The organism is Pseudomonas sp. LJDD11 (assembly GCF_024584215.1).
GTDB lineage: Bacteria > Pseudomonadota > Gammaproteobacteria > Pseudomonadales > Pseudomonadaceae > Aquipseudomonas.
In genome coordinates this window covers 1-115,095 of the sequence record NZ_JANJFL010000021.1, presented here as the reverse complement: position 1 = coordinate 115,095, position 115,095 = coordinate 1, and the positions used below count along the sequence as shown (strand labels likewise).

The window sequence follows — 115,095 nt, the reverse complement described above, 5'->3', positions numbered from 1 at the left end:
TACTGGCTGGGCGCCTGTGGCGCTACGCGCGCCAGCGCTGCGTTAAAAACACGCTCGGAATGCTCATGTACTCCAGTACACTCCGCTTCCTCGCTTGTTTTTGCCTTGCGCTGACTGCCTCGCCTACGTTTTAAAGGCACCTGATTGACGAACAGGGTGGGATCGCGCACCTTCTGTCGGTCCCGTTCAATGCCCGAAATTATGCCGCATATCCTGATTGTCGAAGACGAAGTCGCGATTGCCGACACCCTGATCTATGCCCTGCAAGGCGAGGGCTTCACCAGCACCTGGCTGAGCCTCGGCCAGGCCGCAGTGGAGCATCAGCGCCAGACCCCGGCCGACCTGATCATTCTTGATGTCGGCCTGCCGGATATCAGCGGTTTTGAAACCTGCAAACAATTGCGCCGCTTCAGCGATGTGCCGGTGATGTTCCTCACTGCGCGCAATGCCGAGATCGACCGGGTGGTGGGCCTGGAGATTGGCGCTGACGATTATGTGGTCAAGCCGTTCAGCCCCCGTGAGGTGGCGGCGCGGGTCAAGGCGATTCTCAAGCGCATGCTGCCCCGTGAACTGCCGGTGGCCGTGCCGGCGAGCGGCAACGGTCTGTTTCAGGTCGATCTGGAACGCTTCCAGATCAGCTATCGCCAGCAGCCGCTGAGCCTGACCCGTCATGAGTTTCGCCTGTTGCAATGCCTGCTGGAACAGCCCGAGCGGGTATTCAGCCGCGAGCAGTTGCTCGATGCCCTGGGGGTGGTCGCCGATGCCGGCTACGAGCGCAACATCGACAGCCACATCAAGAGCCTGCGCGCCAAGCTGCGGGCGGTCGCCGCCGATGCCGAGCCGATCCAGACCCATCGCGGTATCGGTTACAGCTTCAGCCCGGGCAACAGCTAAATGTCGCTGAGCATCCGGATATTTCTGGTCTACGCGGTATTCATCGCCCTGACCGGCTATTTCGTGCTCAGCACGGTGATGAAGGAAGTTCGCCCCGGCGTGCGTCAGTCAACCGAGGAAACCCTGGTAGACACCGCCAACCTGCTGGCGGAAATCTTCCGCGCTGACGTGCGTGATGGCACGCTCGGGCAGAGCCGCTTCAACGAAGTGCTGCAGGATTACGGCGTGCGTCAGCCGCAGGCAACCATCTGGGAACTGCCGAAGAATCAGGTCAGCAACCGTATCTACGTGACCGATGCCAAGGGCGTCGTGTTGCTGGACTCCAGTGGCGAGGCGGTCGGCCAGGACTATTCGCGCTGGAACGACGTGTATCTGACCCTGCGCGGCCAATACGGTGCACGCTCGACTCGCAGCGACCCTGAAGACCCCAACTCGTCGGTGATGCATGTCGGTGCGCCGATTCGTGACCAAGGACAGATTATTGGTGTGGTGACTGTGGCCAAGCCCAATAGCTCGTTGCAGCCCTACATTGAGCGGGCCGAGCGACGTTTGCTGTGGTATGGCGGCGGGTTGATGGTGCTGGGCCTGCTGCTGGGGGCGTTGTTTTCCTGGTGGCTCAGCTCTGCGCTGCGGCGCCTGACCCGTTATGCCCAGGCGGTCAGCGAAGGGCGGCGCGCTGAGCTGCCGCATTACCGGGGCGGCGAGATGGAGCAGTTATCCACAGCGGTGGAGCGCATGCGCATCCAGCTCGAAGGTAAGGCCTATGTCGAGCGTTACGTGCACACCCTGACCCACGAACTGAAAAGCCCGCTGGCGGCGATCCGCGGCGCCGCTGAACTATTGCACGACGATATGCCGACGGCCCAGCGCCAGCGCTTTGCCGGCAATATCGAAGATGAAAGCCAGCGCATGCAGCAGTTGATCGAACGCCTGCTGAACCTGGCGATGGTCGAGCAGCGCCAGGAGCTTGAAGAGCGAGTGGCCTTGCCGCTGGCCGAACTGCTCGATGAACTGCTGCTGGCCCGCAGCCTGGCCGTCGAGCGCCTGGATCTGAAGGTCGAGCGGCAGATCAACACCTCGCTGTGCCTGCACGGTGAACGCTTTCTGCTCAGCCAGGCGCTGGCCAACCTGCTGGACAACGCGCTGGACTTCACCCCGACCGGCGGGTTACTGCGCCTGGCGGCCGAACCCCGGGACGGGCGTATTTACCTCTCGCTGTTCAACACCGCCGAACCGATTCCCGACTATGCCTTGCCGCGTTTGTGCGAGCGCTTCTACTCCCTGCCGCGTCCGCATACCGGGCGTAAAAGCACCGGACTGGGGCTGAACTTCGTCGCCGAGGTGGTGCAGCTGCATGGCGGCGAACTGCGGATCGAGAATGTGGAGGGTGGTGTGTTGGTGAGCCTGTGGCTGGCGTAGGAGCGGATTTATCCGCGAATGATGCTGTTCGCTGCTGAAGCAGCTCCTACGCAGACGATGCCGGTCCGACATGCCATACGTATTCCCACACAATCTCCACACAGCCCCCATCATCACCCCACATAGCCCGCGCAGACTGTCTCCCATAGCAAACAGGGAGAGTCCCCATGAATACAAGCATGAATCGAAGTCTGGCCATGAAGTTGGGCATGATCGCTTTGCTGATCATGCTGTTGTTGATTCCATTGATGATGATCGGCGGGCTGATCAGCGAGCGGCAGGCGCAGCGCGATACGGTGCTTGATGACATTGCGCGCAGTTCCAGTTACAGCCAGCAGATCACCGGCCCGGTGGTCGTGATTCCTTACCGGCGCAGCGTGCAGGTCTGGAAGGTCAAGGCGCAAAGCGATGAGCGCTACCAGGAAACCGAGATTGAACGCGGTTACCTGCACTTTCTGCCCGAGCGTTTCGAGGTGGACGGCAAGGTGCGCACCGAACTGCGTTCACGCGGCATCTACGAGGCGCGCCTGTACCATGCGCAAAGCCAGATCAGCGGGCATTTCGCGTTGCCGGAAAAGCTTGGCCTGGATGACAGCTTCGAGGAGTACAGCTTCGAGCGGCCTTATCTGGCGGTGGGCCTGAGTGATATCCGTGGCATTGAAAATGCCCTGACCCTGCAGATGAATGGCCAGACGCTGGAGTTCGAACCGGGCACGCGGCTGAGTCGTCTCGGTGAGGGGGTCAGTGCCACTCTGCCGGCCATTGACGGCAAGCAGCCGACCCGCCTGAGCTTTGCCTTTGACCTGAACCTGCAAGGCACCGGGCAGCTGAACGTCACCCCGGTGGGCAAGTCCAGCACGGTAAAACTGGTCGCTGACTGGCCGCATCCAAGCTTTATCGGCAACTACCTGCCGACCCAGCGGGAAGTCAGCGCAGCAGGGTTCAGCGCGCAATGGCAGACCTCGTTCTTCTCCACCAACCTTGAAGAGGCCTTCGACAAATGCCTGCGCAGCGATCAGTGCGCAGATTTGCACGGCCGCAGTTTCGGTGTGAGCTTCATCGATCCGGTGGATCAATACCTGAAGAGTGACCGAGCGATCAAATATGCCTTGCTGTTCATCGCCCTGACCTTTGCCGGCTTCTTTCTCTTTGAGGTACTCAAGAGCATGGCCGTGCACCCGGTGCAGTACGCTCTGGTGGGCGCGGCGCTGGCGCTGTTCTACCTGATGTTGCTGTCGCTGTCCGAGCATCTGGGCTTTGCCACGGCTTACCTGTTGTCAGCGGCTGGTTGCGTGCTGTTGATCGGCTTCTATGTCAGCCATGTGCTGCGTGGTGTGCGCCAGGGCGTGGGATTTGCGCTGGGGCTGGCGGCGCTGTATGGCCTGCTGTACGGCTTGCTCAGTGCTGAGGACTACGCATTGTTGATGGGCTCGTTGTTGCTGTTCGGCCTGTTGGGCGTGTTCATGGTCCTGACCCGCAAGCTCGACTGGTACGGCATTGCGCCGGGCATCAGCCACAAACCGGCTGCGGAGCCAGCGCCATGAACGAAGAGTCGCTGTTGCGTCAGGAGCGCCGCCAGGCCAGGCGGCTGCTGGACGGGCTGATCGGTTTGCTGCCCGCAGCGCCGCGGGCAGCCGGGCAGGTGCTCAGGCCGAAGGCTGGGTGGCCTGCATCGAAGGCCGCTGGCTGACGTCAAAATACCAGTTGGCCAGGCGCGGGTAGCTGTTACGCCAGTTCAGATCGGGCTGGCGGAAATCCAGGTAACCCAGTGCCGCCGCGACACTGATCGAGGCAATGTCGAAAGTGGCGCCCAGTTCGGTCAGCGCCTCCTGTTCGAAGTAGGTCAGGGTGCGTTCGATCTTGCTCTGCTGGTTGTCCAGCCATACCGGCCAGTGCAGCTCCTTGGGGCGCAGCGCGGTTTCGTAGCGGATCAGCAGGGCCGCATCAAGCAGCGCATCGGCCAGCGAGGCCAGGGACAGGCGCCGCCAGCGCGCCGGGCCGTCACGGGCAATCAATGGCGTGCCGGTGTGCTGGTGGTCCAGGTAGTCGAGGATCACCCGGCTGTCGTGGATCACATTGCCGTCGGCCAGACGCAGCGCCGGAATCTTGCCCGCCGGGTTGTCATGGTTAAGCTCGGCAGAGGGGCTTACCGGAGTCAGGACCGTAGACTGCAATTGAACCTTGTCGAGCTGACCGGTTTCATGAAGCAGGATGACCACCTTGCGGGCAAACGGCGATGCCGGGTTGGTGTACAGGGTCATGGTAGGTGCTGACATGAATGATCCTCGATGGCGACAGAGTCATAGACTAGTCAGCGCCTCGTGGCTCTGCAATTGTTGGCTAGGGGTTGTTGCCGTTTCAGCGGTTGTGATGAAACGGCAACAGCCCCTAAAAGGAATGCGCCTGCGTGCGCCTGCGCCACTGGCTCAGGCTTTGCTCCAGGCGGGCCGGGCTGTCGATGCCCTGGCGGCGGGCGTGGCTGAACAGGATCAGCGCCAGTTCTGCGGTGACCAAGGCATCGGCGCTGGCATGGTGACGCTCTTCGGCATGCAGGCCGAAGTGGCGGGTCCAGTCGTCCAGGCCGGCCTTGCGCAGGTTGGCCTGTTCGCAGAGCATCGGGGCAATCTCGGCAACGTCGAAAAAGGTATGCTGCAGGCGGTAGTCGAGGCTTTCCTTCAGGGCCCGGGCCAGCATGTGCTGGTCGAATGGCGCGTGGAACGCCAACACCGGGCTGTCGCCAACAAACTCCATGAAATCCAGCAGCGCTGCGACCGGTTCGCTGCCAGCGGCAATCGCGCTGGGCGCCAGGCCGTGGATCAGCACGGCGGGGCTGAGCTTGTGATCCACGCGTTGAATCGTGCATTCGAATAGCTGGCCCAGATCGATGGCGCCGTCCTCGATGACCACCGCCCCGATTGACAGCACCTGATCGCGGTTCATGTTCAGCCCGCTGGTTTCCAGGTCCAGCACCACCCAGCGCTGCTGGCGCAGCGGCCGCTCATCGAGCACTGCACCGCCCGGCAGTGCGGCCAGGCGCTGTTTCTGGTGTTCATCCAGAGGCGTTTTCTTGACGACGGGGCGTAGCCATTGGAACAGGTTCATAGTTGATAGCGCAGGCTCAGGCTCGATTGCAGGCGTTGAGCCTGACGGAAGGACTCACGCAGGATGCGCCGGTCCAGATGGTTGAGGGTGTCGGGATCGATGCGGTTGGAGTACGGCAGATTCTGCCGGCTCTGCAACTGATGCTGTTGCATGCGGGTCTGCTGGATGAAGTGGTAGGCCTCTTCGTAGGCAGCGCCATCGAGCGGGTCGATGACCTCACGCTCGACCAGTTGACGCAGGCGCTCCAGGGTATTGATGGCTTCAATATTGTTGACCAGCGCCAGCAAGCGGGCGCCGTCGACGAACGGTGTCAGGCCTTCGGTCTTGAGGTCCAGGGTGTCTTTGTCGCTGCCCTTGCGGGCCAGCACGAAGTCCTTGAAGCGCCCGACCGGCGGACGATGGCGCAGGGCGTTTTCGGCCAGCATGCGCTGGAACAGTCGGTTATCGGCGACCTGATCGAGAATGCTGCGGCGCAGGTACTCGCCGCCGCTTTCTTCGCCCCACACCACCCGCAGGTCGAAGTAGATACTCGACGCCAGCAGGTTTTCCGGGGTGGCTTCGCGGATGAACGCCGAGAAGCGCCGCGCCCATTCGCTGCGTGACAGGCACAGGTCGGGGTTGCCGGCCATGATGTTGCCTTTACAGAGGCTGAAACCGCACAGGGCCAGGCTCTGGTTGATACGTTCAGCGATCGGCAGCAGCAGGGCACGGATTTCAGCCGCCTGTTTGGCATCGCTGGCTTCAAACAGAATGCCGTTGTCCTGATCGGTGTGCAGGGTCTGCTCGCGACGGCCCTCACTGCCGAAGCACAACCAACTGAACGGTATGCCGGGGTCGCCTTTTTCTTCCAGGGTCAGTTCGATGACCCGACACACGGTGTGATCGTTGAGCAGGGTAATGATCTGGGTAATCTGCGTGGATGAAGCCCCGTGGGCCAGCATCCGCTCGACCAGTTGCACGATATCGCCACGCAGATGCACCAGCGCTTCGATACGCGGCGCGTTACGGATGGTGCGCGCCAGATGGACCAGGTCGACCCGTTGCAGCGAGAACAGGTCGCGCTCTGAAACCACCCCGCACAGTCGCCCGTCGCGCACCAGACAGACATGGGCAATATGCCGGCCGGTCATGGCAATGGCCGCATCGAAGGCGCTGGCATCCGGGCTCAGGTAAAACGGCGAGGGGCTCATGAACTGGCTGATGCCTTCGCTGAAGTCGGCATTTACGTCAGCCACCGCTTCACGTAGATCACGCAGGGTGAAGATGCCCAGCGGTGCCTGCCGTTCATCGACGATCACGATGCTGCCGACCTGTTGGTCATGCATCAGCTTCACCGCTTCGCGCATGGGCATGTCCGGGGCACACATGACCGGGTGACGCATGGCCAGTTCGCCCAGCCGGGTATTGAGCGAGTATTGAGTGCCGAGGGTTTCTGCGGCGCGTTGCTGGACTTGCTGATTGACCTGATCGAGCAGACTGCTGACGCCGCGCAAGGCGAAGTCGCGAAAGCAGGTCGACAATGAGAACAGCTTGATGAACGCCTGCTTGTTCAGTTGCAGACAAAAGGTGTCTTCGGCGGCCAGGTGTTCGGTACGGGTGGCGCGTTCGCCCAACAGCGCGGCGAGCGGGAAGCACTCGCCGCTGGTGATCTCGAAGGTGGTCTCGGTTCCACGCCGGGCCGAATGTGGGCGCTCACCGACCACCTGGCCTTGCTTGACGATATAAAAGTGCTCAACCGGGCCGTCGGCAGGCTTGATGATGCTTTCTCCAGCGCCATAAAAACGCAACTGGCACTGTTCGACCAGATACGCCAGGTGCGCGCTTTCCATCTGGTTGAACGGCGGGAACCGCTGCAGGAACTGCATGGTGCCGTGAATGTTCTGCAACACGGCGGTTTTTCCTGCTTCGGTGAAGGCATCTGCTTTACTCATGACGTGCACCGCTTTTTTTGTTATTCATGACCATGGTCGGTCGCTTGGCGTCCAGTGCCCATTGGACGTAAGTCTTAAGGACCAGACCCCGGCGCCTGCAAGGCGTCACAGGATCGTTACGAACGGCTGGCAGGATAAGCCCAGGCAATGATGAGATTTCCATGTCCGATCACGATATTCTCAGCGACGAAGAGCGCGACGCACTCAACGAAGTGATGTCTGCGCCTCAGTGTGATGTGCCGCAGCGTGTCCTGATCGTCGATGACGACACCGATGCGCGCGAAGTTCTGGCTGAGATTCTCAACCTCAATGACATCAGTTGCCTGACGGCGGCGGGCAGCAGCAGCGCTTTGCAACTATTGCAGAGCCGCGAATCGATCGGCCTGTTGATCACCGACCTGCGCATGGCGCCTTGCGACGGCCTGGAGCTGATCCGCAAAGTGCGCGACTCGGCACGTGCCGAACTGCCGATCATCATCGTCTCGGGCGATGCCAGCGTGCGCGACGCCATCGACGCCATGCACCTGAGCGTGGTCGATTTCCTGTTGAAACCGCTCAATACCAAGCAGTTGGTGAAGGTGGTGAAGCGGGAGTTGGGGATCGCTTGACCAGCAGGAGCGACCTTGGCCGCTCCCTCTTTGGTTGTGACTTGAAATACCGTGGGAACGAGCTTGCTCGTGAAGAGGCCAGTAACGCCGCAGCATCTGCTGTGGCTATCCCGGCCTCTTTGTCGCAATGCCGTCCAGACCAAGGTCGCTCCTACAGAGACCAGCGGTTACTTCTGGCTGGCCTTGAACTCCCGGCGCCGACGATGCAGCACCGGCTCGGTGTAGCCGTTAGGCTGTTTGGTGCCTTCAAGAACCAGCTCCAGCGCCGCCTGGAACGCAATGTTGCTGGCGAAGTCTGGCGCCAGCGGGCGGTACAGCGGGTCATTGGCGTTCTGCCGGTCCACGACAACGGCCATGCGCTCAAGGCTTTCCAGCACCTGCTCGCGGCTGACCACACCGTGGTGCAGCCAGTTGGCAATGTGCTGACTGGAAATACGCAGGGTGGCGCGGTCTTCCATCAGGCCCACGTCGTTGATATCCGGCACCTTGGAGCAGCCCACGCCCTGATCGATCCAGCGCACCACGTAACCGAGAATGCCCTGGGCGTTGTTGTCCAGTTCATTGCGCAGCTCATCGGCCGACCAGCCGGTGTCTTTGGCCAGGGGAATACTCAGGATGTCATCGACCGACGCTTGTTCGCGCTTGGCCAGCTCGCCCTGGCGGGCGAACACATCGACCTTGTGGTAGTGCAGGGCATGCAGTACCGCAGCGGTCGGTGAAGGTACCCAGGCAGTGTTGGCGCCGGCCAGCGGGTGGGCAATCTTTTGTTCGAGCATCGCCGCCATCAGATCAGGCATGGCCCACATGCCCTTGCCGATCTGGGCCCGGCCTGGCAGGCCGCAGCGCAGGCCGATATCGACGTTGGCGTTCTCATAGGCACCGATCCATTTCTCGGCCTTCATCTGCGCCTTGCGCACCATCGGGCCGGCTTCCATGGAGGTGTGGATTTCGTCGCCGGTGCGGTCGAGGAAGCCGGTGTTGATGAACACCACCCGCTCGCTGGCCGCCTGGATGCAGGCCTTGAGGTTCAGCGTGGTGCGTCGTTCTTCATCCATGATCCCGACTTTCAGGGTGTTGCGTGCCAGGCCCAGTACCTGCTCGATGCGGCCGAACAGCTCATTGGTGAACGCCGCCTCTTCGGGGCCGTGCATTTTCGGTTTGACGATGTACACCGAGCCGCTGCGGCTGTTGGCCCGTGTGGTGTCGCCTTTGAGGTTGTGGATGGCGATCAGGCTGGTGATCAGGCCGTCGAGAATGCCTTCCGGCACTTCGTTGCCGTGCTTGTCGAGGATCGCATCGATGGTCATCAGGTGACCGACGTTACGGATGAACAGCAACGAACGACCATGCAGGGTGATTTCGCCGCCGTCTGGCGTGCTGTAGACGCGGTCGGGGTTCATGGTGCGGGTGAAGCTTTCGCCGCCCTTGGTGACCGTTTCGGCCAGGTCGCCTTTCATCAGGCCCAGCCAGTTGCGATAGACCAGGGTCTTGTCGTCGGCGTCCACGGCGGCGATGGAGTCTTCGCAGTCCATGATGGTGGTCAGCGCCGCTTCCATCAGGATGTCTTTGACCCCGGCGGCGTCGGTCTGGCCGATCGGGCTGCTGGCGTCGATCTGCAGTTCCAGGTGCAGGCCGTTGTGCTTGAGCAGGATGGCAATCGGCGCGCTGGCCTCGCCCTGAAAACCGATCAGTTGGGTGGGCTCGCTGAGCAAGGTCTGGCTGCCGTCTTGCAGCGTCACCACCAGCTTGCCGTCGATCAGGCTGTAGGCGGTGGAATCGATATGGGAGCCATTGGCCAGTGGTGTGGCCTGATCCAGCAGCGCGCGGGCAAAGGCGATGACCTTTTCGCCGCGTACCTTGTTGTAGCCCTTGCCGCGTTCGGCGCCGCCGTCTTCGCTGATGGCGTCGGTGCCGTACAGCGCGTCATACAACGAACCCCAGCGGGCGTTGGCGGCGTTGAGCGCAAAGCGGGCGTTCATCACCGGCACCACCAGTTGCGGGCCGGCCATGCTGGCGATTTCCTCGTCGACGTTGCTGGTGCTGATTTGCACCGTTGCCGGCTCCGGCAGCAGGTAACCGATATCGCTCAGAAAGGCCTTGTAGGCGGCCGCGTCGTGCGCCTGGCCGGCCTGCTGCCGGTGCCAGGCGTCGATCCGGGCCTGCAGCTCGTCGCGCTTGACCAGCAGTGCGCGGTTTTTCGGTGCCAGCTCGTGAATCAGTGCATCCGCCCCACTCCAGAACGCCGCAGTATCGACGCCGGTTCCGGGGACTGCTTCGTTCTGCACGAAGTCGAACAGTACCTTGGCGACCTGCAGGTCGCCGACTTGAACGTATTCAGTCATTGCACTTGCCTCACTTTGCTCAGCGGTATTGCGCCCCTTTGACGAGCACATTGATGATGGGGGACGGTTTATGTAGTGCGCGCTGGCGAATACTACATGATCAATCGCCGGGTGAACATGCGACTAAATACGTCACCAAGCGACTGGATTTTTCTTTCTGGTCACGAATGCTCGCCCCCAAGGTCGAACTGCAAGGCTTGCCTATACTGGCTTGACCATCGCTTGAATGAGGACTCGCCTGTGGATCATCTGGTTATTACCGTGGTTGCCCCTGACCAACCGGGGCAGGTTGAACGCATCGCCCACTGCATCGCCGAGCACGGTGGCAACTGGCTGGAGAGCCGCATGTCACGGCTGGCCGGGCAGTTTGCCGGCATCCTGCGAGTCGGTGTGCCGCCTGAGCAGCACGACGAACTGATCACCGCCCTGCATCAACTGGCCGCCTACGACATCCGTGTGCTGCTGGCAGAAAGCATTGTGGAACCGGCTGGTAGCTGCAAACCGATCCAGATGTCGCTGGTCGGCAACGACCGGCCGGGAATCGTGCGCGACATTACCCGCCTGCTTGCCGGGCAAGGCGTCAACGTCGAAAAACTGGTGACTGACGTGCATACCGCACCGATGAGCGGCGAATGGCTATTTCGCGCCGACGCGGTATTGGGCGTGCCGCTGAGCCTGAGCCTGGATGAACTGCAGGCGAAGCTGGAGACCCTGGCGGATGATCTGATGGTGGAGCTGGTGTTGCGCGAGGAGGAGTGAGGCGGTTATTCAGCTTTTTCTTGCATGTGCCTGTGGATAACCTGGGGGTTCCCGGCGCCGGGCCTTGTGTGGCAAGGCTTGCCGAGCTTTGGTTAAAAAACCGGCAATTTCAAAGGCTTGTGCACAATTACATTGAGCGAGGCTGTGGATAAGGTTGGGGTAACCCTTTGCAGGCCTTGTGATTCAAGGTCTGCAAAGATTTGTTCGTTTTTTGATCAGCGGCGTTTGCGCAAGCTGAGCCAGGCATCGACGCTGTAGATCGCCAGCCCGGCCCAGATAAATGCGAAGGTTACCAATGTGCTGGTGGCCAGATGCTCGCCATACACCAGCACCGCCAGCAGCATGACCAGGGTCGGGCCGATGTATTGCAGAAAGCCTAGGGTGGCAAACGGCAGGTGGCGCGCGGCGGCGTTGAAGCACACCAGCGGCACCAGTGTCACGGGACCTGCGGCGGCCAGCCACCAGATCATCGAACTGTCGATGATCGGCGGTTGCAGGCTGCTGGCGTCGGGGTGCAGCAACAGCCAGCCCAGGGCCAGCGGTACCAGCATCCAGGTTTCCACCACCAGGCCGGGCAACGCCGCGACCGGGGCTTTCTTGCGGATCAGGCCGTAAAAGCCGAAGGTCAGTGCCAGGCTCAGGGAGATCCACGGCAAGCTGCCGACCTGCCAGACCTGTTGCGCGACACCGGTCGCGGCCAGGCCGACGGCCAGCCATTGCAGGCGACGCAGGCGCTCACCGAGCAGCAACAGCCCCAGCAGCACGTTGACCAGCGGGTTGATGTAGTAGCCCAGGCTGGCTTCAAGCATACGACCGTTGTTCACCGCCCAGACGTAGATCAGCCAGTTGCTGGCGATCAACGTGCCGCTGAAGGCCAGCACTGCCAGGCGTTGCGGGTTGTCGCGCAGCTCGCGGAACCAGCCGGGGTGTTTCCAGACCATCAACAGCAGCGAGCCGAACAGCGCCGACCACAGTGCCCGGTGAATGATGATTTCCAGGGCCGGAACCGACTGGACGATCTTGAAGTACAGCGGGAACAGACCCCAGATGGTATAGGCCGTCAGACCCAGAATGTAGCCGCGACGCAGGTTGGCAGTTTGCATGATGGTCCTTGGTGCTGCCCTGTTGTGAGGGAGAGCCTGGCGATAAAACAGTGACGTCAAAACAGCTTCAGCGGCTCTTCACGCAACGCCGAGAGCTGTTCGCGCAGGGCCAGAATGTGATCGCCCCAGTACCGTTCGCTGCCGAACCAGGGGAAGCTGCGTGGAAACGCCGGGTCGTCCCAGCGCCGCGCCAGCCAGGCGCTGTAATGCATCAGGCGCAGGGCGCGCAGTGGCTCGATCAGGGCCAACTGGCGCGGGTCGAAGTCATGAAACTCGCCGTAACCGTCGATCAGCTCCGAGAGTTGCCCCAGGCAGTCCTGGCGGTCGCCGGCCAGCATCATCCAGATGTCCTGCACCGCCGGGCCCATGCGGCAGTCATCCAGGTCGACGATATGAAAGATCTCGTCGCGGCACATCATGTTGCCGGGGTGGCAGTCGCCGTGCATGCGGATGTTGCTGTGGGGCGTTGCGGCGTAGGCGTCTTCGATGCGCTTGAGCAGGTCACGGGCGACGGACTCGTAAGCGGGCAGCAGGTCGCGGGGGATGCAATTGTTATGGAGCAGATAGTCCAGCGAGTCGCGGCCGAAGTTCTGCACAGCGAGGGTTTCGCGGTGTTCGAAATCACGCGCGGTGCCTACCGCATGCAAGCGGCCGAGCAACTGCCCCAGCCGGTACAGGTGATCAAGGTTGCCCGGCTCCGGGGCGCGGCCGCCACGGCGTGGAAACAGGGTAAAGCGAAAGTCGCCGTGCTTGAACAGGGTCTTGCCGTCATGCGTCAACGGTGCGACCACCGGAACCTCGACGGCTTCGAGTTCTGCAGTGAAGCGGTGTTCTTCGAGAATTGCCTCGTCGCTCCAGCGCCCTGGGCGGTAGAACTTGGCAATCAGCGGCTGCTGGTCTTCGATACCGACCTGATAGACGCGGTTCTCGTAACTGTTGAGGGCCAGTACCCGGGCGTCGCTGAGAAAACCGATGCTCTCGACTGCGTCGAGAACCAGATCAGGGGTGAGTGCTGCGAAAGGATGGGACATGCGGGCTCCTATGCGCAACGAACAGCTGCGTAGACCGCTGATGGTAACGCAGACAACGGCCCGGTAGGAGCGGCTTTAGCCGCGAAAGCTGCCGCCCGGGCAATACATCTTTCGCCTGGCGTGGGGCTATTCGCGGCTAAAGCCGCTCCTACACGTTGGGCGATGGCTCAGGCGCCGATTACACCGCCATCATCACGGGTGATGACCATCACCGAGGAGCGCGGTTTGCCGCCCGGCAGGTGCTCGGGGAAGGTCGAGCCACCATTTTCGCCAGGGTGCTGGATGCCCACGAACATGGTTTTGTAGTCCGGCGTGAAGCTGATGCCGGTCACTTCACAGCCGATCGGCCCGACCATGAAGCGGCGGATCTCGCCGCTGGCCGGGTCGGCGCAGAGCATCTGGTTATTGCCCATGCCGGCAAAATCACCTTTGTTGCTGCTGTCGCCGTCGGTCTGAATCCACAACCGGCCCGCCGCGTCGAAGCTCAGCCCGTCAGGGCTGTTGAACATGTTCTGCGGCGTGACATTGCTCGATCCGCCTTGCGGCGTGCCGGCATGGACCGTGGGGTTGCCAGCCACCACAAACAGGTCCCAGTCGAACGCCATCGCCGAGGCGTTATCGCCGTTTTCGCGCCAGCGCAGGATCTGCCCGTACTGGTTCTTGGCCCGCGGGTTTGGCCCGCCGACCGGCTGGCCGTCCTCGCCGCGCTTGGCGTTGTTGGTCAGGGTGCAATACACCTGGCCGTCCTTGGGGCTGACCACGATCCACTCCGGGCGGTCCATGCGGGTGGCTTTGACCACGCTGGCGGCCAGCCGCGCATGGATCAGGACCTCGGCCTGGCTGTTGAAACCGGCGGCGGCGTCCAGGCCGTTCTTGCCATGCGTCAGTTCGACCCAACGGCCTTTGCCTTTGGGATGGTCGGGGTTGTTGTCGCCGTCATCGAACTGCGCGACATACAAGGTGCCGTGGTCGAGCAGGGTGCGGTTGGCCTGCGGATCGTCGTGGTTGATCTTGTCGCGGCTGATGAATTTGTAGATGAACTCACCACGCTCGTCGTCGCCCATGTAGACCACGGCGCGGCCGCCTTTGGTCTGCGCCAGGGCGGCGTTCTCGTGCTTGAAGCGGCCCAGGGCTGTGCGTTTGACCGGTGTGGACTTGGGATCGAACGGGTCGATTTCCACCACCCAGCCGTGGCGATTGACCTCGTTGGGGTTCTTGGCCACGTCGAAACGCGGATCATGCTGATGCCAGTTGATGTCCTTGCTGGCGGCCACTACACCATAGCGTTTGAGGCCGGCATCGAACTTCTGCTGGGCATCGCTGCTGCCGAAGCAGTCGGTGAAGTTCTCTTCGCAGGTCAGGTAGGTGCCCCATGGAGTCTTGCCGTTGGCGCAGTTCTGGAAGGTGCCCAGCACGTGGCGACCGCTGGCGTCGGCGCTGGTTTTCAGCCAGTCGTGGCCGGCCGCCGGGCCACTGAGGGTGATCGGGCTGTTGCCGTGAATGCGTCGGTTATACGACGAGCCCTGAACGAACTGCCACTGGCCATTGCTACGTTTGATCTCGATGACCGAAACGCCCTCGCTGGCCAGCGCCTTGCGTACTTCTTCGGCGGACTCGGGGTTCTTGCCGTGCTCAAAGAGGTAGCGGTAGTTGGTGTATTCGTTGTTGATCGCCAACAGCGCGCGGTCAGGCTGGCCAGGCATCGGGAACAGGCTCATGCCGTCGTTGTTGTCGCCGAACTGCAGCTCCTGTGCTTCGGCTGTGCCCTTGCCACTGGGGTCGAAGGCCGGTCCGTCCTTGTGCAGCGGCTGGCCCCAACTGATCAGCACCGACGAGCGGTAGCCAGGCGGCAGGCTGATGCTGTCATCGACACTGGCCTTGATGCTGTCGAACCCCAGCAGTTTGCTGTTGGCTTCGCTGACCCCGATGGCCAAGGCGCTGCGGCTGAGCAGGTCGCCGCCGAGAAACAGCGCGGCACCGGCCAGGGTGCCTGCACCGATAAAACTGCGGCGGGTGAGGCCGACCATTTTTTCGAGGTCGGTAGACTGGTTTTCTTCTAATAATTTCATCATCACGGCTCCCACGAATGTGGCCGTAACATTAAGTATTCAGTATTACTAAATTATGTCGGCGGTATGACGCCCGGATGCTTCACACCACGGTGCCCAACAGCACTTGTGAGGGCAAAAACCGGGCCTGCACTGCGCTGCCTTGGGTCAACCCCAGTGCCGCAAGCCGCTGCGGCGCAGCCAGGGCACAGAGCGTCTGACCATTGGCCAGGGCGATCCGCACTTCGCTGGGACCGTCGGGCGCATCGAGAATGCTTTGCAACTGGCCCTGCAAACTGTTGTAGCCCGTTTCAGGCGTCTGCTCAGGGGCCAGCAGTTCGAGCCAGCCGGCCTTGATCAGGGCCATCACTTCGCTGCCGTTTTCCAGCGCCAGGCGCTGGGTGCTGTCATGGGTAATTTGCGCGTCGATGCATTCACCACCGGCCAGGGTCAGGCGCACAACATCATTGATGCCTTGCCGGGTAATGCTCTGGATGCTACCGAGCAACTGGTTGCGGGCGCTGGTGTGCAGGGTCAGACGGCTGAGCAATTGCAGGTCGCTGTCCTGTTCGGCGGCCTCCAGCACCTGAGCCTGCAGGGCTTGCAGGCGCTGATAAAGACGCAGGATACGTGCGCCTTCGACCGACAACCTGGCACCACCACCGCCGCGGCCGCCGACGCTGCGCTCGACCAGCGGTTTTTGCGCAAGATTGTTCAGCTCATCGATCGCATCCCAGGTGGCTTTGTAGCTCAGCCCGGCACTCTTGGCTGCGCGGGTGATCGAGCCTTGCTCGGCAATGTGCTGCAACAGCGCGAGGCGCTGCGGGCGACGCACCATGTATTGGCTCAGGGAAGACGATAGCGGCATGACCAGACGACCAGCAAAGCAGAGATTGCCAGAGTCTATGCCAAAACCTAGGGGCTGTTGCCGTTTCAGTACAGATTGCGTTGCAGCTCCAAATCGTGTCAGGCGAGGCGGAGGACGCAGGAAATGGTCACTCCCTTTTCAAGTCCTCCGACGAAGCATGACGCGATTTGGGGCGCAACCCGTAGGGCCGTGGCTGTTTTGTCGCCCCGTCTCCAACTGAATGAAGATTGTGCAAGCCGACAAAACAGACCTCGGCGCGGCTGTGATGAAACGGCAACAGCCCCTAGTGTTCAGTCCTCGGGCGCGGGTGTTCTGGCCAGGCAATACACATCCACCCGCCGCGCCCCGGCGCCGGTCAGCAGTTGCGCGAGGTTCTGGGCTGTGGTGCCGGTGGTCAGCACGTCATCGACCAGCGCCAGGTGCTTACCCTGTACCCAGTGACTGTCGGTCAGGCTGAAGGCACCTTGCAGATTCTGTTTGCGCGCTTTTGCACTCAGACCTTGTTGTGAGGGCGTATCGCGGGTGCGCAGCAATTGCCGCGCTTGCACGGGCAGTTGCAACTGTTCACCCAGCCAGTTGGCCAGCATCGCCGACTGATTGAAACCGCGCTGGCGCAAGCGCTGCCTGGCCAGGGGCACCGGCAGTAACGCATCGGGTCTTGGCAGGCCTTCGTCGAAGCGATGTTGCAGGTATTGGCCTTGTAACTCTGCCAACAGCTTGCCCAATGGCCACTGCTGGCGATGCTTGAAGCGGGTGATCAGCCGGTCGACGACAAACTCGTAGGTCCAGGCCGTGATGACCTGGCTGAACGCCGGTGGCCGTTGATCGCACTGCGCGCACCATTCGCCAGCCCCGTAGCCTGATCCTGTCAGCGGCAGCGCGCAACACAGGCAATGATCGCCCAGCCAGGGCAGCTCGGCTTCGCAAGCCACACAGATGGCCAGCGATGTATCGCTGGGCTCATCGCATAACAAACAGAATTGAGTGAAATTTAACCAGTTGTAAACCTGTGTTTCTTTGTGTGGTTGACACGGCATGGCCGTTCCCTAATCATTCCGGAAAATCTCGCCGGACAACCGTGTCGTGTCTGTGGTCTTTCGCCCGGGCGCAGAGTCCGTTCAATAAAAGGAGCCGCCGATGAGCGCCAGCACTACAGCTACCCTGCGTCACGACTGGACTTTAGCCGAGGTCAGGGCGCTGTTCGTACAGCCATTCAATGACTTGCTGTTTCAGGCGCAGACCGTGCACCGTGCGCACTTCGATGCCAATCGGGTTCAGGTCTCGACCCTGCTGTCGATCAAGACCGGCGCGTGCCCTGAAGACTGCAAGTACTGCCCGCAGTCCGGCCACTACAACACCGGCCTCGACAAGCAGAAGCTGCTTGAAGTGCAGAAGGTGCTTGAGGAAGCGGCACGGGCCAAGGCGATTGGCTCGACCCGTTTCTGTATGGGCGCGGCCTGGAAACATCCGTCAGCCAAAGACATGCCCTACGTGCTGGAAATGGTCAAAGGCGTAAAGGCCATGGGCCTGGAAACCTGCATGACGCTGGGCAAGCTCGACCGTGAACAGACTGAAGCCCTGGCCGATGCGGGCCTTGACTACTACAACCACAACCTCGACACCTCGCCGGAGTTCTACGGCAGCATCATCACCACCCGCACCTACAGCGAGCGCCTGCAGACCCTGGCCTATGTGCGCGACGCGGGCATGAAAATCTGTTCTGGTGGCATTCTGGGCATGGGCGAGTCGCTGGACGACCGGGCCGGGCTGCTGATCCAGTTGGCCAACCTGCCCGAGCATCCGGAGTCGGTGCCGATCAACATGCTGGTCAAGGTTGCCGGCACACCGCTGGAAAACGCTGAAGACGTCGATCCGTTCGACTTCATCCGCATGCTGGCCGTGGCGCGCATCCTGATGCCCAAATCTCACGTGCGCCTGTCGGCGGGCCGCGAAGCGATGAACGAGCAGATGCAGGCACTGGCGTTCTTTGCCGGCGCCAACTCGATCTTCTACGGCGAGAAACTGCTGACCACCGGCAACCCGCAGGCTGACCGCGACATGCAGTTGTTCGCCCGCCTGGGCATCAAGCCCGAAGAGCGTGAGGAGCATGCCGACGAAGTGCATCAGGCCGCCATCGAGCAGGCACTGGTGGAGCAAAAGAGCAGTTCGATGTTCTACAACGCCGTCTCGGCCTGACCGATATGGGCTTTGACCTAAGTGTCCGCCTGGCGGAGCGGCGCGCCGCGCAGTTGTATCGTCAGCGCCCGCTGCTGCAAAGCCCGCAAGGGCCGCTGGCGGTGGTTGACGGCCAGGCGCTGCTGACCTTTTGCAACAATGACTACCTCGGGTTGGCCAGCCATCCAGAGGTGGTCGCTGCCTGGCAGGCCGGTGCCGAGCGCTGGGGCGTCGGCGGCGGGGCTTCGCATCTGGTGATCGGTCACAGCAGCCCGCATCACGAGCTGGAAGAGGCTCTGGCCGAGTTCACCGGGCGCCCGCGCGCCTTGCTGTTCTCCAATGGCTACATGGCCAATCTGGGGACGGTCACCGCCTTGGTGGGGCAGGGCGACAGTGTGCTGGAAGACCGCCTTAATCATGCGTCCTTGCTCGATGCCGGGCTGCTCAGCGGTGCGCGGTTCAGCCGTTACTTGCACAACGACGCACAAAGTCTCGCGGCGCGTCTGGACAAGGCCGTGGGTGACCGCCTGGTGGTCAGCGACGGGGTGTTCAGCATGGACGGCGACATTGCCGACCTGCCGGCCCTGGCGCGTACCGCTAAAGCTCGCGGCGCCTGGCTGATGGTTGACGATGCCCATGGCTTTGGCCCGCTGGGGGCCAATGGCGGAGGCTGTGTCGAGCACTTTGGTCTGGGGATCGACGATGTACCGGTGCTGATCGGTACGCTGGGCAAGGCGTTTGGCACCAGTGGGGCGTTTGTTGCGGGCAGTGAAGAGCTGATCGAGACGCTGATTCAGTTTGCCCGGCCATACATCTACACCACCAGTCAGCCGCCGGCGCTGGCCTGTGCCACGCTCAAGAGCCTGCAACTGCTGCGCAGTGAACACTGGCGGCGCGAGCACCTCAATGCCCTGATCGCGCAGTTCCGTCAGGGTGCCGAGCAAATCGGCCTGACCCTGATGGACAGTTTTACACCGATCCAGCCGATTGTGATTGGCGATGCCGGACGGGCCTTGCGCCTGTCGCAGATGTTGCGCGAGCGGGGCCTGCTGGTGACTGCGATCCGCCCGCCCACCGTGCCGGCCGGCAGTGCCCGTTTGCGGGTCACTCTGAGCGCAGCCCACACATCCGAGCAGGTGCAGCTATTGTTGCAAGCACTGGCGCAGTGCTGGCCACTGCTGGGTGTGGATGAAACGATGGAGCAGGCTCATGCGTGATCGTCTGGTGTTGTTGCCCGGTTGGGGCTTGGGTGTCTCGCCGCTGGAGCCGCTGGCTGCCGCCTTGCGCGGCCTGGATGAGCACCTGAAAGTCGAGGTCGAGCCGTTGCCGCAAACGGGCAACGCGGATTTATCGGCGTGGCTCGATGAACTGGACGATGGCCTGCCTGACGATGTGTGGCTGGGCGGCTGGTCGCTGGGCGGCATGCTCGCCGCCGAGCTGGCGGCGCGGCGTGGCGAGCGTTGTTGCGGTTTGCTGACCCTGGCCAGCAACGCCTGCTTTGTGCCGCACGGCGCCTGGCCGCATGCGATGACGCCGGCTGACTTTGCGGCGTTTCTCCGCGGTTGTGAACACGACCCCGACGTGACCCTGCGCCGCTTCAGCCTGTTGTGCAGCCAGGGCAGCGCCGACCCGCGCGGCCTGTCGCGGCAGCTCAAGGCCGCGGCGCCCAATGCCTCGAAGCAAGCGTTGCTCGATGGCCTCAGGCTGCTGGAGCGGCTCGATACCCGTGAAGCGTTGCAGAGCTATCGTGGCCCGCAATTGCACCTGTTTGCCGGTAACGATGCGTTTGTGCCCGCTGAAGCGGCAAGCGATCTATTGGCCTTGTTGCCAGATGTGGAGGTTGGCGTGATTGAACAGGCCAGCCATGCATTTATTCTGGAAAACCCCCATGGAGTGGCGGCGGCAATCCGGGCCTTTTTACATGAGTCCGATGATGACTGATCTTTGTGCCGTGCGTGGGCTCGGCCTGCCAGACAAACAACAGGTCGCCGCATCATTCTCCAAAGCGGCGGGCAGTTACGACAGTGTGGCCGACTTGCAACGAGCGGTCGGGCAACACCTGTTGAGGGGGATCCCTCAGGCACTGACGCCTGCGCAGTGGCTGGACCTGGGCTGCGGCACCGGGTACTTCAGCCGCGCATTGGCGCAGTGCTTCCCGGCTGCGCAGGGCATGGCGCTGGATATTGCCCAAGGCATGCTGCGCCACGCACAGCCCCAGGGCGGCGCTGCACATTTTGTCGCCGGCGATGCGGAAAATCTGCCGTTGCACGGTGGCCGTTTCGATTTGCTGTTCTCCAGCCTGGCCGTACAGTGGTGCGGCAACTTCGCTGCGGTATTGAGCGAGGCGCGGCGGGTATTGCGGCCCGGTGGGGTGTTTGCATTCTCCAGCCTGTGCGTCGGCACTCTGCATGAGCTGCGCAGCAGTTGGCAGCAAGTGGACGGTCAGGTGCACGTCAATCGCTTTCGTGAGCAGCACGACTACCAGCGCTTGTGTGACGCCAGCGGCTTGCGTATTCGCAGCCTGGAAGTGCTGCCCCATGTGCTGCACTACCCGGATGTACGCAGCCTGACCCATGAGTTGAAAGCGCTGGGTGCCCACAACCTCAATCCGGGCCGGCCGACCGGGCTGACCGGGCGGCAACGGATGCAAGGTTTGCTGCAGGCCTACGAAGCGTTTCGCCAGCCACAGGGGCTACCGGCCACCTATCAGGTGCTTTACGCGGTTCTGGAAAACCAGCCATGAGTTCAGCTTTTTTCATTGCTGGCACCGACACCGATGTCGGCAAGACCACCGTGGCGGCCGGCTTGCTGCGTGCGGCGCGGCACGTCGGGTTGAGTACCGTGGCCGGCAAGCCGGTGGCGTCCGGTTGCACGCGCACCGCCGATGGCCTGCGCAACAGCGATGCCTTGGCGTTGCTTGGCGAATGCTCGCTGCCGCTGGACTACGCCGAGGTCAACCCATTGGCCCTGGAACCGGCCATCGCCCCGCATCTGGCCGCGAGGGAAGCAGGGGTGCAGCTTGAGCTGGCCAGTCTATTGCCTGCCATGCAACGCTTGCTCGCGCGCCAAGCCGACTTCACCTTGATCGAAGGCGCTGGCGGCTGGCGGGTGCCGCTCAATGACCGCGAATATTTGTCCGATCTGGCGATGGCCTTGAAGCTGCCGGTGATTCTGGTGGTGGGCGTGCGCCTGGGCTGCATCAACCATGCGGTGCTAAGCGCCGAAGCGATCCTGCGCGACGGCCTGCCATTGGCCGGTTGGGTGGCAAACATTGTCGATCCGGGCACCTCGCGTCTGCATGAAAATCTGCAGACCTTGAGCGAACAATTACCGGCGCCCTGTCTCGGCCAGGTGCCGCGTCTGGAGCAGGCGAACAGCGAAAATGTTGCCAGATATTTACACCTGGATCGCCTTGGGTAAAGCATCTGCCTGATCTAGAAGGACTTTTGCTTTTGCTCAAGATTGAGCCTATTGCCAGGCGTTGTGCCATTAGTCTTTTTATCGGGCCTTTTGCCTTTATTGCTGGTTCAATAGGCTTGTTTGTAACTCTGAGCTGAGGATTGGCTTATGCAAATCTCCTTGAGCAACACGTTTTATCCAGGCTTGACCGCTATTCAGGTCGGGCAGGATCGTGTCGATCAGGCGGCCACCCAGATCGCCAGTAGCGGTATCGAAGTCTCCGGCCGCAGCCAGTCTTCGGATTTCCAGCTGGAAAACCTGCGCTCCGTCGACCGTAGCCAGCGTTCCGATCTGCCCGCCAACATTGTCGAACTCGCGGCCGGCAAAGCGCAGGCTGAAGCGGGCGCTGCTGCGCAGCGCGCAAGCAATGAAGCGCTGGGCACCCTGATCGACACCTACGCCTGACCCTGGGGCCTGATTTTCAGGCCAGCCCCATCGAGAGGGTGAATATGAAACGCCGTGCCTTTGTGCACGGCGTTTTCGTTATGTGCGCCACAATGCCCATAACGCTTGGATACAACTTGTCAGATGATGTCTTGTTTCCGGGCTGGGAGTGTCGTAGGCGCGGGTAATGGTTTCTCCTATACTCGATCCATGCAAACGATAACCCTGCACCTCGACGGTACCTCTCCTGAGCAGCTTTCAATGACCCGGCTGGCTGAGTACCTGCGCGAGCTCTCTACGCTGCTGGGGTATCGGGAGAGCGTTCATTTTGAGGGTGTCAGCCAAGGCTCAGCGTGCCTGAATGCCCTCGTTGAGGACGACAAGTATCAGGCTGTAGTGCACCAGGCGTGCCTTGCCGCCGCAGGCGAAGGCGCCAGGCGTGCCCAAAAGGCCTATCAGCAACTTGCCTCGCTCATGGAAGAAGATCGTGTGGACGGCACGCTTCTCAATGGCACTGCCCAAGTGTTGGAATTCCCAAAGGCCAAAACTGCCGCTCCTCCAGTGGTGATTCGCAAAAAAGGCAGCGTTCAAGGCAGGCTCTATTTCGTTGGCGGCAAAGATGAAACCATTCTGGTGCGTCTTGAAGGCGCTACTGGCGAGTCACTGCTGTGCGAGGTAGGCACCGCGTTGGCTGAGCAGTTGGGCAGCCTGCTGTTCAAGCCTGTCCGGCTGCATGGTGAAGGTGTGTGGGAAAGCCGGCCAAACGGGGGCTGGCGCCTCAAGAAGCTGCAAGCTCACTCTTTCGACCGTTTAGAGAACGGCACACTCAAATCAGGTATCAAGAAATTGAGGGCGTTGAGCGCTGGCGGTGTGAGCGAGATGGATGATGCTCATGCGTTGATTCTGGAATTGAGGGGGTAAGGTGAGGGTCGTTTTAGACACGAATGTTCTCCTGCAGGTGATAGGAAACGTCAAACCCGGTTCGATTCTTTACGATCCTCGCAATAGCATGCCCATCGAGCGGGCAATTGACCGTGCCGAAGCACTTGTCGAAAAAATCGACGCAGCCCGCGGCAGTGTGCTCATTCCTGCTCCGGTGCTGGCTGAGGTATTGATCGGTTTTTCACCTGGGCAGAGCGCAAAACTGGTCGAAAGCATCCGGCAGTTATCCTGCTTTGAAATGGTCAGTTTCGATGAGATTGCAGCCATTGAATGCGCCGGGATGATTACGACACAAGAGCTTAAGGTGGCACTCGCTGATCCTTCGGTAACCAAAGCCAAATTCCGGTTTGATCGGCAGATTCTGGCCATTGCATTGGCCAACAATGCCAATGAAATCTGGACACACGACAAACAATTGTTCGAAAAAGCGGAGAGTCTCGGCATGGCCGTGCGCAGCCTTGGGGACATCGAGCCTGACCCTGAGCAGTTGGAGGTCGATTTCCAGCTCTGAGCATTTCTTCGGCCGTAAAGCCGCTTTCTGGCTGCTCCGGCCTTTGTCCGGTTCGCCCTGTGTATCGTCCCCGCAACCTCTACTCGCTCAACTAGACTTGAATGCATGTTGCCAGCATCGCTGCGGGCCTTGTCGTGCGTGGTCGATCGTGACGTTAGACCGATGGTGAGTGGCACGCTATTGACAAGGTGCGGGTGTAAACGTAAGTTTCAAACAACTGTTTGATCGGTGGGCGGCCGCGATCATCAGCTGGACAACAATGTTTCCAGCATGACCGGCCAGTCATTCATTCCGGGATTCACCAGCAGAGGTTTTCGCTATGCCAGATTACAAAGCCCCCTTGCGTGATATTCGTTTCGTACGTGATGAACTGCTGGGTTATGCGGCGCACTATCAGAGCCTGCCTGGCTGCGAGGACGCCACGCCCGATACGGTCGACGCCATCCTTGAAGAAGGCGCCAAGTTCTGTGAGCAGGTGCTGGCACCGCTGAATCGGGTCGGTGACACCGAAGGCTGTACCTGGAGCGAGTCTGGCGTGAAAACGCCAACCGGTTTCAAACAGGCTTATCAGCAATTCGTCGAAGGCGGCTGGCCGAGCCTGGCCCATGATGTCGAGCATGGCGGCCAGGGCCTGCCGGAGTCTCTGGGTCTGGCGGTCAGCGAGCTGGTGGGGGAAGCCAACTGGTCGTGGGGCATGTACCCCGGTTTGTCGCATGGCGCGATGAATACCCTGTCGGCCCACGGTACGGCTGAACAGCAGCACACCTACCTGACCAAGCTGGTCTCCGGTGAATGGACCGGCACCATGTGCCTGACCGAACCGCACTGCGGCACCGACCTGGGCATGCTGCGCACCAAGGCCGAGCCCCAGGCCGACGGCAGCTACAAGGTCAGCGGCACCAAGATTTTCATTTCGGCCGGTGAACACGACATGGCCGACAACATCGTGCACATCGTGCTGGCCCGCCTGCCGGATGCACCGGCTGGCACCAAAGGCATTTCGCTGTTCATCGTGCCCAAATTCCTGCCTGACGCCCAAGGTGCCATCGGCGCGCGCAATGCCGTCACCTGTGGCTCGCTGGAGCACAAGATGGGCATTCACGGCAACGCCACCTGCGTGATGAACTTCGACGGTGCGACAGGTTTCCTGATCGGCCCGGCGAACAAGGGCCTGAACTGCATGTTCACCTTCATGAACACCGCGCGCCTGGGCACTGCACTGCAGGGCCTGGCGCACGCCGAGGTGGCGTTCCAGGGTGGCCTGAAATACGCCCGCGAGCGTCTGCAGATGCGTTCGCTGACCGGTCCCAAGGCACCAGATAAAGCCGCCGACCCGATTATCGTGCACCCTGATGTACGGCGCATGCTGCTGACCATCAAGGCGTTCGCCGAAGGCAACCGGGCGATGGTGTACTTCACCGCCAAGCTGGTGGACATCGTCAAGTACAGCCAGGACGAGGAGCAACGCAAGTCGGCCGACGCGCTGTTGGCGTTCATGACCCCGATTGCCAAGGCATTCATGACCGAGGTGGGCTTCGAGGCTGCCAACCATGGCGTGCAGATCTATGGCGGTCACGGCTTCATCGCCGAGTGGGGCATGGAGCAGAACGTGCGCGACAGCCGCATTTCGATGCTCTATGAAGGCACCACCGGCATCCAGGCCCTCGACCTGCTCGGTCGCAAGGTACTGATGACCCAGGGCGAGGCGCTCAAGGGCTTCACCAAGATCGTCCACAAGTTCTGCCAGGCCAACGAAGGCAACGAAGCCCTGTCGGCGTACATCGCCCCGCTGGCGGCGTTGAACAAGGAGTGGGGCGAGTTGACCATGAAGGTCGGCATGGCCGCCATGAAAGACCGCGAAGAAGTCGGCGCCGCTTCGGTGGATTACCTGATGTTCTCCGGTTACGTCTGCCTGGCTTACTTCTGGGCCGACATGGCCCGCCTGGCCGCGGAGAAGATTGCCGAGGGTACGGGCGACGAGGCGTTCTACAAAGCCAAACTGCAGACTGCGCGCTTCTATTACCAGCGTATCCTGCCCCGCACCCGCAGCCATGCCGCAGCGATCCTGTCTGGCGCTGCCAACCTGATGGAAATCAGTGAAGAGGACTTCGGTCTGGCTTACTGAGTCCGGATTCGGCTCCGCCCAGCAATACCGGAAACGCCCCCGTTCACACGAGCGGGGGCGTTTTATTTTTTCTGGGCAGATGTCCGGGTAACAACCGCTGTTAGATAACCTTCATATATCCCTGATAAACCTTTTGAGTTTCCTGCCGTTACAGCACTTAGTTAACTAATTGGTTCGGTTGTATGCATTGCTTGCCGAATGTGGGCACAATGACATCATGCTGAGCGATTGCTCGATGCCGAGTAGGAGACATCCCCCTTGTTGCATCCATCTGCTGCACGACTGAGTCACTTCCTGCCCGCCGGCAGCCTGTTCCTGGCTGGGCTGGCAGCGGCCTATGTCAAAGACCTGAGTGTGTTCTTCACCTCACTGTTCAACGTCCTGCCGACCCTGGTGCTGCTGCTGGGCGGTGCCTATTGCGCGGTCTACCGGCGTCAGCGCGAGTTGTCGTTGATGGTGACGGTGTACATTGCCTATTTTCTGCTCGACACCCAGACGGACTTCTACCGTGACAACGGCAGGGTCCGCGAAGATGCGGCGGTGATTTTCCACCTGACCTGCCTGCTACTGCCGGTGATGTATGCGCTGTACGCGGCCTGGGAGGAGCGCACTCACCTGTTTCAGGACATCGTGGCCCGTCTGGCGGTGCTGCTGGTGGTCGGCAGCGTTGCCCTGGGCATGGAGCAGAGCTATCCGAATGAAGTGCAGAACTGGCTGGCGGACATTCGCTGGCCGGCCTTGCACGGCTCGTGGATGAGCCTGATCCAGCTGTCGTACCTGATGTTTATCATCGGCTTCGGCGTGTTGATCTGGCAGTATCTGAGCAAACCCAGGCCGCTGCATGCCGCGCAACTGGTCGGTTTGCTGGCGCTGTTCTGGGCACTGCCCAAGACCTTCATCCTGCCGTTCACGCTCAATATCATGTGCAGCCAGGTGATGCTGATGATTGCGGCAGGCGTGGCCCATGAGGCGTATCAGATGGCGTTCCGCGACGAGCTGACCGGCTTGCCGGGGCGACGCGCGCTCAATGAGCGGATGCAGCGCCTGGGACGCAACTATGTGCTGGCCATGAGCGACGTGGACCACTTCAAGAAATTCAACGACACCCACGGCCATGATGTGGGCGATCAGGTGCTGCGTCTGGTGGCCAGCAAACTGTCGAAAATCACCAATGGCGGCGGCAAGGCTTACCGCTATGGTGGTGAAGAATTTGCCATTGTGTTTGCCGGCAAGGCGCTGGAAGAGTGCCTGCCGCACCTTGAGGTGATTCGCGAGACCATTGCCCACTACGAGATCCAGTTGCGCAACAAGGAGAACCGGCCGCAGGACGATCAACAGGGGCGGCAGCGGCGCGGTGCTGCGTCGGCCAGCAGCGTGTCGGTCACCGTCAGTATCGGGGTGGCCGAGCGCCAGCCTGAACACCGCACACCTGAAGAAGTACTCAAGGCCGCCGACCAGGCGCTGTATGCCGCCAAGGGCGCCGGACGCAACTGTGTGATTGCGCATGGGCAGACTGCCAAACGCGGAGCGGTGCGCAGCCCTGACCCCGTTGGCTGAACAGCAGCAAAGACAAGTGGACACGGGCCGTGATGGGCGGCGCCGTGTTTTTTTTCGGCCTGCCATTTTACGTGACTGATAAATACCTTGTGGTCACAAACGGACCCTATGTGTCGTAATGGTTGTTCGGCTAAACTCGGGCTTCGAACGCCTTGACCGGTCTGTGGCAGGTCCGGTTTCCAGGCTCAGATCTTTTGCTTCCCGTTTGCGAGGTGTGCCATGGCTGACTACAAAGCGCCGCTGCGTGATATGCGCTTCGTCCTCAATGAGGTCTTTGAGGTTTCCCGACTCTGGGCCAGTTTGCCGGCATTGGCCGACACTGTGGACACCGAAACCGTCGAGGCGATTCTTGAAGAAGCCGGCAAGGTTACCAGCCGCAGCATTGCGCCCCTGAGCCGTAACGGCGACGAAGAGGGCTGCCGCTGGAACGACACCGTGGTCAGTACGCCAACCGGCTTTGTCGATGCCTACCGCACCTATGCCGAGGGCGGCTGGGTGGGCGTGGGTGGCAACCCCGAGTTTGGTGGCATGGGCATGCCCAAGGTGGTGTCGGCGCAGGTCGAAGAAATGCTCAACTCCGCGAGCCTGGCGTTCGGTCTGTACCCGATGCTGACCTCAGGCGCGTGTGTCTCGCTCAATACCCATGCCAGTGAGGCGCTCAAGGCGCAGTACCTGCCCAACATGTACGCCGGTGTCTGGTGTGGCTCGATGTGCCTGACCGAAGCCCACGCCGGGACTGACCTGGGAATCATCCGCACCCGCGCCGAGCCGCAGCCCGACGCCAGCTATCTGATCAGCGGCAGCAAGATTTTCATTACCGGCGGTGAGCACGACCTGACCGAGAACATCATCCATCTGGTCCTGGCCAGGCTGCCCGATGCGCCAGCCGGCCCCAAGGGCATTTCACTGTTTCTGGTGCCCAAGTTTCTGGTCAATGACGACGGCAGCCTGGGGGCGCGCAACCCGGTCAGTTGCGGTTCCATCGAACACAAGATGGGTATCCAGGCTTCTGCCACCTGTGTGATGAATTTCGACCAGGCCCGTGGCTGGCTGGTGGGTGAGCCGCACAAGGGCCTGGCGGCGATGTTCACCATGATGAACTACGAGCGTCTGGGGGTCGGCATCCAGGGCTTGGCATCCGGCGAGCGCTCCTACCAGAACGCCATCGAATATGCCCGTGACCGTCTGCAAAGCCGTGCGCCGACGGGCGCGCAGAACCGCGACAAGGTCGCCGACCCGATCATCGTGCACCCCGACGTGCGGCGCATGCTGCTGACCATGAAAGCCCTCAACGAGGGTGGGCGGGCATTTTCCACTTATGTGGCCGTACAACTGGACATCGCCAAATACAGTGAAGAGCCGCAGCAGCGTGAGCGCGCCGAACAACTGGTGGCGTTGCTGACCCCGGTGGCCAAGGCCTTTCTCACCGATGTCGGTCTGGAAACCACTGTTCACGGCCAGCAAGTGTTCGGCGGCCACGGTTACATTCGCGAGTGGGGCCAGGAGCAACTGGTGCGTGATGTGCGCATCACCCAGATCTACGAAGGCACCAACGGCATCCAGGCGCTGGACCTGGTGGGGCGCAAGATCGTCGGTTCTGACGGTGCCTGGTACCGGGTGTTTTCCGAGGAGGTTCGGCAGTTCATCGACAGCGGCGAAGCGCCTGCGGAATTCGTCAAGCCGCTGGCAAATGCCTTGCAGACCCTCGACGACCTGACTCAATGGATACTTGACCGCGCGCGCAGCAACCCGAATGAAATCGGCGCTGCGTCAGTGGAGTATCTGCATCTGTTCGGCTACACCGCCTATGCCTGGCTGTGGGCGCGCATGGCTCTGGTCGCACAAGCCAAAGAAGCTGAAGATTCGTTCTATGCCGGCAAGCTGGCGACTGCGCGTTTCTATTTTGCTCGCTTGTTGCCGCGTATTCATTCACTCGCCGCTGCGGTACGCGCAGGCAGTGAATCGCTGTACCTGCTGGACGCCGAGCAATTCTGATAATGATTCTCATTGGTGTAAGCCATGGCTTACACAACGTGGCGGCAAATCGCCTCTTTCGATAAAAAGGATCCAAAGTTAAATTAGCCACATGGACGTTGCGCAGGATGCGCACTAGATAACAGGGACACGTAAGGGATACCTGCCAGGATGGCGGGAAGAAAGGGAAGTCAGGGAAACAGTCTGGAAAACCCCGCTGCGGCGGGGTTTTCTTTGTGCACGTGTTTTTGTTCCGGGTCGGGTGATGGCGGTCTGCCAGAAGCTACGGAACCACTGACAGCGGCCAAGGGTCGATTGAATACAGGCCATCAAGGCCCTTCAATCAGGAGCTTACCCATGGACATCATCCGCATTATCATCGCCATTCTGCTGCCTCCACTGGGCGTGTTCCTGCAAGTCGGTTTCGGCGGCGCGTTCTGGCTCAACATCCTGTTGACCCTGCTGGGTTACTTCCCTGGCATCATCCACGCGGTGTACATCATCGCCAGCCGCAAGTAACCTGCCGCGCCGCTTTCAGGCCTGGTCCTGGCCAGGCCCGAAGGCGCTTCAGTGCAGGTCGATCCAGTGCTTCTGGCTGGCTCTCCTGATGAAGTCATCAACGTCGGTACCCGTTTCCGGAAGGTTAGGGAAACGGGTATGCAGAATCTCGATGATCTGCTCGACCGTGTGCCGACCATCAATCAATTCGCCAACCCGTGCCGCGTCATCGTCCAGGCGGATCATGCCGCCGGGACGAAACAGCAGTACATGGCCATGTCGATCAGGAGCCCGCTCCAGGCTGCAGCCTGTGTGCCAGTGCGGGGTGAGTGTGCGATCGGCTTTCATGGAGTGATCCTCTGCTGACAGACACTTTGCTCGTGACCGGCCGGGAGGCCGATCATCAATCCTCACTTGCAGTGTAGTCGCGCAATGCAATGACGGCGGCTCAGTTTTTCAACAGTCGCTCATACAGATCAGGGCGGCGATCAGCGGCGTAATTGTTTAAATCCTTGGCGTTATCGATGCCTGAGCGTTGCAGGTCAGCGATCAGCAACGCTTCGTCCTCGCCTGCCAGCAACGGGCGGCAGCCCTGCGGCCCGTTAAGGCTGCTCAGGCCGCAATAGTGGATTTCGCCCTCACTACCGCAGTAGTTGGCATACGCCAGGTAGCACTGGTTCTCGAAGGCGCGGGCGCGCACCGTCACCTCACACACGAAGTCATAGGGCGCCATATTGGCGGTGGGCACCACGATCAGGTCGGCACCGGCCAGCGCGAGATGACGCGCCGTCTCCGCAAACTCTACGTCGTAGCAGATCAGTAGCCCCAGCCGCCAACCGTGCAGTTCGACCACCGCACAGTGCGCGGCCCCGGCGCTGAACATGGTTTTATCCAGCTCGCCGAACAGGTGGGTCTTGCGATAGTTGACCAGCCGGTTGCCGGCCGCGTCGATCAGTTGCGCTGCGTTATACAGCAGGCCGTCCGTGGCCCGCTCCGGGTAGCCATAGACAATCGCCATACCGCTGTGCCGGGCAATCGTCGCGACCTGTTCGGCTGCCGGGCCGTCTGCGGCTTCGGCCAGTCGTTCGACCGCCTGACGACCGATGTTGTAACCGCTGAGGAACATCTCCGGGCAGACCAGCAACTGTGCACCAGCACGGCTGGCGGCCTGTGCCTGGGCGGCCAGCCGCGCCAGGTTGGCATCAATGTCCAGGGGCAGGGGCGGGCATTGGTAAATCGCGATCCGCATGCTAAACCTCGGTGTCAGTCGCCCAGCGCAATGGGGCCGATTTCATCGAACACATCGCCTGGGCCGGGGTTGTCGGCGGGGGACTTGCCGCCAAAGTGGTTCATGATGCCCCACACCGCATTGAGCGAGGTCTGCACCGCACCCTCGACCCAGGCCGGGGTCCAGGATATGTCATCACCGGCGAGGAACATGCCGCGGTGTTCGGCGGGCATGTCGTGCTGCATGAAGTGCGCGTACATCCGCTGGTTATAGCGGTAATGGCCGGGCAGTGCGCCTTTGAAGGCACCCAGGAAATGCGGATCGGCCTCCCACGAAACGGTAATCGGGTCGCCGATGATGTGCGCGGCGATATCCACCTTCGGGTAAATCTTCTTCAGCGCATCCAGGGCCAGACGCACGCGCTTGTCGATCGGCTGTGGCAGCATTTTCAGTGCATCGCTCATCCACGAGTAGGACAGGCAGATCACTCCTGGTTTGTCGTCGCCGTTGTCAAACAGGTAGGTGCCACGGGTCAGACGGTCGGTGAGGGTCATGCTCATCAGGTCGCGGCCGGTTTGCGGGTCTTTGTCTTTCCAGAAGGGCCGGTCGACCATCACAAAGGTTTTCGACGACTGCATGTAGCGGGTACGGTCCAGGGCCATCCACATTTTCTGCGAGAACAGTGACTCTTCGCATTCGATCTGGGTGGTCAGCAGCCAGCTCTGGCAAGTGGTCAGTACTGCCGGGTACAGACGCGTGTCGCCCCAGTTGTCGGTGATCGCCAACTGGCCGTCGGAGGCGCGGGCGATGCGTTTGACGCCAGGGCGCGGCGCGCCATGGTGCAGTGACGACAGGCTGGTGCCGGCCGGCCAATGGGCGCAGTGCTGCGGCACATGGCGCCAGATGCCCAGCGGCACCTGTTGCACGCCACCGACAATCAAGTGCTGGTCTTCATCGCAGTTGGTCATTACCACGCGGAAAATTTCCAGCATCGAGTTGGGGAAGTCCGAGTCCCAGCCACCGGTGCCGAAACCGACCTGGCCGAACACTTCGCGATGGTAGAACGACAATTTGGCAAAGGCTTTCGAGGTGGCCACGAAGTCGTAAAAGGTGCGGTCGTCCCACAGCGGTACCAGTTCGTTCCACAACGCCTTGAGGCGTGGCACATTGCGTTCGCGGATTGCCTGCTGGATTTCGGAAAACCGCGCGCCGCTCTCCAGGGCGTCGGCCCAGGCATCGGCCACTTCCTGAAACAGGGCGGGCAGGTCGCTGAGGCTTTGCGCATAGTAGGTATTGCCTTCCAGATCCACCACCGTGCTGCCGGAGGCCGGGGTCAGCGGGTTGGGAAATGGCTGGGTCTGCAGGCCGAGTTTGTCGACATAGTGATAGAACGCCGTGGACGAGGCCGGAAAGCGCATGCCTCCCAGTTCGGCAATGATGCCTTCAGCGCCTTCGAATGGCTGGGAGCGCAGCCGCCCGCCCATCTGCGAAGCCTCGTAGACCACCGGCTTGAGGCCCAGCTTCATCAGTTCATAGGCGGCGACCATGCCGGCGATGCCGGAGCCGATGATCGCCACTTCACGGCCATGATGATGCGCCGGGATGCTGCCCAGCCCGGCGGGGTGGGTGATCCACTCGTCGAAGGCAAAAGGGAAATCCGGACCGAACATAGTGATCGGTTGTTGACCGTCTGCACGATGACGAGGGTGATTCATGGCTGTCCCTTAATGGTGGCGATGGCACGGGTAAGGACAGTCTAGGCAGGCATGAGCACGTTAATAAGACGAAAACTGTCGTCGCTCTGTGCGTCGGTGATGCAATCTGACGACCTGCTTGCGCACTATGACGAAAACGCCATTCAAACTGGCTGGCCGCGGTCGATCTTGCTGCTGAGAATGATCGAGGTGGTGGTCTTTTCCACCCCCTCGACACTGCCGATCAGGTCGAGCAACTGGTCCAGTTGCTCCGGGGATTCAGTGCGTAGCCAGGCAACATAGTCGAACTCGCCACTCACCGCGCACAGTTGCTGGACTTCGCTGAGGGTCGCGAGGCGGCGCAGCACGTCCTTGCCGGCTCGCGGCCTGACGGTGATGCCGACGTAGGCCTGCAGGCCGCCATCGACCACTCGCTGGCCCAGCCGTACACCGTAGCCGGTGATGACCTTGCTCTTTTCCAGGCGTGCCAGCCGCGACGTCACGGTGGTGCGCGCGATGCCCAGTTGGCGGGCCAGCACGGCCACGCTTTCGCGGGCGTTGAGCTGCAAAGCGGCGATCAACCGGTGGTCAAGATCATCAAGAACGGGCGGGCGGCTGGCGGACAAGGGCGTCTCCTTACAATGCGCCGCATGGTACGGGGTGTTGCCTGCCGGTCACAACTTCCAGCGCCGGGAGGTCTTGGCCAGACGTGCCTGCAATTGATCGAGCGTGTGGCTCAGGCGCTGGCTCATCAGCAAATAACCGGTCAGTTCGGCGGGAACGTCACCGGGCAGCTGCAAGGCTTCAAAGCTGCGGTTGAGGTGTTCGGTCGCGCCGGTCTGCAACGCCCTGGCCATGCCCAGCAGGCGGCGGCGGTTCTGCCGGTAGTCGGCATCCAGTAGCGCCCGGGTGAGCGGGTCAGGGTTGGCCGGGCGGGTATTGGCGAGGATTTCCAGCAGGCTCAGGCACATCCGGAACTGGCTCTGGATGGTGTCCAGCTCGACCATGGAAATCTTCACCTCCTTGGACACCGACGGCAGCAGCGAGCGCAGTTGCAGCATGGTCGCGTTGAGGCTGGCGGTGAGCTTGAGGTGTTCATCGGCGTTGACCGCCTGGCCATGGCTGATCCGCCCATACACCTTGGCGCAGTCACGCAGGCCGCTGGCCAGGTTATAGCGCCAGGAGAACACCGCATACAGCGGCAGAGCGAACGAGAACGCCAGCGCCAGACCGATACCGATCAGAATATCCACCGTGCGCCACAGCCCGTCGCTGATCGGGTTGACCCCGTGGCCTGCGACGATGAACAGCGTGATCGCTGACAGGAGCGCGGTATAGCCGCCCTTGCCGATGGCGTGGTAGGCGAAGAATCCGCACATCACTGACATCAGGGTGTAGGTCAGCAGCGGCATTTCCAGATAACCCTGCTGGACCACCACGCACAGCCCAAGGCCTGCGCCGATCAGGGTGCCATAGGCACGTTCCACGGATTTCTTGCGGATATTGCCATGATGCTGCAGGCCGCCGATCACGATCAGCATGGTCACCGAGGCCCATTCGCCATGTGGCAGGTTCAACCCGCTGGTGAGCAGGATCGACACCAGCAGGCCGACCGAGATTCGGGCGGCATGGATCAGCCGGGCGTGTCGGTAGCGGCGATAAGGGTCAAGCAACGGGCGTAGTACAGGGCGAAGCCAGGCGGGAATGGAAGCAGTGCGAGGAAAGGGCATGCGGGGGCGTACCATCAACTGAGGTCAGTGGAGTAGGCCATAACCGGTGCAGCGCTGCCAGAGGCTGGCAGCGCTTGTATTGGCGCGATTGTGAAACCGGTCAGACCTTGAAACGGGAAATCATGGTGTTAAGGCCGACCGCCAGGCTCGATAGTTCCTGGCTCGCGGCGCTGGTCTGGTTGGCACCGGCCGAGGTCTGCATCGACAGATCGCGGATATTCACCAGGTTGCGGTCCACTTCGCGGGCCACCTGGGCCTGTTGCTCCGAGGCGCTGGCGATCACCAGGTTACGCTGGTTGATCGAATTGATCGCTTCGGCAATACCCTCCAGCGCCTGGTTGGCGGCCTGGGCCACGTCCAGCGTTGCGGTGGCGCGCTGGCGGCTGCTTTGCATCGCATCCACGGCGCGTTCCGAACCGGACTGGATGCCGCCGATCATTTTCTCGATCTCCTGGGTCGACTCCTGGGTGCGGTGCGCCAGGCCGCGCACCTCATCGGCCACCACGGCAAAGCCGCGTCCGGCCTCACCGGCCCGGGCGGCTTCGATGGCGGCATTGAGGGCCAGCAGGTTGGTCTGCTCGGCCACCGAGCGGATCACGTCCAGCACCTTGCTGATGTCGTTGACCTGGCTGGCCAGTTGTTCGATTTCCTGGGAGGTGGTCGACACATCGCCGACCAGATGCTCGATCGACTCCAGCGCCTGATTGACCTTCTCGCGGCCCTGGGCGGTGCTCTTGTCTGCGCCTTTGGAGGCTTCGGCGGTGATCACCGCGTTGCTGGCCACTTCCTCAACCGCCGCGGTCATCTCATTCACCGCAGTGGCGGCCTGCTCGATCTCGGCATTCTGCTTGTGCAGGCCGCGGCTGGCGTCTTCGGTTACCGAGTTGAGCTCTTCGGAGGCCGAGGCCAACTGGTTCGACGAGGCGGCGATCTGGGTAATGGTGTCACGCAGGTTGTGCTGCATGATGTTCAGGGCGTTCAGCAACTGTGCCGGTTCGTCGTGGCCCGAGACCTTGATGTCGCGGGTCAGGTCGCCGCTGGCCACCCGGTTGGCGGCGGTCACTGCGTCGGCCAGCGGGCTGACGATGCTGCGGGTCAGTACCCAGGCAATCACCGCCATGGCCAGCAAGATGGCCAGCAAGGCGACGATGATGACGGCAAAGGCTTCATCGAAAACATCACTGCTGAGCTTGGCTGCACTGACGGCACCATCGGCGTTGTAGCGCACCAGTTTCTTCAGTGAGGCCATCATGTTGTCGGCGTACTCGACCAGCGGGCCGTTGATCAGATCCACCGCCTCTTGCTTGCGTCCGTCCTGCAGCGTGGCAAGCACCTTGGCCTGCAACTGGTGATAGCGGTCACTGGTGGCTTTGAAGTCATTGAACAAGGCACGGTCTTCTGGCACCTGAATGGTGTCTTCATAGCTTTTGACGACCTTGGGAATGGCGTCGTTGATACCGCGGATCATGCTGAGGGTCCGCTCGCGCTCGGCGCTGTCGTCTTGCAGGATGGCGCGCAGGGTGAGTGCCCGAACGCGCCCCAGATCAGTGCCCAGGTCTCCCAGGGCAATGACCGCAGGCAACCAGACCTCCCTGACTTCGTCGGTCGCAGTATCCATACGTTTGGCCTGGAACAGAGCGGTCACGCCCATGCCCAGCACCAGCGCCCCGAGCAGTAGAAAAATGGCTGCGGCCCGCGTGCCGACTTTCAAGTCCCTCAAGTTCATGTTTAGTCCTTCATGGCAGTTTTAAAGTGTGGCTTGCAAATGATCCTGGGGATCTCAGGCGGCGGCCTGGATACAGCCCTGAACTATTCCGGCATGATCTGTAAGGCAAATAACGGCATGACTGGCCAGATATTTCCTAACGTACGTCACGCGGTTTGGTTGAATCGACTGGCTGGATTTCACCCGGCGCAGCCGCCACGCTCAGCGGCTCGCGCATGCGCAGGCAATGAACGCCCACAGACCCGCCAGGGCCTGTCATTGCTCAGGTGTGAAATCATTCGAGACGCCGTGGCTCAGGGCCAGGCTGCTTGATGTTGTTCGTGTTCGAACAAGCAGGTGTGCCGGACGAGCTTTCTTGTACGATTGTTCAATGATGGCCAATTGCTTCTTTCAGTACAAGTAAAAAGATGTTTCTTCGTTGTACTGCAGGCATGCGACTTATGTCGGCTATACATCGGCTTTATTTAGGATTTTCTACAATAACTAGTTAACGCCTCTATATCGGTGTTTTCCGACGTTACTAGGACGTTAGTGCCAATATTTGTAAGTTATTCCCGGTCTTGCTGGAAAATCGCTGGCAGCGACAGGCGCTGCGATCAGTACGCCGGGTGGTCAACAAATACCAGCTGCGACTCTTGGGTGTATTGATGGGGGCTTTCCATGTCGACTGATGTGTATTTCACGTTGGTCACTACCAGGCCGATCCTGCCGCCGGGACCGCCCACCGAGAAGACATTGAGGAATACCCGATTGCCCCAACACTCGCGTTGCACTTCTGGGCCGCAATTGCCTGTGTTGTCTTGTTCACCAGCGCTGTACAACGTTCGCGGCTCCCAGCCCTCAAAGGCCACCAGAGAATAGCTGCCGGCTGAACTGCCCTGGCCGGAACCGGCGCCGCCAATGATGAGCACCGACTGACTGCTGCCGTAGTCGTCGAGCAGGCGGATCTTGTTGTATTGCCCGCCGAAGTCTTCAAGCGCTCGCGCCTGCTTGAGGGTCGGGCGCACCAGCAGATAACCGGCCTGAAAATTCCTGCCTGCGTTTTCATAAGATACCGACGCCAGATAAGCCTGCTCGTTGTTCGGCAACGCCACGGGAACCACATTTTCGACTTGCACGCCCATCTGCTGCACTTCAGCAGGCGCCCAGGCGGTGATCTGTTTGGCAGAGGGTGGAGTGGCGCCCAGAATGGGCAATGAAAGGCTCAGGGCAAAGGTGGCAACGATCAGTGTACGCATGGCGACTCCCTTGAATGCAGAAATGGTTCCCTGTGTCGCCATGGGCTGGCGCAACAGGGAACATACAAGGGATGAGGAGGTAGGGCCAGTGTCTGCCACTTTGTAGCCGAGATCTCTAGTTTTCGTAGGCAGATACCTGTTCTTGTAGCCGAAGGCTTGTTTCCGAATTCATGCAGTAAACTTGCAGACTACGCGGGCTGACCTGTGAAGCGGAGGGTTTCCTAATCATGGATCTGGTGACTCTATGGAAAAGACCATGAGCCTTGTGGTGTTTGAGCGAAAGCATCTTGTGTTCAATCAGGCCACCGAGGTTTTTGAAAGCGCTAACGACGCTATGGCCTGGATGTTCAGGCCGACCCGTGCCTTGGCAGGCAAGTCACCTGAAATGCTGTGTGAAACAGACGTCGGCGTCTGTCAGGTCCTACGCCTGCTCAATGCCATTGAGTGGGGCGGCGCCTGTTAAGTCGTTTGCGTACCGCTACAGATCAGCCTCCCCGCACTTACAATCAAGGTGCTTGCTTACCAGTCACTCCCCTGCCCGAGCAACTCCAGCGCATGATGACGCAGCTCCAGTAACCTTGGATCATCCCGCCGACGCGGGTACGGCCGGTCGACCTTGAGTTCGGCCAGCACCCTGGCCGGGCGGGCCGAGAACACCAGCACGCGGTCACACAACAGCAATGCCTCTTCGACGTCATGGGTGACCAGCAACGAGCTGTAGCGTTGCTGCTGCCACAGGCGAATCAGCTCGCCCTGCATGGCGATGCGGGTCAGTGAATCAAGCTTGCCCAGCGGCTCGTCGAGCAGCAGCAGGCGCGGTTCGTTGATCAGGGCGCGGGCCAGGGCGGCGCGCTGTGCCATGCCGCCGGAGAGCTGGCGTGGGTAGGCGTCGCGAAATTCCAGCAGTCCGACCTTGCCAAGAGTCTCATCAACCCGGTGCTTGTGGGTCTTGAGCTGGCCTCGGGCTTGCAGGCCGAGCGCAACGTTGTCCCACACGCTGCGCCACGGGTAGAGGGTCGGGTCCTGAAACACCAGCACCCGCGAGTGATGCGGGCCGGGAATCGCCGCGCCGTCGGCCTGCAACTGGCCGCTTTGCAGCGTCTCCAGGCCGGCGACCAGACGCAGCAGGGTCGACTTGCCACAGCCTGACGGCCCCAGCAGGCCAACGCTTTCGCCCGGCGCCAGTTGCAGGTCGACCTTGTCGAGCACCGGCAAGCGGCTGTCGCCAAGGTCGAAGGCATGGCTCAGGCCGCGAATATCCAGGGCCATGCCGATGTCCTGGGTCTGAATTGCCGCTGCACTCGCTACCATTGCACCGCTCCTTTCTGCCACGACAACACCCGGTCACGCACCTTGAACAACAGGGTGATCAACCCCGAGCACAGCAGCGCCATGACGATCAGCGCGGCGTACATGTTGGCGTAAGCGGCCCAGCCTTGCGCCCATTGCAAGTACCAGCCCAGGCCTGCTTTGACGCCCATCATCTCCGCCACTACCAGCACCGAGAACGACGCACCCAGGCCCATGAACAGGCCAACGAATACGTTGGGCAGTGCGGCGGGAATCGCCACGCGCAGGATCAGAAACCGAGAGTTGGCGCCCAGCGTACGGGCCACTTCGTAGTACGCCTTATCGACCCCGGCCACGCCCGACCAGGTCAGCACCGTGACCGGAAACCAGGTTGCCAGGGCAATCAGAAATACGCTGGCGCTCCAACTGGTGGGGAAGAAGAAAAAGCAGATTGGCAGCAGCGCGGTGGACGGCACCGGGCCGAGGATGCGCAGTACCGGGTGCACCCAATAGCCGATGCGTTGCGACCAGCCGATCGATACTCCGGCGATGAAGCCAGTCACGCCACCCAATACCACACCGTTGAACAGCAACCAGAACGAATGCAGCAGGCTTTCACCCAAGCGTGGCCAGTCATCGACAAACACCTCGATCAGCGCTTGCGGCGGGGCGAAGAACGGCACTGGCAGCAGAACGATCTTGGCGGTCACCAGCACCCACACGCCCAGCAGCAACGGCAATACCACCAGCCAGGGACCTGCCGGTTTCAGCACGCTGACCAGCCGGGCGAACACGCCGGGTAACACGGCTGTCAGGGCCAGCAGCAGGGCGACGGCGCCGGCACCGAGGGCCAGTTCGCGAGTGAAGGGCCAGGGTCGTCCGCCGTCCGGGTACAAGCCGGTGAACAGCGCGAAGGCCAGCCAGGCAGCGGCGGCCAGCAGCCCGCTGCGCCACAGCGTGACGCTTGTGGGCTGGGCGGTTTGGGTCTGCTCAAGCGAATACGTCGGCATGGATACTCTCCGCGAATTGCGCAGGATCGGTACGCGGCTTCAGAACTTCGACCTGCTTGAGGTCGCGGGCGTACACGGCGATTTCCTGCTCGAAGGTCTTGCCCACCGAGTAGTAACCGTGGGTGTGCTCGGTGAGGATGGCGCGCACTTCCTCCTTGCTGGTGTTGAGCGCGAACTTGAGGAATTCATCGGCCACCGCATCGGGGTTTTTAAAGGCCCAGGCATGGGCCTGCAAAATCGAGTGAGTGATCGCTGCGGCAACCGGCTGCTCGTTGCGCGCCAGCTTGCCGCTGACCCCGACCACGCAGCAGCTCATGTTGGCGTATTCCTCAATCATATTGGTCGCCAGCTCACGGAACGCCGGTTGCTGCTTGACCCGGTACATGATCGGGTCGGAACCGCTGGCGGCCTGAATCTCGCCTTTCTCCAGCGCCACGCTGAGCAGGTCGATGGGGTAGACCCGCCAGGTCACGTCACGGATCGGGTCCACCCCATGGCGCTTGAGCATCAGCGAGAAGAAGTTCTTGTCGGCGGCGGCCATGTCGGTCACGCCGATGGTCGTGCCTTTGAGCGAGGCCAGATCCTGCGGGCCATCCTTGAGGGTCAACAGGCGCAGGCAGCCGCCGTGGGTGCCGGCAGTCAGCTTGACGTCAAAGCCCTGTTCCAGTGCCTTGAGCCAGCGCAGCGCCATGCCGGTGGCGGCGTCGGCCTTACCGGTGGCCATCGATTCGAGCAGCACTTCGGTGGAATTGCCGAAGTTGACGAACTCAACATCCAGGTTATGCCGTTTGAAGATGCCCTGGCTGTCAGCGACCGCCACCGGGGCCAGGCAGACAGCATTGAGGTTGGTGGCGATCTTGACCTTGCGCGGCTCGGGCAGCACCCAGCGAGTGCTGTCCAGATCCAGCCCGCTGCCCACCGGTGCAGTGCCGTGCCCGGCATGACCTGCATGGCTGCTGTCAGCAAACCCCAGCCGACTGACCAGCGCTGCCGCCGTGGCGGTGCCGGCCATGGCCAGAAGACGACGGCGATTGATGGACGTGATGCTCATGGAGCCTCCGGTGGCGAATGAAAGGGGCCAGGAGGCGATGCGCATGCCTTATGAAGAAAATCGCCATTCCCTGAATGAATTACACGTTATCGGTAATAATCATCATCAGGGAAATTCAATTTAGGAATAACCTAATATGCAAGTTGTTTTGCCGTGAAGGGCTCCGGGGCGACGCAAAACTGTAGGAGCCGCTTCAGCGGCGAAAGCTGCGGCGCTGAAGCGGGTCGCCGGCCTGCCGTGCTTACCGGGCAATCGCCAGTGCCACGCCTTGCCCGCCGCCAATACACAGTGTCGCCAGGCCCTTCTTCGCATCGCGGCGGATCATTTCGTGCAGCAAGGTCACCAGCACCCGGCAGCCTGAGGCGCCAATCGGGTGGCCCAAAGCGATGGCGCCGCCATTGACGTTGACCTTGCTCGCGTCCCAGCCCAGTTCCTGACCCACCGACAGCGCCTGCGCTGCGAAGGCTTCGTTGGCTTCGATCAGGTCCAGCTCGTTCAGTTGCCAGCCGGCCTTGTCCAGGCAGCGACGGGTTGCCGCCACCGGGCCGATGCCCATGATCGCCGGATCGACCCCGGCGTTGGCGTAGGCTTTGATGCTGGCCAGCACCGGCAGGCCGAGTTCCGCCGCCTTGGCTGCGCTCATCAGCAGCACCGCAGCGGCGCCGTCGTTGAGGCTGGAGGCGTTGCCTGCGGTGACGCTGCCGTCCTTGCGAAACGCCGGGCGCAGCTTGGCCAGCGACTCGGCACTGGTCTCGGCGCGGGGTTGTTCGTCGGTGTCGAACAGCCGGGGTTCGCCCTTTTTCTGCGGGATCGAAACCGGGGTGATTTCATCCTTGAAGCGTCCGGCCTCAATAGCCGCGATTGCCTTGTGCTGCGAGGCGGCGGCAAAGGCGTCCTGGGCTTCGCGGCTGATGCCGTACTTTGCCACCAGATTTTCGGCAGTGATGCCCATGTGGTAATCGTTGAAGGCGTCCCACAGACCGTCGGTGATCATGCTGTCGACCATCTGGGCGTGGCCCATGCGCAGCCCGGTGCGCGCCGCTGGCAGCACGTAGGGCGCCAGGCTCATGTTCTCCATACCGCCCGCGATGATTACCTCGGCATCGCCGCAACGGATCGCCTGGGCGCCCAGATGAATGGCCTTGAGCCCCGAGCCACAGACCTTGTTCAGGGTCAGCGCCGGTACGCTGTGCGGCAGGCCGGCCAGGATCGATGCCTGACGTGCGGGGTTCTGGCCGCTGCCGGCGGTCAGCACCTGACCGAGGATCACTTCATCGACCTGCGCGGCGTCCAGCCCGGTCTGCTCCAGCAGCCGGCGGATGACCAGCGCGCCCAGCTCCGGCGCGGGAATGCCGGCCAGGGCACCCTGAAAGCTGCCGATGGCGGTGCGGGTCGCCGCAACGATGACCACGTCTTGCATGATGCTTCTCCTGTGCAGAGGCTGCTTTTTGTAGGTATGAGTACCCCAGTGTCGAGCCTGGAAAATGATTTGTTAAATTTGTTTTTCTTCTGAATTGTTTTGCAAAGCTGATTAATGCCCCTAAAGCTGAGTAGCAGAAATCAGAAACTGCTGAAACGCCCGCGCCGGCTCGCTGAAGGTCAGGTCGCGGCCCCAGATCAGGCCCAGCTCCATGGGCGGAATATTGCCGGCCACCGGGCGCACCTCGATCTTTTTACCCTCCAGCGACCAGGGACGATAGACCATGTCCGACAGGATGCTGACCCCGAAGCCATGGGCCACCAGGCCGCGCAAGGCTTCGATCGACGAGGTGCGGAACACCACTTTCGGTTGCAGGCCGGCCGCCTGCCAGTAGCGCAGCGCCGAGCTTTCGCCTTCATCCACGGTGGCCATGATGTAGGCATGCCCGGCGATGTCAGCCAGGCTCACCGACTCCACTTGCAGCAGCGGGTGGCCGCTCGGCAGCCACATCTGTCGCCGTGAGCGCATCAGCACATGGCGCTCGAACGGCAGGGCGCTGTCGACGTTGGATACAATGGTCAGGCCCAGCTCCAGCGATCCGTCGGCAATGCCCTGCTCGATGCCCGGTGTGTCCATGTCGATCAGATCGATTTCGACTTGCGGATAACTGCGTTTGAAGCGTGCCAGCAGGTTCGGCAGGAAGTAGCCCAGTACCGTGTAAGACGCGCCCACGCGCACTGTGCCTTGCAGGTTATGGCTGAGCAGTAGCGGATGGCTGACCGCATCTTGCAGGGTGTCGAGAATGTGCCGGGCATGCTGATAAAACTTGTGCCCTTCGGCGGTCAGACTCACCCCGTGGGCCAGGCGTTCGAACAGTCGCACACCCAGCATGTCTTCCAGCTGGCTGACCGCCGTGGTGATGGCCGACTGCGAAACGTGCACGGTCAGGGCGGCCTGGGAAAACTGCCCGAGTTCGGCGGCGGCGACGAAATAGCGCAATTGGCGCATGGAGATATCGTTTCGGACTGACATGTGTTTTTCAGATACCTCGATGCATTTTTTATAAATTTACGATAGCGGATCGGCGCTTCTAGACTCCAGAAAAACAAGCTCCACCAAACCACTCCAGAACAAACCGGCGGGCCGAACCCTACAGCCCCCCGGATAACAAGAATCGGAGGATTGGCCGTGACCGCATCGCTGACCGTGCTCGACGACAAGTACACCCAGACCCAGGGCAAAGCCCTGATGACCGGCATCCAGGCGCTGGTGCGGCTGCCACTGATGCAGCGCCAGCGCGACCTGGCCGCGGGGCTGAACACCGCAGGGTTTATCTCCGGTTACCGTGGCTCGCCGTTGGGCGGCTTCGACCAGGCATTGTGGAAAGCCCGTGAGCATCTGCAGGCACAGCACATCAAATTTCAGCCTGGCCTCAACGAAGACCTCGCCGCCACCTCATTGTGGGGTACTCAACAGGTCAACATGTTCGACGGCGCGCGCTACGACGGTGTATTCGGCATCTGGTACGGCAAGGGGCCGGGTGTTGACCGCTGCGGCGATGTGTTGCGGCATGCCAACGCAGCAGGTTCTTCGGCCTTCGGTGGCGTGCTGGCGATTGCCGGTGATGACCACGGCGCCCGCTCATCGTCGCTGCCGCATCAGACCGAGCACATTTTCAAGGCGGTGATGATGCCGGTGCTGGCGCCTTCCGGCGTGCAGGAGTACCTCGATTTTGGCCTGCACGGGTTTGCCATGTCGCGCTACAGCGGTTGCTGGGTGGCGATGAAGGCGGTGGCCGACACCGTTGAAAGCGGCGCCGTCGTAGACCTGAGCCTGGACCGTGTGCAGCCGGTGCTACCCGACTTCGAACTGCCCGAGGGTGGCCTGAATATCCGCTGGCCTGACCCGCCGCTGGCCCAGGAAAAACGCCTGCTCGAACACAAACTGTACGCCGCCGCCGCTTATGCGCGGGCCAACGGCCTGGACCGGATTGTCATGGATGCGCCCAAGGCGCGGATCGGCATCGTCACCTCGGGCAAATCGTACCTGGACGTTTGCCAGGCGCTGAAGATCCTCGGCATCAATGAGGCGCGCGCCGCGCAGATCGGCCTGCGCATCTACAAGGTCGGCATGGTCTGGCCGATGGATGCCGAAGGCGTACGGCACTTTGCCGATGGCCTGGAAGAGATCGTCGTGGTCGAAGAAAAACGCCAGATGATCGAATACCAGCTCAAGGAAGAACTCTACAACTGGCGTGAAGACGTGCGCCCGCGCATCGTCGGCAAGTTCGACGACAAAGGCGAGTGGACCCGGCCGCATACCGACTGGCTGCTGCCAGCGATTGGCGACCTGACCCCGTCGCAGATCGCACGAGCGCTGGCGCGGCGTATTTTGCGCCACCACCAGAGCGGCGAGTTGCAGGTGTGCCTGGCGGTGCTTGAAGCGCAACTGTCGACCGGCCAGCGCTTTGCAACCCTGATGGACCGGGCGCCGCATTACTGCTCCGGCTGCCCGCACAACAGTTCGACCAAGGTGCCGGAAGGCAGCCGCGCACTGGCGGGCATTGGTTGTCACTACATGGCCGCGTGGATTTATCCACAGACCCGCACCTTCAGCCAGATGGGCGGCGAGGGCGCCGCGTGGATCGGCCAGGCGCCATTCACCGACACGCCGCACGTGTTCGCCAACCTTGGCGATGGCACCTACTTCCACTCCGGGCTGCTGGCGATTCGGGCGGCGGTCGCGGCCAGGATCAACATCACCTACAAGATTCTCTACAACGACGCCGTGGCGATGACCGGCGGCCAGCCGGTGGACGGCAGCCTCAGTGTGGCGCAGATCTCCCGGCAACTGGCTGCCGAAGGGGTCGGGCGCATCGTGGTGGTGACCGACGACACCGAGCGCTATCGCGATGTCCAGGATCTGGCACCGGGTGTGCCGGTGTGGCGCCGCGACCGCATGGATGAACTGCAAAAAGAACTGCGCGAATTCAGCGGGGTGTCGTCGATCATCTATGACCAGACCTGCGCCGCGGAAAAACGCCGGCGGCGCAAACGCGGCAAATTCCCCGACCCGGCGCGTCGGGTGGTGATCAACCAGGCGGTGTGCGAAGGCTGCGGCGATTGCAGCAGCCAGTCGAACTGCATGTCGGTGACCAGTGTCGAGACCGAGTTCGGCAACAAACGGGAGATCGACCAGTCGTCGTGCAACAAGGACTTCACCTGCCTGAGCGGCTTCTGCCCAAGCTTCGTCACCGTCGAGGGCGGCGCCTTGCGCAAGCCCAAAGCGCTGGGCCAGGGCGAGGCCGAGCAATGGCCGCTGCCGGTGCCGGTAACAGCTCCTCTACAGCAGCCCTACAGCATCCTGATCACCGGGGTCGGTGGCACCGGAGTGGTGACCATCGGCGCGCTGCTGGGCATGGCTGCGTTCATCGAGGGCAAGGGCACCCTGAGCCTGGACATGGCCGGCATGGCGCAGAAGGGCGGCGCAGTGTGGTCGCACCTGCGCATCGCCGCCCGTCAGCAAGACCTGCATGCACCGCGCATCGCCGAAGGCGAGGCCAGCCTGTTGCTGGGCTGTGATCTGGTGGTCAGTGCCAACCACGAAACCCTGTCGAAAGTCCGCCAGGGTGTGACCCATGCGCTGGTCAATTGTGAAGAAAGCCTGACCGGCGCCTTTGTGCGTAACTTCGCCGCCCAGGCAGAAACCGGCGATTTGCAGCGCTACCCCGACGCGCAGTTCCGTACCCCGGAAATGACCGCGCAGATCCGCGAAGCGGTGGGCGATGAGCAGGCACTGTTCGTCCAGGCCAGCCAGCTGGCGACCGCGCTGATGGGCGATTCCATTGCCACCAACACCTTCATGCTCGGCTTTGCCTGCCAGCAAGGCTGGCTGCCGGTGGGCATCGAAGCCCTGCAGCAGGCCATTGAACTGAACGGCACCGCCGTGCCGTTCAACCTGGCGGCATTCACCTGGGGCCGCCGTGCAGCGGTGGACCTGCCACGGGTACAAGCACTGATCGCCGATCAGCGCGCGCCCAAGCTGGCCAGGACGCTGGACGAGCAAGTGGCGCGTCGTGTGGCGTTTCTTACTGATTACCAAGACGCTGCCCTGGCCGCTCGTTATAAAGATCGGGTGGATGCTTTTGCTGCCGCCGAGACCCGGCTGGCCGGCCAGCCCGGCGCGTTGAGCGAGGCGGTGGCGCGTTATTACTTCAAGGTGCTGGCGATCAAGGATGAGTACGAGGTGGCCCGGCTGTTCACCCAAGGCGACTTTCTCAAGCAGATCGAATCCACCTTTGAAGGCGACTATAAGTTGCACTTTCACCTGGCTGCGCCTTTGCTGAATAAAAGCGCGCCGGGTGTGCAAGGCAAGAAAACCAGTTATGGCCCCTGGATGCTCAAGGCCTTCGGCTGGCTGGCACGGTTGCGGCGGGTGCGTAACACCTGGCTCGACCCCTTCGCCCACACCCATGAGCGCAAGACCGAGCTGGCCTGGCTGCGCAGTTATGAAGCCATACTCGATGAACTGCTCGGCGGCCTGCGCAGCGACAATCTGGCGCTGGCCAGCCAACTGGCGGCGCTGCCCGATGCGGTGCGCGGTTATGGCGCGGTGAAAGAGCGGTATCTGGGCCATGCTCAACTCAAGCGTGAGCGCCTGCTGGACCAATGGCGCAACGGCCCGCAGTTTCATGCTGCAACGCAGGGCCAGGGCGAACGGATTGATACCGTACAGCTGTAAACGGCACCCAACCCATAATCATAAGAACGGAGACACACCATGATCCCAGGACTGAATTTTTTCCTCGGCGAGGAAATCGACATGCTCCGCGACTCGGTCGCGGCCTTTGCCGCCAAGGAGATCGCCCCGCGTGCCGCAGAGGCTGATCGCAGCGACCAGTTCCCGATGGATCTGTGGCGCAAATTCGGTGACATGGGGCTGCTGGGCCTGACCGTCAGCGAAGAGTACGGCGGCACCGGCATGGGCTATCTGGCGCACATGATCGCCATGGAAGAAATCTCCCGCGCCGCAGGCGGCATCGGGCTGTCTTATGGCGCGCACTCGAACCTGTGCGTCAACCAGATCAACCGCAATGGCAGCGATGCGCAGAAGCGCCGCTTCCTGCCCAAATTGATCAGCGGCGAACACATCGGCGCGCTGGCCATGAGCGAACCCAACGCTGGCTCTGACGTAGTGTCGATGAAACTGCGTGCCGACAAAAAGGGCGACCGCTACGTGCTCAACGGCACCAAGATGTGGATCACCAACGGCCCGGATTGCGATGTACTGGTGGTCTACGCCAAGACCGACCTGAGTGCCGGTGCCAAAGGCATGACCGCGTTCATTCTGGAAAAGGGCGCACCGGGGTTCTCGGTGGCGCAGAAGCTCGACAAGCTCGGCATGCGCGGCTCGCACACCGGCGAGTTGGTGTTCCAGGATGTCGAGGTGCCGCAAGAAAACATCCTCGGCGCTGTGGGCGAAGGCACCAAGGTGCTGATGAGCGGCCTGGACTACGAGCGCGCGGTGCTGTCCGGCGGCCCGTTGGGGCTGATGCAGGCGGCCATGGATGTGGTGGTGCCGTACATTCACGACCGCAAGCAGTTCGGCCAGAGCATCGGCGAGTTCCAGCTGATCCAGGGCAAGATCGCTGACATGTACACCACCCAGCAGGCCTGCCGCGCCTACCTGTATGCGGTGGGCAAGCACCTCGACGCGCTGGGCAGCAGCCACGTGCGCCAGGTGCGCAAGGACTGCGCCGGGGTGATTCTCTACACCGCTGAAAAAGCCACCTGGCTGGCCGGCGAGGCGATCCAGATTCTCGGCGGCAACGGCTACATCAACGAGTTTGCGGTGGGCCGGCTGTGGCGCGACGCCAAGCTGTATGAGATCGGTGCTGGCACCAGCGAAATCCGCCGCATGCTGATCGGCCGCGAGCTGTTCAACGAGACGATGTGAGTGAGGCCGTCATGACTATCCTGCAGACGCAAATCAACACCCGCTCACCTGAATACCTCGCCAACCAAGCGGCCATGCAGGGCCAGGTTGAGGCGCTGCATAGCCTGCTGGCCAGCATTCGCGAAGGCGGTGGCGCCAAGGCTCAGCAGCGCCACACATCACGCGGCAAGCTGTTGCCCCGTGAACGCATCGACCGCCTGCTCGACCCCGGTTCGCCGTTTCTGGAAATCGGTCAGTTGGCCGCTTATGAGGTGTATGGCGAAGACGTGCCGGCAGCCGGATTGATCGCCGGTATTGGCCGGGTCGAAGGCGTCGAGTGCATGATCATCGCCAATGATGCCACCGTCAAAGGCGGCAGTTATTACCCGCTGACCGTGAAAAAACACCTGCGCGCCCAGGCCATCGCCCGCGAAAACCGCCTGCCGTGTCTGTACCTGGTTGACTCCGGTGGCGCCAACCTGCCGCGCCAGGACGAAGTGTTCCCGGACCGTGAGCACTTCGGGCGGATCTTCTTCAACCAGGCCAACCTCAGTGCCCAGGGCATCGCGCAGATCGCCGTGGTGATGGGCTCGTGCACCGCAGGTGGTGCCTATGTGCCGGCGATGAGCGACGAGACCATCATGGTCCGCAACCAGGCGACCATCTTTCTGGCCGGCCCGCCGCTGGTCAAAGCCGCCACCGGTGAGGTGGTGAGCGCCGAAGATCTTGGCGGTGCCGATGTGCACTGCAAGACCTCCGGGGTCGCCGACCATTACGCCGAAGACGACGCCCATGCCCTGGCCCTGGCGCGGCGCTGCGTGGCCAACCTCAATTGGCGCAAGCTTGGGGCGTTGCAGGCGCTGGCACCGGTCGCTCCGCGCTATGGCGCCGAGGAGCTGTACGGAATTGTTCCGGCAGACCCGAAACAACCGTTCGACGTGCGCGAAGTGATCGCGCGGATTGTCGATGACTCGCAGCTCGACGAATTCAAGGCACTGTTCGGCGCCACCTTGGTGTGCGGCTTTGCGCGGATCGGCGGCTACCCGGTGGCGGTGCTGGCCAATAACGGCATTTTGTTTGCCGAAGCCGCGCAGAAAGGCGCGCACTTTATCGAACTGGCCTGCCAGCGCGGCATCCCCCTGGTGTTCTTGCAGAACATCACCGGCTTTATGGTCGGCCAGAAATATGAAGCCGCTGGCATCGCCAAGCATGGCGCCAAGCTGGTCACCGCAGTGGCCTGCGCCAGCGTGCCGAAGTTCACGGTGATTATCGGCGGCAGCTTCGGTGCCGGTAACTACGGCATGTGCGGCCGTGCCTTTGACCCGCGCTTTTTGTGGATGTGGCCCAATGCACGAATTGGCGTGATGGGCGCCCAGCAGGCGGCGGGCGTGCTGGTGCAGGTCAAACGCGAGCAGGCCGAGCGTGCCGGCCAGACGTTTTCCGACGCCGACGAGCAACAGTTGCGCCAGCCGATCGTCGAGCAGTACGAGCGCCAGGCCGCCGCCACTTACTCCAGCGCACGGCTGTGGGACGACGGCGTCATCGACCCGGCGCAGACCCGCGAAGTGCTGGCCCTGGCGATTTCCGCCAGCCTCAATGCACCGATCGAAGCGACCCGCTTCGGCGTGTTCCGCATGTGACGGGAGGAGCGCTGATGAACGCATTCAACACCATCGAGCTGGTTCACGAGCCACGCGGCATCGCGACCCTGTGGCTGAACCGCCCGGACAAGCACAACGCCTTCAACGCCGCGATGATCGACGAACTGATTCAGGCGCTGCGCCAGGTCGGTGATGACGATGACGTGCGGTTTCTGATCCTGCGCGGGCGCGGCAAACACTTCTCGGCCGGTGCCGACCTGGCCTGGATGCAGGCCAGCGCTCGGCTCGACTACGCCGCCAACCTCAAGGATGCCCATCAGCTCGGCGAGTTGATGAACCTGCTGTATCGCCTGCCGTGCCCGACCCTGGCCGTGGTGCAGGGCGCAGCGTTTGGCGGTGCGGTGGGGCTGGTCGCCTGTTGCGACATCGCCATTGGCAGCACGGACGCGCTGTTCAGCCTCTCGGAAGTGCGCATCGGCCTGGCGCCTGCGGTGATCAGCCCGTACGTGGTGCAGGCGCTCGGTGAGCGCGCCAGCCGTCGCTATGCGCTGAGTGCCGAACGCTTCAACGGCGAGCGTGCCCGTGAACTGGGCCTGCTTGCCGAGTGCTACCCCGACGGGCAACTGGACAGTGCGCTGGCGCAGTGGACCGCCAACCTGTTGCTCAACAGCCCGTACGCGATGCGGGTGTGCAAAGCGCTGCTGCACGACGTGGGCAGTGGTGAACTCAGCGATGGCCTGCGTCAGCGTACCGAGAGCGTGATTGCCGGCATTCGTGTCAGCGAAGAAGGCCAGGAAGGGCTGGGCGCCTTTCTCGACAAGCGCAAACCCGCGTGGCAGTGAGCCGCCCGTCAACCGACTGAGCACACCGATATGAACACAACAACAATCAATACCCTGCTGGTCGCCAACCGTGGCGAAATCGCCTGCCGGGTGATGCGCACCGCCAAGGCGCTGGGCATCACCAGCGTGGCCGTGCACAGTGCCATCGACCGCAACGCCCGCCACGTGCGCGAGGCGGATGTGGCCATCGACCTGGGCGGCGCCCGGCCTGGCGAAAGTTACCTGCTGGCCGACAACATCATTGCAGCGGCCCGTGCCAGCGGCGCCGATGCCGTGCACCCCGGCTATGGTTTTCTGTCTGAAAACGCCGCCTTTGCCAAGCGTCTGGAGGACGCCGGGCTGGTGTTTCTCGGCCCACCGGCCAGCGCCATCGAAGCCATGGGCAGCAAGTCCGCTGCCAAAGCCTTGATGGAAGCCGCCGGGGTGCCGCTGGTGCCGGGCTATCACGGTGAAGACCAGGACCTGGAAACCTTTCGCAGCGCCGCCCAGCGCATCGGTTACCCGGTGCTGCTCAAGGCTACGGCGGGCGGTGGCGGCAAGGGCATGAAAGTGGTCGAGCGCGAAACCGAACTGGCCGAAGCGCTGGCCTCGGCGCGGCGTGAGGCGCAGTCGTCGTTTGGTGACGCACGCATGCTGGTGGAAAAGTACCTGCTGCAACCCCGCCATGTGGAGATCCAGGTGTTTGCCGACCGTCACGGCCACTGCCTGTACCTCAACGAGCGTGACTGTTCGATCCAGCGCCGCCACCAGAAGGTGGTCGAAGAAGCACCGGCACCGGGCCTGACCCCGGGATTGCGCAAGGCGATGGGCGAAGCGGCAGTGCGCGCCGCCCAGGCCATCGGTTATGTCGGCGCCGGGACAGTCGAGTTTCTGCTCGATGCCCGCGGCGAATTCTTCTTCATGGAAATGAACACCCGCCTGCAGGTCGAACACCCGGTGACCGAAGCGATCACCGGCCTGGACCTGGTGGCTTGGCAGATTCGTGTGGCCCGCGGTGAGCCGCTGCCGATCACTCAGGAGCAAGTGCCGCTCAACGGCCATGCGATTGAAGTACGCCTGTATGCCGAAGACCCGGAAGGCGGTTTTCTGCCGGCCAGCGGTCATCTGGCGCTGTATCGCGAAGCCGCACCAGGAGCGGGGCGCCGGGTTGATAGCGGGGTGCAGGAGGGTGATGACATTTCGCCGTTCTACGACCCGATGCTGGCCAAGCTGATTGCCTGGGGCGAGAACCGCGAAGAAGCCCGGCAGCGGCTGCTGGCGATGCTGGCTGAAACCGTGGTGGCCGGGTTCAAGACCAACCTTGTGTTCCTGCAACGTATCCTCGCCCACCCGGCGTTTGCCGCTGCCGAACAGGACACCGGGTTCATCGAGCGGCACCAGGCGCAACTGCTGCCGGCGCCCGCACCGTTGCCCGATGCTTTCTGGCAACAGGCTGGCGCCGCTGTGCTGGCCAGTGAACCGGCCCGGCTGCGAGCCGATGATCCGCATTCACCCTGGGCGGCGCGCAATGCCTGGCGCAGTGGCTTGCCGGCTGTAACCGGTCTGGTCCTGAGCTCTGGCGAAGCGCTGCGGGAGGTGAAAGTCAGCCCGGACACAGCCCCGCCGCGCAGCGTGTTGCGTGAAGGTGACACGCTGTACCTGCGGTGGGGGCTTGAATGGCTGGCGGTCAAACGCTTCGATCCGATTGCCAATGCTGCCGCTGGCCATGAGCAACAGGCAGGGCTGGTCGCGCCGATGAATGGCAGCATCGTCAACGTGCTGGTCGAGGTCGGCCAGCGTGTCGAAGCCGGCACGCAACTGGTGGTGCTCGAAGCAATGAAAATGGAACACAGCATTCGGGCAGCCGAGGCCGGAGTGGTCAAGGCGCTGTATTGCCAGGAAGGTGAATTGATTGCTGAAGGCACTGTGTTGGTGGAGCTGGAAACTCATGATTAGAGAGTCCTGTGTAGGCGCTCACCCGCAGCCTTGTCACCGCTGCGCAGCACCGGGCGGGCGGCGATCCGTTTTAGCCGGGAAGCCTTCGCGGCTAAAGCCGCTCCTACGGGATGCGCCAGGGAGATCATCATGAACCTGCCGCAACACGTTCGGCTGGTCGAAGTCGGCCCCCGCGACGGGCTGCAGAACGAAGCCCGGCCCATTGCCGTGGCTGACAAGGTCCGGCTGGTCGATGATCTGGCGGCGGCCGGGCTGAGGCATATCGAGGTGGGCAGTTTTGTCTCGCCCAAATGGGTGCCGCAGATGGCCGGCAGCGCCGAGGTATTTGCCGGTATCCACCCGCGAGCTGGCGTAACGTACAGCGCCCTGACCCCGAACCTGCGCGGCCTTGAAGCCGCCATTGAAGCCGGAGTGCGCGAAGTGGCGGTGTTTGCCGCGGCGTCCGAGTCGTTCTCGCAGCGCAATATCAACTGCTCGATCAGCGACAGCCTGGAGCGCTTCGTACCGGTCATGGAGCTGGCCGCGCAGCAGGGTATCCGCGTGCGCGGTTACGTGTCCTGTGTGCTGGGTTGCCCTTACGAGGGTGATATCGCGCCGACCGCCGTGGCGAATGTCAGCAAGGCGCTGCTGGATATGGGCTGCTATGAAATCTCGCTGGGCGACACCATCGGCGTTGGTACGGCCACGGCCACCCGCCGGTTGCTCGACGTGGTGGGGCGGGTGGTGCCACGTGAGCAACTGGCCGGGCATTTTCATGACACCTATGGCCAGGCGCTGACCAATATCTACGCCAGCCTGCTCGAAGGCGTCGCGGTGTTCGACAGCTCCGTGGCCGGCCTGGGCGGTTGCCCCTATGCCAAGGGCGCGACCGGCAATGTCGCCAGCGAAGACGTGGTTTATCTGCTTAATGGGCTTGGCATTGAAACCGGCATTGAACTTCGAGCGCTGGCCGAGGCGGGGCAGCGAATCTGTACCTTGCTGGGGCGGGTCAATGGCTCGCGGGTGGCGACGGCGTTGCTGGCGAATAGTTGTTAACGCCAAACCGCGATGCTGTGAGTCAACGTCCAGAGTGCGCACCGGTTCTCGAAGCAAGCGGGCTGGCCTACATGTTTTGCAAAGCGTGACTAGACTGTGAGCAAACGTGCACGTAGCGATGCGGCCGTTTACCACGGCCCTTTGGCTGGGGCGGTCCGTTGCAGACATGGAGGTAGATGTGCCGTTAGCGCAGGATGAGTCGCTGGAAATTCTGGTGGTCGACGACCAGCAAGATATCCGTGAAGAAATGGTCGAGCTGCTGGAAGACCTGGATCGGCCCGTACGCTGCGCCGGTTCCGGGGACGAGGCGCTGGAATGTGTGAGCCGGGGCAACATCGGCCTGGTCCTGATGGATGTCGAGATGCCGCGCATGGGCGGTTTCGAAGCCGCCCGGCGCATGCGTGCCGAGCCGCAAAGCCGTTACACGCCGATCATCTTCATTTCCGGGTTGCGCCAGACCGATGCCGTGCTCAATGAGGGCTATACCTCCGGCGCGGTGGATTTCCTGACCAAGCCGGTACAACCGGCGGTCCTGTTGCACAAGGCCAGGATATTGCTGGAGCACGAACAATACCGGCGCAGCCTGCTGCGGCTGACCCAGCAACTGGAGCAGGAGCGCGCCTTCAACGCCTCGATCCTCGACAACACCGCCGAGGGTATTCTGGTGGTCGGTGATGACGGCCGGGTGCGTTACGCCAACCCGGCCATCACCCGCATGCTCGGCTGTTCCAGTGAAGAACTGCAAGGCAGCGACCTGCTGTCGTGGGTCGAGTCGCCGCACGAAAACAACTGGCAGACCTCGGTGTTCCATGACTCGCGGCAACGCGGCGATAACCTGCGCCTGCACGACGCCAACCTGCGCGGCCGGGACGGTAGCAACATCCCGGTGGCGATGTCCTGCTCGCCGTTACCGGGCGAGCAACAGAGCATGACCGTGCTGGCAGTGGACATGTCAGTGGTCCGTGACCTGCACCGGCAACTGGAGCTGCAGGCAATCACCGATGCCCTGACCGGCCTGCTCAACCGTCGTGGCTTCATGCAGGCACTGCACGGCGCCGTGTCCCGCACCCAGCGCACCGGCTCGTTAAGTGCCTTGCTGTATCTGGACCTCGATGGCTTCAAACTGATCAACGACACCCTGAGCCATGAAAAGGGCGACGAAGTGCTGCGCTGGGTCAGCGTCCAGATGCAAGCCTGCCTGCGCCCCTATGACCGCCTGGCGCGCATTGGCGGCGATGAGTTCGCGGTGATCGTCGACAGCATGCACACCCCGGCCGACGCGGCGGCCATTGCGCAGAAACTGATCGAGCAGGTCACGGTGGATGAGGGACCGTTTTGCCTGGGTGCGAGCATCGGGATTGCGTTTATCCCGTCCAGCGGCAACCACGTTGAAGACATCCTGCGTGCGGCCGATGCGGCGATGTACGCCGCCAAGCGCGGGGGCAAGGGCCAGTACCGGTTTCATGAGACGGTGGATAACGTGATTACTTGAGGTGGGGCCTGGTCGTTGCGCAAATCGGCGCATAGGGCCAAAGAGGCATTTTCCAGATTACAGATATGACAAAGGCGCCTTACGGCGCCTCATTCGCAGACAGGTCGGCTTGTCATCGCCATATACCTGCCTGGCTCTACGATTGCTGGTTACCCAGGATCCTTAGAGTCTCGCAAGCCCCTTTCGGGAACGGGATCAACTATACCTGCTACTCGCTGTGATTAAGTAGCCTGTAGTCACAGTGCGACACTGACTTAGCTACCCATCCTGCTCAGATAAGCACCGCAGACCGGTGGGGTTGGCTTGCCGACGAAGGCGGCGGTAAGTGCACAGCAGATACCGCAGTTTTACCGACCCTTTCACTGGCAACCCGAGCGTGCGCATCTCCCGGGGTGACCAATTCAAGCATGTGTTCGATGAATTTCAGCTCACCGCAATCTGATAACGAGTACTACGCCCACCACCCGGCAGTCGCACAAGACAGCCCTTTTCCATCAGGTCACTCAAGTGCCGTGTGGCGGTAGCCTTGGAAACCTTGGCAACGGCCTGGTATTGCGCGGCACTGATGCCCTCTTCAAAGCCCCGCTCACCACCATCGAGCAGGCGGTTAAGCACTTTGATTTGCTCTGCCGACAGGGCCTGATCACGATGCGCCTGCCAGAAGCGGGCCTTGGCCAGTACCCGATCGATCCGGGCCAAGGCTTGTTCCAGGCTGTTCAGCAGCGTGCTCAGGAACCATTGCAGCCACGCGGTGATATCCAGGCTGCCTTTCTGGCTGGCCTCAAGAATGCGGTAGTAACCGGCGCGATCTTCCAGAATGCTCGCCGACATTGCATAGAAGCGGATGGCCTGCTGCTCGCTTTGGGCCAGGGCCAGATCGGTGATGGTGCGCGTCAGGCGGCCATTGCCGTCATCGAACGGGTGAAGGGTGACAAACCAGAAATGGGCGATACCGGCGCGTAGCAACGGATCAAGCTGGCTATCGCTGCGGCTGTTCTCGAACCACGCAAGAAACGTATCCAGTTGCTGCTCCAGTCCCTCACGGGGTGGTGCCTCAAAGTGCACGGTAGGCCGATCAAGCCGACCGGAGACAACCTGCATCGGCTCATGGCCGCGCAACGTGCCGATACCGAGCGGGCGAGCTAACAATCCCTCATCAACCGGGAACAGCCAGCGGTGCCAGGCAAACAGCCGCTGCAGATCAAGCGGTTGTGAAGACGTGCCGGTGGCATCCACCAGCAACTCGGCCAACCCTTCAGAGCGAGGCGACACCGGACCTTGCTCGTTAATGCCCAAGCGCCGGGCCAGAGAGGAACGCACCGAGCCAGCATTCAACTGCTCGCCCTCAATGGCTGACGAGGTAATGATATTGCGCAACATGGCATCCAGACGGCTCTGCGCCTCGGCATCCGCACTGACGGCACCGACCATACCGAGCAAACGACCCTGAGCCATCGTGCAGGCACGCAGCAGCGGCGCCAGTATGTCGGCTTGCCAATTAAAATGCGGCCATTGGGGCTGCTGCCAGATCCAGAAGGGGTTCTGCATAGCATTCTCGCTCATGAGCCGATTAGAGAGCCTATTCGGCTCATCGAATGAGCTGATAGTGCTGGATATTCGGCTCACTGTCTAACGTACATCCATAACAGCCAACTGCTCACGTATCTCACTAGCCGTTAAACCTCGGGTTTCCACCATCATGCCCGGCGCCCGAATCCTGGCAATCTCCGCATCGGTCAGCCCGAGACTGCGCAAACTGTCCGCCCAACGCTGCAAGCGAGCCGGTGCCGTATGTCGCGCATTCGGCCCCTTGGCGCGCAGGCAGGCTTTGCATGTGTCGTCAGGAGAAGGCCGGTTGGCCCAAGTGCCGGGGCGTCGGTACTCGAACAGACCGCAGTCGCATCGGCATAGCCAGACCGTGCCTTTGCCGGAACGGCTGGAGCGATACCAGGCGATTGCCGTCAGGGTGCCGCGGCGCTTGCCGGTGTGATCGGCGGCGTTGTCGGGGCGGGGGGAGAGGTTAGGTAAGTTATCGCGGGTGATACTTGTGGTTGGATGTTTCATGAACTCCTCCTTGGAAGCCTGATCGATCAGGCTTCTGGGTTTTTTCGGGCAAGCCGGGTCCTTAAGCGCTGAAGCGCCGTTTTGATTTTTGATGGATGCGTCTATTCGATGCGTAGGAAATGTAGTGCTTGGGCACAGCCATACAGGCCCGGCTAAGGGCAGCAGTCTGATAACCTTTGTACGCATATAGGTTTTGGTTCCTATATGAGAACCAGATATTGGTGCCTATATAGGATCTTGTCAAGGGGGATGAATGGATTTGGCAGCGAAGCTGAAGGCTATTCGTGCTAAAGAAGGTCTGACTCAGGCTGAGTTTTGCGAGCTGATGGGCTTCAGCATCAGCACCTACAAAAAGCAGGAAGCATCCATGTTCGAGATGGGCTACTCGACGCTTTCGAAGCTGGTTAACCACCCACAATTCAAGAAATACACACTATGGCTGATGACGGGGGATACCGCGCCTGCTTGTGGCCAGGTCAGCCCGGTATAGCATCCCGAGAACGTGTCGCTGTTTTTGAGTTTTAGCGACACGTTCTGGCCTCATGTCGTTGGTGGCGACATATCTGCGCGACGTATTCTTGAGTCGGACGAGTTCTGGAGCGCTCCTCATGAAATACATATGCCTCTACAGCATTGTGCGCTTCGCGCCTTTTGCCGAGACCGAAGAGTTTGCCAATGTTGGCATCGTACTCTCGGCACCTGCGGTCGGGCGCATGGAGTACAGGCTTGCCCGTAAAGATCTCAAACGGGTCAATCAGTTCTTTGAGTGCAACAGCCTGTTCGCCATGGCCATGGAAATAGCTCAAAACGAGCTGGATGTTGTGCAAGCGATGACCAAAGAGGCTCAGGAATCGCAGATCGTTAACCACTTCCGCTTTCTGACCGAGCCGAAGGAATCGTTGGTCCGCTTCAGTCCCATGCGTTCGATTCTGGTGGAGAGCTTCGATTCGACGCTTGAAGAGCTATTCGACCGTTACGTTGACCGACGAGGCTTGGTGGGGGAGCGTGGATAGGCTGCGCACGTTGTCCACAAAGGCGGCTATTCGCAGTTTTCACACTGACATAAAAGGGATTCATTTGCATCTTGTGCACCGCAACGACGTTGTGGCGGTAATCAAACCCTTTTCAGGCTGAGCCGAGCGCAACTCTCGACTATTGCGGACAGTGGCTAGCGAAATTTTTGCGGGTTGAGGCAATTTGGAGTTCATACAAGCCGAGCAGCGTACCGTTAAAGAGCTTTGTCAGAGGGGGCTCGACTTGATTTTTTATACATGTATATTTGTACAGTGTTTGGGGCTTGTTCCCGAAAGGTTGCTGACCTCCCTGCTTCCACACGATCAAGCAGACTCGCCGTGGCGGTAATTTGATCACTTCAGAACTCCTTCGAGAGATGCGCGGGCGATTGTCAATTATCACTTAATTACGCAATATGACGCGGCGCCGATCAGTGGATGATCAGATTCCTGTAGAATCACGGCCCGCAAAAAAGGGGGACATATGGCTTGCATGGCACAGGCAACAGAGGCGCAGAAGGTAACCCAAGATACAGGGGATGGAGCCTTAGCCTCCGCTAGAGCCATGGCCCGGGCTTTGGCCAGCACTTTTCCAGTTGAGCGCCAATTGACGTTGGCACGTGCGTTTGGTGTTCGCCTGGTCGAGGCGTGGTGGTCTGCCCTCACCACCAATGACATTGTCCCTCAGGAACTGCGTGGGCCGCTTCAGGCGTTCCCCACCGAAACGCTCCCCGATGCTGCGATTGCCTTCGCAGACACTATCGGCCGTTCAGCTGCGGCCTTTGATGCTGAAACTGCCGCTTACCAAATCGGCCTTACTTACACCAGCATGCTGCCGGCCGATCATCGCGGTGAGTACGGTATTTTCTACACCCCTCCTGCGTTGACCGCCAGGCTGATTGATCAAGTAACAGTGGCGAATGTCGACTGGGCGAAATGTCGTGTGCTAGATCCAGCTTGCGGCGGCGGCGCGTTCTTGGCTCCCATTGCCCAGCGAATCATTGACGAGCAAAAAAATTGTAGCCCTAAACTTTTGATACAGAGTATCGGCAATCGTTTACGTGGTTACGAGATCGACCCATTCGGTGCTTGGCTCAGCCAAGTTACTCTGGACGCAGTGGTTTTGCCCGTAAGTAGGTTAGCCGGGCGCACGCTGCCCGTGATGGTAACGGTCTGTGACTCGCTGCGTCATAGTCCGCCGAAAGATCGTTTTGACTTGGTAATTGGCAATCCGCCATATGGGCGAGTCAAGCTAGATGCTGAAACCCGCGAACGCTACAAGCGCTCGCTTTATGGGCATGCAAACCTCTACGGGCTGTTTACAGATCTGGCACTCCGGCACACAAAACTTGGCGGTGTCATTGCGTACGTCACCCCAACCTCATTCCTGGCAGGCGTGTACTTCAAGAATTTACGTGCCTTGTTGGGACGCTCAGCGCCTCCGCTTACCATTGACTTTGTCACTGCCCGCAAGGGAGTTTTTGACGACGTGCTGCAGGAAACCGCCCTTGCGACCTATCGACGAGGCGGGACTAGTTCATTAATTACGGTTGCCGAGATAGCCCCCTCTCCATGTGGTTTGAGAGCGGAGCAAATAGGCGAGATTGCCCTTCCGGCCGATCCATCGTTGCCTTGGTTATTACCGCGTTCAACCGAGCAAAGCGCTCTGGTGGCGCGTTTGACGCATATGCCCCACCGTCTAGTCGACTGGGGCTATGGGGTTAGCACCGGCCCACTGGTTTGGAACCGCTTCAAAAGTCAGCTTGCGCATCGTCCGAGCAGCAAGCGCCTTCCGCTGATCTGGGCTGAAGCAATCACAACTGATGGACGTTTCGTGTTTCGCGCGGATAAGAAAAATCATGCCCCGTATTTTGAGCTGAAACCCGGAGACGAGTGGCTTGTAACCAGTAAGCCTTGCGTTCTACTCCAACGAACCACCGCGAAAGAGCAAAGTCGTCGACTAATTGCTACCGCTCTTCCTGCTGACTTTCTAGCGACGCATGGTGGAGTAGTGATCGAAAACCATATCAATATGATTCGTCCTGTTACCGAAGCGCCTCAAGTCAGTGCTGAAGTATTGGGCGCATTCATAAGCAGTGCTGCCGCAGATCGCGTATTTCGCTGCATCAGCGGGTCGGTGGCGGTATCGGCCTATGAGTTGGAATCACTGCCGTTGCCTGCACCTGAAGATCTTGAAGAAGTATCTCAGTTAGTCGTTGCGGGTGCCGGTCGTGAAGCTATCGAGGCGGCATGTAGCCGTTTATTTGAAGGGATTTTTTAGTGCTGCCACCTTATGTATCAAGGGAACTGGTCGCTGAAAGGCTGCTGATGATTTTCCCTGAAGGAACCCCAAACCGGGTCTACTGCACGCGTGAGCTGGCTGCCAGCACGATATTCGCAATGTTGTACATCGGCGCTGTCGAAAAAAATAGCACCCGGTTGGGACCTGTGCATGTATACCGTATGACCGACCTGCAAGCTCAGGATGAAAGTGATGAGGGGCGTCTCAGCTACAGGTCAAATTTACGCAAGAAGTCCTTCGAGGTTCTTGGTAAGCGATGGTATGCCGACAACACGCGTGAGCCTATCCGCGATGAGACTCTGCGCGAAGGTTTGGTAGCTGTGGGTGCAGTCATGGAAGACAGAGATGTCCCTACCACCTCCGGCAAACCGCGTTACGCGCTCAAGTCTGATCTCGCAGCATTGTTTGATCCTGCCCTGCAAGGAAACGTCTTGGAATCTGCTGTTTTGAGCTGGCAAGAGGAACATCTGAGTAAAGGGGCGCTGGCTAGGGTTTCATTGATGCGCCTAGGTGCTGTCGACAAAGAAGGAGTGATGGTTCATTTCCCAAACGGTGAGACGCGCACTCTCTCCCATGGACCTAGCTCGATTATTTCGCGAGCAGTCGTAGAAGTATTCTCTACGTGTTTCTTAGAGCGGCCAGCGGTACTGTGGCTCAGCGAGTCTAGTAATAAAGTTGCCATGCAAGATCTGCGTATGGCGTCCACCATCGGGTTAGACATCGAAGCGCAAAAGAATTTACCGGATCTTATTCTGGTGGACTTGGGGCCGAGCGATCCCCTAATTGTCTTTGTTGAAGTGGTAGCCACTGACGGTGCGATCACCGCGCGTCGGCAAGATGCCCTTTTCGAGCTGACTGATAAAGGTGGCTTTAAGCGTTCACAAGTGGCCTTTGTCACTGCGTATGCAGATCGGGAGTCTGCTGGCTTCAAAAAGACTGTCACCGGCTTGGCTTGGGGCTCCTTCGCATGGTTCATGAGTGAACCTGAAAAAATCTTCATGCTGCGAGACGGTGTCGGCCAGCTAGCTGGTTTGAGTCAATATCTTGCTGATTAGGCGAGAAAACTTGGCTCGGCGATAATATATTTTCATCGAAAGCATTGGGGGCAATGTGGCAGACAGCACTTGGAAGGAATTGGCATATCAGGCTGTGCGGCAGGTAGCTGAGAGGCAGCAAGAGTTTACTCCAGATGACATCTGGGCGACCGGTCTTCAGAAACCTGTTGAAGCACGTGCTTTGGGGGGGATTATGCGTAAAGCTCGTCAGGATGGATTAGTTGAAAAAACTGGGCGTGTCCAGCCAACGACTCAGCCTGAGAGTCATGGCACTGATGTAACTGTATGGCGTTCTCTGATTTATGTTGCTCCGGGTGCATAACAGAGCTGTATGTGACGCTTTATCCCCAGACACACAAAAGCCGCGCAATGCGCGGCTTTCGATTTTCTGGTGGGCCCACACGGACTCGAACCGTGGACCAAAGGATTATGAGTCCTCTGCTCTAACCAACTGAGCTATAGGCCCTTTTGCAGGTCGCGGATTATAACGGTGCTTGGCGGGCGGCACCATCGGCATTTTCCAAAAACCTCGTTACAACACATTTTTCCTGAAAATCCTCCGCCGCCAGCGGGGCGCCGATGAGTGGCCCCTGGAGCTGCTGGCAGCCTTCCGCTTCCAGCACCCGCCGTTGTTCCGGGGTTTCGATGCCTTCGGCGATGACGGTCAGTTGCAGGCTGTGGCCCAGGGCGATGATGGCGCGGACGATGGCGGTGTCGTGGCGGTCTTCGGGCAGGCTGCGGATGAAGCTGCGGTCGATTTTCAGGGCGTCCAGCGGCAGGCGTTTGAGGTAGCCCAGCGAGGAATGGCCGGTGCCGAAGTCGTCGATCGCCAGGCGGATGCCCAGGCGTTTGAGGCTGTGCAGCACGCTGAGGGTGTGTTCGGGCTGGTTCATGATGCTTTGTTCGGTGATTTCCAGTTGCAGGCTGGCAGGTTTCAGGCGAAAGGCGCTGAGCAGTTGCAGAATCCGCTCGGGCAGTTGCGGCTGGCGCAGTTGGGCGCTGGTCAGGCTGATGGCCAGCGGGCCGAAGCCGTGTTGTTGTTTTTGCCAGTGCTGCAGTTGTCGGCACGCGGTTTCCATCAGCCATTCGCCGATCTGGCGGCTGCTGCCGCTGGCTTCGGCCAGTGGCATGAAGTGTTCGGGCGTCAGCAGGCCGAGTTGTGGGTGGTTCCAGCGCAGTTGCACGGCGGCGCCGCTCAGGCGCTGGTCGGGCAGGCTGATGCGCGGCTGGAAGCTCAGGCTTAGCTGGTGGTTGTCGATGGCCTGTTGCAGTTGCTGTTCCAGGGCGATGCGCTCGCGGCGGCGTACGCTGAGGTCGTGGCTGTAGCGTTCCACGCAGTTACGGCCTTTGGCTTTGGCGCGGTACATGGCGGCATCGGCGTTTTTGAGCAGGGTGGCGCTGTCCAGGCCGTCATCGGGGAACAGGCTGATGCCGATGCTGGCACCGATCACCAGTTGGTGTTCGCCAGCGGGCAGGGGCGTCTGCAGGCTGGTCAGCAGTTTGCTGGCGATGCTCTGGGCGTCGCTGGCTTGCAGCAGGCCGGGCAACAGGACCACGAATTCGTCGCCGCCCAAGCGGGCCACGGTATCGATGTCGCGCAGGTTGTCTTTGAGGCGCTGGGCCAGACTTTTTAGCAGCAGGTCACCGACGGCGTGGCCGAGGGTGTCGTTGACGGGTTTGAAGCGGTCCAGGTCGATGAACAGCACCGCGCCGAGGCTGGCGGAGTCCTGGCTGTGTTGCAGGGCGCTGCTCAGGCGGTTTTCGAACAGGGTGCGGTTGGGCAGGCCGGTCAGCGGGTCGTGGTGGGCCTGGTGGTCGAGGCGGGCGGCGGAGCGTTTGAGGTCGGAGATGTCGGCAAACACAGCGATGAAGTGGCTGATAGTGCCGTCGGCGTCGCGTTGGGTGTTGATGCTCAGCCAACTGGGGTAGGTGTCGCCGTTCTGGCGGCGGTTGCAGATTTCGCCTTGCCATTGGCCTTCGGCGTTGAGCTTGTGCCACATGGCGGCGAAGAACGCGCTGTCGTGCTGGCCGGAGGCAAGCAGGCGGGGTGTCTGGTTGAGGGCTTGTTGTTCGCTGTAGCCGGTGATGATGCTGAACGCCGCGTTGACCGCCAGTATGCGCTGGTGGGTGTCGGTGATCATTACCGCAGCGGTACTGTGTTCAAAGGCCGTGGCGGCGAGCTGGAGGCGGTTGTCCGGCTCGTGGGCCAGTGCGGCAGGTAAGGGTGCCGGGGAACTGTCGATTGACGGGCAAGCGTCGAGGTCGAGTATAAGTCCATGCATGAATGCACATCCTTGTTGAAGCGGGCGAGTGAGGCCGGCTACAACAGGGGGCCGGTGCGCACAGGTTTTTTGCCCGTGGCGTACATAGGTGTAGGACATATTTGCCGGGCTTGCCGGGTAAATGATGATTGGTGGGATTGGGGAGGTATGTAAGAGCTGCTTTGCTGCGAAGCTTCGCGGATAAAACGGATCGCCGCCCGGCCGGTCCTACAGGGTTATGGGTAGGGCTCAGAAACGCAAAACCCCCGGCAAGCCGGGGGTTCTGGTGAACGCTGAAGCGCTTACTCGTCCAGGAACGAGCGCAGGTGCTCGCTACGGGTCGGGTGGCGCAGCTTGCGCAGCGCCTTGGCTTCGATCTGACGGATACGCTCACGGGTCACGTCGAATTGCTTGCCGACTTCTTCCAGCGTGTGGTCGGTGTTCATGTCGATACCGAAACGCATACGCAGGACTTTGGCTTCGCGGGCGGTGAGGCCCGACAGCACTTCGCGGGTGGCTTCCTTGAGGCTCTCTACGGTCGCCACGTCAATTGGCGACTGCATGGTGGAGTCCTCGATGAAGTCGCCCAGATGCGAATCTTCGTCGTCACCGATCGGGGTTTCCATGGAGATCGGCTCTTTGGCGATCTTCAGTACCTTGCGGATCTTGTCCTCAGGCATTTCCATGCGCTCGCCCAGCTCTTCCGGGGTCGGTTCACGACCCATTTCCTGCAGCATCTGCCGGGAAATACGGTTGAGCTTGTTGATCGTCTCGATCATGTGCACCGGAATACGGATGGTGCGCGCCTGGTCGGCAATCGACCGGGTGATGGCCTGACGGATCCACCAGGTGGCGTAGGTCGAGAACTTGTAGCCGCGACGGTATTCGAACTTGTCCACCGCCTTCATCAGACCAATGTTGCCTTCCTGGATCAGGTCGAGGAATTGCAGGCCACGGTTGGTGTACTTCTTGGCGATGGAGATCACCAGACGCAGGTTCGCCTCGACCATTTCTTTCTTGGCGCGGCGGGCCTTGGCCTCACCGATCGACATGCGACGGTTGATGTCCTTGATTTCAGCAACGGTCAGGCCGGTTTCTTCTTCAAGGTCGCGCAGCTTCTGCTGGCAACGCTTGATGTCAGGCTGGAAGCGCACAATGGCTTCGCCATGCTTGCTCTTGCTGTTGGCCAGCGAGTCGCTCCAGGCCAGGTCAACTTCGTTGCCAGGGAACTGGCGCAGGAAGTCGGCACGTGGCATGCGGGCATCACGCACACACAGTTGCATGATGGCGCGCTCTTGGGCACGCAGGCGCTCCAGAGCACCACGGACGCGTTCGACCAGCACTTCGAATTGCTTCGGCACCAGCTTGATCGGCATGAACAGATCAGCCAGGGCCAGCATTTCAGCGATGGCCTGCTTGTCGTCACGGCCTTTTTTCAGGGCCTTGAGGGCGATTGCCAACTGGTCGGCAACAGCACCGAAACGCTGCTGGGCAACGACCGGGTCCGGACCGCTCTCGGCCTCTTCCTCGTCGTCGCCGCTTTCGGACTCTTCGTCTTCGTCGTCGTCACCTTCGGCAGCCTTGGCGGTCTTTTCGTCCATTGGCGGCGGCACTTCGGCTGGCGGCGCAATGCCGTCATCCGGGTCGATATAGCCGCTCAGGACGTCGGACAGCCGACCGCCTTCGCTGGTGACGCGAGTGTATTCGGAGAGGATGTATTCGACGGTGCCAGGGAAATGGGAGATAGCGCCCATGACTTCCCGGATACCTTCCTCGATGCGTTTGGCGATTTCGATCTCGCCTTCGCGGGTCAGAAGCTCGACCGTACCCATTTCGCGCATGTACATGCGCACCGGGTCGGTGGTGCGGCCGATGTCGCTTTCTACCGCCGCCAACGCTGCGGCGGCTTCTTCAGCGGCTGCTTCGTCGGTGTCGGCATCGGCCAGCATGAGGGCGTCTGCATCCGGAGCACTCTCGTGGACCGGGATCCCCATGTCGTTGATCATGCGGATGATGTCTTCCACCTGCTCAGGATCTGAAATATCCTCAGGCAAGTGGTCGTTGACCTCTGCGTAAGTCAGATACTTCTGCTCACGACCCAGGGTGATCAACTCTTTAATACGAGACTGCTGTTGCGCTTTTCCGGACATAACACCCTATCCACTGAAGGTCTTGGCGGGCAAAAAACAAGCCGAGGATTATACCCGAGCTAGGACCTCACGCGCCAGTTGAGGTCGGGTTTTGTGTCTGCTCTTTGCGACAAAGCAGACTCAAGAGCTGGATTTTTTCATCTGCAGTCAGCCCGGTCTGCTTTTCCTTGGTGATCAAACGGTCCAGGAGTCGCTCGCGTTGGCGGGCGGTTAACCTAGTTATAGTGTCGAAAAACTGTTGTTCAAGGTTGTCGGCCTCGATCAACCATTCCTTTTCGGCCAGTGCGCGCAGCAAACGGCCCTGTTCGGTGCCGTGCCAGCGGGCTATCAACTGTAACGACCGCAACCCCGGATTCTTTTGCCGGGCTTCGATCAAAGCGACCAGCAGCTGCGCCTGGAAATTGTCTTCATCGGCAAACCGGCTCGCATTGTCGACCTTTTCGGCCAGTTCCGGGTGGTGCAGCAAGGTGCGCAGGGCGGTCTGCATCGGTTGCTCGACCGTAACCGGCGTGCGCGGCTTGCGTTGTTCAAAGTCCTGACCCTGGCCTTTCTTGTTCCAGGGCTTGCCGTCCCATTTTTTCTGATTCTGACGACCGGCACCGCCGCCACCTCTGGGCGGCGTCCACTGCGGCTCCTGATCGTAGGCTTCATAGCTGCCCGTCGGAGCAAAGTCGGCGTAGTCAGGCATGCCGTTGTAGTCAGCATGGCTGTCATGGGCCGGCATGCTCTGCGCCGGGGCATTGTGCGCCATCTGGCTCATGGCCTCGCCGCTGAGCCCGGTAATCTCGCTAAGGCGCTGGCGCATCAGGGTGCGCAGGTTGGCGCCGGGGACTTTTTCGATCAGCGGCGCGGCCAGCGTTACCAGGTGTGCCTTGCCCTCCAGTGAGCGCGGATCGGCCTCATGGGTCAGTTGTTCGAAAAAGTAATCAGCCAGCGGTTGTGCATGCTGGTTGATCCGCGCCTTGAAGGCGTCCGTGCCTTCGGCGCGCACCAGGGTGTCCGGGTCTTCGCCTTCGGGCAGAAACAGAAAGCGTGCCTTGCGCCCGTCCTGCAGGCTCGACAGCGTCGCTTCCAGTGCGCGCCAGGCGGCATTGCGACCGGCCTGGTCGCCGTCGAAGCAAAACAATACGCTGGGCACCACGCGAAACAGCCGCTTGAGGTGTTCTTCGCTGGTGGCGGTGCCCAGCGTGGCGACGGCATTGCGCAGGCCTTGCTGGGCCAGGGCGATGACGTCCATGTAGCCCTCGACGACGATGATTTCGTCGAGGTTGCGATTGAATTTGCGCGCCTCATACAGGCCGTACAGTTCCTGGCCTTTGTGAAACACCGGGGTTTCCGGTGAGTTCAGGTACTTGGGCTTGTCGTCGCCGAGCACCCGGCCACCAAAGGCGATCACCCGACCTCGGCTGTCGCGGATCGGAAACATCACCCGGTCGCGGAAGCGGTCGTAACGCTTGCCGGTCTCGGTGTTTTCGATCAGCAGTCCTGCGTCGATCATCACCTTCTGTTGCAGGCTGTCACTGCTCAGGTGTTTGTAGAGGTTGTCCCAGCCGGGTGGGGCAAAGCCCATGCCGAAGTCGCGGGCGATTTCACCCGACAGGCCGCGGCCTTTGAGGTAATCGACGGCAGCTTTGCGCGCCGGGTGGTTTTTGAGTGCCTGGCGGTAGAACTCGGCGGCGGCTTCCAGCAACGGGTACAGCGGCGAATCGGTTGGCTGGCGCGGTTTCTGGCCGCGCACGCTCTGCTCGCGCGGCACTTCCATGCCGGCGGCCTTGGCCAGTTCTTCGACAGCCTGGGGAAAGTCCAGGTTGTCGTGGTCCATGATGAAGCCCAGCGCGTTACCGCCCGCGCCACAACCGAAGCAGTAGTAGAACTGCTTGTCGGGGCTGACGCTGAATGACGGGCTCTTTTCCTTGTGGAACGGGCAGCAGGCCACATGGTTTTTGCCGGCCTTCTTGAGTTGCACGCGCGAACTCACCACGTCGACGATATCGGTGCGGTTCAGGAGGTCGTCAATGAAACTCTGGGGAATCAACCCGGCCATGGCGTTCTCATCAGGCGAAATGCGGTGTTACAGCGCTCGTCATTGTGCGGTATGAATGACGTCAATGCACTCGGCCCTGATACGACAGGGAGCTTTGGTGAGGTGCTTTTTGAAAGATGCGCTTGAGCCGGTCCTGGTATGACCGGTTGAAACGTAGCCCCGTTGGCTTTAAGCGAGAAAAGTCGCGAGGGCATAACGTCTTTGTGCGTTGAAGCGCTTTACAGAAAAACGCATCGCACGGCCTGGAGTCAGGCTGGAAGTGCGCTGACCAAACCCGCTTGCTCAGGCAATGCCTGGTGGGTTTTGTCAGTAAACAACAACTGCCGACAGCCCGGCTTATGGCCGGGCAAGGCAGAAGCTTGCGGCGTCAGTCTGTATTAGTACAGACGAACGGCGCGGCGCTGTTCGCGCTGAACTTTCTTGGCGTGACGCTTTACGGCTGCCGCTGCTTTGCGCTTACGCTCTGCAGTTGGCTTCTCGTAGAATTCACGGCTGCGAACTTCAGCCAGAACACCGGCTTTTTCGCAGGAGCGCTTGAAACGACGCAGAGCTACGTCGAAGGGTTCGTTCTCTTTTACTTTGACGGCTGGCATCCAGAGCTACCTTCATTCATTACCGGGGGGCAACGCTTCGTGCAAACGTTGCACTGAATACGTCGGTTTTTAAGGGTTGCGGATGTTACCCCTTCGTCAGCAGGAATGCAAAGCCTCTGATCGAAAAGCACTGGTCGGCATGCGGGTCGGCGACTATGATGCGCGCCTTCTTGAGGCTGAGCGCTCAGGCTTTTGCGCGGTCTCGTCAAGTTTGCCCCCCTGAAAAGGCGCACCCCATGCTAGTACTGGGATTAGAAACTTCCTGCGATGAAACCGGCGTCGCATTATACGACAGCGAGCGCGGCCTGCTGGCCGACGCGCTATTCAGCCAGATCGACCTGCACCGGGTGTATGGCGGTGTGGTGCCCGAGCTGGCCTCGCGCGATCACGTCAAGCGCATGCTGCCGCTGATTCGTCAGGTGCTGGCCGAAGCCGACTGCGTGGCCACCGATATCGACGCCATTGCCTACACGGCCGGCCCCGGGCTGGTCGGCGCGTTGCTGGTCGGTGCGTCGTGTGCGCAAGCGCTGGCGTTTGCCTGGGACATTCCGGCGCTGGGCGTGCATCACATGGAAGGCCATCTGCTGGCACCGATGCTTGAAGCCCAGCCACCCGAGTTTCCGTTCGTTGCTTTGCTGGTTTCCGGTGGTCACACCCAACTGGTCCGGGTCGATGGCATCGGTGAATACGAACTGATGGGCGAGTCGCTGGATGACGCGGCCGGTGAAGCCTTCGACAAGACCGCCAAGATGATGGGCCTGCGCTACCCTGGCGGCCCGGAAATTGCCCATTTGGCGAGCAAGGGCGTGCCAGGGCGTTTTACTTTTCCGCGGCCGATGACCGATCGTCCGGGCCTGACGTTCAGCTTCAGCGGCCTGAAAACCTCGGCGCTCAACACCTGGCAGCAGTGCCAGGCGTCTGGCGACGACAGCGAACAAACCCGTTGCGACATCTCGCTGGCCTTCCAGCAGGCGGTGGTGGACACTTTGACCATCAAGTGCAAGCGGGCACTCAAACAGGCCGGGCTCAAGAGCCTGGTGATCGCCGGTGGTGTGAGCGCCAACAAGGCGCTGCGTACGTCGCTGGAGAGCATGCTGGGTGAGATGAACGGCCAGGTTTTCTACGCACGGCCACAGTTCTGTACGGACAACGGCGCGATGATCGCCTATGCCGGCTGCCAGCGGTTGCTGGCCGGGCAGAAGGAAGGGCTTGGGATCAGTGTTCAGGCCCGCTGGCCGATGGAGCAGTTGCCGAGCCTGTGAGCGGGCGACGTGCAGCGGTTTTGGTGCTGATCAATTTTCATACGGGCATTCAAAAATGTCGTTCGCGTCCTTCGAGCAGGTCGCGTAGATTGCCGCGATGACGCCAGACAATCAGCAGGGTCAGGACGCTGACTGGCAGCAGCACTCTGTGTTCCTGCCAGGCCAGCAGTGGCAGGGTCAGGGGCGTGGCGATCAATGCCGCCAGCGAGCTGGTGCGGGTCAGATGAAAGGTCAGTAGCCAGATGAGCGCAGCCAGCAAGGCCGCCGGCGGATACAGCCCGAGCAGCATGCCGGCGGCGGTGGCGACACCCTTGCCACCCTGAAAGCGGAAGTACAGCGGAAACAGATGCCCCAGCACCGCGCAGACACCGATCCAGGCCTGCTCGTTGTGGCTCAGGCCGCAGTAGTCGGCGATCAGCACAGGCAACAGGCCTTTGCAAAGATCGCCTGCCAGCGTCAGGATGGCGAGTTTCTTGCCGGCCAGGCGCAGCATGTTGGTTGCTCCGGCGTTGCCTGAGCCGCTGGCACGTGGGTCCGGGCTGCCAGTGAGGCGGCTGAGCAGGATGGCGAAGGACAGTGAGCCGAGCAGGTAGGCGAATATCGCCAGTAACCAAAACATGCTAACCATTCCGGGCGAGGATGCCCTGATTCTAACGGCGCATCGCGCCCTTGTCGTGCAGTGGAGAGTAGTGCTTGGACAGAGTGTTCATCGAAGGGCTGGAAGTTGACACCGTCATCGGCGCCTACGATTGGGAGCGCAGCATTCGTCAGTGCCTGCGTCTGGACTTGAGTTTCGCCTGGGATAACCGCCCGGCAGCCGAGAACGACGACCTGAGCAAGGCACTGGATTACGCCAGTGTGTCCGAGCGCATCCAGGCTTTTGCTGCGCAGAGCCAGTTCCAGTTGGTCGAGACGTTTGCCGAACGGCTGGCCGAGGTGTTGATGAGTGAGTTCAACATTCCGTGGTTGCACATCAAACTGACCAAGCCCGGCGCCGTTGCCGCCGCCAAGGGTGTGGGCGTGGAGATCGAGCGCGGATGTCGCTGACGCGGATTTTCCTGGGCCTGGGCAGCAATATCGAGCGCGAACGGCACCTGGCAGCCGGGCTTGATGCCCTGGCCGGGTTTCTTACCGACCTGAGTTGCTCGCCCGTGTTCGAAAGCCATGCGGTGGGGATCAAGAGCGGGCCGTTCTTCAATCTGGTGGTTTCGGCGCTGACTGATCTGCCTCTGATTGAACTGGACCGCCGGTTGAAATTCATCGAGGCAGATAATGGCCGTTACGCGCCTGATCGCGTCGGTTTGCCGCTGGATATCGACGTGTTGCTGTACGGTGATCTGGTCGGCAATTTCGACGGGCTGATCCTGCCGCGCGCTGAAATTCTCAAAAATGCCTTTGTCTTGTGGCCGTTGTCTTTGATCGCCCCGGAGCGTGTGCATCCGGGAGCAGGGCAGTCGTTTGCCGGTCTTTGGGCCGGCTCGCAGATCGACCAGCAATTGTGGCCGGTTGCGTTTGAATGGCGGGGGCAGGCTTTGACGCCACCGGAGCTGCTTGAGACCGCTCTGTCGCACGGTAAACACGGCGCATCGCAGGAGCCGCTTTAGCGGCGAAGCCTTCGCGGCTGAAGCCGCTCCTACGGGGGCAGATGTTTACCGCAAGAGCAGCCGGGCGGCGCTCTGTTTCAGCCCTGAAGTCCTTGCTGATACTCGGCCTTGTAGATCTTCAGCCGATCCAGCCGCGCTTCTTTCAGCGCATTGCCCAGTTCCTGGCCTTTGAGGCCTTTTTCCAGTAGCGGTTGCACCGACACGGCGCGCGCAGTTTCTGCCGCGCCGTGCAGGTAGCTGGCCTGTGGATAGTCACGCTGTTCAAAACCCAGCCGGCCACGGGCGTCCATTTCGCAAGCACGGATAAACTCTTCAAAGCGCTGCGGGCGTCGGTACACGTCGAAGCTGTGCAGCAGTTCCAGCAGGGTCGAGGGTTTGAGTTCCAGTGCCCGATGGCCATGGGTGTGGTACTGGCCGACCAGCAGCGCCAGTTCCTGGCATTCTCGCGGCGCGCGCAGGCGTTCGTTGAGCGCCTTGATCAGCGGCAGGCCACCATGTTCGTGAGCGATGTGGCGGGGCCATTCGCTTTCCGGGGTGACGCCTTTGCCCAGGTCATGCAGCAGGCAGGCCCAGCGTACGCTCAGTGGTTGCTGGTGCCGTGCGGTCTGTTGCAAAACGCTCAGTACATGCTCACCGGTGTCGATCTCGGGGTGATGTGCCTCGGGCTGCGGTACGCCAAACAAGGCTTCGACCTCTGGCATCAGTTCTTTGAGCGCGCCGCAGTCGTGCAGCACACGAATGAACACCTCGGGGTGATCCTCCATCAGGGCGCGGGAGATTTCTTTCCAGCTGCGCTCCGGCGTCAGTGCCTGAAGTTCGCCCGATTCGCTGAGCTGACGCATCAGGCCCATGGTTTCGGGCGCGATACTGAACCCATGGCCGGCGTAACGTGCCGCAAAGCGGGCGACGCGCAGCACGCGCAAGGGATCTTCGGCAAAGGCCGGGGACACATGGCGGAGTATGCGGGCTTCAAGGTCGTGCTGGCCGCCGTAGGGGTCGGTCAGGTTGCCGTCCTTGTCTTCGGCCATGGCGTTGATGGTCAGGTCGCGACGGATCAGGTCCTGTTCCAGCGTAACCTCGGGGCTGGCATGAAAGACGAAGCCGCCGTAGCCGACCCCGCTCTTGCGCTCGGTACGCGCCAGAGCATGCTCTTCACCGGTCAGGGGATGGAGGAATACCGGAAAGTCCGTGCCCACCGGGCGATAGCCCTTGATCAGCATTTCGTCGCTGGTCGCGCCGACCACGACCCAGTCGATATCGGTGACGGGTTGCCCCAGCAAGCGGTCGCGCACGGCGCCGCCGACTTTATAGATCTGCATAAGAACCTCCGTAAGCCCGACAGGATAAACCCTGTGTGGGGCTGACGGAGGTTAAAAGTGCATGACGATCTTTCTGAAACCTCCCCAAACGACCTGCTGGTTGCCTCGCTTAGGTTGTTGCAGCCGCCCTTTCAGAGGTGGTGGACCACCGCCAGATCCAGGCGCGGGTATTCGCTTTCGGCACCCTCGCCACGGGGCGGCACGTGATGGGTCTTGACCACCTGGTCGCCCTGCAGGGTTTCCAGATGCACGTCAAAGCCCCACAGGCGATGCAGGTGCTTGAGTACCTCGTCAGTGGACTCGCCCAGCGGCTTGCGGTTGTATTGCTGATGGCGCAGGGTCAGCGAGCGGTCGCCGCGTCGGTCGATGCTATAGATCTGCACATTGGGTTCGCGGTTGCCGAGGTTGTACTGCGCGGCCAGGGTTTCGCGGATGGTGCGGTAACCGTCCTCGTCATGAATGGCCGGCACCAGCAGTTCATCTTTCTGGTCGTCGTCCATGATGCTGAACAGCTTCAGGTCGCGCATGACCTTGGGTGACAGGTACTGGAGGATGAAGCTCTCGTCCTTGAAGCTGCTCATGGCGAACTTGATGGTGCTCAGCCAGTCGCCACCGGCAATGTCCGGGAACCAGCGGCGGTCTTCTTCGGTGGGGTTCTCGCAAATCCGGCGGATATCCTGAAACATCGAGAAGCCCAGGGTGTAGGGATTGATACCGCTGTAATAGGGGCTGTCAAAACCCGGCTGATAGATCACGCTGGTGTGCGATTGGAGGAACTCGAACATGAAGCCGTCGGTGACCAGGCCCTCGTCGTAGAGGTCGTTGATCAGTGTGTAGTGCCAGAAGGTCGCCCAGCCTTCGTTCATCACCTGGGTCTGGCGCTGTGGATAGAAGTACTGCGCGATCTTGCGCACGATGCGCACCACCTCACGCTGCCAAGGCTCCAGCAACGGGGCGTGTTTCTCGATGAAGTAGAGGATGTTTTCCTGCGGCTCGGCCGGGAAGCGGGCGTTGTCTGACTGGCTGTTTTTCCCTGCGTTTTTCGGGATGGTGCGCCACAGGTCGTTGATCTGCCGTTGCAGGTGTTCTTCACGGTCTTTTTGCCGGCGGCGCTCTTCCTCGGCGGAGATCGGATACGGCCGCTTGTAGCGGTCCACGCCGTAGTTCATCAGTGCGTGGCACGAGTCGATCAGGTCTTCGACGGCATCGATACCGTGGCGTTCTTCGCACTGGGTGATGTACTGCTTGGCGAACACCAGATAATCGATGATCGAGCTGGCATCGGTCCAGGTGCGAAACAGGTAGTTGCCCTTGAAGAAACTGTTATGCCCGTAGCAGGCGTGGGCCACCACCAGTGCCTGCATGCAGATGGTGTTCTCTTCCATCAGGTAGGCGATGCACGGGTCGGAGTTGATGACGATCTCGTAGGCCAGGCCCATTTGCCCGCGGGAATAGGATTTCTCGGTGCTCAGGAACTGCTTGCCGTAGGACCAGTGATGGTAGCCCAGCGGCATGCCGACCGAAGCGTAGGCGTCCATCATCTGTTCGGCAGTAATAACCTCGATCTGGTTGGGGTAGGTGTCCAGGGCGTAACGGTCGGCAATACGGCTGATTTCACGGTCGTAGGCCTGGATCAGTTCGAATGTCCACTCTGACCCCGTGGAGAGGGGCTGGCGTTTCTGATCTCTAGCGGTCATGTCACTAACCTGCGCTGGAAGAGTTCACGGAATACCGGGTAGATATCACCGGCGGAAACCAGTTGCTGTTGGGCGAAGGTGTCGGCGAACTCTTCGCCGATGCGTTCGTATTCGAACCACAGCGCCTGGTGCTCGCGCGGGGTGATCTCCACGTAGGTGTAGTACTGCACGAACGGCATGATCTGCTTGGTGAGAATTTCCCGGCAAATGGGCGAGTCGTCGTTCCAGTTGTCGCCATCGGAAGCCTGTGCGGCGTAGATGTTCCACTCGCTGGCCGGGTAGCGCTCGGCCATGATCTCCTGCATCAGTTTCAGAGCGCTGGAAACGATGGTGCCGCCGGTTTCGCGTGAATAGAAAAACTCTTCTTCGTCGACTTCCCGGGCACTGGTGTGGTGACGGATGAACACGACTTCGATCTTGTCGTAGTTACGCTTGAGAAACAGGTACAGCAGGATGAAGAAGCGCTTGGCGACGTCCTTGGTGGCCTGGGTCATGGAGCCGGATACGTCCATCAGGCAGAACATCACGGCCTTGGAGCTGGGGTTGGGTTGCTTGACCAGCAGGTTGTATTTGAGGTCAAAGGTATCCAGGTAAGGAACGCGACGAATACGGCCCTTGAGCCGTTCTATTTCTGTTTCAAGTTCCTGGATATCGCCGAAGTTGTCCGGCTCTTCCAGCTTGATTCGCTCAAGTTCGGCCTGGGCCTGCTTGAGCTTGGCGCGGCTGCTGCCGGACAGCGCAATGCGCCGCGCATGAGCCGAGCGCAGGGTGCGGATGATGTTGATGCGTGAAGGGTTGCCCTCGTTGCTGATCCCTGCACGTACGGTCTTGAAGGTGTCGGTGCCGGTGAGGTTGCGCTTGACCAGGTTGGGCAGTTCGAGGTCTTCGAACATGAACTCCAGAAACTCTTCCTGAGTGATCTGGAACACGAACTCGTCCATGCCTTCGCCGCTGTTGCTGGCCTTGCCGGCCCCTTTACCGGCGCCACCGCCTTGCGGCCGGGCGATGCGCTCGCCTGCGGTGAATTCCTTGTTGCCGGGATGCACCACGGTCTGTTTGCCGCCGCGCCCGTGGTGCAGCACTGGCTCGTCGATATCGCGGCCAGGAATGCTGATCTGTTCGCCATGTTCCATATCGGTGATGGAACGACGGCTGACGGCTTCTTCCACCGCCTTCTTGATGTGGTCACGGTAACGCCGCAGGAAACGCTGGCGGTTCACCGTGCTCTTGTTCTTGCCATTGAGGCGTCGGTCGATCACATAGCTCATACGGGCCCCTTAGGGGAGCTGCAAGCTCCAAGCTACAAGCTGCAAGTTAGACTGTCGAAACGCCGGCTTCACGCGACCATCGGTCAGTGCGTCGAACCTGTGAGGACGACGCACTGACGTGCTGGCCACTCGAAGCTTGTCGCTTGTGGCTGTCTTATTGCGATTTGCGTACGCGCAGGTACCACTCGGAGAGTAGCCGTACCTGTTTGTCGGTGTAGCCCCGCTCGACCATTCGAGTGACGAAGTCGTTGTGTTTCTGTTGGTCCTCTTTGCTGGCTTTGGCGTTGAAGCTGATGACCGGCAGCAGGTCTTCGGTGTTGGAGAACATTTTCTTCTCGATCACCACCCGCAGCTTTTCATAGCTCAGCCAGGTCGGATTCTTGCCATTGTTGTTGGCCCGCGCACGCAGGACGAAGTTGACGATTTCGTTACGGAAATCCTTCGGATTGCTGATGCCGGCCGGTTTCTCGATCTTTTCCAGTTCTTCGTTGAGGGCCACGCGATTGAGGATCTCGCCGGTTTCCGGGTCGCGATATTCCTGATCCTGAATCCAGAAGTCCGCATACAGCACGTAGCGGTCAAAGATGTTCTGCCCGTATTCGCTATAGGACTCAAGGTAGGCGGTCTGGATTTCCTTGCCGATGAACTCGATATAGCGCGGCGCCAGGTATTCCTTGATGAAGCGCAGATAACGCTCGCGGGTTTCGGCCGGGTATTGCTCCTGCTCGATCTGCTGTTCGAGCACGTACAGCAGGTGAACCGGGTTGGCGGCCACTTCATGCGGGTCGAAGTTGAACACTTTGGACAGGATCTTGAAGGCGAAACGGGTCGAAAGACCGGTCATGCCCTCATCGACACCGGCGCTGTCGCGGTACTCCTGAATCGACTTGGCCTTGGGGTCGGTGTCCTTGAGGTTTTCGCCGTCGTACACGCGCATCTTGGAGTAGATGTTGGAGTTCTCAGGCTCTTTGAGGCGCGACAGGGTGGTGAACTGCGCCAGCATCTTGAGCGTATCCGGCGCGCAGTGAGCGTTGGCCAGGGAGCTATTGATCAGCAGTTTCTCGTAGATCTTTATTTCATCGCTGACGCGCAGGCAGTACGGCACCTTGACGATGTAGATCCGGTCGATGAATGCCTCGTTGTTCTTGTTGTTACGGAAGCTGTGCCACTCCGACTCGTTGGAGTGAGCCAGCAGGGTGCCGTTGAACGGAATCGCGCCCAGACCTTCGGTGCTGTTGTAGTTACCTTCCTGGGTAGCGGTGAGCAGCGGGTGAAGGACCTTGATCGGCGCCTTGAACATCTCGACGAATTCCATCAGGCCCTGGTTGGCACGGCACAGCGCGCCCGAATAGCTGTAGGCGTCAGCGTCGTTCTGCGGGAATTCTTCAAGCTTGCGAATATCGACCTTGCCCACCAGGGCAGAGATGTCCTGGTTGTTCTCATCCCCCGGCTCGGTCTTGGCGATACCGATCTGGTTGAGAATCGAGGGGTAGAGTTTGACCACCTTGAACTGGCTGATGTCACCGCCGAATTCAGCCAGCCGTTTGGTGGCCCAGGGCGACATGATGGTGCTGAGGTAGCGACGCGGAATGCCGAAGTCCTCTTCGAGAATTTCGCCGTCCTCGGCTGCGTTGAACAGCCCCAGCGGCGACTCGAATACCGGCGAGCCCTTGATTGCATAGAAGGGCACTTTCTGCATCAGTTGTTTGAGTTTCTCGGCCAGGGACGATTTACCGCCGCCCACTGGACCCAGCAGATAGAGAATCTGTTTCTTTTCTTCCAGGCCTTGGGCGGCATGGCGGAAATACGACACGATCTGCTCGATGCACTCTTCCATTCCGTGGAAGTCGGCGAAGGCCGGGTAACGTCTGATGACCTTGTTGGAGAACACCCTCGACAGCCGCGAATTGGTGGAGGTGTCCACCAGTTCAGGTTCCCCAATGGCCATCAGCAGTCGCTCTGCTGCCGAAGCATAGGCGCTGCGATCCCGTTTGCAGAGCTCAAGGTACTCCTGTAATGAGAGCTCTTCCTGCCGTGTGGTTTCGAAGCGTTGTTGGAAGTGGCTAAAAATACTCATGACGTCACCTCGCTCGATACGTTGAGCCGGCGGCGGATCGTCAGTCGATGCTGGCGGCAGCTGAGTCTCCAGATGCCGTTACCCCCCAGAACACCATAAAAGTAACTACCGATGACCCACGCGCCGGTGTACCGGCTCTCCCCGGATTACGGATGGCCTGAGGGTAAGGATAGTTGGATTTCGCAAAGGTACAGGAGCGATATGCTCACAGGGCCCTCAACCGTTCGTCGGTTTCGGGCCCCAGCCCGCGCAGAATGCGGGGTGAGCCTTATGAAATTTTTTTTCAGTCAGCCTTGCGCGGTTTCGCCCGGATAGGTGCTGCGCCACAGTTCGAAACCGCCGTCCAGGCTGTAGACGTCCGAGAAGCCCTGGCTGACCAGATAGGCCGCTGCACTCTGGCTGGAGTTGCCGTGGTAGCAGACCACGATCACTGGCTGGTCGAGGTCGGCCTTGGCAATGAAGTCGGCCAGCGAGTGGTTGTCCAGATGCCGGGAGCCGGCGATATGGTTGCTGGCGAAGGTTTGCGGGTCGCGGATGTCGACCAGTGCCGCGCCCTGTTCGCGCAGGCCCTGGGCCTGCTCGGGGGCGATACGTTTGAATTCTGTCATGTCGGAGGCTCCTGGGCGTTGATGAGGCGGGCGGGTGTCGGCGTGATCGGGTTGGGGGCGACCGCCCGGCCATTATGATCGCAATCGCAGCGGTGGCGCGCCAGCGTGTCGAGGTTGAGCAAGGTCATGCTGCCGCCCCACACGCAGCCGCTGTCCAGAGCAAAGACGCCAGGCTCGTCGCAGCGGCCTTCGAGTGCCGCCCAGTGGCCGAAAACGATCTTCACCTCACGGGTCTTGCGTTGCTTGTGGCTGAACCAGGGCGCGTAGCCGGGCATCGCGGTGTCGATGCCTTCCTTGCCCTTGAGGTCGAGCTTGCCCTCGCTGGTGCAGAAGCGCATGCGGGTAAAGTAATTGGTGATGACCCGCAGGCGCGTGGTGCCCTCCAGGTCGTTGTCCCATTTGGCCGGCTCATTGCCGTACATATGCGCCAGAAACGGTTCGTACTGCTTGTCGTCGCGCAGCGCCTGTTCGACTTCGGCGGCCAGCCGGAGGGCTTTTTTCAGTGACCACTGTGGCGGGATGCCGGCATGGGCCATGGCGATATTACGCTCGGCGTCATAGTGCAGCAGCTTCTGGCGGCGCAGCCAGTCGAGCAGCATCTGGCCGTCGGGTGCGTCGAGAATTTCGCTCAGGGTATCGGACTTTTTCAGACGTTCGGTCCTGCGCGACACGGCCAGCAGGTGCAAGTCGTGATTGCCCAGCACGCAGGTCACTGAGTCGCGCATGGCGTACAGGTAGCGCAGGGTTTCCAGTGACTGCGGGCCGCGGTTGACCAGGTCGCCGACCAGCCAGAGATTGTCCTGGCCAGGCGTGAAGCGGACTTCTTCAAGCAGGCACTTGAGCGGCTCAAGGCAACCTTGCAGGTCGCCGACAGCATACACCGCCATCAGTGCAGGGCGCCCGGCACGGCCAGGCGGAACGGGACGATCACGGCATCGAAGCGCTTGCCGTCCTCGGCGAGCATCTGGTAACTGCCTTGCATGTTGCCCACCTTGGCCGGCATCACGGTGCCGCTGCTGTAGGTGTGGCTCTGTCCGGGCTGGATCAATGGTTGCTGACCGACCACGCCGTCGCCGCGTACTTCTTCGACATTGCCGTCACCATCGGTAATGATCCAGTGGCGTGACAGCAGCTTGGCTGGCAGCAGGCCATTGTTGTGGACGGTGATGGTGTAGGCAAAGGCGAAGCGGCTCTGCTCGGGATTCGATTGTTCAGCGAGGTAGCGGGTTACGACGCTTACATCAATCTGGTAGCGAGGGTCGGACATGCAGTGGGCCTTGAATGCAAAGGGCGGAAAACTCAAGCACTGGCTCAGTTTAGGGTCTGTTGCCATCCCATCACAACCGCGCCGAGGCCTGTTTTGTTGGCCAGTATAGGCGCCACTCTGTTGGAGTGCGTGTAACAAAACAGCCACGGCCCTACGGGTTGCGCGCCAAATCGCGCCATGCTTCGTCGAAGGACTTGAAAAGGGAGCGACCATTTCCTGCGTCCTTCGCCTCGCCTGACACGATTTGGCGCTGCAACGCGGCCTGCGCTGAAACGGCAACAGACCCTACGCCATGTACGGAGAAAGTCATCGGCAGCGATGCTCCCCGTACCGGTCTTTGGGGTCAGTGCGCCTGGCTTTTTTCGCTGAGCTGGTCAGCCAGACGGACGAACGCCGCCAGGTCGAGCTGCTCGGGACGCAGGCTGCCGTCTACGCCTGCGGCCTCGATGTCTTCGCTGCTGAGCAGCAGTTTGAGGGTGTTGCGCAGGGTCTTGCGGCGCTGGTTGAAGGCTTCGCGGACGATGCGTTCGAGCAGGCGGTGATCCTTGGCAGGGTGCGGCAGGGTTTCGTGCGGGACCAGCCGTACGATGGCCGAGTCGACCTTGGGCGGCGGGTTGAACGCGCCGGGGCCGACGTTAAACAGGTGTTCGACGCGGCAATGGTACTGGACCATGATCGACAGGCGACCCCAATCACCACCGCCAGGGCCGGCGGCCAGACGCTCGACGACTTCTTTCTGCAACATGAAGTGCATGTCGCGGATCAGCGCCGAATTGTCCAGCAGGTGGAAAATCAGCGGTGTCGAGATGTTGTATGGCAGGTTGCCGACCACTCGCAGGCTGTGCGGCGTCGCGCCCAGGCTGTTGAAGTCGAACTTCAGTGCATCGCCCTGATGCAGGTTGAAGTTGGTCTTGCCGGCGAACTGATGATTGAGGATCGGGATCAGGTCCTTGTCCAGCTCAATCACGTCAAGCTGTGCCCCGCTGCCCAGCAGGCCTTCGGTCAATGCACCCTGGCCAGGGCCGATTTCCAGCAGGCGGTCTTCAGGGCGGGCACGGATGGCGCGCAGGATACGGTCGATAACTCCGGCGTCGTGCAGGAAGTTCTGGCCAAAGCGCTTGCGCGCCCGGTGTTGGTATTGCTCGGTCATGAATGGGTCTCGGCCATCTGGTAGGCGGTTTGCAGAGCCACGAACAGGCTGCCGGTGTCGATCCGGCCGGTGCCGGCCAGATCCAGTGCGGTGCCGTGATCGACCGAGGTGCGGACGATCGGCAGGCCCAGGGTCACGTTGACCGCAGCGCCGAAGCCTTTGTACTTGAGGACCGGCAAGCCCTGATCGTGATACATCGCCAGCACCGCGTCGCAGTGCTCCAGATATTTGGGGGTAAACAGGGTATCGGCCGGAAGCGGGCCGCGCAGGTCGAAGCCCTCGTTGCGCAGGCGCTCCAGCGTAGGTTCAATGATGTCGATTTCTTCGCGCCCCAGGTGCCCGCCCTCGCCAGCGTGGGGGTTGAGGCCGCAGACCAGGATGCGCGGTGTGCTGATGCCGAACTTGCCGACCAGATCGTTGTGCAGGATGCGGGTCACGCGCTCCAGGCGCTCTGCCGTGATGGCGTCGGCCACCTCGCGCAGAGGCAGGTGAGTGGTGACCAGCGCGACACGCAGATCGCCGGTCGCCAGCATCATCACCACTTGTTCGGTGTGGGTCAGTTCTGCAAGAAACTCGGTGTGCCCGGAAAAGGCGATACCGCCTTCGTTGATCACGCCCTTGTGCACGGGGGCGGTGATCATGCCGGCGAAATGGCCGTCGAGGCAGCCTTGCGCGGCACGGGTCAGGGTCTGCAGGACGAACGCGGCATTGGCCTTGTCGAGCTGGCCGGTGCGCACCGGTGCCGCCAGTGGTGTGTCCCAGACATACAGGCTGCCAGCAGGCGCGGGCGTGTCAGGAAAGGCGTCAGCGCTGACCGGCAGCAGCTCAACGGCCAGCCCCAGTTGCGCGGCCCGCTCAAGGAGCAGGTCGCGGCTGGTGATGGCGATCACAGGGTGTGGCTGGGGCTGCGCGGCGATCAGCAGGCAAAGGTCAGGACCAATGCCGGCCGGCTCGCCGGGCGTCAGGGCGAAGCGGCGTGGCTTCACTGAGTGGCCTGGGCAGCGCCAGGAAGTTTGATTTCCACGTAGGCTTCGTCGCGGATCTGACGCAGCCAGGTTTGCAGCTCTTCATCGTACTTGCGGTTGCGCAGGGCATTGAGTGCCTGCTGCTCGCGGGCCTGGCTGGTGGCGTCAGTCGAGCGACGTCCCAGCACTTCCAGTACGTGCCAGCCATAGGCGGTCTTGAACGGTTTGGACAGCACGCCTTGCGGCGTCTCGTTCATGACCTGGCGGAACTCTGGAACCAGCGAGTTGGGGTCGACCCAGTTCAGGTCGCCGCCGTTGAGCGCCGAGCCAGGGTCTTCCGAGAAGCTTTTTGCCAGCTCTGCGAAGTCTTCACCGGCCTCGATACGGTCATACAGCTTGCCGGCCAGACGACGGGTTTCGGCTTCGCTGCGGATTTCGCTTGGCTTGATCAGGATGTGGCGAACGCGGACTTCGTCACGCAGTTGCACCTGGCCTTCACCGCCACGCTTGTCGAGCAGCTTGAGGATGATGAAGCCGCCGGGGGTCCGCGCAGGCGGCGTGATCTCGCCGGGTTTCATCGAGCTGAGCATGTCGCCGAACGGCGGCGGCAATTGAGCAGCTTTACGCCAGCCCATGTCACCGCCGTCCAGGGCGTTTTCGGTTGCCGAGCGAGCAATGGCCAACTGGGCGAAGTCTGCGCCTTTCTGCAGTTGTGCGTAGATGTCCTGGGCCTGCCGGGCCGCTGCCTGGATATCGGCAGAGGAAGCACTGTCAGAGGTGGCGATCAGGATATTGGCCAAGTGCAGGTCTTCAGACATTTGCGCCTTGCCCAGGTCCGAGGCGAGGAAGTTCTTCACTTCCTGTTCCGAGACCTGGATACGCTCGGCGACCCGGCGCTGACGCACGCGGCTGATGATCATCTCGCGGCGGATCTGTTCACGGGCATCATTGTACGACAGGCCATCGTGGGCCAGCGCAGCACGGAACTGTTCGATGCTCATGCCGTTGCGCTGGGCGATGGTCTCGACTGCCGAGTTGAGTTCTTCGTCGCTGATGCGAATGCCGGCGCGATCACCCATCTGCAGTTGCAGGTTTTCCAGAATCAGACGGTCGAGGGCCTGTGGCTGCAGCGCTTCGGCAGGCGGTGTGCCACCACCGCGCTTGGCGATGGTTTGCTGGACTTCGCGCACGCGCTGGTCGAGCTGGCTTTTCATGATGACGTCGTTATCGACGATGGCCACTACGCTGTCGAGCGGTTGGACGGCCGCATGGGCCGCACCGCTCAGCAGCAGGGCGCCCAGCATCAGCGGGCGCAGGCAGTTACAGAGCTTTGTCTTCACGTTCACGATAACCTTGAATGCCGTTGTTCAGGAAGCTCTCGACCTTGGCGCCTGTGACGCCACCGAGGCCCTTCAACACAATTTGCAGGAACACGCCGCGGTCGCCTTTCTCGTTCTGAGGGGCTTCCTGGCTGTATTCGTCGTAGTCGACCCAGTAGCGGCTGACCAGACGCAGCTTCCAGCAGCAGCTGTCATATTCGAAGCCGCCGAAGGCTTCCAGGGTGCGGTCACGGTTGTAGTCATACTGCCAGCGGCTGATCAGGCTCCACTGCGGCACGATTGGCCAGATGACCGAGAAATCGTGCTGCTGGATCTTGTAGTAGTCCTTCACATAGCCAGGGGTGCCCGGTGTGCCATAGTCACCGCCGCCCACGCTCCAGCGACCGGTGGTCTGGTCGTAGCGCACCAGGTCATTACGGTAGCGGTAGCCGGCGTTGATGATCTTGCCCGGGTTGTCTTCAGGCTGGTAATGGAACATCGCGCTGCCCGAACGGGTGCTGCGGCTGTCTGGGTCCCAGTTGAAGTCGGACGAGAAGCGCCAGTCGCGGTTGAAGCGGAACTCGTATTCCAGGGCATAAGGCGAAACGTTGGCCTGGGCGTCGTCGCGGTCGGCGAACACCACGCCTGGCAGTTGCACCTTGCGGTCGCGGAAATACAAGGCCTGGCCGATGCTGAAGCGTTGGCGCTCGAAGCCGTTGTCTTCGATCCAGCGGTTGGTCACGCCCAGCGACAGCTTGTTCTCGTCACCGATGCGGTCGGCGCCGACGAAGCGGTTATCGCGGAACAGCGAGCTGTAGTTGAAGGTGGTTTCAGCCGTGTCGAACACCGGAATGTCGGTCTGGTCCTTCTCTGGTACGTAGAGATAGAACAGGCGAGGTTCGAGGGTCTGACGGTAGTCCTTGCCGAACAGCTGGGTGTCGCGGTCGAAGTACAGGCCGCTGTCGACGCTGAACACCGGAACGCTGCGGTTCTGGCTGCTGCTGTACTGCTCGTCGGCCAGCAGGCTGTTCTGGCCACGGTTGTCGAGGTCCAGGTCGTACTGGGTGTAGACGTACTTGAGCTTGGGCGTGACGAAGCCCCAGGTCCAGTTCAGCGGCAGGCTGACCGATGGTGCCAGGTTCAGACGGTCGCCGTTGGCGCGCGCCAGGCCTGTGACGTTGTTGTCCAGGCGCGGGCTGGCATTGCCGTTCTCGTCGATGAAGCTGCCGTTGCGCAGGTCACGCTCGAAGCGTACCAGCTCGGTTTGATAGTCGAACTGCAGGCCGCCCGGGTTGTACGGCAGGGTGCCGTTCAGGGTCAGCTGTGGCAGACGGTTGTAAGGCGTGATGTTGGCCACGGTGGCCAGCTTGTAGGCCTGTGCGTTGAGTTGCGCGGTGTAGCTGTCGCCGCGGTAGGTCAACACGCCTTGCTGGTTGATGTAGTCGGTTTTCGACACGCCAATCTGATCGGTCTGCAGGTCCTGGAAGTAGTACGGATCGCTGATGTCGGTGTAGTCGACCTTGGTCATCCAGCGCGAATCCAGACCCCCCTTGTGCTGCCAGTTGATCATCCAGCGGGTCTTGTCGTAGTCGGTCTGCAGCTTGCGTTCGTCTTCTTCGTCGTTGAGCCAGGCACCGCCGAACTGACCTTCGCTGCTCTTGGTCAGGTAACGGAATTCGCCTTCCATCAACAGGCCACGCTTGCTCATGTAACGTGGGTACAACGTGGCGTCGTAGTTTGGCGCCAGGTTGAAGTAGTACGGCGTAACCAGCATGAAGCCGGTGTCGCTGCCGGTGCCGATGGTCGGCGGCAGGAAACCGGACTGGCGACGATCGTCAATCGGGAAGTAGATATACGGTGTGTAGAGGACCGGTATGTCTTTTACCCGCAGGGTGACGTTGGTCGCGGTGCCGAAACCGGTGGCCGGGTTCAGCGTGATGTTATTGCCCTTGAGCGTCCAGGCATTGCTGCCCGGTTCGCAGGAGGTATAGGTACCGTCCTTGAGGCGAATGATGGCGTTCTCGGAGCGCTTGGCGTACTGCGCATTACCGCGGATGTGCGAGTCGTGCAGGACGTATTCGGCGTTGTCGACCTGGGCTTCACCGGTGTCGAGTTGCAACTCGGCACGGTCACCGACGATCAGCGCGCCTTTGTCGCGCAGGCGTACGTTGCCGGTCAGCTCGCCACGGTTTTCAGCCTGGTGCAGAGCGGCCTCCTGGGCCTCGATCTGCATGCTGCCCTGGCGCATGACCACGTCACCGGCCAGCGAGGCGATCTGCTCTTGCTGCTGGTAGCGCGAAGCCTTGGCACCGATGAAGGTCGGCGCCTCGTTCTTTGGCGTGGTGTCGTCCATGCCCGGGCGCAGCGGCTCGACATAGGCACCGGCACAATAAGGCGCGGTTTCGGCCAGCTGCGCAGGTGTCAGCTTCTCGCGCGGTACCCAGTCAAGGTGGCTGTAGTCGGCACTGCGCGACTTCAGGCCTTTGCCTTTGGCTTGGGTAACCTGTTGGGCGGCGGGCTCTGCTGTCGAGGCGCTGTCGGACACAACGGTGCCGCTGCCGGCGCTGACGGCCGTGGCGGTGTGTGCAGGACGGGGCGGCAATGGCGCAGCGCTGGATTTCGGCGCGCAGTTCCAGGCTCCCGAAGCGGACACCGAACAGTCATACTGGTCGGCGGCAACCACGGAGGTGGAAACCAGAGGTTGCATCGCCAGCAGACTGCCGGTTACCAGCAACGGAAATTTTTTACGAAACGCGGGGGATTTCAATGCCATCTTATTAGTCCGGGCTTCCTGCGCGCCATCTGCCCGCGTGGGGCCGCACGCCTTTCGATGGGCTGAAAAAGATCCCGGATGATAAAGCATGACCCGCTTGACGGCTAGCGCCGTCGGAGACCCTTGTAATGCCAGATCAAGATATACGTCTGCAAAAGCTCAAAGTTTGGCTCGATGAACAGTTACCGCTGCTGTTTCAGCGTCATGGTTGGGGCGATGTTCCTGCGGCGAGCCTGACCGCAGCCAGCAGTGACGCCAGTTTTCGCCGTTATTTCCGCTGGCAGGCTGGCGACCGCACGCTGATCGTGATGGACGCGCCGCCGCCGCAGGAAAACTGTCGGCCGTTCGTTGATATCGCGCAACTGTTGGCAACTTCCGGTATCAACGTGCCGGTTATCCATGCCCAGGATCTGGAGCAGGGGTTTCTGTTGCTCAACGATCTGGGCCGGCAGACCTACCTGGATGTGATCAACGAACACAACGCCGATGAGCTGTTCGATGACGCCATCGCTGCCTTGCTCGCCTTCCAGCAACTGCCGATGGACGCGCCGCTGCCCAGCTATGATGTGGCGCTGTTGCGCCGCGAGCTGGAGCTGTTCCCGGAGTGGTATGTAAAGCACCATCTGGGTATCGAGTTCAGCACGGCGCAGCAGGCAGCCTGGCAACGCGTCAGTACCCTGTTGATTGACAGCGCGCTGGCCCAGCCCAAGGTCCTGGTGCATCGTGATTTCATGCCGCGTAACCTGATGCTCAGCGCGCCTAACCCCGGCGTGCTGGACTTTCAGGATGCGGTCTACGGCCCGGTGACTTATGACGTCACCTGTCTGTTCAAGGATGCCTTCCTGAGCTGGCCTGAGGAGCGTGTGGCTGGCTGGTTGCAGCAGTATTGGGACAAGGCTCGTGAAGCGGGTATTGCAGTGCAGTCCGAATTTGCCGAGTTTCAGCGCGCCAGCGACCTGATGGGCGTGCAGCGGCACCTGAAGGTCATCGGTATTTTTGCCCGAATCTGCCATCGCGATGGCAAACCGCGTTACCTGAGCGACGTTGCGCGCTTCTTCTCTTATATAGAGGCGGTGCTGGCCAGACGGCCGGAGCTGAGCGAACTGGGGCAACTACTGGCTGAGCTGCGTCAACCTGGCGAAGCGCCGGCCTGAGCATTTCTGGCTGATCATTGAAGAGGGCCTGATGAAAGCGATGATTCTCGCCGCCGGTAAAGGCGAGCGAATGCGTCCATTGACACTGACCACCCCCAAGCCGCTGGTGCGTGCTGCCGGGGTGCCGTTGATTGAGTATCACTTGAAGGCGCTGCATGCAGCGGGCATCCGTGAGGTGGTGATCAACCATGCCTGGCTGGGGCAGCAGATCGAGGATTACCTGGGCGACGGCCAGCGTTATGGCTTGAGCATTGGCTACTCCCCGGAAGGCGAGCCGCTGGAAACCGGAGGTGGAATCTTCCGGGCCTTGCCGTTGCTGGGCAATGAGCCTTTCGTGGTGGTCAATGGTGATGTCTGGACCGATTACGACTTCAGCCAATTGCACCGCAAGATCGACGGCCTGGCGCATCTGGTGATGATCGACAATCCGCCGCACCACCCTGATGGCGACTTTTCCTTGCTGGGTGACCGGTTGGCTGAAGAGCATTCAGGTGATGAGCGCACCGATGCCCGGCGCCTGACCTACAGCGGTATCTCTATTATTGACCCGGCGCTGTTTGCCGGTTGTCAGGCGGGTGCCTTCAAACTTGCCCCGCTGCTTCGCGAGGCGATGCGTGCCGGTCGGGTGACTGGCGAGCATTTCCAGGGGCGCTGGGTGGATGTCGGCACCCTTGAGCGGCTGGCAGAAGTCGAGCAACTGCTGGCAGGCAACGCCTGATGCTGTGGCCGGGCACAATTATCGGTGCGGGCGCGGGCTATGCGCTGGCCAACATTCCGGGCGCCTTGTTGGGCGCGTTGCTGGGGCAGGTCATTGATCGGCGCCTGAAGCTGCGCAACTGGGCGTATTTGCGTGAGCGGCTGGGTGGCCGGGCGGCGATTCATGACGCTGACTTGCTGTTCGTACTGCTGGGTCGCCTGGCCAAGAGCGAGGGCCGGGTGGTGCCCAGCCATATCCATCAGGCACGCAATGAGATGGACCGGCTGCGCTTCAACGAGGCCGAGCGCTTGCGAGCCATTGAGGCCTTCAATCGGGGCCGCGATGGCAAGGAAGGGTTGCGCGGTTATCTGCGTAGCCTGCGCAGCGAGCCGGAAACCGGCGAGGCGTTGTTGCGCGCCTGTTGGCGCATGGCCTGGGCGGACGGCAAGGTGGCGCGCATCGAGCAGGAAATGATCGCGGCCTGGGGGCAATGGCTGGGCTGGTCACCGGTACGGATGCAGAGCCTGGCGGCCGAGTACGACCCGATGAAGCGTAACCGGGTCAGTGCCAGTGACGAGTATCAGCAGGCGCTGACGTTACTGGGGGTAGATGCTGATGCTGACCAGAAAAGCGTCAAACGAGCTTATCGACGTCTGCTCAGCCGCCATCATCCGGACAAGCTTGAAGGCGCCGGGGCCAGTTCCATGAGGGTCCGGGAAGCCACGGAAAAGACCCGCGAATTGCACAGCGCCTATGCCTTGATCAAGACACGGCGCGGTTTCCGTTAGGGTCGCGCCGCGTTCATCAGCGGGGCCGGTTACTCGGCCTGCACCCAGCCGCGGACCCGGCGGAACACCTGTTCCTGTTCGGCCTCGGAAATACCCGCCATATTGACCAGATTAATCTGAGTAAAGCCTGGCCCCTTGCTGCGCTTGCTGACTTGCAGGCGCTCTTCGGCGGCGCGCGAGGGCTGGTTCTTGTAGACGAAATCGGCGGTTTTGACCTTCAGGGTCGGGATGATTTCCGGCAACGAGAGCGTTGCATTGACAGGCTCCCGGGCGGCGATCATGACCAGTTTGTGCACTTGCGCGGTGGAGCGCTCGTTGACGAAGCGAGCGGCCCAGTAGGCGCCGCTGCCGTGGCCGAGCAGGATAATCTGGCGGGCCTGGTGTTGCTGGGCGAAGGCAATTGCGCTGTCGATGCGTGCCAGCACGCGTTCGGCTTCAGCCTCCGCGAGCGCTTTTGCCGCTGCAGCCAGTGCGTCTTGCGCCTGTTGGCGTGCCTGCTCACTGTCGGCTTCGGTTGCTGGCTGGGCAGCTTCCTTGGCCGGTTGCTTGGCAGCCTCTTTGGCCGGTTCAGCAGATCCCGGTTGCGCGGCGTCGGCCGCTTGTGGCTCGCGGGCCTGCAAGGCCGGGTCCTGGATGTCAGGCATCGCCAGGCTCAGGCTGGCCCAGCCGACATCGGGGAATTTGCGCCGCATGGGGCCGATCACATCCGGCCAGTCCGGCGACTCGTCGGCGCCCGGGACGATGATCACCATACCTTGCGGGTCGTCGCTATTGGCCGGCTTCCACAGGGCCAGAAAGGTGGTATCGCCGGCCTGCAGTTGTTGCAGGTCCTGACGCGGCAACTGACGCTCCAGGGCTTGGGCTTCTTCTTGCTCGCGCGGCAGCGGGGCCGGCCGCTCGGCAGCCGTCTCGGCCGGCGCGGTTTCGCTGGCTGGCGCGGGGTCGGCAGCCATCGCGGGCATGATGTGCGTCAGGTTCAGTGACAGCAACAGCGCAGGAAACATTGCGCGAAGGAGGTAGGGCATTGAATATTCCAGGCCAGTATCAAATGCTGGCAACCTGACAAGGCAGCAGCGTACAGGTGGGTTTGCCTGTCCGGGTATGGGAACAGACGAGAATGAAGCCTTGATGATAGCGGTTGTGCGTGGTTTTTTTATCGGCAGCCTGACGCTGCTCTTGATGCTGGCCACGCTGCCAGTGCGAGCGGATGAGCCTGAGCCTTCGTTTTGGGCGCCCCTGACCCGCGAACAGCGTGCCTGGCTTGACCAGCATGGCCCGCTGCGCGTTGGTTTATTGCTGCGTGCACCTTACGCGCAGTTTGATCAGCGGCTGCAGCAGTTGTCCGGGGCCAACGTCGACCTGATGAAGTCGGTGGCCAGCGCTCTGCGGGTGGAGCTGGTGTGGCGGACCTACCCGGATCAGGCGGCCATGGAAAAGGCCCTGAAGGATGGCGAGCTGGATCTGGCCCCAGGTTTGATGCAGACCCCGGCCGGGCTGCGCCACTGGCTGTTCTCTGATCCTTACCTGCGGGTTTCGCAACTGCTGGTGGGGGAGCGCGACGGTGGCGGGACGGTGGACCTTGAAACTCTGGATGAGCGTTCGCGGGTGGCGGTGCGCATGCCCGGTGCTACGGCGGATTATCTGCGCAGCAACTTTGCTCATCTGAACCTGCAAGGCGTGCCGCTGGAGCGTCAGGCGCTGCAACTGCTGCTCAGTCAGCAGGCGCGTTACGCGGTGGTGGACGAAGCGCAACTCAGCCGCCTGTTTCGTGAGCCGGAGTTCGCCGGCCTGGCGATTGTCGGCGATATCGGCTTGCCGCAGTTGTTGCGCATCGGCTCGCGGCGTGACTCGCCGGAGCTGGCGGCAATCGTCAGCGAAGCGCTGCTGGCGATTCCGGCCAAGGAGCTGGACCAGTTGCATACCCGCTGGATGCCGCTGACCTCATCGCGGTTCACCGAGTCCACGGGCTTGTGGAAGAACCTGTGTCTGCTGCTGTTGGCGCTGTTGCTGGCCAGTGCGGCGATTGTCGTGTGGCAGCGGCGCATGCAGCAGAGCCTGGAGCGGCAGTTGCTCGATGCCCGGGAAGACATTACCCGGCGCCTGGCCAGTGAGGAGGCGTTGCGCCTGGCGCAGTTCTCCATCGACCAGAGCACCGTAGGGATTCTTTGGGTCAATTGGGACAGCCGGGTGCGCTACGCCAATCATGCTGCCGAAACCATGCTGGGTTATGCCGCAGGCAAAGTGGTCGACCGGCCTTTGATCGATTTTGAGCCTGGCCTGCACATGGATCGCTGGCTGAACCTGTGGCGTAACGCCCGCTCCAGCGAAGACAGCCCGCAGGTGTTCGAAACCAACTGCATTCGCGCCGATGGCAGCGTGTTGCCAACCGACGTGTCGCTGAGCTTCCTGCGCTTTCGCGAGGCCGAGTACCTGGTGGTGTTTCTTAGCGATGTCAGCGAGCGACGCCGTGCCCACGAGCAGCTACGCGAGTTGTCAGCGCACCTGGAAAGCGTGCGTGAGGAGGAGAAAGCGCGGATTGCCCGTGAGGTGCATGACGAACTGGGGCAGATGCTCACCGTGCTTAAACTGGAAACCTCCATGTGTGAGCTGGCCTATGCGGATCTGGACCCAGGGCTGGGCGAACGCCTTAACAGCATGAAACGCCTGATCGCCCAGTTGTTTCAGCTGGTGCGCGATGTCGCCACGGCGCTGCGCCCGCCGATTCTGGATGCCGGAATCGCCTCGGCCATTGAGTGGCAGGCGCGGCGTTTCGAAGAGCGCACCCAGATCCCGTGCCTGGTGCAGGTGCCGGATAACCTGCCGGCGCTCAGTGATGCGCGTGCCGTCGGTCTGTTTCGTATCCTTCAGGAGGCGTTGACCAATGTCATGCGTCATGCCGCTGCGCACTCGGTTCAGATCAGCCTGACCCTGGCCGATAACCTGTTATGCCTGAGCATCGCTGATGACGGTAAAGGCTTCGATCCGCAGACCGAGCGGCCGGCGTCTTTCGGTCTGGTCGGCATGCGTGAGCGGGTGCTGATGCTGGGCGGCAGTCTGGAGCTGGACAGCGAACCGGGCGAGGGCACAACCTTGCATATCTATATCCCCATCCCGCAGCAGGAGTGAGCACTGTGATTCGTGTACTGGTAGCCGAAGACCACACCATCGTGCGCGAAGGCATCAAGCAGCTCATCGGTCTGGCCAAGGACATGCAAGTGGTTGGCGAAGCCAGCAACGGCGAACAGTTGCTGGAGACTTTACGTCAGGTGCCTTGCGAGGTGGTGTTGCTGGACATCTCCATGCCCGGCGTCAACGGTCTGGAAGCCATTCCACGGATTCGCGCGCTGAACAATCCACCGGCAATCCTGATGCTGTCAATGCATGATGAAGCGCAAATGGCCGCCCGGGCACTGAAGTTCGGTGCGGCGGGGTACGCGACCAAGGACAGCGATCCGGCATTGCTGCTGACCGCGATTCGCCGGGTGGCGGCCGGTGGGCGCTACATCGACCCGGAACTGGCCGACCGCATGGTGTTTGAGGTCGGTCTGACTGACAGCCGACCACTGCACTCGTTACTGTCCGAACGCGAGTTTTCGGTGTTCGAGCGTTTGGCTCAGGGCGCCAACGTCAACGACATTGCCCATCAGTTGGCCCTCAGTAGCAAGACCATCAGTACCCACAAGGCGCGGCTGATGCAGAAACTCAACGTCAATTCGGTGGCCGAACTGGTCAAATATGCGCTGGAGCACAAGCTGCTTTAACCCTGCACTTATCTGTAACCGACTGGGTAGGAGCGGCTTCAGCCGCGAATAATCGCGACGGTTCGCGGCTAAAGCCGCTCCTGCGAGGTTCAAGGCAATTTTGCATATTCAATAGCGTCATCCGTGTAGGGCGATCCCTACAAATCACCTTCCATCGCGCTTAGCTCATTCTCTCCGCGCTGCCGATTTGCGTGGCCTATGGCCTGCACTAATCTTGAACTCACGCAGTCATAGTCATAACAAAGGTGTGGGTAATGAGCGACGTCGATTCAAGTGCTGGGGCCAATGATGTTCTGGTCAGCTTTCGTGGTGTGCAGAAGAGCTACGATGGCGAATCACTGATCGTCAAAGACCTGAACCTGGATATTCGCAAAGGCGAGTTCCTGACCCTGCTCGGGCCGTCCGGCTCGGGCAAGACCACCAGCCTGATGATGCTGGCCGGCTTCGAGACGCCGACCGCCGGGCAGATCCTGCTTAACGGTCGGGCCATCAACAACGTGCCACCACACAAGCGCGACATTGGCATGGTGTTCCAGAACTATGCGTTGTTCCCGCACATGACGGTGGCCGAGAACCTGGCATTCCCGCTCTCGGTGCGTGGCCTGAGCAAGACCGACATCGGTGAGAAGGTCAAACGTGCCTTGGGCATGGTCCAGCTCGACGCCTTCGCGCATCGTTACCCGACCCAGATGTCCGGTGGTCAGCAGCAGCGTGTGGCGCTGGCCCGTGCGCTGGTGTTCGAGCCGCAACTGGTGCTGATGGACGAACCGCTGGGGGCCCTCGACAAGCAGTTGCGTGAACACATGCAGATGGAGATCAAGCACCTGCACCAGCGCTTGGGCGTGACCGTGGTCTACGTGACCCACGACCAGGGCGAGGCGCTGACCATGTCCGATCGCGTGGCAGTATTCCATCAAGGCGAAATCCAGCAGATCGACGCCCCGCGCACGCTCTATGAAGCGCCGAAAAATACTTTTGTAGCCAACTTCATTGGCGAGAACAACCGCCTCAATGGCCGCCTGGTCAGCCAGGAAGGTGAGCGTTGTGTGGTGGAACTGAGCCGTGGCGAGAAGGTTCAGGCGCTGGCGGTGAACGTCGGCCAGAGCGGCGACCCGGTGACGCTGTCGATCCGCCCTGAGCGCATCAGCCTCAATGGCCGCAGTGAGAGTTGCGCCAACCGTTTCTCTGGCCGGGTGGCCGAGTTCATCTACCTGGGCGACCACGTCCGGGTGCGTATGGAGGTCGCCGGTAAAACCGACTTCTTCGTCAAACAGCCAATCGCCGAACTCGACCCTGCCATGCGCGTGGGCGATGTCGTGCCGATCGGTTGGCAGATCGAGCACGCCCGTGCGCTCGATCCGCTGCAGCAAGTGCACTAAAACCCTGAACAGAGACGATCCATCGTCCTCACTCATTGCTTAACCAACACTGCCCGTGGAGAGAAGAATAAATGCTCAAACCATTGAAGTTCACCGCTATTACGCTGGGAATGATGTGTGCAGCGCACGCCATGGCAACCGATCTGACCGTTATTTCCTTCGGCGGCGCCAACAAGGCCGCCCAGGAAAAAGCCTTCTATGCCCCGTGGGAGAAGGCTGGCAACGGCAAGATCATTGCAGGTGAGTACAACGGTGAAATGGCCAAGATCAAGACCATGGTCGACACCAAGAGCGTGTCCTGGGACCTGGTAGAGGTTGAGTCGCCGGAGCTGGCACGCGGTTGCGACGAAGACATGTTCGAAGAGCTGGATCCGAAGCTGCTGGGTGATGCTGGCAAATACGTCAAAGGCGCGATTACCACCTGTGGCGCAGGCTTCTTCGTCTGGTCCACGGTCCTTGCCTACAATGCCGATAAAGTCAGCACCGCACCGACCAGTTGGGTTGATTTCTGGGACACCAAGAAATTCCCGGGCAAGCGCGGCCTGCGCAAAGGCGCCAAGTACACTCTGGAATTCGCCCTGATGGCCGATGGTGTGGCACCGAAAGATGTCTACACCGTACTGGCCAGCAAAGACGGCCAAGACCGCGCCTTCAAGAAACTCGACGAGCTCAAGGCAAATATTCAGTGGTGGGAAGCCGGTGCCCAGCCGCCGCAATACCTGGCCTCGGGTGACGTTGTCATGAGTTCGGCCTACAACGGTCGTATTGCTGCGGTGCAGAAAGAAAGCAACCTTAAAGTGGTGTGGAACGGCGGCGTGTATGACTTCGACGCATGGGCCATTCCGAAGGGTTCGAAAAATGCCGAGGCGGCCAAGAAGTTCATTGCCTACACGTTGGGCGCCGAACAGCAGAAGACTTATTCGGAAAACATCGCTTACGGCCCGGCCAACACCGACGCTGTGAAGCTGCTGGACAAGACCATTCTGGCTGACATGCCGACCACCGAAGAAAACATCAAAGACCAGGTGCAGATGAACGTTACGTTCTGGAACGACAACGGCGAAACCCTGGAGCAGCGCTTCACTGCCTGGGCTGCCAAGTAAGCGTCTGCCCCTGCGTAAGACCGGGGGTATTTCCTGTCAGGGGAATGCCCCCCTCGTTAAAAGATTTCGGAGTTCGCTATGGCCACCGCCGTGCCCCTGTCTGAAGGCGCCAGTCCCAACCTCAAGCAACGTCTGGCTCGTGCCGAACGGGTCAACCGTTTCAAGGCTCAGGCATTGATCGCGCCGCTGGTTATATTTCTGCTGTTGGTGTTTCTGGTGCCGATTGCTGCGCTGCTTTACAAGAGCGTGGGTAACCCAGAGGTCGTTGAAGCACTGCCTACCACCATCGTTGAGGTGGACAAGTGGGATGGCAAAGGCCTGCCGCCGGAAGCGGCGTACAAGGCGTTGAGCCTGGACCTTGCTGAAGCCCGCAAGAATTCGACTGTAGGTGAGCTGTCCAAGCGCCTGAACCAGGAACTGGCCGGTTATCGCAGTCTGTTGAGCAAGACCTCCCGTGCGCTGCCGTTCGCGACTGAACCGGTGTCGTACAAAGAAGCACTCGAAGCGCTGGACGAGCGTTGGGGCGACCCGGCCTATTGGCAGGCGATTCGTCGTAACACCAGTAGCGTCACCCCATATTACCTGCTGGCAGCGCTCGATCACCGTATCGACGATGTTGGCGAAGTGGCCCCGGCCTCACCGGATCAGGCCATCTACCTGGATATTTTTGCCCGCACCTTCTGGATGGGGCTGGTGATCACCGCCATCTGTCTGGTGCTGGCCTACCCGCTGGCTTACCTGCTGGCCAGCCTGCCGTCGCGGCAGAGCAACTTGCTGATGATTCTGGTGCTGTTGCCGTTCTGGACCTCGATCCTGGTGCGGGTGGCGGCGTGGATCGTGCTGCTGCAATCGAGTGGCTTGATCAACAGTGCGCTAATGGCCATGGGCATTATCGATAAACCGCTGGAGCTGGTGTTCAACCGGGTCGGGGTGTACATCGCCATGGTGCACATCATGCTGCCGTTCATGATCCTGCCGATCTACAGCGTGATGAAAAACATCTCGCCGAGCTACATGCGTGCGGCGATTTCGCTGGGTTGCCACCCGTTCGCCAGTTTCTGGCGGGTGTACTTCCCGCAGACCTACGCCGGGATCGGTGCTGGTTGCCTGTTGGTGTTCATCCTGTCGATCGGCTACTACATTACTCCGGCGTTGCTGGGCAGCCCGAACGATCAGATGGTCAGCTACTTCGTTGCCTTCTACACCAACACCAGCATCAACTGGGGCATGGCGACAGCGCTGGGCGGCCTGCTGCTGCTGGCGACCATCTTGCTGTACCTGATCTATAGCTGGTTGGTCGGCGCCAGCCGCCTGCGTCTGAGCTGAGGAGAATCGCCATGCTGACCCCTTACACTTCGCCCGTCGAGCGCATCTGGTACTACAGCCTGCGCATCCTCTGCGCGCTGATTCTGCTGTTTCTGGTGCTGCCGGTGCTGGTGATCGTGCCGCTGTCGTTCAACTCCGGAAGCTTTCTGGTCTACCCGCTGCAAGGGTTCTCGCTGCAGTGGTATGAAAACTTCTTCGAGTCAGCCGAGTGGATGCGCGCCCTGAAAAACAGCCTGATCGTCGCCCCGGCAGCGACCTTCCTGGCCATGGTGTTCGGCACCTTGGCTTCGATCGGCCTGACCCGTGGCGATTTCCCCGGCAAGCCGCTGGTCATGGCCCTGGTGATTTCGCCCATGGTCGTGCCGGTGGTGATCGTGGGTGTTGCCAGCTACCTGTTCTTCGCGCCATTGGGGCTGGGCAACAGCTACACCGCGCTGATCCTGGTGCATGCGGTACTGGGTGTGCCGTTCGTGATCATTACTGTGTCGGCCACTTTGCAGGGCTTTAACCATAACCTGGTGCGTGCCGCCGCCAGCCTGGGCGCTTCGCCGCTGACCGCGTTTCGCCGCGTGACCCTGCCGCTGATCGCCCCTGGCGTGATCAGTGGCGCGCTGTTCGCCTTCGCCACCTCGTTCGACGAGGTGGTGGTGACCCTGTTCCTCGCCGGCCCCGAGCAAGCGACCCTGCCCCGGCAGATGTTCAGCGGCATCCGCGAGAACCTTAGCCCGACCATCGCCGCTGCCGCGACCTTGCTGATCGGCTTCTCCGTGGCCCTGTTGCTGGTGCTGGAATGGTTGCGCGGGCGCAGCGAGAAACTGCGCACCCAGGCGGAATAAAGCAGCCACAAGCTGCGAGCTTCAAGCGGCAAGCAAGAGCGGTCCGTGGTGAAGGCTGCTCTTGCTTATGGCTTGCAGCTTGCGGCTTGAAGCTGCTACTGGGGTACAATGCGCGCCACCGTGATTCAGTCCAACAGGTGCGCCATGCAGCCCTTCGTTATTGCTCCATCGATTCTTTCCGCCGACTTCGCCCGCCTCGGGCAGGATGTCGACAGTGTCCTGGCCGCTGGAGCCGACTTCGTGCACTTCGATGTAATGGACAACCATTACGTGCCGAATCTGACCATCGGCCCGATGGTATGCAGCGCTTTGCGCAAGTATGGCGTCACCGCGCCGATCGATGTGCATCTGATGGTCAGCCCGGTCGATCGCATCATCGGCGACTTCATCGAGGCCGGTGCCAGTTACATCACTTTCCACCCCGAAGCCAGCCAGCATGTTGATCGGTCCCTGCAACTGATCCGTGACGGTGGCTGCAAGTCGGGCCTGGTGTTCAACCCGGCCACGCCATTGAGCGTGCTGGAGTACGTGATGGACAAGGTCGACATGATCCTGCTGATGAGCGTCAACCCAGGCTTCGGCGGGCAGAAGTTCATTCCCGGTACGCTGGACAAGCTGCGTCAGGCACGTGCGCTGATCGACGCATCGGGCCGTGACATTCGTCTGGAAATCGACGGCGGTGTGAACGTGCAGAACATCCGCGAGATTGCTGCCGCCGGGGCCGATACCTTCGTGGCTGGCTCTGCGATTTTCAATGCCCCGGACTACAAGCAAGTCATCGACAAAATGCGCAGCGAGCTGGCAGCGGCCCGCCCATGAGCGGCTTCGAACAGCTTTTTCCAGGCCAGTTGCCGAAACTGATCATGTTCGATCTGGACGGCACCCTGGTCGACTCGGTGCCCGACCTGGCCGTGGCAGTCGACAAGATGCTGCTGGGGCTTGGGCGTCCGGCGGCGGGGTTGGAGGCTGTACGGGCCTGGGTTGGCAATGGCGCACCGGTGCTGGTGCGCCGTGCCTTGGCCGGGGATATCGAGCATGCGAGCGTCGATGCCGGGTTGGCCGAACAGGGGCTTGAACTGTTCATGCAGGCCTATGCCGAGAAGCATGAACATACCGTGGTGTACCCCGGTGTGCGCGAAACCCTGAAGTGGCTGCAGAAGAAGGGCGTGGAAATGGCCCTGATCACCAACAAGCCGGAGCAGTTCGTCGCGCCGCTGCTTGATGAGATGAAACTGGGGCGGTTTTTCCGCTGGATCATCGGCGGCGATACCCTGCCACAGAAAAAACCCGACCCGGCGGCGTTGTTTCAGGTCATGAAAATGGCCGGAGTAGACGCCTCCCAAGCACTGTTCGTGGGCGATTCGCGCAGTGATGTGCAGGCGGCCAAGGCGGCCGGGGTTGCCAGTGTCGGCCTGACCTATGGTTACAACCATGGGCGACCGATTGCCGAGGAGTCGCCGTCGCTGGTGATTGATGATCTGCGCAAGCTGATTCCCGGTTGCCTGGACATGGGCGCTGAGATACTGTTGCCCGACATTGAACATCCCTCGCAAAGAGATTCCATCGTGGTGGTCACTCGCAAACTCTGGATGAAAGTCATCAAGGCCCTGGCCCGCTGGCGCTGGCGCGCCTGACTTGTTCCTGGCCGCGCATGCGGCACGTTTGCCATGGGCAACTTGCCCGACTGACTGTTTATCCTCATACCACGAGGCGTTTCATGAACCGCGAAGAATTCCTGCGTCTGGCCACTGAAGGCTACAACCGTATCCCGTTGGCCCTCGATACACTGGCCGATTTCGATACTCCCTTGTCGATCTATCTCAAACTGGCTGACCAGCCCAACTCCTATTTGCTGGAGTCGGTGCAGGGCGGCGAGAAGTGGGGGCGTTACTCGATTATCGGCCTGCCGTGCCGCACGGTATTGCGCGTCTATGGCCACAAGGTCAGCGTGACCCGCGATGGCGTCGAGATCGAGAGCCTGGAGGTTGAAGATCCGCTGGCGTTCGTTGAGACCTTCAAGGCCCGCTATAACGTGCCGACCCTGCCGGGGTTGCCGCGTTTCAATGGGGGGCTGGTCGGTTACTTCGGTTATGACTGTGTGCGCTATGTCGAAAAACGTCTGGCCACCTGCCCGAACCCGGACCCGCTGGGCGTGCCCGATATCCTGCTGATGGTTTCCGATGCGGTAGTGGTATTCGACAATCTGGCCGGCAAGATGCACGCCATCGTGCTGGTCGACCCGGCGCAGTCCGATGCTTATGAAAACGGTCTGGCCCAGCTTGATGCGTTGATGGAAAAGCTCCGCCAGCCGATCACCCCGCGTCGTGGGCTGGACCTGTCGCGTCCGCCGGCCGCCGAACCTGCGTTCCGCTCAAGTTACACCCAGAGCGACTATGAGCGGGCCGTAGACACCATCAAGCAGTACATCCTGGCAGGCGATGTGATGCAGGTGGTGCCGTCGCAGCGGATGTCCATCGACTTCAAGGCTGCGCCTATCGATCTGTATCGGGCGCTGCGTTGCTTCAACCCGACGCCGTACATGTACTTCTTCAACTTTGGCGACTTCCATGTGGTGGGCAGCTCGCCGGAAGTGCTGGTGCGGGTCGAGGACAACCTGGTCACCGTGCGACCGATTGCCGGGACCCGTCCGCGTGGCGCGAACGAAGAAGCCGACCGGGCGCTGGAAGAAGACTTGCTGTCCGACGACAAGGAAATTGCCGAACACCTGATGCTCATCGATCTGGGACGTAACGACACGGGGCGGGTCTCTGAAATCGGCACCGTGAAACTGACCGAGAAGATGGTCATCGAGCGTTATTCCAACGTGATGCACATCGTCTCCAACGTCACAGGCCAGCTCAAGAGTGGCCTGACGGCCATGGATGCATTGCGGGCGATCCTGCCGGCCGGCACCCTGTCAGGGGCGCCGAAGATCCGTGCCATGGAAATCATCGACGAACTGGAGCCGGTCAAGCGCGGCGTCTACGGCGGTGCGGTGGGTTACCTGGCGTGGAACGGCAACATGGACACCGCCATCGCTATCCGCACCGCAGTGATCAAGGATGGCGAGCTGCACGTGCAGGCTGGTGGCGGCATCGTGGCCGACTCGGTGCCGGCGCTTGAATGGGAAGAAACCATCAACAAACGCCGCGCCATGTTCCGCGCCGTTGCTTTGGCTGAGCAGCAGTAGGAGGGGCCGGGTGGCGCTCCGCTTGTAGGACCGGCTTTAGCCGGGAAGAAACGGTTAACGATTCCCGGCTAAAGCCGGTCCTACAGCTCCCGCTCGCTTCAGAAATCCAGACTCACTCCGACACTGACCCCTTGCTGGGTCAGTTCGTCGTTCTTGCGCCAGTTGTAATTGGCGCGCAGGCTCAGGTCGCGACTGATTTTATGTGCCACCCCAAGGCTGGCGCGGTTGAGGTTGCGCTGAGGCTCATAGCCTTGTAGCTCGAAGTTGATCGACGACAGGCTGGTCAGGGCCATGCGCAGTTGTTGCGGGTCGGTTTCGAACTCGCGCTCGTGGGCGATTTCGCCGAACACTTGGGTGGCATTGCTCAATTGCCATTTGCCTAGCAGGCCGACCCCGGCGCGCTTTGAGGTGCGCTCTTGATCGTCGATGGTCAGGGCGGTCGAGCCATTACCGAGCTCGCGATAGCCATCCACGTTCACCCGGGCATAGTCGGCGCTGATGAACGGCGACAGGTGCCAGGGGCGGTTGGCGCCGGCCAGGTCATAGCCCAGTCGTGCACTCAATGCCCACAGGTGACCGTCGGTGTCACCTTTTTGCTGGGCTTCGGCGACGCCCAGAGCGAATTTGCGCTCGGCCCGATCATAGTCGAGACGCCCGCCGGACGCGGCCAGATCAGCCCACAGGTTGTTGGCCTGGTACTGCAGGAAAGCGCTGGCGATATAACCATTGAGGCGGTAGTGCGAATCAAGCGTTCCTGCTTTCAAACTCTGCCGATAGGCTCCGGCAACCAGACCGCTGCGCCAGTGCTCGGCAAACCGGTAGCTGCCGCCGAGGGTCAGGTTGTAGCCACGGCCATCGGCTTGGGCGCCGCTGCTTTGGGCGTCGATATCCAGATGCTGACCGCCGGCGGCGACGAGGCTGCGCCACTGGCCAATCGGTTGCCATGCACCGAAGTCTGCCAGCCATTGCGAGCGCAGCTCATCCTGTTGGCTACGCAAGGTGCTGTGACCCATTTCCGGCAGCAGGGTCAGTTCCCAAGGTGCAGAGAGGATCGACCAGCCGTAATCGGCGAGCAGTTGTTGTGCAGCGGTGGTGGGGTGTACGCGGTCATTGAAAAACAGCTTGCTCGGGTCCGGGCTGCTGCCGTTCAGGCCGTAGATCGGGTTGGCTGTGCAGCTGTCGCCGCTGAAGCAGGTGCCGATCAGATTGGTATTGGCTGCAAAGCCGTAACGGGCCGGGTCGGCCAGGGTTTCGCTGATGAACAGCGGAATGTTCAACGGGATGATCTGCGCATCGATCTGCGCCAGTTGCGCGACCAGTTGGCTGTTGAAGGCGGCACTGAGTTGAGAGACCAAAGGTTGTGCCGGATTGCCGCTGAAGGCCGGAGTCTGGCCGATGTCCGGCAGCAGCCAGACCATGATGTAGCGTGCACCGGCCTGCTGCAGTGTTTGGGCGCTGTCGGCCAGGCGGCCACCGGCGGCCCGCGCATCGCTGGCACTCAGTACCCGGCCCTGGAGGAAGTCGTTGCCGCCGCCAGTCAGGTAATACAAGGCATCGGGATCAGCGCGAAAGTTATTGCCGGGCAGGTAACCCGGCCGGGTGCGCAAGGTGGTTCCCGAGTTGGGGTCGACCACGCTGGACTGCGAGGTAATGGCCGCCAGGATCTGGTCAGTGCGATACCCGCCGACCGCCCAATTGTTGCCGTCGGGCAGACCCAGGGCGGCGTTGAGCGGTGAAGTCGAGGCATTCAGATCGGCAGGCGCAATGCCGAGCATCATGCCCAGCAGGGTCGAAGAGCTGTAGCCGGTCATTTCACCGCTGCCGTAGGTCGGACCAGTGCGGTTGGTAAACCGCAGGCTCGCGCCGCTGGGGCCGGCGAGATCCGGGAATTGCCCGGCATCGGCCAGGCTGTCGCCGAAGACGAACAGGGTCGAGTAAGGCGCTGCGGTGCCCGGCGTCGGCAGGCAGCCCAGTGATAGCAGGCAAGCCAGCAGCGGCTTGCGCAACGAGGAAAACGGCGAGACGAGTGAGCGCATGGTAGCCATCCGTGTTGTTGTTTTTACCGGCCCCAGACACCCTAGCAAGCATTGGCACAGTTGCCAGGCCGATGGCCGGTTACGCGCAGCATTGGGCGTAATACGCGATGTCTGTCTGGGCAAATGATGTGCTTGTGGGCTGATGCGCTTTAACTGTCGGTTTCTGATGGGATATTGCGTCGGTTTTCTTGCGTACAATGATTGCGCGGTGTGACCCGGTACGCTAATGTCCCGAAACGTTTAGAAGAGACTCCTTCCGTGACGACTGTCAGCAAACTCTTGATGCGCGTTATCAAGGCTCACGCCCGTTGGCGTTGGCGCGCCTGACTATTCTCCTTCCGGCCACGCCGGACTCGTAACAATGTGCCCTCGTAATCTGTCTGCTGGTGCGCCCCGGATGCCTGATCATCCTGGTGATGGTGACCTGTGAGCGACGACCTGCGCGGGGCGGTTTCAAAGTCAGCGAATTCAAGAGGTGAGCTACATGCTGCTGATGATCGATAACTACGACTCCTTTACCTACAACGTCGTGCAGTACCTGGGTGAGCTGGGTGCCGATGTCAAAGTGATCCGCAACGACGAATTGACCATTGCCCAGATCGAGGCGCTCAACCCTGAGCGTATCGTGGTATCGCCAGGGCCTTGCACGCCTAACGAGGCTGGCGTGTCGCTTGAAGTGATCCGTCACTTTGCCGGCAAGCTGCCGATTCTCGGTGTCTGCCTGGGCCATCAATCGATCGGTCAGGCGTTTGGTGGTGATGTGGTGCGCGCCCGCCAGGTGATGCACGGCAAGACCAGCCCGGTGGCCCATGAAGACCTGGGCGTGTTCAATGGGCTGAACCAGCCGCTGGTGGTGACCCGTTATCACTCGCTGGTGGTCAAGCGCGAGACGTTGCCCGACTGCCTGGAAGTCACTGCCTGGACGGCGCATGCCGATGGTTCAGTGGACGAGATCATGGGCCTGCGGCACAAGACTCTGAATATCGAGGGTGTGCAGTTTCACCCCGAGTCGATCCTCACCGAGCAGGGTCATGAGCTGTTCGCCAACTTTCTCAAACAGACCGGCGGCAGTCGTCAGGCATAAGGAACTCCCATGAGCAGCACAATCAATATCAAGACTGCCCTGGACCGGGTGGTCAATCATCTGGACCTGAGCACTGAAGAAATGAGCCAGGTGATGCGCGACATCATGACCGGTCAGTGCACCGAGGCGCAGATCGGCGCGTTCATGATGGGCATGCGCATGAAAAGCGAGAGCATCGATGAAATCGTCGGCGCTGTCTCGGTGATGCGTGAGCTGGCAGGCCAGGTGCAGTTGCAGACGCTGGAGCGGGTGGTCGACATTGTCGGCACCGGTGGTGATGGCGCGAATATCTTCAACGTATCCACCGCCGCCTCGCTGGTGATCTCCGCTGCTGGCTGCACCGTGGCCAAGCATGGCAACCGTGCGGTGTCGGGCAAAAGCGGCAGTGCCGACCTGCTTGAAGCTGCCGGTGTCTATCTGAACCTGAGCCCGGTGCAGGTCGCTCGTTGCATCGACAGTGTGGGCATCGGCTTCATGTTCGCGCAAATGCACCATGGTGCCATGAAGTACGCCGCCGGCCCCCGGCGCGACCTGGGGCTGCGCACCCTGTTCAACATGCTTGGCCCGCTGACCAACCCGGCCGGTGTGCGTCATCAGGTGGTGGGCGTGTTTACCCAGGCTTTGTGCCGGCCGCTGGCCGAGGTGTTGCAGCGCTTGGGTAGCAAGCACGTACTGGTGGTGCACTCTCAGGATGGTCTGGACGAATTCAGCCTGGCAGCGCCAACCTTTGTCGCTGAATTGAACAACGATCAGATCACTGAGTACTGGGTCCAGCCCGAGGACCTGGGGATCAAGAGCCAGAGCCTGTATGGCCTGGTAGTCGACAGCCCGCAAGCGTCGCTGGAACTGATTCGTGATGCGCTGGGACGACGCAAGACCGAGAGCGGGCAAAAGGCTGCCGAAATGATCGTGCTCAACGCTGGCGCTGCACTTTACGCCGCTGATCATGCCTACAGCCTCAAAGAAGGCGTGGAGTTGGCTCACGATGCGTTGCACACTGGTCTGGCCCGGGAAAAACTCGAAGAGCTGGGCGCTTTTACCGCCGTATTCAAGCTGGAGAATGAAGGATGAGCGTGCCGACGGTTCTGGAAAAAATCCTGGCCCGCAAGGCTGAAGAAGTCATTGCCTGTCGTGCCCGGGTCAGCCTGGCCGAACTGGAACAACAGATTGCCAGGGGTGATGCACCGCGTGGCTTTGCTAATGCATTGATAGAACAGGCCAGGCGCAAGCAGCCGGCAGTGATTGCCGAGATCAAAAAGGCCTCACCGAGCAAAGGCGTGATCCGCGAAGATTTCAAGCCTGCCGAAATCGCCGTCAGTTATGAGCAGGGCGGGGCGACCTGCCTGTCGGTTCTGACTGACATCGACTTCTTTCAGGGCGCTGATGCGTATCTGCAGCAAGCCCGTGCGGCGTGCAAGCTGCCAGTGATCCGCAAGGATTTCATGATCGACCCGTATCAGGTGGTCGAGGCCCGTGCGCTGGGCGCCGATTGCATCCTGCTGATCGTTTCGGCCCTGGATGATGGGCGCATGGCTGAATTGGCCGCAACCGCCAAGGGCGTTGGTCTTGATGTCTTGGTCGAGGTCCATGACGGTGAGGAGCTGGAGCGCGCACTCAAGACTCTGGATACCCCGCTGGTGGGCATCAACAACCGTAACCTGCACACCTTCGACGTTAGCCTGGAAACCACGCTGGACCTGCTGCCGCGCATTCCGCGTGACCGTCTGGTGATCACTGAAAGCGGGATTCTCAATCGCGCCGATGTCGAGCTGATGGAAATCAACGACGTGTATTCGTTCCTGGTCGGCGAGGCGTTCATGCGTGCCGAGCAGCCGGGCACCGAGTTGCAGCGTCTGTTCTTCCCCGAGCGCGGTGCAGCGCCCAGCGCTATCGGGCCGGTGATTGACTGACCCGGTGGCCGGCATGATCGTCGAGGCAGGTGTAGAGCAAGGTCTGCAGGCTGAGCTGGACCTGCTTGGCACGGTGTGCGTCGGTGAGGCCGAGCATGGCCTGCTGTTCTGGCGTCCTGACCGGCAGGCCTTGGTCATGCCCCGGCGCATGAGCCGGCTGGCCGGGTTCGACGAGGCTTGTAAGGTTCTGGCCGAAAGCGGCTGGCCGGTCTTGCTGCGTGAGACCGGTGGTGAGCCGGTGCCGCAATCACCGGCCACGGTGAACATTGCGCTGGTCTATGCCCAGCCTGCGACGGATGTGGATCGCGACCGTATCGAGACGGCTTACCTGCGGTTATGCCAGCCAATGCTGAAGGTGCTTGCGGCGTTCGGCGGCCAGTCATCGTTGGGCGAGGTTGAAGGCGCATTTTGTGACGGGCGTTACAACGTCAATCTCAATGGCCGCAAGCTGGTGGGCACTGCCCAGCGCTGGCGCCAGGCCCAGGGTGGAGCACGTCCGGTGGTGTTGGTGCACGGCGCACTGCTGCTGGACAACCAGCGTGACGAGATGGTGGCAGCGGTCAATCTGTTCTACCAAAGCTGCGGACTGGCGCCGCGAGTGCAAGCCAGCAGTCATATTGCGCTGCGTGAAGTCTTTAGCGATGACCAGTTGCTTGAGCACCTGGCCGCAGCCTATCGGCAATTGCTCGCCGGGTTGTAACCTGCCTCAGCGGGTGCCGAACACCACCATGGTCTTGCCCTTGACGTGAACCAGGCGTTGTTCTTCCAGTGACTTGAGTACGCGCCCGACCATTTCTCGCGAACAACCCACGATACGGCCGATTTCCTGGCGGGTGATCTTGATTTGCATGCCGTCCGGGTGAGTCATGGCATCGGGTTGCTTGCACAGGTCCAACAGGGTGCGTGCCACCCGCCCGGTGACATCCAGAAACGCCAGGTCTCCGACCTTGCGCGTGGTATTGCGCAGGCGTTCGGCCATCTGGGCGCCCATGGTGTAGAGAATCTCCGGCTCTTGCTGGCTCAGCTCGCGGAATCTGGCGTAGCTGATCTCGGCGATCTCGCACTCGGTCTTGGCCCGCACCCACGCGCTACGCGGCGACGCATGGCCAAGAGGCTCGAACAGACCCAGCTCACCGAAGAAGTCGCCGCTGTTGAGGTAGGCGACGATCATTTCCCGGCCTTCGCTGTCTTCGATCAGAATCGTCACCGACCCTTTAACGATGAAGAACAGCGACTCCGAAGGGTCGCCTGCGCAGATAATGTGGCTTCTGGCCGGGCAGCGGCGGCGTTGGGCGTGCGTCAGGAGCTTGTCGATGCTCTTGAGTTTTGGATTGAGGGCGATGACGGCCATGCGTATTTCCCGAAAAAGTCTTGCGCCAGATTGCTTGTTATTGATTATCGGCCAAATCGTCATTCTCCCCAGCACGATGAGAGCACTTTGGCATTATTTCCGAAGTTTCCTACACATCTACCTTTAAAGTCATGACTTATATAGGCGGGCGGGAGTAAACACCCGGCTTGCACTCAACGCGCAACAGCCCCTAATCTGGCGACCCTTTTTTCCAGCAGTGGAGTCTGGCGATGAAAGCACGCATTCAATGGGCTGGCGAAGCCATGTTCCTCGGCGAGTCGGGCAGTGGTCATGTGGTGGTGATGGACGGCCCGCCGGAGGCCGGAGGCCGTAACCTTGGGGTACGGCCGATGGAGATGGTGCTGATCGGGCTGGGTGGTTGCAGCAATTTCGACGTGGTGAGTATTCTCAAGAAGTCCCGCCAGCCGGTCGAGAGCTGCGAGGCGTTTCTGGAAGCCGAGCGCGCTTCGGAAGATCCGAAGGTCTTCACCCGCATTCATCTGCACTTTGTGGTCAAGGGCCGAGGTTTGAAAGAAGCCCAGGTCAAGCGTGCCATCGAACTGTCGGCAGAGAAGTACTGCTCGGCCTCGATCATGCTGGGCAATGCCGGGGTGAAAATTACCCACGACTACGAGATCGTCGAGTTGGGCTGACTTTCATGAAAAAAGGCGCTGTCGAAGCGCCTTTTTTCTGTTTGTCATGTCAGATCCGGTAAGTGGTCTTGGTCATGACCTTGGCCACCAGACTCATGCCGAACTTGACCGGCGTCGGGAAGCGAAAACCGCCTGCATCGAGTGCCGTTTCAGCATGATGGGCTTCATCGATGCGCATCTGTTCGAGGATGGCCCGGGACTTTTCGTCTTCGTTGGGAATCTGTTCGAGGTGCTCGTCCAGGTGCTTGCAGACCTGATCTTCGGTCGCGGCGACGAAGCCGAGGCTCATCCGGTCGCTGATTAGCCCGGCAGCGGCGCCAATGCTGAACGACAGGCCGTAGAACAACGGGTTAAGCACGCTGGTATGGCTGCCCAACTGGTGAATGCGTTGCTCGCACCAAACCAGATGGTCAATCTCTTCTTCGGCGGCATGCTCCATGGCCTTGCGTACTTCGGGCAGCTTGGCGGTCAGGGCCTGACCCTGGTACAGCGCCTGGGCGCAGACTTCGCCAGTGTGGTTGATACGCATCAGGCCGGCGATGTGCCGGGTTTCGGTCTCGTCCATCTTGTGCTCCGGCCTCACGATGGCCGGCGATGGGCGCGAAGAGTGACCGCTTGAAGGAAGCAGGGTGCGCATGGCGCTGTCTGCCTGCAGCAGCAGTTTGTCGAGCACAGAGTAGTGGCGTTCGGTTGCCATGGGCACCTCCGAAGATATCGATTGGCCCCAGTCTACTGCAATCCTGGCCCTGAGGCTTGAGGCGGATCATCCTGCCGCGATGTGACTGATTGGCGACAGGATGCAGCCGCTGGTCGTGCACTCAGCCCGGAGGCCAGTTCATCTGACGTTGACCCAGTACGTGCATATGAATGTGATAGACGGTCTGGCCGCCGAGTTCATTGCAGTTCATCACGACGCGAAAGCCGTCTTCGCAGCCCAGCTCTTTGGCCAGCCGCTGTGCGGTGAACAGAATGTGCCCGGCCAGGGCTTTATCTTCTTCAGCCAGATCATTGAGGGTGCGGATCGGTTTTTTCGGGATGACCAGAAAATGCACTGGCGCTTGCGGGGCGATGTCGTGGAAGGCCAGAACCTGATCATCTTCGTAGATGATCTTCGCCGGGATTTCCCGATTGATGATCTTGGTAAAGATTGTCTCCACAGCCATGAACTCCTTGAGGGTGGGTGGGCCTTGCCGCAGTGTACTGAGGCGTTATTGCTTCGTCAGTAATTCAGGCAGCGCTTTCTGTTGAGCAAACCGCTGATCCGGCGGGTCAGCCAGCGTGAGGCCAGCCGTGGCCCGAATGTGCGCAGCTTGTTACGCCAGCCGGGCACGATGATTGCGCAATTGCGCTCCAGCGCGCGCACGGTATACAGCGCCAACTCTTCCGGGGTCATCATCTTGCGGTCGTCGGCGCGAACCTGGGCTGTGCGCCAGAAGGCCGTACGGGTCGGGCTGGGACAGAGTACCGAGACCTTGACTCCGTTTTTGTGGCCCTCTTCGCGCAGGGCTTCGGAAAAATGCAGTACATACGCTTTGCTGGCAGCATAGGTGCTCATCCACGGGCCTGGCTGAAAACCTGCCATGGCGGCGATGTTGAGAATCTGCCCGCCGCCATGCAAGGCCATCAGATTACCCACGGTGTGGCACAGACGGGTCAGGGCAAGGATATTCAGGTCGATCAGGTCCTGTTCGGCGGCCCACTCCTGCCCCAGAAAAGGCCCACATGTGCCAATCCCGGCGCTGTTGACCAGCAGGTCGATCTGATGAGGGCTGTCTTCGAGTTCCAGCAGAAATCCGGAAAGACGCAATGGTTCGCCCAGGTCGCAAGCCCGGAACAGGACTTCGATACCGAAACGCTGGGTGAGCTCCAGGGCGATGCTTTCCAGCAGGTCACGCCGACGGGCCACCAGAATCAGGTTGTGACCCCGGCGTGCCAGAGCTTCGGCCATGGCCAGGCCTATGCCGCTGGTGGCGCCGGTGATCAGGGCGTAACGGGTCATGCAGGTCTCCATCGAACATCATGCGTCGGCTTGTCTGCGGCTTACAGGCTTTGTCTTGAGCTCTGCGGGCTGACTGATATCGACTGCGCAGAATGACTGGAGGTCACTTCCATATGCTCTTTGAGCGACTTGAACATTCCGGCCCCGGTAAACAGGACAACCACAAACAGCAAAGCAAGGGCTGCCAGCCACAGGCCGGTGATCACTTTGACCGTGGTGCTGTTGGCGGGCGGCGGCGGGCCATAGGCGTTGACGCCCTTGCTGCCTGGCATCAGGCACATTACCAGCGGGAAGAAACTGCCGACGACAGGCACCAGATTAAGCAACATGCACCAGCCCGACCAGCCGATGTCATGCAGTCGCTGGACACCCATGGGAATCAGCGCCGCTGCGATGCCGACACCGACCAGCAGCATCGCGACACTGCCGGCGCCATCAGAGGCGCTCATCATCAACCCGGCCAACAAAGACAGCGGGCTGGTGATCACCAGTACCAACAGCGACCAGGCCAGATAACGCAAGCGGCCGATGCGCCCGCTCAGGCTGAAGACTTTGAGTTCAGCATAGGCCGACGGGGTATCGACCTGGGCTTTGGGTGGCGCATAGGGTGAGAGCGTATCGGCGTCGATCGCTGGGCGGGTTTGCGGAACCGGCTCAACCTTGTCCAGGCTCAGGCTGATATCGTGCTCGGGCTCTATACGTGCCTGGACGCCGGCTTCTTGCAGTGCCTGCAGATAACGCTCGGCATCCGCCAGCGCCAGACCTTGCTTCAACGCAACGGGCTGGCCACTGAACAGGGAGGCGACGGCCCCCACCTCAGTCTTGAACAACTGGGCGAGATTGAGTTTCGCGGTTTCGAGCTGTACGCCCTCGCGCAATTGTCCGTCGAACACGATTCGGTAGTGGGGGGCGGCCATGCAAGGCTTCCTTATCGAATATCAAGAGATTGCGGTGACCAAACGACGGCACAGGTGGCGCTTGGTCTGTGAGCTATATCGACGCTGGTCTAGAAAGGTTTGACGACCACCAGAATGACGATAGCCAACAGCAGCAATACAGGAATTTCATTGAACCAGCGGTAAAAAACATGGCTGCGGCCCTTTTCACCGCGGGCAAAGCGTTTGATCTGGGCACCACATACATGGTGATAGCCGACCAGCAGGAACACCAGGGTCAGTTTGGCATGCAGCCAGCCTTGGCTAAGCCAGCCGGGGTTGAGCCAGACCAGCCAGCCGCCGAGCAGCAGCGCGACGATCATTGCTGGCCCCATGATACCTCGGTACAGCTTGCGCTCCATGACAATGAAGCGCTCACGGCTGGTGCTGTCTTCGCTCATGGCGTGGTAAACGAACAGGCGCGGCAGGTAAAACAGGCCGGCAAACCAGCAGACAATGGCAACAATGTGCAGCGCTTTGATCCATAAATAGAGCATGTTAGTGGTTCTCCAGGTTCACGGTGGCCGAATAGTAGGGGGCGTGTGGCCTTACGTCACGTTGTCAGTTGTCGCATGGGGTGAATCGCTGGCCCGCGTCACTGCGACGATCGGCCATGCTCTGGGCGGGTCACTGCTGTTGCTATAGTTGACCTGTTTTCTAGGACAAGCGGATAATGTGCCCATTACGCATTACGACGGCTTTAGCCGGGAGAGATCTGACATGAGCGTGGAAAGCTTCACTCCAGTGGCCCTGGAATTCACCCCTGGTGCCGCGCACAAGGTGAAAACCCTGGTTGATGAGGAAGGCAATGATCGCCTGAAACTGCGGGTTTTCGTGACCGGCGGCGGCTGCTCAGGCTTCCAGTACGGCTTTACCTTCGATGAAGACGTTGCCGACGATGACACTATCGTCGAGCGTGAGGGCGTAAGCCTGGTGGTCGACCCCATGAGCTTCCAGTATCTGGCTGGCGCTGAAGTGGACTATCAGGAAGGTCTGGAAGGTTCGCGTTTCGTGATCAAGAACCCTAACGCCACGACAACCTGCGGCTGTGGTTCGTCTTTCTCGATCTGATCGCCCATAACAAAAAGCCGCGCTGATGCGCGGCTTTTTTGTGGGCGTTTGGTCAAGCCGGGTAAATCGCACCCAGGACACGCAGCCCGCGGGCACCGGTCACCGTCGGCCGATTGGCCGGCACGCTTTCCAGACAGCAATGCGCCAGCCAGGCAAACGCCATGGCTTCGACCCAGTCTGGATCGACCCCGAATTGAGCAGTACTGCTGACCCGTGTATTGGGCAGCAGGCTGGCGAGTCGGTCCATCAGCGCCTGATTGTGCGCACCACCACCACACACCAACAGCTCGATGGTTCCCGACTGGGCGCCCTGTAGCGACTGGGTGATGCTGCGTGCTGTGAGCTCCAGCAGGGTAGCCTGGACATCATGTGCGGGCAGTTCTGCAAAAGCCTGCAAATGCCGCTTCAGCCAGCCCAGGTTGAAGACTTCACGGCCCGTGCTTTTCGGGCCTTGAGTAAGGAAGAACGGATCGCTGAGCAGTGCCTGTAACAGTGGCTGATGGACTTCGCCACTTGCAGACCACTCGCCATTGCGGTCGTAAGGCAGATTGCGCTGAGCCTGAATCCAGGCATCAAGCAAGACATTACCCGGCCCGCAGTCAAAACCGGACACCGGACGATCGGACTCGATCAGGGTCAGGTTGGTAAAGCCGCCTACGTTAAGTACTGCACGACGATCCTTGTTATCGTCGAACAGCGCTTCGTGGAACGCCGGCACCAAGGGCGCGCCTTGGCCTCCGGCAGCGACATCGCGACGGCGGAAGTCGGTCACCACGGTGATTTCGGTGAGTTCGGCCAGCAAGGCCGCGTTGCCTATCTGGATGCTGAAGCCGCGCGCCGGCTCATGGCGAATGGTCTGGCCATGGCTGCCGATGGCGCGAATCTGCCCGGCCACCAGTTTCTGCTCGTTCAACAGAGCCTGTACGCCTTGGGCTACCAGCCTTACCCACTTCTGTTCGACGATCGCTGCTCGTGCCAGCTCGTCATCGCCGGGGGAGCAAAGGCCGAGCAGTTCGGCGCGAAGATCCTCCGGCATGGGGATGTAATGCGTCGCCAATAGCTTGGGACGCTGATCCTGCTCAAGCAGAGCGATATCGATTCCGTCGAGGCTGGTGCCCGACATGACGCCGATATAGAAGTGGGCCATGGTTTACCTTTTGTTCAGCGCCAGTTTGCTGGCTTTATCCTGATCCATACGCGCCATTAGCGGCTGACTCATCTGCAGGAAACGCTGCTTTTCGGCCTTGGCGATAGGTTCTGCCATTGGCAGTTTCTGACCCAGCGGATCGACGTGTACGCCGTTGACCTGAAACTCGTAGTGCAGGTGCGGGCCGGTCGACAGGCCGGTGGTTCCAATATAGCCGATGACCTGGCCTTGCTTGACGCTGCCGCCGGTCTGGACGCCTTTGGCAAAGCCCTGCATGTGACCGTACAGGGTGCGGTAGGTGTCACCATGCTGAATGATCACGGTATTGCCGTAGCCACCACGACGCCCTGCAAGCAACACTTTGCCGTCGCCGGTAGCTTTGATCGGAGTGCCCCGAGGTGCGGCGTAGTCAACACCCTTGTGGGCACGGATCTTGTTCAGGATCGGGTGCTTGCGGCCAGCCGAGAACACCGAGCTGATGCGCGCGAAATCAACCGGCGTGCGGATGAAGGCCTTGCGCATGCTGTTGCCTTCGGCGGTGTAGTAGTTCGCGTTACCTTGTTTGTTGACGTAGCGCACTGCGGTGTAGGTCTTGCCCCGGTTGGTGAACCGGGCGGCGAGAATGTTGCCGTTACCGATGCTCTTGCCGTTGATGACCTTCTGCTCGTAGACCACATCGAACTCGTCGCCTTTGCGCAGATCCTGGGCGAAGTCGATGTCGTAGCCGAAGACTTCGGCCATTTCCATGGTCATGGCGTGGGACAGGCCGGCACGTTGCGCCGATTGCGAAAGCGAGCTGTTGATCACGCCGTGGGCATAGGCGTTACGCACATCCGGCTTGCTGACTTCACGATCGAACGTATAGCCGTTGGCGCTTTTGGACAGGCTGATGGATTCCAGTTCGCTGAGCTTGCTGTGCAGCTTGTTGAGCTGACCGTCCGCAGACAGTTCGAATTGCAGGATCTGACCGTTTTGCAGTTTGCTGAATTGCTTGGCCTGTTTGTCGCTGGCCAGCAGTTCGTGGACCGCAGTGGCCGGCAACCCGACCTTCTCGAACAGGGTCGACAGGGTATCACCCTTGGCTACGACCACTTCACGGTGATTGGGATCTTTCAGGGCCGGAGCGGTTGCCAGCTGGCCTTGCTCGGACTGGCCTTCCGGAATGACGGTTGCTGTTTCGTTTTCGCTGTCAGCCGATTCGATCTGGGCGAATGGTGAATCTGCGCCCTGAGGTGTGGCTTCGGCGCTGTTTGTAGCGTCTTCATGCTGTGCATGCTGTTCGGCAGGCATTTCCAGATCAAGACTGAGATTGGTGCGTTTTGCTTCGACTTCGCTGGATGGAAAAACCAGCAGCGCCAGGCTGAGGAGGGCTGCGATACCGCTTGCAGCCAGTAGGTGGCTCTTCGGGTAAAGCGGCGGCGCTTTAGGCGGAGTGTCGTTCATGGGCTATTTGACTTTGAAAAAGGTGAAATGGAAAAGATGAATGACATGATGAAGATGAAATAACTGTATAAAATATAACCAAATCCGGCGCGAAGCAACCCTGACCGAGAGACGGTCGGGTGGAGCGCCCGTGTGCCGGGCAAAAACTTGTAATTGGGCGCTGATCTTGTAAGGTTGGTTCCCTTCTGAATTGGGGGTGATATGAAATCGGTTGAAGAGCAGTTGGCGCTGATCAAGCGCGGCGCGGATGAGCTTCTGGTCGAGGCGGAGCTGGTAGAAAAGCTCAAGCGTGGCCAGCCACTGCGGATCAAGGCCGGTTTCGACCCTACTGCCCCGGATCTGCATCTGGGGCATACGGTGCTTATTAATAAGCTGCGTCAGTTCCAGGACCTGGGGCATCAGGTGATCTTCCTGATCGGTGACTTCACCGGCATGATCGGTGATCCGAGTGGCAAGAGTGCGACCCGTCCACCGCTGACTCGTGAGCAGGTGCTGGATTACGCCGAGACCTATAAGGCGCAGGTATTCAAGATCCTCGATCCGGCCAAGACTGAAGTGGCCTTCAACTCCACCTGGATGGATAAGCTCAGCCCGGCTGATTTCATTCGTCTTGCGTCGAACTACACCGTTGCGCGGATGCTTGAGCGCGATGACTTCGACAAGCGCTATACCGGCAACCAGCCGATCGCCATTCATGAGTTTCTGTATCCGCTGGTTCAAGGCTATGACTCGGTTGCCCTGCGCGCTGACGTCGAGCTGGGCGGTACCGATCAGAAATTCAACCTGTTGATGGGGCGTGAGCTGCAGCGTTCCTATGGTCAGGAGGCTCAGTGCATTCTGACCATGCCGTTGCTCGAAGGTCTGGATGGCGTGAAGAAGATGTCCAAATCCTTGGGTAACTATGTAGGGATCCAGGAGGCGCCGGGCGTCATCTATAACAAGCTTGTGTCTATTCCGGATGCGCTGATGTGGCGCTACTTCGAGCTGCTGAGCTTCCGTTCGATGGAAGAGATCAATGCGTTCAAGGCTGAAGTCGAGGCGGGCGCCAACCCGCGTGACATCAAGATCAAGCTGGCTGAAGAGATTGTTGCGCGGTTCCATGGCGAGGAAGCTGCCGCCACTGCGCATCGTTCTGCAGGCAACCGCATGAAAGATGGCGAGCTGCCTGAAGATTTGCCAGAGGTCATCGTTACTTCCAATGAGGATCTGCCGATTTCTGCCGTCCTTAATAAAGCAGGGCTGGTGAAGAATGCTGCCGGTGCACGTGATCTGCTGGCGGCCGGCAGCGTGAAGGTCGATGGTGAGGTGGTTGATCGCGGCTTTATATTCAAGCTTGGTGCTACTCATGTTTGCCAGGCGGGCAAGAAGGCTTTTGCGCGTATTTCCCTGAATCGCGAATGATTTTGAAATAAGTGTTGACGGGGTTTCAGATGTCCTTATAATGCGCACCACTTCCAACGCGGAATGAACGAGAAACTCCTTGGT

The 115,095-nt window shown here is 60.8% G+C and carries 98 protein-coding genes, 1 tRNA gene and 3 pseudogenes; 51 read left to right on the top strand and 51 right to left on the bottom strand.

What is annotated here, in order from left to right:
- The first annotated feature begins 201 nt into the window (after positions 1-201).
- The 3 genes from creB (at position 202) to creD (ending at position 3,857) form a co-directional block, all read left to right on the top strand.
- On the top strand, positions 202-894 hold the full coding sequence (creB, locus tag NRB16_RS21405) for a two-component system response regulator CreB (RefSeq protein ID WP_253117000.1): 693 nt from the start codon (positions 202-204) through the stop codon (positions 892-894).
- Complete coding sequence (gene creC / locus NRB16_RS21400) at positions 895-2,313, top strand: two-component system sensor histidine kinase CreC (RefSeq protein WP_045484451.1); 1,419 nt, start codon at positions 895-897, stop codon at positions 2,311-2,313.
- 179 nt (positions 2,314-2,492) lie between these two features.
- Positions 2,493-3,857 (top strand): cell envelope integrity protein CreD, encoded by a 1,365-nt coding sequence (creD, locus tag NRB16_RS21395; protein WP_045484448.1) that lies wholly within the window; start codon positions 2,493-2,495, stop codon positions 3,855-3,857.
- 102 nt (positions 3,858-3,959) lie between these two features.
- Here creD and NRB16_RS21390 read toward each other — a convergent pair whose 3' ends face one another.
- The 3 genes from NRB16_RS21390 to NRB16_RS21380 form a co-directional block, all read right to left on the bottom strand.
- Positions 3,960-4,589, bottom strand: coding sequence for a glutathione S-transferase family protein (locus NRB16_RS21390; protein WP_045484446.1), 630 nt, complete (start codon positions 4,587-4,589; stop codon positions 3,960-3,962).
- A 112-nt stretch (positions 4,590-4,701) separates the two neighbouring features.
- Positions 4,702-5,415 (bottom strand): PolC-type DNA polymerase III, encoded by a 714-nt coding sequence (locus tag NRB16_RS21385; protein WP_257106877.1) that lies wholly within the window; start codon positions 5,413-5,415, stop codon positions 4,702-4,704.
- Positions 5,412-7,346 carry a putative nucleotidyltransferase substrate binding domain-containing protein gene (locus NRB16_RS21380; protein WP_045484442.1) on the bottom strand — a complete coding sequence of 645 codons (1,935 nt, stop codon included), beginning with the start codon at positions 7,344-7,346 and terminating at the stop codon, positions 5,412-5,414. Before NRB16_RS21380 ends, NRB16_RS21385 begins: the two co-directional genes overlap by 4 nt.
- A 161-nt stretch (positions 7,347-7,507) precedes the next feature.
- On the opposite strand from NRB16_RS21380, the gene NRB16_RS21375 reads away from it, so the two are divergent.
- Positions 7,508-7,954, top strand: a complete 447-nt coding sequence (locus NRB16_RS21375) for a response regulator (RefSeq protein WP_045484440.1) — start codon at positions 7,508-7,510, stop codon at positions 7,952-7,954.
- Between the two features lie 167 nt (positions 7,955-8,121).
- Here the strand turns inward: NRB16_RS21375 and NRB16_RS21370 are convergent, their stop codons facing one another.
- Complete coding sequence (locus NRB16_RS21370) at positions 8,122-10,296, bottom strand: malate synthase G (protein WP_257106876.1); 2,175 nt, start codon at positions 10,294-10,296, stop codon at positions 8,122-8,124.
- 240 nt (positions 10,297-10,536) lie between these two features.
- Here NRB16_RS21370 and NRB16_RS21365 point away from each other — a divergent pair, with 240 nt between their 5' ends.
- Complete coding sequence (locus NRB16_RS21365; protein ID WP_045484436.1) at positions 10,537-11,055, top strand: glycine cleavage system protein R; 519 nt, start codon at positions 10,537-10,539, stop codon at positions 11,053-11,055.
- 215 nt (positions 11,056-11,270) lie between these two features.
- Here the strand turns inward: NRB16_RS21365 and rarD are convergent, their stop codons facing one another.
- From rarD to NRB16_RS21340, 5 genes are all read right to left on the bottom strand, one after another.
- Positions 11,271-12,158 carry an EamA family transporter RarD gene (rarD, locus tag NRB16_RS21360; protein ID WP_045484427.1) on the bottom strand — a complete coding sequence of 296 codons (888 nt, stop codon included), beginning with the start codon at positions 12,156-12,158 and terminating at the stop codon, positions 11,271-11,273.
- A gap of 56 nt (positions 12,159-12,214) precedes the next feature.
- The gene (locus NRB16_RS21355; protein ID WP_257106875.1) at positions 12,215-13,189 is read right to left on the bottom strand and encodes a serine/threonine protein kinase; all 975 of its coding nucleotides are present in this window, start codon (positions 13,187-13,189) and stop codon (positions 12,215-12,217) included.
- A 167-nt stretch (positions 13,190-13,356) separates the two neighbouring features.
- Positions 13,357-15,258, bottom strand: a complete 1,902-nt coding sequence (locus NRB16_RS21350) for a PhoX family phosphatase (RefSeq protein WP_257106879.1) — start codon at positions 15,256-15,258, stop codon at positions 13,357-13,359.
- Between the two features lie 82 nt (positions 15,259-15,340).
- Positions 15,341-16,105: a TOBE domain-containing protein gene (locus tag NRB16_RS21345; RefSeq protein ID WP_257106874.1), complete on the bottom strand. Its 765-nt coding sequence runs from the start codon at positions 16,103-16,105 to the stop codon at positions 15,341-15,343.
- A gap of 290 nt (positions 16,106-16,395) precedes the next feature.
- A complete protein-coding gene (locus NRB16_RS21340) occupies positions 16,396-17,142 on the bottom strand; it encodes a ComF family protein (protein ID WP_257106873.1) in 747 nt (248 codons plus the stop codon).
- A gap of 100 nt (positions 17,143-17,242) precedes the next feature.
- Between NRB16_RS21340 and bioB the strand changes: the two genes are divergently transcribed.
- The 12 genes from bioB (at position 17,243) to NRB16_RS21280 (ending at position 29,751) form a co-directional block, all read left to right on the top strand.
- A complete protein-coding gene (gene bioB / locus NRB16_RS21335; RefSeq protein WP_257106872.1) occupies positions 17,243-18,301 on the top strand; it encodes a biotin synthase BioB in 1,059 nt (352 codons plus the stop codon).
- A 5-nt stretch (positions 18,302-18,306) separates the two neighbouring features.
- The gene (gene bioF / locus NRB16_RS21330) at positions 18,307-19,497 is read left to right on the top strand and encodes an 8-amino-7-oxononanoate synthase (protein WP_045484412.1); all 1,191 of its coding nucleotides are present in this window, start codon (positions 18,307-18,309) and stop codon (positions 19,495-19,497) included.
- Entirely contained in the window at positions 19,490-20,221 is a 732-nt protein-coding gene (locus NRB16_RS21325) for an alpha/beta fold hydrolase (RefSeq protein ID WP_257106871.1), read from the top strand. Before bioF ends, NRB16_RS21325 begins: the two co-directional genes overlap by 8 nt.
- Entirely contained in the window at positions 20,214-21,023 is an 810-nt protein-coding gene (bioC, locus tag NRB16_RS21320) for a malonyl-ACP O-methyltransferase BioC (RefSeq protein ID WP_257106870.1), read from the top strand. The genes NRB16_RS21325 and bioC overlap by 8 nt, the downstream gene beginning before the upstream one ends.
- A complete protein-coding gene (gene bioD, locus NRB16_RS21315) occupies positions 21,020-21,700 on the top strand; it encodes a dethiobiotin synthase (RefSeq protein WP_257106869.1) in 681 nt (226 codons plus the stop codon). Before bioC ends, bioD begins: the two co-directional genes overlap by 4 nt.
- A 147-nt stretch (positions 21,701-21,847) precedes the next feature.
- Complete coding sequence (locus tag NRB16_RS21310; RefSeq protein ID WP_045484399.1) at positions 21,848-22,144, top strand: hypothetical protein; 297 nt, start codon at positions 21,848-21,850, stop codon at positions 22,142-22,144.
- A 240-nt stretch (positions 22,145-22,384) separates the two neighbouring features.
- On the top strand, positions 22,385-23,044 hold the full coding sequence (locus tag NRB16_RS21305; RefSeq protein WP_257106868.1) for a hypothetical protein: 660 nt from the start codon (positions 22,385-22,387) through the stop codon (positions 23,042-23,044).
- A 1-nt stretch (position 23,045) separates the two neighbouring features.
- Positions 23,046-23,576: a PIN domain-containing protein gene (locus NRB16_RS21300; protein WP_045484393.1), complete on the top strand. Its 531-nt coding sequence runs from the start codon at positions 23,046-23,048 to the stop codon at positions 23,574-23,576.
- A gap of 319 nt (positions 23,577-23,895) precedes the next feature.
- Complete coding sequence (locus tag NRB16_RS21295) at positions 23,896-25,701, top strand: phenylacyl-CoA dehydrogenase (RefSeq protein WP_045484390.1); 1,806 nt, start codon at positions 23,896-23,898, stop codon at positions 25,699-25,701.
- A gap of 258 nt (positions 25,702-25,959) precedes the next feature.
- On the top strand, positions 25,960-27,258 hold the full coding sequence (locus NRB16_RS21290) for a GGDEF domain-containing protein (RefSeq protein ID WP_045484387.1): 1,299 nt from the start codon (positions 25,960-25,962) through the stop codon (positions 27,256-27,258).
- A 219-nt stretch (positions 27,259-27,477) separates the two neighbouring features.
- Positions 27,478-29,253, top strand: coding sequence for an acyl-CoA dehydrogenase C-terminal domain-containing protein (locus NRB16_RS21285; RefSeq protein WP_045484384.1), 1,776 nt, complete (start codon positions 27,478-27,480; stop codon positions 29,251-29,253).
- A 336-nt stretch (positions 29,254-29,589) separates the two neighbouring features.
- Positions 29,590-29,751, top strand: coding sequence for a YqaE/Pmp3 family membrane protein (locus NRB16_RS21280; RefSeq protein WP_045484381.1), 162 nt, complete (start codon positions 29,590-29,592; stop codon positions 29,749-29,751).
- Positions 29,752-29,799: 48 nt separating this feature from the next.
- Here NRB16_RS21280 and pqqD read toward each other — a convergent pair whose 3' ends face one another.
- The 7 genes from pqqD to NRB16_RS21245 all read right to left on the bottom strand — a co-directional run bounded on the left by pqqD (position 29,800) and on the right by NRB16_RS21245 (position 37,346).
- Positions 29,800-30,078, bottom strand: coding sequence for a pyrroloquinoline quinone biosynthesis peptide chaperone PqqD (gene pqqD, locus NRB16_RS21275; RefSeq protein ID WP_045484378.1), 279 nt, complete (start codon positions 30,076-30,078; stop codon positions 29,800-29,802).
- Positions 30,079-30,178: 100 nt separating this feature from the next.
- Positions 30,179-30,979 (bottom strand): carbon-nitrogen hydrolase family protein, encoded by an 801-nt coding sequence (locus NRB16_RS21270; RefSeq protein WP_045484375.1) that lies wholly within the window; start codon positions 30,977-30,979, stop codon positions 30,179-30,181.
- A 14-nt stretch (positions 30,980-30,993) separates the two neighbouring features.
- Positions 30,994-32,673 carry an NAD(P)/FAD-dependent oxidoreductase gene (locus NRB16_RS21265; protein ID WP_257106867.1) on the bottom strand — a complete coding sequence of 560 codons (1,680 nt, stop codon included), beginning with the start codon at positions 32,671-32,673 and terminating at the stop codon, positions 30,994-30,996.
- 143 nt (positions 32,674-32,816) lie between these two features.
- Entirely contained in the window at positions 32,817-33,278 is a 462-nt protein-coding gene (locus NRB16_RS21260) for an Lrp/AsnC family transcriptional regulator (protein ID WP_045484369.1), read from the bottom strand.
- Between the two features lie 48 nt (positions 33,279-33,326).
- Positions 33,327-34,382 (bottom strand): FUSC family protein, encoded by a 1,056-nt coding sequence (locus NRB16_RS21255; RefSeq protein ID WP_045484366.1) that lies wholly within the window; start codon positions 34,380-34,382, stop codon positions 33,327-33,329.
- A 100-nt stretch (positions 34,383-34,482) separates the two neighbouring features.
- Entirely contained in the window at positions 34,483-36,108 is a 1,626-nt protein-coding gene (locus NRB16_RS21250) for a methyl-accepting chemotaxis protein (protein WP_257106866.1), read from the bottom strand.
- A 596-nt stretch (positions 36,109-36,704) separates the two neighbouring features.
- Positions 36,705-37,346 carry a hypothetical protein gene (locus tag NRB16_RS21245; RefSeq protein ID WP_253116976.1) on the bottom strand — a complete coding sequence of 214 codons (642 nt, stop codon included), beginning with the start codon at positions 37,344-37,346 and terminating at the stop codon, positions 36,705-36,707.
- 244 nt (positions 37,347-37,590) lie between these two features.
- On the opposite strand from NRB16_RS21245, the gene NRB16_RS21240 reads away from it, so the two are divergent.
- The gene (locus NRB16_RS21240; protein ID WP_257106865.1) at positions 37,591-37,809 is read left to right on the top strand and encodes an MbcA/ParS/Xre antitoxin family protein; all 219 of its coding nucleotides are present in this window, start codon (positions 37,591-37,593) and stop codon (positions 37,807-37,809) included.
- Positions 37,810-37,865: 56 nt separating this feature from the next.
- On the opposite strand, the gene NRB16_RS21235 is transcribed toward NRB16_RS21240, so the two are convergent.
- From NRB16_RS21235 to NRB16_RS21215, 5 genes are all read right to left on the bottom strand, one after another.
- Positions 37,866-38,657 carry an ABC transporter ATP-binding protein gene (locus tag NRB16_RS21235; protein WP_253142389.1) on the bottom strand — a complete coding sequence of 264 codons (792 nt, stop codon included), beginning with the start codon at positions 38,655-38,657 and terminating at the stop codon, positions 37,866-37,868.
- Positions 38,651-39,646, bottom strand: coding sequence for an ABC transporter permease (locus NRB16_RS21230; protein ID WP_257106864.1), 996 nt, complete (start codon positions 39,644-39,646; stop codon positions 38,651-38,653). The genes NRB16_RS21235 and NRB16_RS21230 overlap by 7 nt, the downstream gene beginning before the upstream one ends.
- Positions 39,627-40,697 (bottom strand): ABC transporter substrate-binding protein, encoded by a 1,071-nt coding sequence (locus NRB16_RS21225; RefSeq protein ID WP_253142391.1) that lies wholly within the window; start codon positions 40,695-40,697, stop codon positions 39,627-39,629. The genes NRB16_RS21230 and NRB16_RS21225 overlap by 20 nt, the downstream gene beginning before the upstream one ends.
- 241 nt (positions 40,698-40,938) lie before the next feature.
- Entirely contained in the window at positions 40,939-42,117 is a 1,179-nt protein-coding gene (locus NRB16_RS21220; RefSeq protein ID WP_045484346.1) for an acetyl-CoA C-acetyltransferase, read from the bottom strand.
- A gap of 120 nt (positions 42,118-42,237) precedes the next feature.
- Positions 42,238-43,149 (bottom strand): LysR family transcriptional regulator, encoded by a 912-nt coding sequence (locus tag NRB16_RS21215; protein ID WP_253116972.1) that lies wholly within the window; start codon positions 43,147-43,149, stop codon positions 42,238-42,240.
- Positions 43,150-43,305: 156 nt separating this feature from the next.
- On the opposite strand from NRB16_RS21215, the gene NRB16_RS21210 reads away from it, so the two are divergent.
- The 7 genes from NRB16_RS21210 (at position 43,306) to NRB16_RS21180 (ending at position 54,956) form a co-directional block, all read left to right on the top strand.
- Positions 43,306-46,857 carry an indolepyruvate ferredoxin oxidoreductase family protein gene (locus NRB16_RS21210; RefSeq protein ID WP_257106863.1) on the top strand — a complete coding sequence of 1,184 codons (3,552 nt, stop codon included), beginning with the start codon at positions 43,306-43,308 and terminating at the stop codon, positions 46,855-46,857.
- A gap of 39 nt (positions 46,858-46,896) precedes the next feature.
- Positions 46,897-48,072 carry an isovaleryl-CoA dehydrogenase gene (locus NRB16_RS21205; RefSeq protein WP_253116971.1) on the top strand — a complete coding sequence of 392 codons (1,176 nt, stop codon included), beginning with the start codon at positions 46,897-46,899 and terminating at the stop codon, positions 48,070-48,072.
- A gap of 11 nt (positions 48,073-48,083) precedes the next feature.
- Positions 48,084-49,691, top strand: a complete 1,608-nt coding sequence (locus NRB16_RS21200) for a carboxyl transferase domain-containing protein (protein WP_257106862.1) — start codon at positions 48,084-48,086, stop codon at positions 49,689-49,691.
- 14 nt (positions 49,692-49,705) lie between these two features.
- Positions 49,706-50,494, top strand: coding sequence for a gamma-carboxygeranoyl-CoA hydratase (locus NRB16_RS21195; protein ID WP_257106861.1), 789 nt, complete (start codon positions 49,706-49,708; stop codon positions 50,492-50,494).
- 30 nt (positions 50,495-50,524) lie between these two features.
- On the top strand, positions 50,525-52,429 hold the full coding sequence (locus NRB16_RS21190) for an acetyl/propionyl/methylcrotonyl-CoA carboxylase subunit alpha (RefSeq protein WP_257106860.1): 1,905 nt from the start codon (positions 50,525-50,527) through the stop codon (positions 52,427-52,429).
- Positions 52,430-52,558: 129 nt separating this feature from the next.
- Positions 52,559-53,464 (top strand): hydroxymethylglutaryl-CoA lyase, encoded by a 906-nt coding sequence (locus NRB16_RS21185; protein WP_257106859.1) that lies wholly within the window; start codon positions 52,559-52,561, stop codon positions 53,462-53,464.
- 178 nt (positions 53,465-53,642) lie between these two features.
- Entirely contained in the window at positions 53,643-54,956 is a 1,314-nt protein-coding gene (locus NRB16_RS21180; protein ID WP_257106858.1) for a diguanylate cyclase domain-containing protein, read from the top strand.
- A 423-nt stretch (positions 54,957-55,379) separates the two neighbouring features.
- Here the strand turns inward: NRB16_RS21180 and NRB16_RS21175 are convergent, their stop codons facing one another.
- Complete coding sequence (locus tag NRB16_RS21175; protein ID WP_045484325.1) at positions 55,380-56,504, bottom strand: Fic family protein; 1,125 nt, start codon at positions 56,502-56,504, stop codon at positions 55,380-55,382.
- An 81-nt stretch (positions 56,505-56,585) separates the two neighbouring features.
- Complete coding sequence (locus NRB16_RS21170) at positions 56,586-57,020, bottom strand: hypothetical protein (protein WP_257106857.1); 435 nt, start codon at positions 57,018-57,020, stop codon at positions 56,586-56,588.
- 253 nt (positions 57,021-57,273) lie between these two features.
- On the opposite strand from NRB16_RS21170, the gene NRB16_RS21165 reads away from it, so the two are divergent.
- From NRB16_RS21165 to NRB16_RS21150, 4 genes are all read left to right on the top strand, one after another.
- Positions 57,274-57,510: a DNA-binding transcriptional regulator gene (locus tag NRB16_RS21165; RefSeq protein ID WP_257106856.1), complete on the top strand. Its 237-nt coding sequence runs from the start codon at positions 57,274-57,276 to the stop codon at positions 57,508-57,510.
- Positions 57,511-57,628: 118 nt separating this feature from the next.
- On the top strand, positions 57,629-58,033 hold the full coding sequence (locus NRB16_RS21160) for a DUF3037 domain-containing protein (RefSeq protein ID WP_257106855.1): 405 nt from the start codon (positions 57,629-57,631) through the stop codon (positions 58,031-58,033).
- Between the two features lie 493 nt (positions 58,034-58,526).
- Entirely contained in the window at positions 58,527-60,314 is a 1,788-nt protein-coding gene (locus tag NRB16_RS21155; protein WP_373568492.1) for a class I SAM-dependent DNA methyltransferase, read from the top strand.
- Complete coding sequence (locus tag NRB16_RS21150; protein ID WP_257106853.1) at positions 60,314-61,390, top strand: BsuBI/PstI family type II restriction endonuclease; 1,077 nt, start codon at positions 60,314-60,316, stop codon at positions 61,388-61,390. The genes NRB16_RS21155 and NRB16_RS21150 overlap by 1 nt, the downstream gene beginning before the upstream one ends.
- Before the next feature lie 389 nt (positions 61,391-61,779).
- Here NRB16_RS21150 and NRB16_RS21145 read toward each other — a convergent pair.
- The 5 genes and pseudogenes from NRB16_RS21145 to rpsU all read right to left on the bottom strand — a co-directional run bounded on the left by NRB16_RS21145 (position 61,780) and on the right by rpsU (position 68,438).
- Positions 61,780-61,856, bottom strand: a tRNA-Ile gene (locus NRB16_RS21145).
- A 16-nt stretch (positions 61,857-61,872) separates the two neighbouring features.
- A pseudogene (locus NRB16_RS21140) lies at positions 61,873-63,669 on the bottom strand (putative bifunctional diguanylate cyclase/phosphodiesterase); the annotation flags it as partial.
- A 284-nt stretch (positions 63,670-63,953) separates the two neighbouring features.
- Entirely contained in the window at positions 63,954-65,801 is a 1,848-nt protein-coding gene (gene rpoD / locus NRB16_RS21135; RefSeq protein ID WP_045484316.1) for an RNA polymerase sigma factor RpoD, read from the bottom strand.
- Between the two features lie 67 nt (positions 65,802-65,868).
- The gene (gene dnaG, locus NRB16_RS21130; protein WP_257106852.1) at positions 65,869-67,845 is read right to left on the bottom strand and encodes a DNA primase; all 1,977 of its coding nucleotides are present in this window, start codon (positions 67,843-67,845) and stop codon (positions 65,869-65,871) included.
- 377 nt (positions 67,846-68,222) lie between these two features.
- Positions 68,223-68,438, bottom strand: coding sequence for a 30S ribosomal protein S21 (gene rpsU, locus NRB16_RS21125; RefSeq protein ID WP_003255575.1), 216 nt, complete (start codon positions 68,436-68,438; stop codon positions 68,223-68,225).
- A gap of 236 nt (positions 68,439-68,674) precedes the next feature.
- Between rpsU and tsaD the strand changes: the two genes are divergently transcribed.
- On the top strand, positions 68,675-69,700 hold the full coding sequence (gene tsaD, locus NRB16_RS21120; protein WP_253142398.1) for a tRNA (adenosine(37)-N6)-threonylcarbamoyltransferase complex transferase subunit TsaD: 1,026 nt from the start codon (positions 68,675-68,677) through the stop codon (positions 69,698-69,700).
- Positions 69,701-69,749: 49 nt separating this feature from the next.
- On the opposite strand, the gene plsY is transcribed toward tsaD, so the two are convergent.
- Entirely contained in the window at positions 69,750-70,319 is a 570-nt protein-coding gene (gene plsY / locus NRB16_RS21115; RefSeq protein WP_257106851.1) for a glycerol-3-phosphate 1-O-acyltransferase PlsY, read from the bottom strand.
- A 74-nt stretch (positions 70,320-70,393) separates the two neighbouring features.
- On the opposite strand from plsY, the gene folB reads away from it, so the two are divergent.
- Together folB and folK are read left to right on the top strand one after the other, a co-directional pair.
- Positions 70,394-70,747 carry a dihydroneopterin aldolase gene (gene folB / locus NRB16_RS21110; protein WP_045484303.1) on the top strand — a complete coding sequence of 118 codons (354 nt, stop codon included), beginning with the start codon at positions 70,394-70,396 and terminating at the stop codon, positions 70,745-70,747.
- Positions 70,738-71,304 carry a 2-amino-4-hydroxy-6-hydroxymethyldihydropteridine diphosphokinase gene (folK, locus tag NRB16_RS21105; protein WP_257106850.1) on the top strand — a complete coding sequence of 189 codons (567 nt, stop codon included), beginning with the start codon at positions 70,738-70,740 and terminating at the stop codon, positions 71,302-71,304. The genes folB and folK overlap by 10 nt, the downstream gene beginning before the upstream one ends.
- 77 nt (positions 71,305-71,381) lie before the next feature.
- Here folK and NRB16_RS21100 read toward each other — a convergent pair whose 3' ends face one another.
- The 11 genes from NRB16_RS21100 to NRB16_RS21050 form a co-directional block, all read right to left on the bottom strand.
- Positions 71,382-72,623 (bottom strand): multifunctional CCA addition/repair protein, encoded by a 1,242-nt coding sequence (locus NRB16_RS21100; RefSeq protein ID WP_257106849.1) that lies wholly within the window; start codon positions 72,621-72,623, stop codon positions 71,382-71,384.
- Between the two features lie 131 nt (positions 72,624-72,754).
- Complete coding sequence (locus NRB16_RS21095) at positions 72,755-74,320, bottom strand: SpoVR family protein (RefSeq protein ID WP_045484293.1); 1,566 nt, start codon at positions 74,318-74,320, stop codon at positions 72,755-72,757.
- A complete protein-coding gene (locus tag NRB16_RS21090; RefSeq protein WP_045484290.1) occupies positions 74,317-75,588 on the bottom strand; it encodes a YeaH/YhbH family protein in 1,272 nt (423 codons plus the stop codon). The genes NRB16_RS21095 and NRB16_RS21090 overlap by 4 nt, the downstream gene beginning before the upstream one ends.
- A 154-nt stretch (positions 75,589-75,742) precedes the next feature.
- On the bottom strand, positions 75,743-77,665 hold the full coding sequence (locus NRB16_RS21085; RefSeq protein WP_045484288.1) for a PrkA family serine protein kinase: 1,923 nt from the start codon (positions 77,663-77,665) through the stop codon (positions 75,743-75,745).
- A gap of 287 nt (positions 77,666-77,952) precedes the next feature.
- Positions 77,953-78,273 (bottom strand): thiosulfate sulfurtransferase GlpE, encoded by a 321-nt coding sequence (gene glpE, locus NRB16_RS21080; protein WP_045484283.1) that lies wholly within the window; start codon positions 78,271-78,273, stop codon positions 77,953-77,955.
- Positions 78,270-79,160: a symmetrical bis(5'-nucleosyl)-tetraphosphatase gene (locus NRB16_RS21075; RefSeq protein WP_045484280.1), complete on the bottom strand. Its 891-nt coding sequence runs from the start codon at positions 79,158-79,160 to the stop codon at positions 78,270-78,272. The genes glpE and NRB16_RS21075 overlap by 4 nt, the downstream gene beginning before the upstream one ends.
- A complete protein-coding gene (apaG, locus tag NRB16_RS21070) occupies positions 79,160-79,540 on the bottom strand; it encodes a Co2+/Mg2+ efflux protein ApaG (protein WP_045484278.1) in 381 nt (126 codons plus the stop codon). The genes NRB16_RS21075 and apaG overlap by 1 nt, the downstream gene beginning before the upstream one ends.
- Before the next feature lie 343 nt (positions 79,541-79,883).
- Positions 79,884-80,690, bottom strand: a complete 807-nt coding sequence (gene rsmA / locus NRB16_RS21065) for a 16S rRNA (adenine(1518)-N(6)/adenine(1519)-N(6))-dimethyltransferase RsmA (RefSeq protein ID WP_045484275.1) — start codon at positions 80,688-80,690, stop codon at positions 79,884-79,886.
- On the bottom strand, positions 80,687-81,676 hold the full coding sequence (pdxA, locus tag NRB16_RS21060; protein ID WP_253116956.1) for a 4-hydroxythreonine-4-phosphate dehydrogenase PdxA: 990 nt from the start codon (positions 81,674-81,676) through the stop codon (positions 80,687-80,689). Before pdxA ends, rsmA begins: the two co-directional genes overlap by 4 nt.
- Positions 81,673-82,995, bottom strand: a complete 1,323-nt coding sequence (locus NRB16_RS21055; protein WP_045484269.1) for a peptidylprolyl isomerase — start codon at positions 82,993-82,995, stop codon at positions 81,673-81,675. Before NRB16_RS21055 ends, pdxA begins: the two co-directional genes overlap by 4 nt.
- A complete protein-coding gene (locus NRB16_RS21050) occupies positions 82,976-85,747 on the bottom strand; it encodes an LPS-assembly protein LptD (RefSeq protein WP_253142402.1) in 2,772 nt (923 codons plus the stop codon). Before NRB16_RS21050 ends, NRB16_RS21055 begins: the two co-directional genes overlap by 20 nt.
- A gap of 128 nt (positions 85,748-85,875) precedes the next feature.
- Between NRB16_RS21050 and NRB16_RS21045 the strand changes: the two genes are divergently transcribed.
- Genes NRB16_RS21045 through NRB16_RS21035 form a run of 3 tightly spaced genes read left to right on the top strand, consistent with a single transcriptional unit; the run spans position 85,876 to position 88,386 of the window.
- The gene (locus tag NRB16_RS21045) at positions 85,876-86,901 is read left to right on the top strand and encodes an aminoglycoside phosphotransferase family protein (RefSeq protein WP_253142403.1); all 1,026 of its coding nucleotides are present in this window, start codon (positions 85,876-85,878) and stop codon (positions 86,899-86,901) included.
- Positions 86,902-86,932: 31 nt separating this feature from the next.
- The gene (gene murU / locus NRB16_RS21040) at positions 86,933-87,619 is read left to right on the top strand and encodes an N-acetylmuramate alpha-1-phosphate uridylyltransferase MurU (RefSeq protein WP_257106848.1); all 687 of its coding nucleotides are present in this window, start codon (positions 86,933-86,935) and stop codon (positions 87,617-87,619) included.
- A complete protein-coding gene (locus NRB16_RS21035; RefSeq protein ID WP_045484255.1) occupies positions 87,619-88,386 on the top strand; it encodes a TerB family tellurite resistance protein in 768 nt (255 codons plus the stop codon). The genes murU and NRB16_RS21035 overlap by 1 nt, the downstream gene beginning before the upstream one ends.
- Positions 88,387-88,415: 29 nt before the next feature.
- On the opposite strand, the gene NRB16_RS21030 is transcribed toward NRB16_RS21035, so the two are convergent.
- Positions 88,416-89,411 (bottom strand): alpha/beta hydrolase family protein, encoded by a 996-nt coding sequence (locus tag NRB16_RS21030; protein WP_253142405.1) that lies wholly within the window; start codon positions 89,409-89,411, stop codon positions 88,416-88,418.
- Positions 89,412-89,514: 103 nt separating this feature from the next.
- Here NRB16_RS21030 and NRB16_RS21025 point away from each other — a divergent pair, with 103 nt between their 5' ends.
- The 9 genes from NRB16_RS21025 to trpE all read left to right on the top strand — a co-directional run bounded on the left by NRB16_RS21025 (position 89,515) and on the right by trpE (position 99,981).
- Positions 89,515-91,512 carry a transporter substrate-binding domain-containing protein gene (locus NRB16_RS21025; RefSeq protein ID WP_045484247.1) on the top strand — a complete coding sequence of 666 codons (1,998 nt, stop codon included), beginning with the start codon at positions 89,515-89,517 and terminating at the stop codon, positions 91,510-91,512.
- Positions 91,513-91,517: 5 nt separating this feature from the next.
- On the top strand, positions 91,518-92,147 hold the full coding sequence (locus tag NRB16_RS21020; protein ID WP_045484244.1) for a response regulator transcription factor: 630 nt from the start codon (positions 91,518-91,520) through the stop codon (positions 92,145-92,147).
- Between the two features lie 254 nt (positions 92,148-92,401).
- Positions 92,402-93,526 carry an ABC transporter ATP-binding protein gene (locus NRB16_RS21015; protein ID WP_045484241.1) on the top strand — a complete coding sequence of 375 codons (1,125 nt, stop codon included), beginning with the start codon at positions 92,402-92,404 and terminating at the stop codon, positions 93,524-93,526.
- A 71-nt stretch (positions 93,527-93,597) separates the two neighbouring features.
- Positions 93,598-94,629 carry a polyamine ABC transporter substrate-binding protein gene (locus NRB16_RS21010; RefSeq protein ID WP_045484238.1) on the top strand — a complete coding sequence of 344 codons (1,032 nt, stop codon included), beginning with the start codon at positions 93,598-93,600 and terminating at the stop codon, positions 94,627-94,629.
- A gap of 78 nt (positions 94,630-94,707) precedes the next feature.
- A complete protein-coding gene (locus NRB16_RS21005) occupies positions 94,708-95,955 on the top strand; it encodes an ABC transporter permease (protein ID WP_045484236.1) in 1,248 nt (415 codons plus the stop codon).
- Positions 95,956-95,966: 11 nt separating this feature from the next.
- On the top strand, positions 95,967-96,791 hold the full coding sequence (locus NRB16_RS21000; RefSeq protein WP_045484232.1) for an ABC transporter permease: 825 nt from the start codon (positions 95,967-95,969) through the stop codon (positions 96,789-96,791).
- A gap of 144 nt (positions 96,792-96,935) precedes the next feature.
- Positions 96,936-97,610, top strand: a complete 675-nt coding sequence (gene rpe, locus NRB16_RS20995) for a ribulose-phosphate 3-epimerase (RefSeq protein ID WP_045493903.1) — start codon at positions 96,936-96,938, stop codon at positions 97,608-97,610.
- Positions 97,607-98,425, top strand: coding sequence for a phosphoglycolate phosphatase (locus NRB16_RS20990; protein WP_045484229.1), 819 nt, complete (start codon positions 97,607-97,609; stop codon positions 98,423-98,425). Before rpe ends, NRB16_RS20990 begins: the two co-directional genes overlap by 4 nt.
- An 83-nt stretch (positions 98,426-98,508) precedes the next feature.
- On the top strand, positions 98,509-99,981 hold the full coding sequence (trpE, locus tag NRB16_RS20985; RefSeq protein ID WP_045484226.1) for an anthranilate synthase component I: 1,473 nt from the start codon (positions 98,509-98,511) through the stop codon (positions 99,979-99,981).
- Positions 99,982-100,079: 98 nt separating this feature from the next.
- Here the strand turns inward: trpE and estP are convergent, their stop codons facing one another.
- A complete protein-coding gene (gene estP / locus NRB16_RS20980) occupies positions 100,080-102,017 on the bottom strand; it encodes an esterase EstP (RefSeq protein ID WP_257106846.1) in 1,938 nt (645 codons plus the stop codon).
- Between the two features lie 484 nt (positions 102,018-102,501).
- Between estP and NRB16_RS20975 the strand changes: the two genes are divergently transcribed.
- From NRB16_RS20975 to NRB16_RS20960, 4 genes are read left to right on the top strand one after another with little or no spacing between them, the layout of a single operon-like run.
- Positions 102,502-103,101 carry an aminodeoxychorismate/anthranilate synthase component II gene (locus NRB16_RS20975; RefSeq protein ID WP_045484218.1) on the top strand — a complete coding sequence of 200 codons (600 nt, stop codon included), beginning with the start codon at positions 102,502-102,504 and terminating at the stop codon, positions 103,099-103,101.
- 21 nt (positions 103,102-103,122) lie between these two features.
- Positions 103,123-104,172: an anthranilate phosphoribosyltransferase gene (gene trpD / locus NRB16_RS20970; RefSeq protein WP_045493900.1), complete on the top strand. Its 1,050-nt coding sequence runs from the start codon at positions 103,123-103,125 to the stop codon at positions 104,170-104,172.
- Positions 104,169-105,011: an indole-3-glycerol phosphate synthase TrpC gene (gene trpC, locus NRB16_RS20965; protein WP_045484216.1), complete on the top strand. Its 843-nt coding sequence runs from the start codon at positions 104,169-104,171 to the stop codon at positions 105,009-105,011. Before trpD ends, trpC begins: the two co-directional genes overlap by 4 nt.
- 13 nt (positions 105,012-105,024) lie before the next feature.
- Positions 105,025-105,711 carry a lipoate--protein ligase family protein gene (locus NRB16_RS20960; RefSeq protein WP_257106845.1) on the top strand — a complete coding sequence of 229 codons (687 nt, stop codon included), beginning with the start codon at positions 105,025-105,027 and terminating at the stop codon, positions 105,709-105,711.
- Positions 105,712-105,717: 6 nt separating this feature from the next.
- Here NRB16_RS20960 and crp read toward each other — a convergent pair whose 3' ends face one another.
- Positions 105,718-106,362, bottom strand: a complete 645-nt coding sequence (gene crp / locus NRB16_RS20955) for a cAMP-activated global transcriptional regulator CRP (protein WP_045484213.1) — start codon at positions 106,360-106,362, stop codon at positions 105,718-105,720.
- Between the two features lie 230 nt (positions 106,363-106,592).
- Between crp and NRB16_RS20950 the strand changes: the two genes are divergently transcribed.
- Positions 106,593-107,015 carry an OsmC family protein gene (locus NRB16_RS20950; RefSeq protein WP_045484210.1) on the top strand — a complete coding sequence of 141 codons (423 nt, stop codon included), beginning with the start codon at positions 106,593-106,595 and terminating at the stop codon, positions 107,013-107,015.
- Positions 107,016-107,064: 49 nt separating this feature from the next.
- Here the strand turns inward: NRB16_RS20950 and coq7 are convergent, their stop codons facing one another.
- From coq7 to hemJ, 5 genes are all read right to left on the bottom strand, one after another.
- Positions 107,065-107,712: a 2-polyprenyl-3-methyl-6-methoxy-1,4-benzoquinone monooxygenase gene (coq7, locus tag NRB16_RS20945; protein ID WP_045484207.1), complete on the bottom strand. Its 648-nt coding sequence runs from the start codon at positions 107,710-107,712 to the stop codon at positions 107,065-107,067.
- Positions 107,713-107,833: 121 nt separating this feature from the next.
- A complete protein-coding gene (locus NRB16_RS20940) occupies positions 107,834-108,178 on the bottom strand; it encodes a histidine triad nucleotide-binding protein (protein ID WP_290447337.1) in 345 nt (114 codons plus the stop codon).
- A 56-nt stretch (positions 108,179-108,234) separates the two neighbouring features.
- Positions 108,235-109,014 carry an SDR family oxidoreductase gene (locus tag NRB16_RS20935; protein ID WP_045484204.1) on the bottom strand — a complete coding sequence of 260 codons (780 nt, stop codon included), beginning with the start codon at positions 109,012-109,014 and terminating at the stop codon, positions 108,235-108,237.
- Positions 109,015-109,055: 41 nt separating this feature from the next.
- On the bottom strand, positions 109,056-109,931 hold the full coding sequence (locus tag NRB16_RS20930; protein ID WP_045484203.1) for a DUF805 domain-containing protein: 876 nt from the start codon (positions 109,929-109,931) through the stop codon (positions 109,056-109,058).
- An 89-nt stretch (positions 109,932-110,020) separates the two neighbouring features.
- Entirely contained in the window at positions 110,021-110,446 is a 426-nt protein-coding gene (gene hemJ, locus NRB16_RS20925) for a protoporphyrinogen oxidase HemJ (protein WP_257106844.1), read from the bottom strand.
- A 223-nt stretch (positions 110,447-110,669) separates the two neighbouring features.
- On the opposite strand from hemJ, the gene erpA reads away from it, so the two are divergent.
- Entirely contained in the window at positions 110,670-111,020 is a 351-nt protein-coding gene (gene erpA, locus NRB16_RS20920; protein WP_045484197.1) for an iron-sulfur cluster insertion protein ErpA, read from the top strand.
- A gap of 52 nt (positions 111,021-111,072) precedes the next feature.
- On the opposite strand, the gene NRB16_RS20915 is transcribed toward erpA, so the two are convergent.
- The 3 genes and pseudogenes from NRB16_RS20915 to NRB16_RS29830 all read right to left on the bottom strand — a co-directional run.
- A complete protein-coding gene (locus tag NRB16_RS20915) occupies positions 111,073-112,167 on the bottom strand; it encodes an anhydro-N-acetylmuramic acid kinase (RefSeq protein WP_253116943.1) in 1,095 nt (364 codons plus the stop codon).
- A gap of 3 nt (positions 112,168-112,170) precedes the next feature.
- A pseudogene (locus tag NRB16_RS20910) lies at positions 112,171-113,286 on the bottom strand (peptidoglycan DD-metalloendopeptidase family protein); the annotation flags it as partial.
- 68 nt (positions 113,287-113,354) lie between these two features.
- Positions 113,355-113,610 (bottom strand): annotated as a pseudogene (locus tag NRB16_RS29830) (peptidase M23); the annotation flags it as partial.
- Positions 113,611-113,811: 201 nt separating this feature from the next.
- On the opposite strand from NRB16_RS29830, the gene tyrS reads away from it, so the two are divergent.
- On the top strand, positions 113,812-115,011 hold the full coding sequence (gene tyrS, locus NRB16_RS20905; RefSeq protein ID WP_045484193.1) for a tyrosine--tRNA ligase: 1,200 nt from the start codon (positions 113,812-113,814) through the stop codon (positions 115,009-115,011).
- Positions 115,012-115,095 lie beyond the last annotated feature (84 nt).

Coding starts and splice junctions, on each gene's coding strand:
- pqqD (WP_045484378.1), bottom strand. CDS start 30,078: ATGAAAGCCGATCGCACACTCACCCCGCACTGGCACACAGGCTGCAGC.
- NRB16_RS21195 (WP_257106861.1), top strand. CDS start 49,706: ATGAACGCATTCAACACCATCGAGCTGGTTCACGAGCCACGCGGCATC.
- NRB16_RS21345 (WP_257106874.1), bottom strand. CDS start 16,105: ATGCCGCTATCGTCTTCCCTGAGCCAATACATGGTGCGTCGCCCGCAG.
- NRB16_RS21255 (WP_045484366.1), bottom strand. CDS start 34,382: ATGCCCTTTCCTCGCACTGCTTCCATTCCCGCCTGGCTTCGCCCTGTA.
- bioD (WP_257106869.1), top strand. CDS start 21,020: ATGAGTTCAGCTTTTTTCATTGCTGGCACCGACACCGATGTCGGCAAG.
- tsaD (WP_253142398.1), top strand. CDS start 68,675: ATGCTAGTACTGGGATTAGAAACTTCCTGCGATGAAACCGGCGTCGCA.
- NRB16_RS21250 (WP_257106866.1), bottom strand. CDS start 36,108: ATGAACTTGAGGGACTTGAAAGTCGGCACGCGGGCCGCAGCCATTTTT.
- NRB16_RS21095 (WP_045484293.1), bottom strand. CDS start 74,320: ATGACCGCTAGAGATCAGAAACGCCAGCCCCTCTCCACGGGGTCAGAG.
- trpE (WP_045484226.1), top strand. CDS start 98,509: ATGAACCGCGAAGAATTCCTGCGTCTGGCCACTGAAGGCTACAACCGT.
- NRB16_RS21100 (WP_257106849.1), bottom strand. CDS start 72,623: ATGCAGATCTATAAAGTCGGCGGCGCCGTGCGCGACCGCTTGCTGGGG.
- creC (WP_045484451.1), top strand. CDS start 895: ATGTCGCTGAGCATCCGGATATTTCTGGTCTACGCGGTATTCATCGCC.
- NRB16_RS21375 (WP_045484440.1), top strand. CDS start 7,508: ATGTCCGATCACGATATTCTCAGCGACGAAGAGCGCGACGCACTCAAC.
- plsY (WP_257106851.1), bottom strand. CDS start 70,319: ATGTTTTGGTTACTGGCGATATTCGCCTACCTGCTCGGCTCACTGTCC.
- apaG (WP_045484278.1), bottom strand. CDS start 79,540: ATGTCCGACCCTCGCTACCAGATTGATGTAAGCGTCGTAACCCGCTAC.
- NRB16_RS21165 (WP_257106856.1), top strand. CDS start 57,274: ATGGATTTGGCAGCGAAGCTGAAGGCTATTCGTGCTAAAGAAGGTCTG.
- NRB16_RS21380 (WP_045484442.1), bottom strand. CDS start 7,346: ATGAGTAAAGCAGATGCCTTCACCGAAGCAGGAAAAACCGCCGTGTTG.
- NRB16_RS21090 (WP_045484290.1), bottom strand. CDS start 75,588: ATGAGCTATGTGATCGACCGACGCCTCAATGGCAAGAACAAGAGCACG.
- NRB16_RS21340 (WP_257106873.1), bottom strand. CDS start 17,142: ATGCCGTGTCAACCACACAAAGAAACACAGGTTTACAACTGGTTAAAT.
- NRB16_RS21205 (WP_253116971.1), top strand. CDS start 46,897: ATGATCCCAGGACTGAATTTTTTCCTCGGCGAGGAAATCGACATGCTC.
- NRB16_RS21010 (WP_045484238.1), top strand. CDS start 93,598: ATGCTCAAACCATTGAAGTTCACCGCTATTACGCTGGGAATGATGTGT.
- NRB16_RS21370 (WP_257106876.1), bottom strand. CDS start 10,296: ATGACTGAATACGTTCAAGTCGGCGACCTGCAGGTCGCCAAGGTACTG.
- tyrS (WP_045484193.1), top strand. CDS start 113,812: ATGAAATCGGTTGAAGAGCAGTTGGCGCTGATCAAGCGCGGCGCGGAT.
- dnaG (WP_257106852.1), bottom strand. CDS start 67,845: ATGGCCGGGTTGATTCCCCAGAGTTTCATTGACGACCTCCTGAACCGC.
- NRB16_RS21230 (WP_257106864.1), bottom strand. CDS start 39,646: ATGCCGACGTATTCGCTTGAGCAGACCCAAACCGCCCAGCCCACAAGC.
- crp (WP_045484213.1), bottom strand. CDS start 106,362: ATGGCCGTCATCGCCCTCAATCCAAAACTCAAGAGCATCGACAAGCTC.
- NRB16_RS21270 (WP_045484375.1), bottom strand. CDS start 30,979: ATGCGGATCGCGATTTACCAATGCCCGCCCCTGCCCCTGGACATTGAT.
- NRB16_RS21265 (WP_257106867.1), bottom strand. CDS start 32,673: ATGAATCACCCTCGTCATCGTGCAGACGGTCAACAACCGATCACTATG.
- creD (WP_045484448.1), top strand. CDS start 2,493: ATGAATCGAAGTCTGGCCATGAAGTTGGGCATGATCGCTTTGCTGATC.
- NRB16_RS20975 (WP_045484218.1), top strand. CDS start 102,502: ATGCTGCTGATGATCGATAACTACGACTCCTTTACCTACAACGTCGTG.
- NRB16_RS21030 (WP_253142405.1), bottom strand. CDS start 89,411: ATGCCCTACCTCCTTCGCGCAATGTTTCCTGCGCTGTTGCTGTCACTG.
- NRB16_RS21245 (WP_253116976.1), bottom strand. CDS start 37,346: ATGCGTACACTGATCGTTGCCACCTTTGCCCTGAGCCTTTCATTGCCC.
- NRB16_RS21355 (WP_257106875.1), bottom strand. CDS start 13,189: ATGTCCCATCCTTTCGCAGCACTCACCCCTGATCTGGTTCTCGACGCA.
- bioF (WP_045484412.1), top strand. CDS start 18,307: ATGGGCTTTGACCTAAGTGTCCGCCTGGCGGAGCGGCGCGCCGCGCAG.
- NRB16_RS21235 (WP_253142389.1), bottom strand. CDS start 38,657: ATGGTAGCGAGTGCAGCGGCAATTCAGACCCAGGACATCGGCATGGCC.
- NRB16_RS21305 (WP_257106868.1), top strand. CDS start 22,385: ATGACCCGGCTGGCTGAGTACCTGCGCGAGCTCTCTACGCTGCTGGGG.
- NRB16_RS21240 (WP_257106865.1), top strand. CDS start 37,591: ATGGAAAAGACCATGAGCCTTGTGGTGTTTGAGCGAAAGCATCTTGTG.
- folK (WP_257106850.1), top strand. CDS start 70,738: ATGTCGCTGACGCGGATTTTCCTGGGCCTGGGCAGCAATATCGAGCGC.
- NRB16_RS21220 (WP_045484346.1), bottom strand. CDS start 42,117: ATGCAAGACGTGGTCATCGTTGCGGCGACCCGCACCGCCATCGGCAGC.
- creB (WP_253117000.1), top strand. CDS start 202: ATGCCGCATATCCTGATTGTCGAAGACGAAGTCGCGATTGCCGACACC.
- NRB16_RS20935 (WP_045484204.1), bottom strand. CDS start 109,014: ATGACCCGTTACGCCCTGATCACCGGCGCCACCAGCGGCATAGGCCTG.
- murU (WP_257106848.1), top strand. CDS start 86,933: ATGAAAGCGATGATTCTCGCCGCCGGTAAAGGCGAGCGAATGCGTCCA.
- NRB16_RS20940 (WP_290447337.1), bottom strand. CDS start 108,178: ATGGCTGTGGAGACAATCTTTACCAAGATCATCAATCGGGAAATCCCG.
- NRB16_RS21170 (WP_257106857.1), bottom strand. CDS start 57,020: ATGAAACATCCAACCACAAGTATCACCCGCGATAACTTACCTAACCTC.
- rarD (WP_045484427.1), bottom strand. CDS start 12,158: ATGCAAACTGCCAACCTGCGTCGCGGCTACATTCTGGGTCTGACGGCC.
- rpe (WP_045493903.1), top strand. CDS start 96,936: ATGCAGCCCTTCGTTATTGCTCCATCGATTCTTTCCGCCGACTTCGCC.
- NRB16_RS21350 (WP_257106879.1), bottom strand. CDS start 15,258: ATGAAATTATTAGAAGAAAACCAGTCTACCGACCTCGAAAAAATGGTC.
- NRB16_RS21215 (WP_253116972.1), bottom strand. CDS start 43,149: ATGTCAGTCCGAAACGATATCTCCATGCGCCAATTGCGCTATTTCGTC.
- NRB16_RS20960 (WP_257106845.1), top strand. CDS start 105,025: ATGATCGTCGAGGCAGGTGTAGAGCAAGGTCTGCAGGCTGAGCTGGAC.
- estP (WP_257106846.1), bottom strand. CDS start 102,017: ATGCGCTCACTCGTCTCGCCGTTTTCCTCGTTGCGCAAGCCGCTGCTG.
- NRB16_RS21200 (WP_257106862.1), top strand. CDS start 48,084: ATGACTATCCTGCAGACGCAAATCAACACCCGCTCACCTGAATACCTC.
- bioB (WP_257106872.1), top strand. CDS start 17,243: ATGAGCGCCAGCACTACAGCTACCCTGCGTCACGACTGGACTTTAGCC.
- NRB16_RS21385 (WP_257106877.1), bottom strand. CDS start 5,415: ATGAACCTGTTCCAATGGCTACGCCCCGTCGTCAAGAAAACGCCTCTG.
- NRB16_RS21295 (WP_045484390.1), top strand. CDS start 23,896: ATGCCAGATTACAAAGCCCCCTTGCGTGATATTCGTTTCGTACGTGAT.
- NRB16_RS21045 (WP_253142403.1), top strand. CDS start 85,876: ATGCCAGATCAAGATATACGTCTGCAAAAGCTCAAAGTTTGGCTCGAT.
- hemJ (WP_257106844.1), bottom strand. CDS start 110,446: ATGCTCTATTTATGGATCAAAGCGCTGCACATTGTTGCCATTGTCTGC.
- NRB16_RS21175 (WP_045484325.1), bottom strand. CDS start 56,504: ATGCAGAACCCCTTCTGGATCTGGCAGCAGCCCCAATGGCCGCATTTT.
- NRB16_RS21285 (WP_045484384.1), top strand. CDS start 27,478: ATGGCTGACTACAAAGCGCCGCTGCGTGATATGCGCTTCGTCCTCAAT.
- NRB16_RS21390 (WP_045484446.1), bottom strand. CDS start 4,589: ATGTCAGCACCTACCATGACCCTGTACACCAACCCGGCATCGCCGTTT.
- NRB16_RS21075 (WP_045484280.1), bottom strand. CDS start 79,160: ATGGCGGTGTATGCTGTCGGCGACCTGCAAGGTTGCCTTGAGCCGCTC.
- NRB16_RS21185 (WP_257106859.1), top strand. CDS start 52,559: ATGAACCTGCCGCAACACGTTCGGCTGGTCGAAGTCGGCCCCCGCGAC.
- NRB16_RS21000 (WP_045484232.1), top strand. CDS start 95,967: ATGCTGACCCCTTACACTTCGCCCGTCGAGCGCATCTGGTACTACAGC.
- NRB16_RS20915 (WP_253116943.1), bottom strand. CDS start 112,167: ATGGCCCACTTCTATATCGGCGTCATGTCGGGCACCAGCCTCGACGGA.
- NRB16_RS21310 (WP_045484399.1), top strand. CDS start 21,848: ATGCAAATCTCCTTGAGCAACACGTTTTATCCAGGCTTGACCGCTATT.
- NRB16_RS21280 (WP_045484381.1), top strand. CDS start 29,590: ATGGACATCATCCGCATTATCATCGCCATTCTGCTGCCTCCACTGGGC.
- coq7 (WP_045484207.1), bottom strand. CDS start 107,712: ATGGCAACCGAACGCCACTACTCTGTGCTCGACAAACTGCTGCTGCAG.
- erpA (WP_045484197.1), top strand. CDS start 110,670: ATGAGCGTGGAAAGCTTCACTCCAGTGGCCCTGGAATTCACCCCTGGT.
- NRB16_RS20950 (WP_045484210.1), top strand. CDS start 106,593: ATGAAAGCACGCATTCAATGGGCTGGCGAAGCCATGTTCCTCGGCGAG.
- NRB16_RS21035 (WP_045484255.1), top strand. CDS start 87,619: ATGCTGTGGCCGGGCACAATTATCGGTGCGGGCGCGGGCTATGCGCTG.
- trpC (WP_045484216.1), top strand. CDS start 104,169: ATGAGCGTGCCGACGGTTCTGGAAAAAATCCTGGCCCGCAAGGCTGAA.
- NRB16_RS21155 (WP_373568492.1), top strand. CDS start 58,527: ATGGCACAGGCAACAGAGGCGCAGAAGGTAACCCAAGATACAGGGGAT.
- rpoD (WP_045484316.1), bottom strand. CDS start 65,801: ATGTCCGGAAAAGCGCAACAGCAGTCTCGTATTAAAGAGTTGATCACC.
- glpE (WP_045484283.1), bottom strand. CDS start 78,273: ATGACAGAATTCAAACGTATCGCCCCCGAGCAGGCCCAGGGCCTGCGC.
- NRB16_RS21160 (WP_257106855.1), top strand. CDS start 57,629: ATGAAATACATATGCCTCTACAGCATTGTGCGCTTCGCGCCTTTTGCC.
- rsmA (WP_045484275.1), bottom strand. CDS start 80,690: ATGACCGAGCAATACCAACACCGGGCGCGCAAGCGCTTTGGCCAGAAC.
- NRB16_RS21050 (WP_253142402.1), bottom strand. CDS start 85,747: ATGGCATTGAAATCCCCCGCGTTTCGTAAAAAATTTCCGTTGCTGGTA.
- NRB16_RS21085 (WP_045484288.1), bottom strand. CDS start 77,665: ATGAGTATTTTTAGCCACTTCCAACAACGCTTCGAAACCACACGGCAG.
- NRB16_RS21190 (WP_257106860.1), top strand. CDS start 50,525: ATGAACACAACAACAATCAATACCCTGCTGGTCGCCAACCGTGGCGAA.
- bioC (WP_257106870.1), top strand. CDS start 20,214: ATGACTGATCTTTGTGCCGTGCGTGGGCTCGGCCTGCCAGACAAACAA.
- NRB16_RS21005 (WP_045484236.1), top strand. CDS start 94,708: ATGGCCACCGCCGTGCCCCTGTCTGAAGGCGCCAGTCCCAACCTCAAG.
- NRB16_RS21225 (WP_253142391.1), bottom strand. CDS start 40,697: ATGAGCATCACGTCCATCAATCGCCGTCGTCTTCTGGCCATGGCCGGC.
- NRB16_RS20930 (WP_045484203.1), bottom strand. CDS start 109,931: ATGGCCGCCCCCCACTACCGAATCGTGTTCGACGGACAATTGCGCGAG.
- NRB16_RS21325 (WP_257106871.1), top strand. CDS start 19,490: ATGCGTGATCGTCTGGTGTTGTTGCCCGGTTGGGGCTTGGGTGTCTCG.
- NRB16_RS21025 (WP_045484247.1), top strand. CDS start 89,515: ATGATAGCGGTTGTGCGTGGTTTTTTTATCGGCAGCCTGACGCTGCTC.
- NRB16_RS20990 (WP_045484229.1), top strand. CDS start 97,607: ATGAGCGGCTTCGAACAGCTTTTTCCAGGCCAGTTGCCGAAACTGATC.
- rpsU (WP_003255575.1), bottom strand. CDS start 68,438: ATGCCAGCCGTCAAAGTAAAAGAGAACGAACCCTTCGACGTAGCTCTG.
- NRB16_RS21015 (WP_045484241.1), top strand. CDS start 92,402: ATGAGCGACGTCGATTCAAGTGCTGGGGCCAATGATGTTCTGGTCAGC.